Origin of the sequence: Clostridium sp. CF012 (genome assembly GCF_018861755.1) — a bacterium.
GTDB lineage: Bacteria > Bacillota > Clostridia > Clostridiales > Clostridiaceae > Clostridium_AD.
The window spans coordinates 115,343-197,954 of the sequence record NZ_JAHLEF010000006.1 but is presented as its reverse complement, the minus strand read 5'-3'; the positions used below and the strand labels follow the sequence as shown (position 1 = coordinate 197,954).

The 82,612-nt window shown below is 32.0% G+C and carries 71 protein-coding genes, 4 tRNA genes, 1 pseudogene and 2 riboswitches (1 of these 78 only partly in view); of the genes and pseudogenes, 65 read left to right on the top strand and 11 right to left on the bottom strand.

Annotation, left to right across the window (positions count from 1 at the left end; all coding sequences use genetic code 11):
* The first annotated feature begins 57 nt into the window (after positions 1 to 57).
* From KPL50_RS08470 to KPL50_RS08415, 11 genes are all read left to right on the top strand, one after another.
* Positions 58 to 141: transfer RNA gene (locus KPL50_RS08470), tRNA-Leu, on the top strand.
* Positions 142 to 172: 31 nt separating this feature from the next.
* A tRNA-Gly gene (locus KPL50_RS08465) sits at positions 173 to 247 on the top strand.
* 4 nt (positions 248 to 251) lie between these two features.
* A tRNA-Gly gene (locus KPL50_RS08460) sits at positions 252 to 325 on the top strand.
* Between the two features lie 54 nt (positions 326 to 379).
* Positions 380 to 456: transfer RNA gene (locus tag KPL50_RS08455), tRNA-Arg, on the top strand.
* Between the two features lie 240 nt (positions 457 to 696).
* Positions 697 to 858 (top strand): hypothetical protein, encoded by a 162-nt coding sequence (locus KPL50_RS08445; RefSeq protein ID WP_216298022.1) that lies wholly within the window; start codon positions 697 to 699, stop codon positions 856 to 858.
* Positions 859 to 1,295: 437 nt separating this feature from the next.
* The gene (locus KPL50_RS08440; protein ID WP_253200518.1) at positions 1,296 to 2,036 is read left to right on the top strand and encodes a sugar phosphate isomerase/epimerase; all 741 of its coding nucleotides are present in this window, start codon (positions 1,296 to 1,298) and stop codon (positions 2,034 to 2,036) included.
* Positions 2,037 to 2,205: 169 nt separating this feature from the next.
* The gene (locus KPL50_RS08435; RefSeq protein ID WP_216298027.1) at positions 2,206 to 2,592 is read left to right on the top strand and encodes a GNAT family N-acetyltransferase; all 387 of its coding nucleotides are present in this window, start codon (positions 2,206 to 2,208) and stop codon (positions 2,590 to 2,592) included.
* 85 nt (positions 2,593 to 2,677) lie between these two features.
* A complete protein-coding gene (locus KPL50_RS08430; protein ID WP_216298021.1) occupies positions 2,678 to 3,322 on the top strand; it encodes an alanyl-tRNA editing protein in 645 nt (214 codons plus the stop codon).
* Positions 3,323 to 3,605: 283 nt separating this feature from the next.
* Complete coding sequence (locus tag KPL50_RS08425; RefSeq protein ID WP_216298020.1) at positions 3,606 to 3,749, top strand: hypothetical protein; 144 nt, start codon at positions 3,606 to 3,608, stop codon at positions 3,747 to 3,749.
* Between the two features lie 47 nt (positions 3,750 to 3,796).
* Entirely contained in the window at positions 3,797 to 4,204 is a 408-nt protein-coding gene (locus KPL50_RS08420) for a peptidoglycan-binding protein (RefSeq protein ID WP_216298019.1), read from the top strand.
* Between the two features lie 496 nt (positions 4,205 to 4,700).
* Positions 4,701 to 7,067 carry a heavy metal translocating P-type ATPase gene (locus KPL50_RS08415; protein WP_309245149.1) on the top strand — a complete coding sequence of 789 codons (2,367 nt, stop codon included), beginning with the start codon at positions 4,701 to 4,703 and terminating at the stop codon, positions 7,065 to 7,067.
* Between the two features lie 48 nt (positions 7,068 to 7,115).
* Here the strand turns inward: KPL50_RS08415 and KPL50_RS08410 are convergent, their stop codons facing one another.
* The gene (locus KPL50_RS08410) at positions 7,116 to 7,871 is read right to left on the bottom strand and encodes a ZIP family metal transporter (RefSeq protein WP_216298017.1); all 756 of its coding nucleotides are present in this window, start codon (positions 7,869 to 7,871) and stop codon (positions 7,116 to 7,118) included.
* Between the two features lie 260 nt (positions 7,872 to 8,131).
* On the opposite strand from KPL50_RS08410, the gene KPL50_RS08405 reads away from it, so the two are divergent.
* Both KPL50_RS08405 and KPL50_RS08400 read left to right on the top strand, forming a co-directional pair.
* Positions 8,132 to 9,085 (top strand): N-acetylmuramoyl-L-alanine amidase, encoded by a 954-nt coding sequence (locus tag KPL50_RS08405; RefSeq protein ID WP_216298016.1) that lies wholly within the window; start codon positions 8,132 to 8,134, stop codon positions 9,083 to 9,085.
* 225 nt (positions 9,086 to 9,310) lie between these two features.
* A complete protein-coding gene (locus tag KPL50_RS08400; protein WP_216298015.1) occupies positions 9,311 to 10,588 on the top strand; it encodes an HD-GYP domain-containing protein in 1,278 nt (425 codons plus the stop codon).
* 162 nt (positions 10,589 to 10,750) lie between these two features.
* On the opposite strand, the gene KPL50_RS08395 is transcribed toward KPL50_RS08400, so the two are convergent.
* Positions 10,751 to 11,179: a hypothetical protein gene (locus KPL50_RS08395; RefSeq protein ID WP_216298014.1), complete on the bottom strand. Its 429-nt coding sequence runs from the start codon at positions 11,177 to 11,179 to the stop codon at positions 10,751 to 10,753.
* 367 nt (positions 11,180 to 11,546) lie between these two features.
* On the opposite strand from KPL50_RS08395, the gene pyrB reads away from it, so the two are divergent.
* The 8 genes from pyrB (at position 11,547) to KPL50_RS08355 (ending at position 18,366) form a co-directional block, all read left to right on the top strand.
* Positions 11,547 to 12,473: an aspartate carbamoyltransferase gene (pyrB, locus tag KPL50_RS08390; RefSeq protein WP_216298013.1), complete on the top strand. Its 927-nt coding sequence runs from the start codon at positions 11,547 to 11,549 to the stop codon at positions 12,471 to 12,473.
* Entirely contained in the window at positions 12,473 to 12,907 is a 435-nt protein-coding gene (locus tag KPL50_RS08385) for an aspartate carbamoyltransferase regulatory subunit (RefSeq protein ID WP_216298012.1), read from the top strand. Before pyrB ends, KPL50_RS08385 begins: the two co-directional genes overlap by 1 nt.
* 123 nt (positions 12,908 to 13,030) lie before the next feature.
* Positions 13,031 to 14,227, top strand: a complete 1,197-nt coding sequence (locus KPL50_RS08380) for a dihydroorotase family protein (protein ID WP_216298011.1) — start codon at positions 13,031 to 13,033, stop codon at positions 14,225 to 14,227.
* Positions 14,228 to 14,268: 41 nt separating this feature from the next.
* Complete coding sequence (gene pyrF / locus KPL50_RS08375; RefSeq protein ID WP_216298010.1) at positions 14,269 to 15,147, top strand: orotidine-5'-phosphate decarboxylase; 879 nt, start codon at positions 14,269 to 14,271, stop codon at positions 15,145 to 15,147.
* 117 nt (positions 15,148 to 15,264) lie between these two features.
* Positions 15,265 to 15,942 (top strand): dihydroorotate dehydrogenase electron transfer subunit, encoded by a 678-nt coding sequence (locus tag KPL50_RS08370; protein ID WP_253200525.1) that lies wholly within the window; start codon positions 15,265 to 15,267, stop codon positions 15,940 to 15,942.
* The gene (locus KPL50_RS08365; protein WP_216298008.1) at positions 15,935 to 16,831 is read left to right on the top strand and encodes a dihydroorotate dehydrogenase; all 897 of its coding nucleotides are present in this window, start codon (positions 15,935 to 15,937) and stop codon (positions 16,829 to 16,831) included. Before KPL50_RS08370 ends, KPL50_RS08365 begins: the two co-directional genes overlap by 8 nt.
* A gap of 54 nt (positions 16,832 to 16,885) precedes the next feature.
* Entirely contained in the window at positions 16,886 to 17,452 is a 567-nt protein-coding gene (pyrE, locus tag KPL50_RS08360) for an orotate phosphoribosyltransferase (protein ID WP_216298007.1), read from the top strand.
* Positions 17,453 to 17,856: 404 nt separating this feature from the next.
* A complete protein-coding gene (locus tag KPL50_RS08355; RefSeq protein WP_216298006.1) occupies positions 17,857 to 18,366 on the top strand; it encodes a hypothetical protein in 510 nt (169 codons plus the stop codon).
* A gap of 41 nt (positions 18,367 to 18,407) precedes the next feature.
* On the opposite strand, the gene pflA is transcribed toward KPL50_RS08355, so the two are convergent.
* Positions 18,408 to 19,157, bottom strand: coding sequence for a pyruvate formate-lyase-activating protein (gene pflA / locus KPL50_RS08350; protein WP_216298005.1), 750 nt, complete (start codon positions 19,155 to 19,157; stop codon positions 18,408 to 18,410).
* A gap of 209 nt (positions 19,158 to 19,366) precedes the next feature.
* Positions 19,367 to 21,595 carry a formate C-acetyltransferase gene (gene pflB / locus KPL50_RS08345; protein ID WP_216298004.1) on the bottom strand — a complete coding sequence of 743 codons (2,229 nt, stop codon included), beginning with the start codon at positions 21,593 to 21,595 and terminating at the stop codon, positions 19,367 to 19,369.
* Between the two features lie 470 nt (positions 21,596 to 22,065).
* Here pflB and KPL50_RS08340 point away from each other — a divergent pair, with 470 nt between their 5' ends.
* The 11 genes from KPL50_RS08340 to KPL50_RS08290 all read left to right on the top strand — a co-directional run bounded on the left by KPL50_RS08340 (position 22,066) and on the right by KPL50_RS08290 (position 34,453).
* Positions 22,066 to 22,920 (top strand): hypothetical protein, encoded by an 855-nt coding sequence (locus KPL50_RS08340; RefSeq protein WP_216298003.1) that lies wholly within the window; start codon positions 22,066 to 22,068, stop codon positions 22,918 to 22,920.
* A 16-nt stretch (positions 22,921 to 22,936) separates the two neighbouring features.
* A complete protein-coding gene (locus KPL50_RS08335) occupies positions 22,937 to 23,731 on the top strand; it encodes a sugar phosphate isomerase/epimerase (RefSeq protein ID WP_216298002.1) in 795 nt (264 codons plus the stop codon).
* Positions 23,732 to 23,983: 252 nt separating this feature from the next.
* Entirely contained in the window at positions 23,984 to 25,276 is a 1,293-nt protein-coding gene (gene tig / locus KPL50_RS08330) for a trigger factor (protein ID WP_216298001.1), read from the top strand.
* A 152-nt stretch (positions 25,277 to 25,428) separates the two neighbouring features.
* A complete protein-coding gene (gene clpP, locus KPL50_RS08325) occupies positions 25,429 to 26,013 on the top strand; it encodes an ATP-dependent Clp endopeptidase proteolytic subunit ClpP (RefSeq protein WP_216298000.1) in 585 nt (194 codons plus the stop codon).
* Between the two features lie 33 nt (positions 26,014 to 26,046).
* Positions 26,047 to 27,339: an ATP-dependent Clp protease ATP-binding subunit ClpX gene (gene clpX, locus KPL50_RS08320; protein ID WP_216297999.1), complete on the top strand. Its 1,293-nt coding sequence runs from the start codon at positions 26,047 to 26,049 to the stop codon at positions 27,337 to 27,339.
* Between the two features lie 210 nt (positions 27,340 to 27,549).
* Complete coding sequence (lonB, locus tag KPL50_RS08315; RefSeq protein ID WP_216297998.1) at positions 27,550 to 29,232, top strand: ATP-dependent protease LonB; 1,683 nt, start codon at positions 27,550 to 27,552, stop codon at positions 29,230 to 29,232.
* A 299-nt stretch (positions 29,233 to 29,531) separates the two neighbouring features.
* Positions 29,532 to 31,874: an endopeptidase La gene (gene lon / locus KPL50_RS08310; RefSeq protein ID WP_216297997.1), complete on the top strand. Its 2,343-nt coding sequence runs from the start codon at positions 29,532 to 29,534 to the stop codon at positions 31,872 to 31,874.
* Positions 31,855 to 32,466 carry a ribosome biogenesis GTP-binding protein YihA/YsxC gene (gene yihA, locus KPL50_RS08305; protein ID WP_216297996.1) on the top strand — a complete coding sequence of 204 codons (612 nt, stop codon included), beginning with the start codon at positions 31,855 to 31,857 and terminating at the stop codon, positions 32,464 to 32,466. Before lon ends, yihA begins: the two co-directional genes overlap by 20 nt.
* Positions 32,467 to 32,702: 236 nt before the next feature.
* A complete protein-coding gene (locus KPL50_RS26950; RefSeq protein WP_375372908.1) occupies positions 32,703 to 33,092 on the top strand; it encodes a hypothetical protein in 390 nt (129 codons plus the stop codon).
* A gap of 95 nt (positions 33,093 to 33,187) precedes the next feature.
* Positions 33,188 to 33,433 (top strand): hypothetical protein, encoded by a 246-nt coding sequence (locus tag KPL50_RS08295; protein ID WP_216297995.1) that lies wholly within the window; start codon positions 33,188 to 33,190, stop codon positions 33,431 to 33,433.
* A 54-nt stretch (positions 33,434 to 33,487) separates the two neighbouring features.
* On the top strand, positions 33,488 to 34,453 hold the full coding sequence (locus KPL50_RS08290; RefSeq protein WP_216297994.1) for a hypothetical protein: 966 nt from the start codon (positions 33,488 to 33,490) through the stop codon (positions 34,451 to 34,453).
* A gap of 133 nt (positions 34,454 to 34,586) precedes the next feature.
* Here KPL50_RS08290 and KPL50_RS08285 read toward each other — a convergent pair whose 3' ends face one another.
* Both KPL50_RS08285 and KPL50_RS08280 read right to left on the bottom strand, forming a co-directional pair.
* Positions 34,587 to 34,970 carry a polymer-forming cytoskeletal protein gene (locus tag KPL50_RS08285; RefSeq protein WP_216297993.1) on the bottom strand — a complete coding sequence of 128 codons (384 nt, stop codon included), beginning with the start codon at positions 34,968 to 34,970 and terminating at the stop codon, positions 34,587 to 34,589.
* 268 nt (positions 34,971 to 35,238) lie between these two features.
* Positions 35,239 to 36,198 (bottom strand): VCBS repeat-containing protein, encoded by a 960-nt coding sequence (locus KPL50_RS08280; protein ID WP_216297992.1) that lies wholly within the window; start codon positions 36,196 to 36,198, stop codon positions 35,239 to 35,241.
* 104 nt (positions 36,199 to 36,302) lie between these two features.
* On the opposite strand from KPL50_RS08280, the gene KPL50_RS08275 reads away from it, so the two are divergent.
* A complete protein-coding gene (locus tag KPL50_RS08275; RefSeq protein ID WP_216297991.1) occupies positions 36,303 to 37,547 on the top strand; it encodes an ABC transporter substrate-binding protein in 1,245 nt (414 codons plus the stop codon).
* Between the two features lie 57 nt (positions 37,548 to 37,604).
* Here KPL50_RS08275 and KPL50_RS08270 read toward each other — a convergent pair whose 3' ends face one another.
* Positions 37,605 to 38,015: a Fur family transcriptional regulator gene (locus KPL50_RS08270; protein WP_216297990.1), complete on the bottom strand. Its 411-nt coding sequence runs from the start codon at positions 38,013 to 38,015 to the stop codon at positions 37,605 to 37,607.
* 176 nt (positions 38,016 to 38,191) lie between these two features.
* Between KPL50_RS08270 and KPL50_RS08265 the strand changes: the two genes are divergently transcribed.
* The 14 genes and pseudogenes from KPL50_RS08265 (at position 38,192) to hemL (ending at position 56,478) form a co-directional block, all read left to right on the top strand.
* On the top strand, positions 38,192 to 39,568 hold the full coding sequence (locus KPL50_RS08265) for a PhoH family protein (protein ID WP_216297989.1): 1,377 nt from the start codon (positions 38,192 to 38,194) through the stop codon (positions 39,566 to 39,568).
* A 163-nt stretch (positions 39,569 to 39,731) separates the two neighbouring features.
* On the top strand, positions 39,732 to 40,751 hold the full coding sequence (locus KPL50_RS08260; protein WP_216297988.1) for a phosphodiester glycosidase family protein: 1,020 nt from the start codon (positions 39,732 to 39,734) through the stop codon (positions 40,749 to 40,751).
* A gap of 49 nt (positions 40,752 to 40,800) precedes the next feature.
* Positions 40,801 to 41,829 (top strand): hypothetical protein, encoded by a 1,029-nt coding sequence (locus KPL50_RS08255; RefSeq protein ID WP_216297987.1) that lies wholly within the window; start codon positions 40,801 to 40,803, stop codon positions 41,827 to 41,829.
* Positions 41,830 to 42,071: 242 nt separating this feature from the next.
* Positions 42,072 to 45,599 (top strand): 5'-nucleotidase C-terminal domain-containing protein, encoded by a 3,528-nt coding sequence (locus KPL50_RS08250; protein WP_216297986.1) that lies wholly within the window; start codon positions 42,072 to 42,074, stop codon positions 45,597 to 45,599.
* Between the two features lie 327 nt (positions 45,600 to 45,926).
* A complete protein-coding gene (locus tag KPL50_RS08245; RefSeq protein WP_375372907.1) occupies positions 45,927 to 46,577 on the top strand; it encodes a site-2 protease family protein in 651 nt (216 codons plus the stop codon).
* A 360-nt stretch (positions 46,578 to 46,937) separates the two neighbouring features.
* Positions 46,938 to 47,591, top strand: coding sequence for a tRNA (guanosine(46)-N7)-methyltransferase TrmB (gene trmB, locus KPL50_RS08240; RefSeq protein WP_216297985.1), 654 nt, complete (start codon positions 46,938 to 46,940; stop codon positions 47,589 to 47,591).
* Between the two features lie 137 nt (positions 47,592 to 47,728).
* Positions 47,729 to 47,932 (top strand): helix-turn-helix transcriptional regulator, encoded by a 204-nt coding sequence (locus KPL50_RS27845; RefSeq protein ID WP_216298025.1) that lies wholly within the window; start codon positions 47,729 to 47,731, stop codon positions 47,930 to 47,932.
* A gap of 124 nt (positions 47,933 to 48,056) precedes the next feature.
* A pseudogene (locus tag KPL50_RS08230) lies at positions 48,057 to 48,392 on the top strand (DUF4825 domain-containing protein); the annotation flags it as partial.
* Between the two features lie 199 nt (positions 48,393 to 48,591).
* Positions 48,592 to 49,770, top strand: coding sequence for a permease (locus KPL50_RS08225; protein ID WP_216297983.1), 1,179 nt, complete (start codon positions 48,592 to 48,594; stop codon positions 49,768 to 49,770).
* A gap of 93 nt (positions 49,771 to 49,863) precedes the next feature.
* Positions 49,864 to 50,727, top strand: coding sequence for a TIGR03943 family putative permease subunit (locus KPL50_RS08220; protein ID WP_216297982.1), 864 nt, complete (start codon positions 49,864 to 49,866; stop codon positions 50,725 to 50,727).
* A 190-nt stretch (positions 50,728 to 50,917) separates the two neighbouring features.
* A riboswitch (cobalamin riboswitch) is annotated at positions 50,918 to 51,103 on the top strand.
* A 121-nt stretch (positions 51,104 to 51,224) separates the two neighbouring features.
* Complete coding sequence (locus KPL50_RS08215) at positions 51,225 to 52,748, top strand: cobyric acid synthase (RefSeq protein WP_216297981.1); 1,524 nt, start codon at positions 51,225 to 51,227, stop codon at positions 52,746 to 52,748.
* A 123-nt stretch (positions 52,749 to 52,871) separates the two neighbouring features.
* A complete protein-coding gene (cbiB, locus tag KPL50_RS08210) occupies positions 52,872 to 53,837 on the top strand; it encodes an adenosylcobinamide-phosphate synthase CbiB (RefSeq protein ID WP_216297980.1) in 966 nt (321 codons plus the stop codon).
* Between the two features lie 44 nt (positions 53,838 to 53,881).
* Positions 53,882 to 55,057 carry a glutamyl-tRNA reductase gene (gene hemA, locus KPL50_RS08205; protein WP_216297979.1) on the top strand — a complete coding sequence of 392 codons (1,176 nt, stop codon included), beginning with the start codon at positions 53,882 to 53,884 and terminating at the stop codon, positions 55,055 to 55,057.
* Between the two features lie 146 nt (positions 55,058 to 55,203).
* Positions 55,204 to 56,478 (top strand): glutamate-1-semialdehyde 2,1-aminomutase, encoded by a 1,275-nt coding sequence (gene hemL, locus KPL50_RS08200; protein ID WP_216297978.1) that lies wholly within the window; start codon positions 55,204 to 55,206, stop codon positions 56,476 to 56,478.
* 205 nt (positions 56,479 to 56,683) lie between these two features.
* Here hemL and asd read toward each other — a convergent pair whose 3' ends face one another.
* The gene (gene asd / locus KPL50_RS08195) at positions 56,684 to 57,769 is read right to left on the bottom strand and encodes an aspartate-semialdehyde dehydrogenase (RefSeq protein ID WP_216297977.1); all 1,086 of its coding nucleotides are present in this window, start codon (positions 57,767 to 57,769) and stop codon (positions 56,684 to 56,686) included.
* A 277-nt stretch (positions 57,770 to 58,046) separates the two neighbouring features.
* On the opposite strand from asd, the gene speD reads away from it, so the two are divergent.
* The 3 genes from speD to KPL50_RS08180 all read left to right on the top strand — a co-directional run bounded on the left by speD (position 58,047) and on the right by KPL50_RS08180 (position 61,507).
* On the top strand, positions 58,047 to 58,865 hold the full coding sequence (speD, locus tag KPL50_RS08190; protein WP_216297976.1) for an adenosylmethionine decarboxylase: 819 nt from the start codon (positions 58,047 to 58,049) through the stop codon (positions 58,863 to 58,865).
* A 185-nt stretch (positions 58,866 to 59,050) separates the two neighbouring features.
* Positions 59,051 to 59,947 carry a D-alanine--D-alanine ligase gene (locus tag KPL50_RS08185; RefSeq protein ID WP_216297975.1) on the top strand — a complete coding sequence of 299 codons (897 nt, stop codon included), beginning with the start codon at positions 59,051 to 59,053 and terminating at the stop codon, positions 59,945 to 59,947.
* 102 nt (positions 59,948 to 60,049) lie between these two features.
* Positions 60,050 to 61,507 (top strand): PLP-dependent aminotransferase family protein, encoded by a 1,458-nt coding sequence (locus KPL50_RS08180; RefSeq protein WP_216297974.1) that lies wholly within the window; start codon positions 60,050 to 60,052, stop codon positions 61,505 to 61,507.
* On the opposite strand, the gene KPL50_RS08175 is transcribed toward KPL50_RS08180, so the two are convergent.
* Complete coding sequence (locus KPL50_RS08175) at positions 61,483 to 62,838, bottom strand: D-serine ammonia-lyase (protein WP_216297973.1); 1,356 nt, start codon at positions 62,836 to 62,838, stop codon at positions 61,483 to 61,485. The genes KPL50_RS08180 and KPL50_RS08175 overlap by 25 nt on opposite strands.
* Before the next feature lie 448 nt (positions 62,839 to 63,286).
* Here KPL50_RS08175 and KPL50_RS08170 point away from each other — a divergent pair, with 448 nt between their 5' ends.
* From KPL50_RS08170 to rpsA, 11 genes are all read left to right on the top strand, one after another.
* A complete protein-coding gene (locus KPL50_RS08170; RefSeq protein ID WP_216297972.1) occupies positions 63,287 to 64,441 on the top strand; it encodes a glucose-1-phosphate adenylyltransferase in 1,155 nt (384 codons plus the stop codon).
* Between the two features lie 17 nt (positions 64,442 to 64,458).
* Entirely contained in the window at positions 64,459 to 65,571 is a 1,113-nt protein-coding gene (gene glgD / locus KPL50_RS08165; protein ID WP_216297971.1) for a glucose-1-phosphate adenylyltransferase subunit GlgD, read from the top strand.
* Positions 65,572 to 65,597: 26 nt separating this feature from the next.
* A complete protein-coding gene (gene glgA / locus KPL50_RS08160) occupies positions 65,598 to 67,031 on the top strand; it encodes a glycogen synthase GlgA (RefSeq protein WP_216297970.1) in 1,434 nt (477 codons plus the stop codon).
* 173 nt (positions 67,032 to 67,204) lie between these two features.
* Positions 67,205 to 69,637: a glycogen/starch/alpha-glucan phosphorylase gene (locus tag KPL50_RS08155; protein WP_216297969.1), complete on the top strand. Its 2,433-nt coding sequence runs from the start codon at positions 67,205 to 67,207 to the stop codon at positions 69,635 to 69,637.
* A 153-nt stretch (positions 69,638 to 69,790) separates the two neighbouring features.
* Entirely contained in the window at positions 69,791 to 70,120 is a 330-nt protein-coding gene (locus tag KPL50_RS08150) for a hypothetical protein (protein ID WP_216297968.1), read from the top strand.
* Between the two features lie 175 nt (positions 70,121 to 70,295).
* Positions 70,296 to 70,397: riboswitch (purine riboswitch) on the top strand.
* A 210-nt stretch (positions 70,398 to 70,607) separates the two neighbouring features.
* On the top strand, positions 70,608 to 71,180 hold the full coding sequence (locus KPL50_RS08145) for a xanthine phosphoribosyltransferase (protein WP_216297967.1): 573 nt from the start codon (positions 70,608 to 70,610) through the stop codon (positions 71,178 to 71,180).
* Positions 71,181 to 71,351: 171 nt separating this feature from the next.
* A complete protein-coding gene (locus KPL50_RS08140) occupies positions 71,352 to 72,458 on the top strand; it encodes a BMP family ABC transporter substrate-binding protein (RefSeq protein WP_216297966.1) in 1,107 nt (368 codons plus the stop codon).
* Between the two features lie 56 nt (positions 72,459 to 72,514).
* Positions 72,515 to 74,032 (top strand): ABC transporter ATP-binding protein, encoded by a 1,518-nt coding sequence (locus tag KPL50_RS08135; protein WP_216297965.1) that lies wholly within the window; start codon positions 72,515 to 72,517, stop codon positions 74,030 to 74,032.
* Positions 74,033 to 75,136: an ABC transporter permease gene (locus KPL50_RS08130; protein WP_216297964.1), complete on the top strand. Its 1,104-nt coding sequence runs from the start codon at positions 74,033 to 74,035 to the stop codon at positions 75,134 to 75,136.
* Positions 75,137 to 75,138: 2 nt separating this feature from the next.
* Positions 75,139 to 76,077, top strand: a complete 939-nt coding sequence (locus tag KPL50_RS08125) for an ABC transporter permease (RefSeq protein WP_216297963.1) — start codon at positions 75,139 to 75,141, stop codon at positions 76,075 to 76,077.
* Between the two features lie 459 nt (positions 76,078 to 76,536).
* Positions 76,537 to 77,532, top strand: a complete 996-nt coding sequence (rpsA, locus tag KPL50_RS08120; protein WP_216297962.1) for a 30S ribosomal protein S1 — start codon at positions 76,537 to 76,539, stop codon at positions 77,530 to 77,532.
* 84 nt (positions 77,533 to 77,616) lie between these two features.
* Here the strand turns inward: rpsA and KPL50_RS08115 are convergent, their stop codons facing one another.
* Positions 77,617 to 78,396, bottom strand: coding sequence for a nitroreductase family protein (locus KPL50_RS08115; RefSeq protein ID WP_216297961.1), 780 nt, complete (start codon positions 78,394 to 78,396; stop codon positions 77,617 to 77,619).
* 332 nt (positions 78,397 to 78,728) lie between these two features.
* On the opposite strand from KPL50_RS08115, the gene KPL50_RS08110 reads away from it, so the two are divergent.
* The 4 genes from KPL50_RS08110 (at position 78,729) to cobS (ending at position 81,733) form a co-directional block, all read left to right on the top strand.
* On the top strand, positions 78,729 to 78,989 hold the full coding sequence (locus tag KPL50_RS08110; protein WP_253200516.1) for a DUF3892 domain-containing protein: 261 nt from the start codon (positions 78,729 to 78,731) through the stop codon (positions 78,987 to 78,989).
* 230 nt (positions 78,990 to 79,219) lie between these two features.
* On the top strand, positions 79,220 to 80,302 hold the full coding sequence (cobT, locus tag KPL50_RS08105; protein ID WP_216297959.1) for a nicotinate-nucleotide--dimethylbenzimidazole phosphoribosyltransferase: 1,083 nt from the start codon (positions 79,220 to 79,222) through the stop codon (positions 80,300 to 80,302).
* A gap of 17 nt (positions 80,303 to 80,319) precedes the next feature.
* Entirely contained in the window at positions 80,320 to 80,910 is a 591-nt protein-coding gene (gene cobC, locus KPL50_RS08100) for an alpha-ribazole phosphatase (protein WP_216297958.1), read from the top strand.
* Positions 80,911 to 80,980: 70 nt separating this feature from the next.
* On the top strand, positions 80,981 to 81,733 hold the full coding sequence (gene cobS, locus KPL50_RS08095; RefSeq protein ID WP_216297957.1) for an adenosylcobinamide-GDP ribazoletransferase: 753 nt from the start codon (positions 80,981 to 80,983) through the stop codon (positions 81,731 to 81,733).
* 172 nt (positions 81,734 to 81,905) lie between these two features.
* On the opposite strand, the gene KPL50_RS08090 is transcribed toward cobS, so the two are convergent.
* Positions 81,906 to 82,612: the 3' portion of a transposase gene (locus KPL50_RS08090; protein ID WP_216297956.1), read on the bottom strand. The gene runs 217 nt beyond the window's last position; only the last 707 of its 924 coding nucleotides appear in the window; its start codon lies beyond the right edge, outside the window — the gene reads right to left on this strand; the stop codon is at positions 81,906 to 81,908.

Sequence of the window (82,612 nt, the reverse complement as noted above, 5' to 3'; positions counted from 1 at the left end):
TTAATCATGGTGTCCGGGGTTCGATTCCCCGGTAAGCCACCAAAATAGTAATAATAAGCAGGTGTGGCGGAATGGCAGACGCACTAGACTTAGGATCTAGCGCTTTACGGCATGGGGGTTCAAGTCCCTTCACCTGCACCATTACTATTAAACTTTTACTAGAAAAATATATGCGGGGGTGGCTCAGTGGTAGAGCGTCACCTTGCCAAGGTGAACGTCGCGAGTTCGAATCTCGTCTCCCGCTCCAATACGCGGGTATAACTCAATGGTAGAGTGTTAGCCTTCCAAGCTAATTACGAGGGTTCGATTCCCTCTACCCGCTCCAATTAAAGTCTTTAGTATTTATACTAAAGACTTTTTAAAAATTAATTTTGATTTTGCGCCCATAGCTCAGTTGGATAGAGTTGCAGACTTCGAATCTGAAGGTCGTGGGTTCGACTCCCGCTGGGCGCACCAAGACCGTTGATATAGCAAGTTTTGCAGAAATGTGAAACTTGCTATATTTTTTTACCATTACATGGGTTTTTAATTAAATACCCCTCGTCAACTGCATAATTTAGAAAATACTTAATTAACTTATTTAGATTTTTAATTACGTTACTGCTTTTGCCATCTTTCAGTAATTGATTATAGTATCTTTGAATTTGGATAGATTTTAATTGCTCAATTTCAGTATTTTGCTGCAAAGTGATACAAATGGTACAAATGTTTTATGATGCAATAATAGCAAAACCTCAAACAAGAACGCTTGCAGCAACTCTGATAGCAATACGCAGTCAGGTACACGATAAGCTGATGGCTAATGGGTATGATGACAATGGAGTTAAAATACCAGTAGTTGAAGAACCATCAGAATAATTTAAAAGGGTAAAATTGGCACTCAATAGGGTGTTTTTATTTTGCCTTTTTAATAAACAATTGGACATCTCTAATCTTTGTATTTATGCTATAATATGGTATTACTAAGTAACAATTGTAAAAAAACGAGTCACAAAATTAATGTAAGAATGAGTTACGTCTTAACTAATGAATGATATTGGTTACAGATAGGCTCATATGCTTTTTATGGAATTATAATTAATATTATTAGAAGCCTTATTAGAAAGAGCAAATAAGTGTCCTATTACTACATCCTTTTCATAGTGGCTGCAGCAATCAAGGTTTTCTGGTTGATACAACCTTGGACGGAATGGCTAAGCTGTTTATTAAGTAAAATAAATTTGAAAATTACCAATTGATCTATCCGCAATACTAAGTATATTATTTATAGAATTTTGCGGGGTGAAGTCTATGAATTGCCGATAAAGGAACGTTATCGGCTGATAAAAGAAGCCGGATTTGATGGCGTTTTATTATGGTGGAGTGAATACTTAGGTCGGAATGATTATCGCAGCGGTCCGCAAATTGTTCGGGAAGCGGGTCTTGTTATAGAAAATATCCACACACCATTCCAAGTCCAAGACAACATCTGGCTTGATAATCTGGACGGTGAAGCTTCAATCGATTGTTATTTGCAATGTATCAAGGATTGTGCCGAATTTGAGATTCCGACCATGGTGGTGCATCTTCCGGACGATGACAAACCATATAACGCATTGGGATTGTATAGAATCAAGAGAATTGCTGAAAAGGCTGAACAGCTTGACGTCAATGTTTCGCTGGAGAATTTACGGAATTTTACCAATTTGTCATATATGCTGGAGCAAGTGGATTCCCAGCGCATAGGATTCTGTTATGACTGCTGCCATCACTACCACTATTATCCGAGCTATGATTTATTATCCATGTACGGTTCCCGTTTGATGGCATTACATTTACATGATTATAACGGAAATACCATACACCGATTACCCTTTGACGGTACAATTGATTGGTCTGTAGCCATGAAAAAAATTGCCGAAATTGGTTATTCCGGTCCGATTGCAATAGAGGCCATGAATTGGGATTATAAGGATTTATCGGCAGAGGAATTTTTACGAAAAGCGTATGTGCAGGCAAAAAGGTTGGAAGCATTAAAACTTGAGGCTTATTATTAATATTTTTGCGACTACCAGTGGTTACAATTTATTTTACCATTTTACCATTTTACTAATAATCGATTCAATAAAAACAGTCCATAAAAAATAGTGGTAAGATTTTATCATTGTTTCGTAAGTTTCATATCTTAAGACGGACGTGTATTATAGGGCGATATAACAATACAAGATTACAAAGAATGGTAATACAGTTTTTGCTATAGAGTCATTAGATGGTGTACACATCGGAAGAATAATTTTTTCATTGGATAATGAAAGACATGGAACTTTTGGCATTGGTATTAGAATTGCAACAAAGCATCAAGGAAAAGGATATGGAACAAGTGCCATGAAGATACTTTTACAATATGGATTTATGGAAAGTAGATTAAATAAATGTTCTTCAACTGTTTTAGAAGGAAACGAAGCAACGATTAAAATGCATAAGAAACTTGGATATGAACAGGAAGGAGTGCTTAAACAAAACATTTATACAAATGGAAGATATTACGATGAAATATGTTTTGGATTAACAAAAGACATGTATTTAAAAAACATAGCAGAGGAAATAATTTAAACTTAGAATTGAGTCACGCTTTTCTTAAAGTGTGCAAAAACAGTAAAAAAATACGAACTAAATACATATAAAAAGGGGCTATATTATGAGTGTTAAGAAATTATTTTGGGAAAATCCTTATTTAACAGAACTTGAAGCAAAGGTAACGAGTGTAAATAACAATATTATTACTCTTGACAAAACGATTGCCTTTGCTTTTTCGGGAGGACAACAATCTGATTCAGGAACGATAGGAGGATTTCAAATTATTGAAGCAAAAGAGGAAGGAAAAGAAATTTTTTATACTATTGAGCATAATCATAACTTAATAATTAATCAAAATGTCATGGTTACAATTGATTGGGAAAAGAGATATAAATTAATGAAATTGCATTTTATGGCAGAAATTATCTTGGAATTAGTATATCAGAACTACAACCATCCTGAGAAAATTGGGGCAAACATTACTGTCGACAAGGCAAGGATAGACTTTTTCTGGGAAGGCAAAATTTCTGGGATATTTTCAGAACTCATTAGTAAAGCGAATAGTATCATAAACTCAAATTTAGATATATTAAGTGCTTTTGAGGATGAAGAAAATGAAAGAAGGTATTGGTATATAGAAGGATTTGCAAAAGTTTCCTGTGGAGGAACGCATTTAAAGAAGACAGGAGAAATCGGTTTAATATCTTTAAAAAGACATAACTTGGGTAGTGGTAAGGAAAGAATTGAGATATATCTACAATCATAATAATACACAATCCTCTTATTAGACGTCACAAACAATAAAAGTTTGTGGCGTTTTTAGTTGTGATGACTTAGGAAAATACTGCGAAGGATTATGTTCGCAGTCCTGCATATGGTGGATCGGGTGGCGCAGTTAATACCTATACATTTAATTGGAGTGGATTGGGTGCTAAGGCAATAATAGATAGTAAAGGATTAACTTTAACAGCTGGTAAAATGCCTTTAGATAGCATAATTGGATTGAGTCAAGTAAAGCGTCTTTTCAATTGTTGGGTGAGGGAGGTGATTTGCTAACAGGCAATTTTGATGCAGGGGATTTATTGGTAGGAAAATCGGGGTATAAGGATGATCCCTCAATCAAGATAGCTGGATTTATTATTTTTGCACATTTAGTCGGCTTTTGTAACATGGTTTCTATGAAGTATTTGTAATAATGTACTATAATTGGGGAGAAGAAAGAAAAAAAGGGGGCAATTTTATGGACATGAAATTTAAAAGTAAGATTTTATCAATTATGGCGGCTACTTTAATTGTTTTTTCTACATATGCGTCTGTAGGCGCTCACTCTGGAAGAACAGATTCTAAAGGTGGTCATTATGTTCGTACTGCGGGGAAAGGGTATCCAGTTGGAAGTTATCATTATCATAATGGTGGATCTTCTACAATTAAAGCTACTTCGCCGAGTAACAGTTCTGCAAGCAGCAGTTCTACAAGTAATATTAAAAAGATTCAGCAAAAACTTAATGATCTTGGATATAGTTGTGGAGTTGCAGATGGGTCAATGGGAACAAAAACTAAAAATGCTATAAAGAATTTTCAAAGAGATAATGGGCTAAAAATAGATGGAGTTGCAGGTAAAAGCACTTCGGTTAAATTATTTAACTAATAGTAGATACTTGTAACAAGTTAGCAATTCCTTCATTAGTTTGGTTTATAGTTGATACTATCATAAAAATAATTAAGTTTAATAAACATTCAAAGAATCTTAATATATCAGAATAAAGATACAAAAAAGACACTGGTTAATGGAACGTATCCACGAGCGGTTCGACTCCTGCTGGGCGCACCATAAAAGCCTTACAAACATTATGTTTGTAAGGCTTTTATTTTTGCTCCCATATAATTACATAGATCATTTAGTTTAGCAAATTAATGCATGAACTCGTAATTACTATGGCTTTATTTTTTTATTATTTTCTGAGAAAATAGCTTGACTTAAAAAATAACTGGTAATATACTATATATAAACATATGAACGTAGGAACATATGAACAATCAATTACATATGATAGTGGAGAGAGATGACCATATTAAACAAATATTTAATCAAGGATTACAACATATTAATGAAAAATAAAATAATTTATTAGGGAGTGATGCAAATGAGCTCAAATATAAAAACAGAACTTATCCTGGAGGGTTTAGATTGTGCAAACTGTACAGTAAAGATTGAAACAAATGTACAAAAAATTAATGGTGTGAAATCGGCCTCAGTAGACTTCGTTTCAAAGAAATTATTTTTAGAAGTTAATAACAAAGATGGATTACCTGGCATCATTGAGGAAGTAAAGGTGATTGTTAAAAAGATTGAACCTGATGTTGTTGTACGTGAAAAGATTATTCAAAAGGCTGAAAAGAAAGTAATTCTTTTAATGGGGCTTTGTTGTGGTAATTGTGCAGTAAAGATTGAAACAAATGTACAAAAAATTAATGGAGTGAAATCAGCCTCAGTAGATTTCGTTTCAAAGAAATTATTTTTAGAAGTTAATAGTAAAAATGAATTACCTAGGGTCATTGAAGAAGTAAAGGTTATTGTCAAAAGGATTGAACCTGATGTAAAAGTCATAACGGAGGATGAAAAGAAAGACCAAGTTGATAATAACCCTTCTGAAGGAGAAAAGAATAAAAAAGAACTTATAAGATTACTCATTGGTGCTGCAATTTTTGGCGCCGCTATGGTATTTAAATTTTCTACTACTATTGAATTTACTTTGTTTTTTATCAGTTATATTTTAGTTGGTGGAGAAGTGTTATTAAGAGCATTTAGGAACATTTTAAGAGGTCAAGTTTTTGATGAAAACTTCTTAATGAGCATAGCGACTATCGGTGCATTTTCGATTAAGCAGTTTCCAGAAGGTGTAGCAGTAATGTTGTTCTATCAAGTGGGGGAATTCATTCAGGGCATAGCAGTAAATAATTCGAGAAAATCTATTTCTGCTCTTATGGATATAAGGCCTGATTATGCTAACTTAAAGATAGGAGATGATTTACAACGAGTATCTCCGGATGACGTTAAAGTAGGGGACCTAATTGTAGTTAAACCAGGTGAAAAAATTCCACTTGACGGTAAAGTAGTGGAAGGTAAATCAATGCTTGACACATCTGCATTAACAGGCGAATCCGTACCTCGCAGCGTAGAAGCTCCAAATGAAGTTTTAAGCGGATCTATCAATAAGAACGGTCTTTTAACAATAGAAGTTACAAAGGAATTTGGAGAATCTACTGTTACAAAGATATTGGAGTTAGTTCAAAATGCAAGTAGTAAGAAGGCTCCAACAGAGAAGTTTATAACAAAGTTCGCAAGATATTATACCCCAGGAGTAGTTATCGTTGCATTATTATTGGCAGTTATTCCGCCTATAATAATGCAAGGTATTACTTATTCAGAATCCATATATAGAGCATTAGCATTTCTAGTTATATCTTGTCCATGTGCCTTGGTTATTTCAATACCACTTGGATTCTTTGGTGGGATTGGTGCAGCATCAAAAAATGGTATATTAATTAAAGGTAGTAACTATCTTGAAGCACTTAATAATGTTGATATAGTAGTTTTTGACAAGACTGGTACACTAACAAAAGGAGTATTCAAGGTTACTGAAATAAATGCACAAAACAGTTTTGTTAAAGATGACTTATTAGAATATACTGCATATGCTGAAAGTTATTCTAATCATCCAATTGCGGATTCAATAATAAAAGAGTATGGCAAAGAAGTTAACAAAAATGAAATCGAAAACTATGATGAAATATCAGGTTACGGTATAAAGGTAAATGTTAAAGGAAAAGAAGTTTTAGCAGGTAATATAAAACTAATGAATAAAGAAAATATTGTTTTCAAATATGTTGAGGTGGCTGGAACCGTAGTTCATGTGGCTATTGATAAAAAATATGCTGGATATATCATAATATCAGACGAACCAAAAGAAGATTCTAGAGAGGCCATAAAAGGATTAAAGCAGATTGGTGTTAAAAAGACTGTAATGCTTACTGGTGATAATAAGTCAATAGCAAGTAAGATTTCAGGGCAATTGGGACTTGATGAATTCTATGCGGAACTACTTCCAGTTCAAAAGGTTGAGAAATTGGAGATGCTTGACAAAGAAAAAAGATCAAAAGGAAACCTAATTTTTGTTGGTGATGGTATAAATGATGCACCAGTTCTTGCAAGGGCGGATATAGGAATTGCTATGGGCGGATTAGGCTCAGATGCCGCTATTGAAGCAGCAGATATTGTTATAATGACTGATGAACCATCAAAAATAGTTTCCGCAATTAAAATAGCAAAAAGAACAAGAAGAATTGTTTGGCAGAATATAATTTTTGCAATGGGAGTTAAACTTATATTCTTAGCACTTGCAGCCATTGGAATAGCAACAATATGGGAAGCAGTTTTTGCAGATGTTGGAGTTACTGTAATTGCAGTATTAAATTCTATGAGAGTTATAAAAGTTGGTGATATAAAATAAAAATTATGCGGCTTTTTAGCCGCATAATTTTTTTATAGATTAAAATGCTTAATGCATAATTAGAATAAAGACCTTGCCTGCTATTATTCCTAGTACTGTACCAATTGCAGACAATCTACCACGCCAAAGCCCGATGGATTCGGGTATTATCTCTTTGCAGACGGTATATAATATTAAACCAGCAGCAAATGATAGACTAATAGAAACAATCACAGGGGATATATTGTTTAAAACACCTCCTATTAAAGCACCTATGCCCATTGGAATAGAAGTAAATAGTGAAAAAAATATTATGGTTAGTATTTTACTACCACCTTCTTTAAGATAAATTCCTAAAGTTAGTCCTTCGGGTATGCTATGTAACAATAAAACAATTGCTAACTTAATACCTTTAGTATAGGAAATATTGAGAAGTGAGCCTAATGCAATTCCAGCAGGTATATTATGTATTCCTGTACCTATTGCCATGAAGAATGCTACTTTTAAATATCTCTGCTTTTTACTATTCAAGCCTTTAGAATTATGATGGCTAATACCACTATCAAGCAGTAAGGCAGTAATAAGCCCAATAAATATTCCAAAGGTTGCTAAATAAACATTACCATTTTCAAATGACTCTGGAATTAAATCAAAGCAAATTATAGCAAGCATAAGACCACCAAGGAAGCCCAAAATAGTACCTTTAAATCTTCTTCCATTGTCAATAGTTGTAAAACAAAGTAGCATCCCAAACATTGTTCCAATCCATGCAGTAAAAAATCCTATACTACTTATGCGAATAAGCAAATTTAAATGAGAGAACATGAAAAAACTCCTCCAATATTTTAAATGATACATAATTAAGTCTATGTAAGATAAAAGGTAGGTTAGAATATAAAACAATTAATTTATTTTTCAAAAACATTAAAAGAATTTATAAACTATAGAGTTAAGAATAAAAGTATAGTATAATTAATTTAGGATTAAGACCACAATCTTCATCCATACTTAAAATTATCTAAAATTTGATAAAAAATGATAAAAATAATGTAATATGAAAACTATTAAGGTTTAGGAGCGGTTATATGAAAAATATCTTTAAAGCATTTATAATTATGATTTTAACTTTTGCATTGTTTATACCCATGCAAATAGTAGTTAAGGCTAGTACATATACAGAAATGGGCCCTAAAAACGATGTGGTACTAAGTAAAACGTGGACAGTGAATTTTAATAAAACATTAAGTTCTACTACTATTAACACCACAAACGTTAAAGTGATTGGAGAAAACAATAATTACATTGACATTAATGTAGGTTTAGCTAATAATAACAAAAGTATAACAGTAAAACCTGTAAAAAATTACGAGTCTAATAAGACATATACTTTAATAGTGACGGAAAAAGTTAAGTCAGGAGATGGAAAACCTCTTCCTAAAGAAGTTAGAATGAATTTTACTACTAAAAAAAGCTACAAAATAGTTTTAGATGCAGGGCATGGAGGAAATGATCCGGGTGCAATAGGACCAACTGGGCTTAAGGAAAAAACTGTAACACTGGCAGTTACTTTAAAAGTAGGAAGTATATTAGCTAAGAATGGTGTTGAAACAATATACACAAGAACAAGTGACAATGTAGATTGGTCCACTAATGAAGCTCAAAATCTTCAAGCAAGATGTGACATTTCTAATAAAGCTAACCCAGATTATTTTGTAAGTATTCATGCGAATAGCGCTACAGCGGCAGCTGTTGGCATCGAGACTTATTATTATGCGGGGAATGTATCTGGAGCAAAGTTAGCTCAGGCTGTCCAAACTGAATTGATCAAAGCAACTGGAAACACAAACCGAGGAATTAAAACTGCGAATTTCTATGTTTTGAAAAATATGGATGCCACTGCTATATTGGTAGAAACCTCATTCATTTCTAACCCAGTAGAAGAAAAGCTATTAGCTAGCGATGACTACCAAAACAAATTAGCTAAGGCAATTTCAACTGGTATTCTTAAGAGTTTAGGGATAAGTAATATGGTATATTAAAGCTATAAAAGGAATTAATGAAAACATTATATTTACAAAGATATAGAGCTCGTTAGAGTTTCAAGCCTGAGGTTAGAGGAATCGAACTTCAGGATTTTTGATTTTTTGTTTTGCAGGAAAAAACAGTTTTGTGTTAAAATTATTATTATGGGTATAAAATTGTATTCCTAGAATGTTAGGCCCATGAGTTAGTTTATATACATATTTTTAAAGGGGGATAAATTTATGAAAAGACAACTATTCGTAAGCTTGGGTAATTTGCTATTATCTTTATCCGAAGTATCAGACTTAGCAAATCCCTTGATTGCGCAGCATCAACATAGAACTGCATTTATTGCACTTGAATTAGCAAGGTTTGCTGATTTAAAACCTGAAATTACTGAAAATATTTTTATGGCGGCATTATTACATGATATTGGCGCAATAACAGTGGAAGAAAAAATAGCTGTCCATAATTTTCAGAAAATAAATGAAAATATTCATACCATAAGAGGCGAATTATTGTTAGAACAAATACCATGGCTAAAAAAAATTTCAAAGATAGTGAGAAATCATCATAAAAATTGGAATGAATGGGAGGAAGACATAGACGACCCAGTAGTCTTTTCTTCTCAAATTGTCTTATTATCTGACTACGTGGAGAGATTAATAGATAGAAATAAATATATTTTACATCAAAGTAAGGATGTAGTAGAAATAATAAAAAAATTAGAAGGTACAGTCGTTAATAAAAAGATTGTAGCCTATTTTGTTGATTTATCTAAAAGAGAAGAATTTTGGCTCGATTTGACTTCACCACGATTATATTCACTGCTATTAAACAATGGTCAATTTAAAAACATGCAAATAGGTTTGGATGATATATCATTAATATCGAATTTGTATAGAGACTTAATAGATTTTAAGTCTAGGTATACTGCTACTCACACATCTTGTGTATCAGAATGTGCGGTAAAGTTATCTGAATTATTTGGACTAGCTGAGTTAGATGTAAAGTCAATGATGATAGCAGGAAATTTTCATGATATAGGAAAATTAGTAATACCAAACAGTATTCTTGAGAAGCCTGGCAAATTAACTGTGGATGAGTTTGCGATAATGAGATGCCATACATATCATACTTTCAATACCTTAGATTCAATTGGTGGATTGCAACGAATAGCTGAGTGGGCTGGATATCATCATGAAAAATTAGATGGTAGTGGTTACCCCTTTCATCTGACTAATGAGGAAATTGGGACCGGGTCTAGAATAATGACTGTTGCAGATATATTTACTGCAATATCCGAAGATAGACCTTATAGAAAAGGAATGGATAAAAATGAAATTTATAAAGTTATGAAAAAACAAACAGACCATAAATTATTGGATAAAAGAATTGTTGAATTATTATTTGACAACTTTGAAGCTGTAAATATACAAGTAAAAGTAAAACAATCAAAAGCATTAGATTTTTACGAAAAGCGATTTTTATCAATAGATGGTAAGCTTCAAAATTTCTAAAAATAGTATGTAAAACACCCTTTCTATAGCTTATAGAAAGGGTGTTTTAAACTTGTGTTATTTTTCGTTTAACTAGCAACGCTTTCTGCTTAGTGGTATTCTTATTGTCCACAAGTTTTTAAAATTTAAATATTTAAAAGAAATTAGAGGGTAGTCGACAAACTAGTTATCCCATATTGTTTTCATAATATTATCGTATTCATCTTCTACAGCCCTAGATAGAACTGAAAGGATATCAAAAACTAACTTTGCATCAAAATTGTCACTAAAAGGTATACAACATTTAGCATTTATTACGTTACCAGCTTCATAAAAGGATATGAATTTATAACAACTATTAAGGTCATTTAAAAGCTTATATAATTTTGCTTTTAAAGTATCATCGTTAATAACATTAGCTATATCATATATGTACATATCTGCGTAGGCATCGTCATCAGTTATAGCCACTACAACTTTAACTTTGGCATCTTTAATTGCTTGTTCTTCAGGAATAACAAAAGTTGTAAACCCTTCAATATTATTATTAGTCATCATAGGTATGGAATTTTCATTTATAAACTGTTGAAATAATTTAGCGTTTTGTCCCATGTTTATGCCCCCTCAAAATTTTAATAATATGTTTTTTAATCAAATTATTAAAAGAATTAATAATGGAATCATTATCTCATAAAGCATCAAATAAGTAAATAAAACAAGTGGTTGTTTTTTGCATTTAGGTTGACAGGGATTCAAAGATATAGTACTATAAATGAAAGAATAAATAATAAATAACCTTTAATTTAGTCCGAGAGGCTGAGAAGGAAGTAGATGTTTTATATTGGTATTGCTACGCCTTCTCATAATAGAGATGGCGTTTTTTATTTTTCTAGTAATTATAAAATAAATGAAAACAATGTTAAAAGAATTTTAGTACCTTTAAATTTAGTCCGGAGAGGCTGAGAAGGAGAGGATGTATATGTTAAAAGGAAGACACTTAATTGACCCAATGGATTTTACACTACTAGAGCTAGAGGAGATTTTTGATTATGCAGATGAAATAATTAAAAGTCCTGAAAAGTTTTCGCATATTTGCGATGGAAAAATTTTGGCAACATTATTTTATGAAGCAAGCACAAGAACAAGACTAAGCTTTGAAGCAGCAATGCTAAGGCTTGGGGGTAGGGTATTAGGTTTTTCTGAAGCAAAATCAAGTTCAGCAGCAAAAGGAGAAAGTGTAGCAGATACTATAAGAACAGTAGAATGTTATGCAGATATCGCGGCAATGAGACATCCCAAAGAAGGAGCTCCGAGGGTGGCATCTATGAATTCAAAGATGCCAGTAATTAACGCAGGTGACGGTGGTCACCAACATCCAACTCAAACACTAACAGATCTTTTAACCATAAGGGATATTAAAGGAACATTATCAAACCTAACCATAGGAATTTGTGGGGATTTAAAGTTTGGTAGAACAGTTCATTCATTAATAAAGGCCATGTCTAGATATGAAAACATCAAATTCGTACTTATTTCACCAAAGGAATTAACAATTCCTACCTACATTAAATCAGAAGTATTGGGAAAAAATAATATAGAGTTTCTAGAAGTGGAAAGATTAGAAGAGGTTATTTCTGATTTAGATATCTTATATATGACTAGAGTTCAAAAGGAAAGATTTTTTAATGAGGATGATTATATAAGGCTTAAAGACAGTTATATATTAGATAAAGAAAAAATGAAAAAGGCTAAAAAAGATATGATAGTTATGCATCCACTTCCTAGAGTAAATGAAATAGCTGTAGAAATTGATACTGATCCAAGAGCTTGTTACTTTGTGCAAGCAAAGTATGGAATGTATGTAAGAATGGCACTTATTGCTAAGCTTTTGGGGGTGGATGAATAATGGTAACAATTAATAGCATAAAAAGAGGAATAGTAATAGATCATATTAAGGCCGGTGTTGGAATAAAAATATTTAAATATTTAGGCTTGGATAATGCTGATTATACAGTGGCACTTATTATGAATGCAACTAGCAAAAAGCTTGGGCGCAAAGATATAATTAAGATAGAAAATGAAATTGATATAGATTTTACAGTGCTAGGCTTTATAGACCCTAACATAACAATAAACATAATATCTGGAGAAGAAATCGAAAATAAGGTTAAACTACGGCTACCAGACAAAATCGAAGAAGTTATAAAATGCGATAATCCAAGATGTATCACATGTGTTGAGCAAGAAATTTTGCACAGCTTTTACCTCGCAGATAGAGAAAAGGGCGAGTACCGATGTATATATTGTGATGAGGTTAACAACCCTACTAGTAAATTATAAAATATGTAGATTTTAACTGGAATTTAAATTCTACAAAAAAATAAGCACATTAGAATAAATAATGGGGTCAATATACTAGTATATTGACTGTACCATAATTTAGTGTGAAGGGAGGGTATAACTATGGAATTACTGATTAAAAATGCAAGAGTAATTGATTGTTCACAGGATTTTATTTCTGATGTATATATAAATAGTGGAATAATATATGAAATAGGAAAAAAACTAGAAAAAGACTGTGAGGTAATAGACGGAGAAGGATATATTTTAGCCCCTTCCTTTGTAGATATTCACAGTCATTTTAGAGAGCCGGGATATACCTATAAAGAGGATTTATTGTCAGGCAGCCAGGCAGCCGCACGTGGCGGATATACTGCGGTAAACCTTATGGCAAATACAAAGCCAGTATGTAGCTCTATGGACACCATAAATAGAGTATTAAAAAAGGCTAGAGAAATAAATCTCGTAGACATTCATCAATGCGCATCTATTACGAAGGATCTATTAGGACAGTCTATAGACCATCTATTGGAGCTAACTAATGAAGTAAAATTTATATCAGATGATGGTAAAGGAGTTGCGAATAGTAGGATAATGCTTCAGGCAATGGTAGTGGCCAGGGAAAAAAATCTAACAATAATATCTCATGCTGAAAATGAGGAACTTGTAGACATTGACACTAGACTTGCTGAAAATATAATGACCTCAAGAGACATCATTCTTTCAAAATTCACTGGTTGCAAGCTTCACTTAGCTCATGTTAGTACAAAAGAAGCTATGAGTGACATTATTGAAGGTAAAAAGCAGGGAGGAAAAATAACCTGTGAAGTTACGCCACATCACTTAGCATTAACTTCGGAAACAGAGTATAGAGTAAATCCACCATTAAGGAAAGCAGAGGATGTGAATTTCTTAATAGAAGCTATAAAAAATGGATTTGTAGATGTTATAGCTACTGACCACGCACCTCATACTATGGAGGATAAAACAAAAGGGGCCCCTGGCATATCAGGACTCGAGACTTCTTTTCCTGTATGTTTTACTAAGTTGGTAGGGGAGGGGCATATTACTTTAAACAAACTTTCAGAACTTATGTCAAAAAATCCAGCTAAAATTATGGGATTAAATAAGGGTGAAATTAAAATAGGCTTTGACGGAGACTTGGTGCTCTTAGATATAAAAAATAAATATAATATTGATACTACTGAGTTTTTATCTAAAGGAGTGAATTCGCCCTTTGATGGGAAAACAGTACTAGCCGCTGTAATGTGTACCATTAAGGCAGGCCGAATAGTTTATAAAGCTGAGAACTTTAAATAAAAAGTTAATTTATAAATAAAATAGCAAAGGTGGAATAACTGTTGATTATAGATAAATTATTTAAAAGTGTAGAAAAAAAAGGACATGTATGCATAGGACTCGATACAGCATTAGAATACTTACCGGAGAATTTTAGAAGTAAGTTTGTATATGAGGATTACGCCCTATATAGATTTAATCAGCAAATAATTGATGCGACTTTTGATGTGGCAGCTTGTTATAAGGTACAAATAGCATATTATGAAGCTCTTGGACTCAAAGGGTTCAAAGTATATAAAGATACTTTGAATTATATAAGAAGTAAAGGTGGCATAGTTATTGCAGATATCAAACGAGGCGATATCGCAAAAACTGCAGAAATGTATGCCAAAGCTCATTTTGAAGGAGATTTTGAAAGTGATTTTATAACTGTAAATCCATATATGGGAATGGATAGCATAGAACCTTATCTTCCTTATATAAAGAATAAGGAAAAAGGATTATTTTCACTAGTAAGAACCTCAAATAAGGGAGCCGAGGATATAGAGTATATAGAAAATAAAGAAAATAAAAAGGTTTATGATGTTGTTGGAGAGAAATTATTAAAAATTGGAAGTGGATTTATGGGCCAATGTGGATATAGCGCGTTAGGTGGAGTTGTGGGTTGTACACATGTAGATGAAGGTCTAAAGATGAGGAAAGATTTAGAAAAAATGTTTTTCTTAATTCCTGGTTATGGAGCACAAGGTGGCGCAGCTGAGGATGTGGCCATATATTTAAAAAATGGAAATGGTGGGGTAGTAAATGCTTCTAGAAGTATTTTGCTTGCATATAAGAATAGTGAAAAGGTCGGTCTTCCTTTTGAAGAAGCTGCTAGGGAAGAGGCAATAAGAATGAGAGATGCAATAAGGGCCGCGGCAAATATGAGAAATGAAAAATAAGAACAGAGGCAAATAAATGAAATAATCTACGATTTTTCAAGAAATACTGGAGGGGTTTAGTTGATATGTACAGTTGCGAAAACATATGAAAATGTTGAAATAAGTGAAGGTGTGTATATGCTTTCTATAAAGGGCAAGTTTAACGTAAAGCCAGGTCAATTCTTTATGTTAAAGACAGGTGACCTGGAGCCCTTATTACCAAGACCTATAAGTGTTTACGATGTAAGTGCGGATAAAATAAGCTTTTTATATGGAATAGTAGGTAAAGGTACGAAACTTCTCAGTAAATTAAAGGGAAATGAGATCGTTCAGTTAATGGGACCACTGGGAAATGGATTTGAGGTAGAAAAGATAAAAGGCAAGATTGCTGTAGTTTCTGGGGGAATTGGAATAGCACCACTTATTTATTTGATCAAAAGTCTTACGGATTGTGAGATAGATTTGTATTCAGGGTTTAGGACTGTGGATTACTCTGTGGATACTGTGGAAAAATATGTAAATAAAGTTTATTTATCCACAGAAAGTGGGTTAAAAGGACATAAGGGATACGTAACAGATTTAATGGAACCACAAAAATATGAAACAGTTATATGTTGTGGGCCAGAAATTATGATGAAAAAGGTTGTAAGTTTATGCAATGATGTTAAAGTACCAGTATATGTGTCAATGGAAACTCATATGGCCTGCGGAATAGGTGCATGTCTTGTATGTACTTGTAAAACAGTGGGTGGAAATAAAAGAACCTGCAAGGATGGTCCAGTTTTTCTTGGGGAGGATTTGATTTTTAATGACTAATGTAGAGTTATGTGGTGTGAATTTAAAAAATCCTGTTATAGCTGCATCTGGCACTTTTGGATTTGGTGCGGAATACAATCAGTATTACGATATCGGTAAATTGGGAGGAATATCCTCTAAAGGACTTACAATTAATGAAAAACAAGGTAATGAGGGAATACGTGTTTTCGAAACACGTGGGGGAATGCTAAATAGTGTAGGGCTCCAAAACCCAGGTATTGAAAAGTTTATAAAGATAGAACTTCCAAAAATGCGAGAATATAATACAGCTATAATTGCAAATGTTGGAGGTAACAATATTGAAGAATATATGGCCGCCATAGAGAGATTAAATAATGAGGCCATAGATATAGTTGAATTGAACATATCCTGCCCAAATGTGAAATGCGGGGGTATGGCGTTTGGAATTAAATCAAAGGTAGCCTATGAAATCGTTAGAGAAGTGAAAAGCATCTGCAAAAAACCACTTATGGTAAAACTTTCACCTAATGCAGAGGATATAGTAGATATGGCTTACAAGTGTTGCGAAGCTGGAGCAGATGCATTGTCCCTTATAAATACTTTTAAAGGCATGGCAGTAGATATAAATAAAAGAAAAGCAATCTTTAATAATATATATGCAGGACTATCAGGACCAGCTATAAAGCCTATGGCACTCCGAATGGTTCATGAGGTATGCAGGGCCGTAAATATACCAGTTGTAGGTATGGGTGGAATATGCAGCGCAGACGACGCTATAGAATTTATAATGGTAGGGGCACAAGCAATTCAAGTTGGAACCGCCAATTTTATAAAACCTGATATTTGCAAAGATATAATAGAAGGAATTGAAGCTTATATGACACGCGAAGGTATTAAAGATTTAAGTGAGATTAGAGGAATTATTTAATACAGTTTGAAGTTAATTTTCGCAATGATTTACTAAAAAACAGGAGGTTATCTTATGAATATTAACGTTTTAGATATATTAAAAGAATCAGGGGCACTATTGGAAGGCCATTTTCTATTATCCTCAGGAAGACACAGTAATAGATATTGCCAATGTGCAAAGTTGCTTCAGTATCCAGACAAGGCTGAAAAAGTTCTAAGTGTAGTAGTGGAAAAACTTAAAGATATAGAGTTTGATGTAATAGTAGGACCGGCTATGGGAGGTATAATAGTAGCTTATGAAGTAGGAAGACAAACAGGAAAGCCTGCCATATTTACTGAAAGAGTAAACGGTACTTTCGAACTTCGAAGGGGATTTGAAATTAAAAAAGGTCAGAGGGTTTTAATTACAGAGGATGTAGTTACTACAGGTAAATCCTCACTAGAAACAATAGAGGTGTTAAAGGAACTTGGCTCAGAGGTAGTTGGCATATGTTGTATTGTAGATAGAGGAAGTAGCACTATTGATTATCCTATTTACAGCTCTATAAAGCTGGATATTGAAAGCTATGATGAGTCAGTTTGTCCACTTTGTAAAAGCGGAGCAGCTTATGTAAAACCAGGGAGTAGGAATATAAAGTAAATCATGATAAAAAAGATAGGAAATTTCTCCTACGTGCCTTGCAATACGTACTTGAAACTGGAAATTTGATTAAGAAATTCTAATCTTTTCTGCGTTTCGCTTTGCAAGTCACTTCGGATAAGTTTCCTATCTATTTTATTCTTAAAAGTATTTATAATTTTTGATTATAACCTGCATTTACAAGTTTTTCAATTCCCACGATGATATTCATTTTAGGCTATGTTAAACATAAAATTTCCTCTTTTTTTTATAAAAGACTCTATTACCAATGTGTCCTTACTTAATTATACGGTAGACTATACAATTATTAAAATGTTTAGCATAATAATTGTATAATTTTGTTAAGTATATTAATATATATATTAATATACAGTGCAATCTAATATATAAAAGGGGGCAAATTGGTGCTTAAAAGAAAATACGTAATGTTAATTTTATTTTTTATCACTATATGTATAATATTGTTTGTTTATAATACTCAGAAAGGTAATTATAACAACAAAATTCAGACCTATTCTAATAAAGATTTTAACTTTAGTGTAGAATTTCCTAATAGCTGGGATAGTAAAATTAGTGAGAGATTGGGAAACACACCTACTCAAGATGCTTCGCCAGATGGAGGAATCGAAATTTATGTGGAGGGTAACAAGGATGATCGGATATATGTCTATGGTCAAATCGGACACGTAAATTTTCCAAGCGCAAATTGTGATAGTACTAAATTTGTAACAAGTCATGGTAATAAGGGAGTATTATATACTGAACGTGTTAGTGACAGGAAAGATATGCATTTGATATTTGATGAAGGCTTTCATGCTGCTCATATTTATGTAAGTTCCAGTTGCTTTAAGAAAAATGAAGGAAAAATTATTGCATTGTTAAAAAGCATAAATGTGCAAGAATTTAAAAATTAAAAAAATCAAAAGCAGAAGGTAATATTAACCTTCTGCTTTTGCTATGCTATTTGTGATTTTGATTTTTTATTAGTCGTTAGTAAATTATCTATTAACAGCTGAAGTTCTTTAAGTTTCTCACTATCCATGGGATGCACATCTTTTAACTTATAAGGGATACCTAGAGCTTCATATTTACTTACTCCTAGATCATGATAGGGGAGAAGTTCGACTTTATCTACATTTGGAACTTCTTCACTAATTATTTTAGAGAGTTTAGTTATATGTTCCACAGAGTCTGTAATTCCTGGTACAACAACGTGTCTTACCCAAACCCTAGATTTTGATTTTCTTAAAGCTTGTAAGAATAAATTAACATCGACTGCATCTCTACCGGTTAAGTTAACATAACCAATACTGGAGGTATGTTTTATATCTAAAAGCACTAAATCTGTATATTCTAATATCTCAGAATAGTCACCATTTCCAAAACCTGAGGTATCTATGGCAGTATGAATGCCATTTAGTTTACATAATTTTAAACACTGAAGTAGAAATTGTGGTTGAATTAATGGGTCGCCACCGGAAAAAGTAACTCCACCGGAAGAGCGATCAAAATAGGGTTTGAATCTAACAATCTTTTGAACAATTTCTTCTGGTGTCATTTCCGTACCGCCACTGAGACACCAGGTATCTGGGTTATGGCAATAGGCACATCTTAATTTGCAACCTTGAAAAAAAACCACTACTCTTATTCCAGGCCCATCAACTAGGCCCATAGTTTCTATAGAATGTATTTTACCTTTTATCATATATATTCCTCCTTGCATTGGTATGAAAAAATAATAGGAAGACTAATCTTTCTTCATTTCATATTGAAACAAAAATTAAGAATATTTTTGCTTTAATATAAAATGAAAGAATTAAGAATTAAGAATTAAGAATTATATAATTGAGAAGCGCTTATAAGAATAAGCACCTCTCAATTATATAAAACTTGAATTATCAAACTATAAGCTAATTATATTTTTTTGTGGAAAGTTCGGCTAATAACTTCTAACTGCTGTTCTTTTGATAATCTATTGAAATGAACGGCATAGCCTGATACTCTTATTGTTAGTGTTGGATATTTGTCGGGATTCTCCATAGCGTCAATTAAAACTTCTCTATTTAATACATTTACATTTAAATGGTGTGCACTTTGTGAAAAATATCCATCTAAAAGGAACACTAGATTATTAATTCTTGTAGCTTCATCTATTCCAAGTGCAGCTGGTACTATTGAAAAAGTATTTGAAACTCCATCTTGGCAATAATTTCTATAAGGAATTTTAGCAACTGAATTTAATGATGCCAGTGCCCCATTTTCATCGTGGCCTTGAGTTGGGTTTGCTCCCGGAGCAAGTGCTATTCCTTGTTTTCTTCCATCTGGAGTTGAACCTGTTTTTTTACCATAAACTACATTAGAGGTAATAGTAAGTGCTGACAAGGTATGTTCGGCGTTCTTATAAGCTGGGTGTAGCTTAAGAGCATCACTGAATTCTTTAATAAGCTCAACAGCTAAATCATCAACTCTATTATCATCATTTCCGTATTTAGGGAAATCTCCCTCTATTTTAAAGTCAATGGTTATGCCCTTTTCATTTCTTATTGGAGATACTTTAGCATATTTTATAGCACTTAAGGAATCAGCTGCAACTGAAAGTCCTGCTACGCCAAAGGCCATGAAGTATTTAAGATCAGTATCATGAAGGGCAAGTTGTCCTGCTTCATAAGCATACTTATCATGCATATAATGTATAGTGTTCATTGTATTTACATACATTTCAGCAACGTATGCTAAAACCTTTGAATACATTTTTTTAACTGTTTTATAGTCAAGAATCTCATCAGTTATCTTTTCAATTCCAGGTATTACAAGTTTTCCTTTTAATTCATCGATTCCACCGTTAAGTGCTAATAACAATGATTTTGCAAGGTTAGCTCTTGCACCAAAGAACTGCATTCTCTTACCGATTTCCATAGCAGATACACAACAAGCTATGCCATAATCGTCTCCGTAGATGGGTCTCATTATGTCATCATTTTCATATTGAAGAGCGTCAGTTTCAATGGACATTTTAGCGCAGTACTTTTTAAAGGATTCTGGTAATTTTTCTGACCAAAGCACAGTCATATTTGGTTCTGGTGCTGATCCTAAATTTGTTAATGTATGAAGGAATCTAAAGGAATTCTTTGTTACCATTGGGGTGCCGTTAAGTGCTACACCACCGATTGATTCTGTTACCCAATTTGGATCTCCACCAAATAAGTCATTGTATTCAGGAGTTCTAAGATGTCTTGCCATTCTAAGTTTAATTACGAACTGATCAATAATTTCTTGTGCACCATCTTCAGTGATTATCCCTGCTGCTAAATCTCTTTCAAAATAAATGTCTAAGAAAGTAGTAGTTCTTCCAAGTGACATTGCAGCGCCATTGTTTTCTTTTATTCCTGCAAGATATCCCATATAAACTGCTTGTACAGCTTCACATGCGCTGCTAGCTGGTTTTGAAATATCAATACCGTATTTTAAAGCCATGCTCTTTATTTGAGTAAGTGCCCTTATTTGCATGCTTATTTCTTCTCTATGTCTTATTAAATCATCAGAGGCATGTCCTGTGAATTCATTTAAATCACTTTTCTTCTGATCAATTAAGAAATCCAAGCCATAAAGAGCTATTCTTCTATAGTCTCCTATAACACGTCCGCGACCATATGCATCTGGAAGACCAGTTAGGAGTCCAACATTTCTTGCAACTTTTGTAGCATCAGTGTAGGCATCAAAAACTCCTTCGTTATGAGTTTTTCTATACTTAGGGAAGTATTCTTCTATGTCTTTGTTTAATTTATAACCATATGCTTCTAGTGATTGTTCTACCATTCTAAAACCACCAAATGGATTTACTATTCTTTTTAATGGAGCATCTGTTTGTAATCCAACGATTACTTCATTTTCTTTATCTATATATCCAGGTGCGAAATTATCTATTCCTGAAATTTCATTAGTTTCTACATCTATAATACCTTTTTTTATTTCTTCTATAATAAGTGAATTAGCTTTATCCCAAACCACATTAGTTTTATCCGTTTTTCCTACTAAGAAACTATCGTCACCTTCATATAAGGTATAATTCTTTTGAATAAAGTCACTTACATCAATTCCATCTTTCCATTGCTCGCCTTTAAAACCGTTCCATTGTTTAAACATTTTTTTCCTCCTTATAATACATTAATTTTATATATTATAAAATTAAATGGGTGAAATATATTGGTAATAACAATTATTTAAAATATAATATGTCAACATAATATATTGTAATATTAATATTGAAACAGTTCAAGGGCGAATATAAAAGTTGTAATATTAAGAATATTTAGATAATTTATAAAGCGTTGAAATATAAGGGTTCGTTAGCGAGCCTGAATAAAAATAAATAATGAAACAGATAAATATTAAAACGAAACAACGGAATACGATGTTATTTAAATAGGGGTATATGTTATTTATTTAAAACTATAATAATTTATGTGACTTTGATTTCAATGTAGGGCTTGCATTAGCATTTGTAAGAAAGTTATCTGTTAGAGAAGGACATGAGGAATCTTGAAAAATTAATATTATTTTCATATATAATGCGCTATAATAAGTAATAGATCAATATAATGGAGGGTTAAAATATGAGGAAACCTAGCATGTTTAGCAAGGATTATAGGAAAGAAACTAAAAAAAGAAAAAGGAAAATAGCATTATTGATTATTGCCCCTATAATAGGGTTAACTATATTTTTGATTACAGATTTTAATGCATTAAAAAATAGTGGAATAAGTATGAAAAAGGGTATAAATAGCATCCTATTAAATAAATCAAAAGATAAACAAAGTAGCACAGTAAAAGCGGAAAAAACATCACAAGTTGTTAAAACACAATCAGATGCTGAAAAGACTAAAATTAAAGAAGCAGAAGTTGCTTTAAAAGAAAAAGCGGCACTAGAAGCGGCTTTGAAAAATGAAATATTTGTTGTTTCTCTATCTGATGGGCAAAAAATCAGTGTTGATTTAAATGTTGTGGCAGCAGAGAAAACTATAAAAGGTGTAACAGATGATAAAAATATATCATATGATATAAGTCCAAGTAAGAAATCAATGGTTATACAAAGCACAATCAATCAGGATCTGGTATACGTTGATGTAAACAAAGTCAGTAAAGACATTACAAAAAAAGCATATGAGTCTAGCAAAGGTCAAATGTTTTCAAAGGAAGGAATACTTAAAAGTCATAAAACCTACCTTTGGTCAGTTACGCCGAAGTTCATTGATGAAGATAATATTGCATACGTAAGTTCATTACCGTGGATAAATGATAAAGGAGTGCAATATATATGGAAGGTTAATTTAAAAAGTAATGTTCATATGCAGGTAAGACCAGCATCTGGGAAGAATATCACTTTTAAAAATATTACTTCTAAGGGGCTTGCCACACTTATAGATGGCAAAGAAGCGTTTGTAACTTCTACTGGGGAAGTAATAGAATAGGAAAAGAGGTTTAAATATGGATGTAGGACTATCTTCGGCGTGTTTTTATCCTGATTTACACACAGAAAACAGTATAGCAAAGATGAAAGAGTTAGGATTTAATCATGGTGAAATATTTTTAAATACAGTAAGTGAGTATGAGGAAGAATTTATAAAGATACTTTTAGAAAAAAAAGAACGCTATGAATTTAACATAAACTCTGTTCATGCATTTTCAAGTTCTTTTGAACCATATCTTTTCGATAAATACAATAGACGAAGAGTGGATGCGTTAAAACAGTTCCAAAGTGTTTGCAGGGCAGCGAAGCTATTAGGAGCTAGTTGCTATACATTTCACGGTATGCGTTACACAAATTTTAATGAACTGGATCGTAAATTTATTATAGATATATATAATGAACTTTCCTATATTGCTATGGAGTCAGGCATTAAATTAGCACAGGAAAATGTATCTTGGGCCATGTCTTCTGATTTAAATTTTTTAACGTTTTTAGCTGAAGAATGTAAATATCCAATATATTTTACTTTGGATTTAAAACAAGCGTGCAGAGCTAACGTTCCAATAGAAAAGTATATTGATCTTATGGGTAATAATATAGTAAATCTTCATATTAATGATAGAGATGAAAATTCATTTTGTCTTTTGCCAGGAAAAGGAAATTTGAACTATAAAGAAATAGTAAGTAAGCTTAGAAGTGTAGGATATACAGGAAAAGGGATTATTGAGGTATATAGCGATAATTACTCAAATTATGAGGAGCTAACAAAGGCAAAGAATTTTGTTTGTGAAATCTTTAAAGATATTGAGTAACACAAAACAACTATTATAGGTGTAACACTTTTAAATACATAACATACAATATATGTAATAATATGTATTAGGAAATACTAAAAGATTATAAACATTACTAAAATTATGTTGTAAATTACAAATAGTTTGGTTATAATCAGTACTATTAGACTATATAAGTATAGATGCTTAATAATATTTGTAAATAGCTTAAAAGTTATGTTATAATGTTAAGGTTAACAAGCATTTGTGGTGATTAGGAGGAGTAATATAATGATAGTTAAAATGGAAAAATTAGAAAAAAATATTGTTAAATTAGAAATAACAGTAGAGGCAAAAAGATTTAATGAATCTTTGAAAAAATCTTCTGCAAAAAACTCGAAAACTATAAACATACCTGGATTCAGAAAAGGTAAAGCACCAATGTCTATAATAAAGAAAATGTATGGTGAAGGTGTTTTCTTTGAAGATGCTATAAATTTCTGTTGTGATGATACATATCCAGAGGCTTTAAAAGAGTATGATATCAATCCATTGGATTATCCTAAAATTGATATTATTGAAATAGGCGAAGGAAAAGATTTTGTATATACTGCATCTGTAGCAGTAACTCCAGAAGTTATATTGGGAGAATACAAAGGACTTGAAGCTAAGAAAACTGAATATAATGTAACAGATGATGAAATTGAAAACCAACTAAAAGGTATGCAAGAAAAAAATGCTAGAATTGAAGAGAAGATTGATGGCGAAGTTGCAATGGGCAATATAGCTGTTATAGACTTTAAAGGATTTATTGATGAGGCAGCTTTTGAAGGTGGAGAAGGAAAAGACTTTGAACTTGAAATAGGTTCAGGATCGTTTATTGATACTTTTGAAGAACAATTAGTGGGTCTCAAAGCAGGAGAAATTAAAGAAGTTAAAGTTAATTTTCCAGAGACTTATGGAAGAGAAGACTTAAATGGAAAACTTGCAACTTTTAATGTAACTATTAAAAGCATGAAGGAAAAAGAATTACCAGCTATTGATGATGAATTTGCTAAAGAAGTATCAGAATTTGATACTTTAGAAGAACTAAGAAATGACATTAAAACAAATCTTGAAAAATCAAGTAAAGATAGAGAAGTGAAAGAATTTGAAGAAGCTGTAATAGATGCAGTTTGTTCTAATGTTCCAATGGACATTCCAGAAGTTATGATAAAAAGAGAAACTGATGTTATGCTCAAAGATTTAGAAATGAAATTGAAATATCAAGGTTTAGATCTTGAACAATATTATCAGTATACTAATAACACAGAAGAAAAAGTTAGAGAATTCATGCAAGAAGCAGCTGAAAAGAGAGTTAAAACAGATTTAATAATAACAGAAATAGCAAAAGTAGAAAAAGTTGAAGCAACTGAGGAAGAATTGCTTGCAAAAGCTAAAGAAGTTGCTAAGCAATACGGAGAAAAAGACATAGAAAAAACAGCAGATTTAATTTTAAAAGCACAAAAAGATTATCTGAAAATTGATGTTGTAAATGAAAAAGTAATAAAAATGTTAGTTGATAGCGCTAAAGTTATTGCATAAAGTACTTTAAAATTAATTGCCAGATATTTTTCTGGCAATTAATTTTAAATATAGGATAAAATAATATGGTTAAAAATCAATTATTTAGGATAGAATTACAAGTGGATTACCTTTCGAAGTAGTTCTATTAAAAGACAAGAGGAGGGAATTATATGAGTTTGGTGCCAATGGTTGTTGAACAAACAAATAGGGGAGAAAGATCCTATGATATTTATTCAAGATTATTAAAAGAAAGAATAATTTTTCTAGGAGAAGAAGTAAATGATACTACTGCTAGTTTAGTTGTTGCTCAATTATTGTATTTGGAGTCAGAAGACCCCGATAAAGATATTTATTTATATATAAATAGTCCGGGTGGATCAATTACAGCGGGAATGGCTATTTTTGACACAATGCAATATATAAAACCACAGGTTTCAACTATATGCACTGGTATGGCAGCATCTATGGGAGCATTCCTACTGGCAGCAGGAGAAAAGGGTAAAAGATTTGCATTACCTAATAGTGAAATTTTAATACACCAGCCTTTAGGTGGATTCCAAGGTCAAGCAACGGATATTGATATCCATGCAAAACGAATTATGAGAACTAAAGATACATTAAATAAGATATTGTGTGAAAGAACTGGCCAATCAATAGAGAAAATTCAACATGATGTTGAAAGAGATTATTTCATGAGCGCTCAAGAGGCTATGGAGTATGGATTAATAGATGAAGTTATAAGTAAAAAGAAATAAAATTAAACGAAATTAGGTTAAAGAGGTGAAAATATGACAAAGTTTGATGAAAAAAAACAACTTAAATGTTCTTTCTGTGGTAAAACCCAAGACCAAGTTAGAAGATTAATTGCAGGACCGGGAGTATATATTTGTGATGAGTGTATAGAATTATGTTCTGAAATAATTGTAGATGAATTTCAGGGAGATGTGGAACTAGACTTAGGGACACTACCAAAACCTGCAGAAATAAAAAAATATATAGATGATTACGTAGTTGGTCAAGATACCGCTAAGAAATCCTTGGCTGTTGCAGTATATAATCATTACAAAAGAATAAATTCAAATGTTAATGAAAGTGATGTTGAACTTCAGAAAAGTAATATATTACTACTTGGGCCTACAGGCTGTGGCAAAACACTACTAGCTCAAACCTTGGCTAAATATTTGAATGTACCCTTTGCTATAGCAGATGCAACTACACTTACTGAAGCAGGGTATGTAGGGGAAGATGTAGAAAACATCTTGCTTAAATTAATACAAAATGCTGACTATGATGTAGAAAAAGCAGAAAAAGGTATTATATATATAGATGAGATAGATAAAATTGCTAGAAAATCAGAAAATCCTTCTATAACTAGAGACGTATCTGGAGAAGGTGTTCAACAAGCATTACTTAAAATATTAGAAGGTACTACAGCATCAGTACCACCACAAGGCGGAAGGAAGCACCCTCATCAAGAGTTTATTCAGATAAACACAGCAAACATTTTATTTATCTGTGGAGGAGCCTTTGACGGACTTGATAAAATCATAGAAAAAAGAACTAGAACTACCTCCGTTGGTTTCGGGGCTGAAATACAATCTAAAGAAGAAAAAAATGTAGGCGAATTATTGAAATCTATAATGCCTGGAGATTTACTAAAGTTTGGTTTAATTCCAGAGTTTGTAGGTAGACTTCCAATAGTAGTTACTCTTGAAGCACTAGATGAAGAGGCATTAGTTAAAATTCTTAGTGAACCTAAAAATGCTCTTATAAAACAATATAAGAAATTGTTTGAGATGGATAACGTAGAGTTAGAATTTGAAGAACTAGCCTTAAAAGCTATAGCCAAAGAAGCTATTAAGAGGAAAACTGGAGCTCGTGGACTCAGATCTATTATAGAGGATACAATGAAGGAAATTATGTTCGATATTCCTTCTAATGAACAAGTATCTAAAGTAATAGTTAATGAGGATACTATTAAAACCAGGAACCCACAACTAGTTTTAGCGGAAAATGGAAAAAGAGAAAAATTAAAGTTAACAAAAAAAATTAAAAGCAAAAAAGGTATAGAAACAGCATAAAGCAAAATTAAAAGTATATTAGAAAGACGGATTACATATCTGTCTTTTTTTTATTTTTTGGTAAATTATAATATAATTATATGGAAAATAAAGAATATATTAAGTGCAACTTGAGCATAATATCAGATGATAGAATATTTACTAAAACATGTTAAATCATATGTGAAAGGAGGATTAGTTTAGTATACTTGATATTAAACTTTAAATAATATGACTATTCAACTTCTCATGATAGTACAACTTTTTTTTACCGCAGTAATTGGAATATATGTTTTTAATGCATTAAAAAGTCATCAAAGTGGCAAGGTGGCTGTTGGTAAGGATAGCAAAAAAGAAATGGAAAAATTAAGAATTATGAAAAGCATAAGTCTTACGGAACCACTTACAGAGAAAAGTAGACCAGCAAGATTTGAAGATGTTATAGGACAAGAAAAGGGAATTAAGGCCCTGCAAGCAGCAATATGCGGGCCGAATCCTCAACATGTAATAATTTACGGTCCACCTGGGATTGGAAAAACAGCAGCAGCTAGGTTAGTGCTGGAAGATGCTAAAAAAAGAGCGCGATCTCCATTTAATGAATCTTCTAAGTTTATAGAAATAGATGCAACCACAGTAAGATTTGATGAAAGGGGTATAGCAGACCCACTTATTGGATCTGTTCATGATCCTATCTATCAAGGAGCTGGTCCACTAGGAGCAGCTGGGGTTCCTCAACCAAAACCAGGAGCAGTTACAAAAGCACATGGTGGGATTCTATTTATTGATGAAATTGGAGAGCTGCATCCTATAGAAATGAATAAACTCCTTAAGGTCTTAGAGGATAGAAAAGTGTTTTTAGATAGTGCTTATTATAATGGAGAAGATCCTAATACGCCACTTTATATAAAAGAGGTATTTGATGAAGGGCTTCCAGCTGATTTTAGGCTTATAGGAGCAACTACACGTAATCCAGAGGAAATAACCCCGGCAATAAGGTCAAGGTGCGTAGAAATATTTTTTAGACAATTGCTTCCAGAAGAATTGCAGATAATTGCAAGTAACGCAATAAATAAAATTGGGCTTAAAATCTGTGAAAACGCATTAAAACTTGTAGGTAAATACTCTAGCAATGGCCGTGACACCGTTAATTTAATTCAACTAGCTTGTGGAATTGCTATTAATGATGAGAGAAATGAAGTAAGTATTGAAGATATTGAATGGGTTATAGAAAATGGGCAGTATTCACCAAGGTTTGAGTCTAGAATATCAGATAAACCACAAATTGGATATGTAAATGGTTTAGCAGTTTATGGGGCTAATATGGGAGCTGTAATGGAAATTGAAGCTTCTGCAAAAAAAATAAAGCTCCGAAAGGGTATACTTAAAATCACAGGAATTATTGAGGAGGAAGAAATAAGTAGTACAAATAAAAAGCTCAGGAGAAAAAGTACGGCCAGATCCTCAGTAGAAAACGTGGTTACAGTTCTGGAAAAATATTTTAATATAGATTGTGACGATTATGACATTCATGTAAACTTCCCAGGTGGATCACCTGTGGATGGACCATCCGCTGGCATAAGCATAACAACTGCAATATACAGTGCAATAAAAGGTATACCAGTTGATAATATGGTTGCAATGACAGGAGAGATATCAATTCATGGTAGTGTAAAGCCTATAGGTGGTGTCAGTGCTAAGATTGCTGCTGCAAAAAAGGCGGGAGCTACTAGGGTTATTATTCCTAGGGATAATTGGCAGGATAGCTTTAAAAATATTGAAAACATTTTGATTATACCTGTGAGTAATATTACGGAGGTAATTAGCGAAGCATTAATGAAGGAGAGTACAAAAAATATTTCCATTACATTTGATCAGGATGTGGATGTTATAGCCGCTGAATCGCTAAAAGTATAGCAATATTTTAGAACCTCAGATGATGATTTAATGACAGTTTAATGGATGGAATAACAAGTCAGTATTATAATATATTTGACTTGTTTTTTGTTTTTATGTGCCTTATAATTATATTTTAAATTTTCTAGTATTGAAAATTGTTTGTATTATATGTATACTATAGTAGTTGTGCTATAATTAAAGCTACTATAAAAATATAGTAAATTAATATTTATAGTTCCTAAATATTAATAAAAAATATCAATTTAGAATTTAAAATATACTATTAAATAATATTAATTTAGAAAAGAGGGAGAAAAATGGATAAAAATACAAAACTTCTTCCGCTAATTCCACTAAGAGGTATGAATATATTTCCATATATGGTGTTGCATTTTGATGTTGGTAGAGAAAAATCTATACTGGCGCTGGAAGATGCTATGCTAAATAATCAAGAAATTTTTCTGGTTTCACAGAAGATATCAAAAATCGAAGAACCAGAGGAAAAGGATATATATAGTATTGGTACTGTTTGTAATATAAAGCAAATATTAAAGTTACCAGGAGATACAATTAGGGTACTAGTTGAAGGGCTAAAAAGAGGGAAGATTTCGGAGTATAAAAATAATGAATCTTTTGTACAGGCAGAAGTTGAAATTATTGAAGATGAAGATTTTGAAGATGATAAGAAATGTAAGGCATTAGTTAGAATTATAGATAAATCTTTTGAAGAATACATAAATTTGTCAGCTAATAATTTTCCTGATGCACTATTCAGTTTAGAAGAGACCAAAGAGCCAGGAAGATATTGTGATATTGTAAGTTCCTATTTAATACTAAAACCAGAAACAAAACAAAAATTGCTTGAAACACTAGACGTTATTAAAAGATTAGAAAAATTACTTTTTATATTGAAAAATGAAGTTGAAGTATTGAAAATAGAAAAGAAAATTGGAACAAAGGTTAAAGGTAGAATTGATAAAATCCAAAAGGAATATTATCTAAGAGAACAAATAAAAGCTATACAAGAAGAGTTAGGAGAAGATGATGAGAATAAAAGAGAGATAGATGAATATGAAGTTAAGATAAACAAGGCAAAGCTTCCTAAAGAGGCAAAAGAAAAGGCGATATATGAACTAAACAGATTAAAAAGTGCAGGGAATTATTCTGCTGAAAGTGGAGTAATAAGAGCATATTTAGATTGGATTTTAGATCTACCTTGGAATAAATTCACTAAAGATAACATTGATATTAACAAGGCTAGAGAAGTTTTTGCAGCAGAACACTATGGCCTGGAGGATGTTAAGGAAAGAATAATAGAATATTTAGCAGTTAAAAAAATTAGCAAAACTCTTAAAGGACCTATACTTTGTTTGGTAGGGCCACCGGGAGTTGGAAAGACATCTATAGCGAGGTCCGTTGCTAATGCAATAAACAGAAATTTTGTTAGAATGTCACTAGGTGGAGTAAAGGATGAGGCTGAAATAAGAGGGCATAGAAAAACTTACGTGGGAGCAATTCCAGGTAGAATTATATATGCCATGAAACAAGCAGCATCTAAAAATCCATTGTTCTTATTAGATGAAATTGATAAAATGAGTGGTGATTTTAAGGGTGACCCTGCAGATGCACTACTGGAAGTTTTGGATAGTGAACAAAATGCAACTTTTAGGGATCATTACCTGGAACTCGACTTTGATTTATCAAAGATTTTGTTTATAACTACTGCAAATAAATTAGATACAATTCCAAGACCATTACTAGATAGAATGGAAATTATTGAGGTGTCTGGTTATACATCAGAAGAAAAATTTCACATTGCTAAGAATCACCTTATTCCAAAGATGTTAAAAGAACATAATATGGAAGGCGATAAAATAAATTTCTCTGATTCTTCAATAAATTGCATTATAGAAAATTATACTAGGGAATCTGGGGTTAGAAATCTAGAAAGACAAATTGCTTCTGTTATCAGAAAAGCAATAACAGAAATGGTAGAAAAGAGTAGAGAAAATGTTAATGTTACAACGGCCCACGTTAAAAGGTATTTAGGAATTGCGCTATATACATATGATAAGGCTGATGTGGAAGATGGAGTAGGAGTTGTAACAGGCCTTGCTTGGACTGAAGTGGGTGGTGTTACTTTGCCTGTAGAGGTAAGTGCTATGGAGGGAACTGGTAAGCTTGAACTTACTGGCCATTTAGGCGACGTTATGAAAGAATCTGCTAAAGCTGGATACAGCTATATTAGAGCTAATGCAGCTAAGTATAATATTGATAGTGACTTTTATAAAAATAAGGACATTCATATTCATGTACCAGAAGGTGCGGTACCTAAAGATGGTCCCTCAGCTGGGGTAACTATGATTACTGCAATGATATCTGCCTTAACTAATAGAAAAGTAAGACATAACGTAGCAATGACAGGTGAGATTACGCTTACTGGTAGAGTATTACCTATTGGAGGGCTTAAAGAAAAATCACTAGCTGCCTATAGAGCAGGTATCGATACAATTATAATACCTAAAGATAATGAAAAAGATATACAGAAGATACCAAAGAGTATTAAAGATAAACTAAAATTTATAATTGCAAATAAAGTAGATGATGTACTTGAAAATGCATTAATTGGAGAGATAAATAATGGAGATAAAACAATCTGAATTCATAATTTCAGCAGTAAAACCAGCTCAATATCCTACAGATAATCTAGTAGAGTATGCTTTTGTTGGTAGGTCCAATGTAGGGAAATCATCACTAATAAATACTTTAACCAATAGACGTAAATTGGTTAAAGTTAGTGGTACACCTGGAAAAACAAGACTTATTAACTTTTTTTTAATAAACGAAAGCTTTTATTTTGTTGATTTACCGGGTTATGGATATGCCAAAGTATCAAAAACTGAACAAGCTAAATGGGGAAAAATGATGGAGGATTATTTAGTTCGCAGACCTCAGCTTCAAAAGGTAGCATTACTCGTTGATTGTAGACGTAAACCTACTAAAGATGATCTTCTAATGTATGGATGGATAAAACACTTTGGCTACGAAGTTGTAATTGTTGCAACGAAAAAAGATAAGTTAAATAGAACGGAATTGGTACAAAATAATAAGTTAATTAGGGAAACACTTAATTTAGATGATAATGAAGAGATTATCAATATTTCATCACTAAAAAAAATAGGTGTCAAAGAGCTACTAGGAAATATGCTTAGCAACATTTCAGAAGAACCTGAAACTATAGAAAAAAAATAATCTGATATATAAAATAGACCTACATTATAGTGTGCAAAAAAGTACTTTTTGCACAAAGTGATAAGGCCTATTTTTTTTGCGTTTTAATTGAAAATTCAGTGTCAATTTATTTGTATGAGAATAGTATATATTAGAAAACAAAAGAAAAAGGTTTCTAAAATTAAGAGTTAAACAGAGGAAGAGAACAATTACTAATTGTTATTTAACCTAATAGTAAATATAAGGAGGGAAGTAAAGTGGATATGAATGGATTGCTAGGTGGATTAGCTAATTCACAAAACAATGGATGTGGTCATGAAAAAAAATGTTGTAACAACAACAACAATGGCATCTTCGGTGGAAACTCAATAATTTTGATCATTATTCTTTTATGCTTCTGTGGAGGATTTGGTGGTCAAGGACAAGATAATGGTATTGTTTGTGGATGCGACCCTAAACATTGCAAGGAATTATGTAGATGTGGATCAAGTAATGTTGGCGGATGCGGTGGATTTGGCGGCTTTGGTGGCTTTGGCGGCTTCGGCGGCGGTGGATGCTGGTGGATAATAATATTAATACTTTTATTCGCATGTGGCAATCAAAACAGAGGATGCTGCTCAAACAATGACGACTGTTGTGATGAATAATAATTTAGACAGTAAACATTTGATAAAGTAAAATATAAATTACTTTAGTTGAAATATGTAACACATTGAAACATGCCCAGAAAGGGGGGTTTTATATGTCAAAAAAAAGATGTTGTGGAGTTCGACCAGTAAACTCATGCTGTGGAGTTCAACCAGTAAATTCATGTGGAGTTCAAAGTCTATGTAGCAATCCAATTTGTGCTTTGATAATCTTGATTATACTTCAAAGGACATGTCTACTTGAAAACAAAAACGCATTTCTATTAATATTAATATTCTTAGGTTTTTGTTTTTGTAGAGGTGGAAATGCTATAAGTCCAGTAAAAACTTGTGGTTGCTAGTTCCAAAAATCAGGGAGAGCTTATGCTCTCCCATTTATAAATGAGGTGATAAATGTGTCAAAACATCATAAGAATCGTACAAATAATATGAATGATGGAAATAACAATAATAACAATAACAATAACAATAACAGTAATGGTAACGGTAATAATAACAACAGTAATGGCAATGGTAACAGTAATAATAACAGCAACGGCAACAATAACAATAATAATAGTAACCCATTAACACAAATGTTAAATGGAAATTCTGGGAATCCGATGATGGCATTATTATCTAGTTTTCTTTCTGGAAACAATGGTGGTGGCAACAATATGCTTGAAGGTTTACTTTCTGGTTTAGGCGGAGGTCAAGGCGGAGGTCAAGGTAATAATATGTTAACAAATTTATTGGGTAGTTTAGGCGGAGGTCAAGATAATAATATGTTAACAAATTTATTGGGTAATTTAGGTGGAGGTCAAGATAATAATATGCTGGGAAACTTGATGGGTAGTTTAACTGGTCAAGGCAATAACACACCTGGCAACTTAACGAATAATTTAAACCCGAGTAATGCGAATTCAAATTCAAATGGAAAGTCAAAGTCAAATGCAAAGGCGTCGCCAAGTGCTGCAAAGAATAACAAAAACAATTCAAATGGAAATAATGATTCAATAAATTCTAATGTTGATGCTCAAGATAACCCCTTAGTAGATATATTTTCAGGTATGGGAGGAATAGACTTAAGTCAAATCTCAAATATGCTAGCTGGAATAGATTTAAATAATTTAGATTTAAATAATCCAAATCTTAATGATATGATAAATTCAATGTCCAATAATAATTCCTTTGTAAATAGTGAGCCCATTGAAAGTAATGATGTTGAATTCAAACATACTGACCCCAAAGAAAGAACACATAGTATTATTAAAAACTTAGAAGATGAGGATGTGGGACAGTTAATATATATATTAGCTCATCTAGTAGATGATAGAAAACTTGAATTGCTCAATAAGATTGTAGAAGAAAACTCTAATTAATCATATTAGAATTTATATAATTAATGCTAATATTTAGGCGGAATTCAATGATGATATTTTTTATATTGGACATCTTAAAAAAATAACAGGTCAAATATACGTGCATATTTGACCTGTTATTTTTTCGTCAGCCTTATAAATTATTACTATCACTATCACTATCATGAACTTCATAACCTATCATAGTGCATTTACCATCAAGAATTCCACCTTCAGAAATCATCAGTTTTTTCACTGAAATATCTCCTTTGACCTTGCCGCAACTTTCTATAGATAAAGTATTTGTGCAACGGATATTTCCATTAAGTACTCCATTTATATATGCATTATTACATACCGTATTACCCTTTATGTGGCCAGATTCTCCTAGGATTACATCATCATCACAAATTATGTCTCCATCAACAGAACCGTCTATTTTTATAAGCCCAGTTACATTCAAAGAGCCAATTATAAAACATTGATCTCCAATTAAAGTTTCAATTCTATTTACATCTTTCTCCTTATTATTAAACATATGAACACTCCTCCAATATTAAATTAGTTTATATTTCTATATAATAATAACTTTATAAAAAAAAATAAATATCTTTTATAATGAATAAAACTATGCAAAAAGGTTAATATTATAAATGTAATCGGAGTTAAATCTCCATTAGCATAAAATTAATTATTTTATGCGGAACCCCCCCCATCCCCCTTGGGACCGATAATACGGTCCCTTTTTAATCTGAAAATTATATTAAACTTGTACATATTAACTAGCTAATTAGAGTTTTGTTTTATCACTTTATATCTATAGAACTAATCTTTAAATTAGAAACATTATCAACCTTAGGCATAGGTTTAAGAATTAATTCTATGGTATAGTTTTTTATATCTTTTAAATCCTTAGAAGCAGTTCCTTTAAAGTTTAAGGTCCATAAAATTTCACTAACATTGCCGGCTTTGTCCCAGTTAGAATCTTTAAAAACAGCATCTTGGAAGATAAAATTTATTTTTTTGCTGGATAAATCGCTTAATAGTGATATATCATTACCATTTAAAGCAGGTGAGAAAATTTCTTTTGATATATTTAATTCTGATAGTGGAAAGCTTTCCATAAGATTTATGAAGCTTGTTATTGTGTTTTTACCCATATAATTATCGTCATAGTTATAGTCAAAAGATTTCAAATTATTTTTAATAAAAATATAACTTATAAAAGTCATTTTACCATCTTTAATATTTCCAGATAAAACCTTAGGAGTTTTATTATTTTTACTGTCAATAAAACCTAAAATATTGTTACTACTGCAAAAGATATCATCAAATTTGTCTCTATTCCAAAGGAATACATGCTGAATAGCTTTATTATCTACAGATGCTGTATCATCTACGGATGCTTGAGTAAATATTTCAGGTATCTTGTTTCTGGATATGTCCATTAAAGTAAGTCGCATTGGCCAATCAGTATAATAATTTCCAACAGTGTTAATTTTTTTAGAAGGCTCTAGATAATAACTTTTATCTTGTGAATTTATTTGAATATAATATTTATCTGTTTCTGTTTTTATGTAGAGAATATCCTTAGTTCCATCCCCTGTTAAATCAGCCTGCATCATTTTACTTTCAGTAACAATATTAAATGTATTTAATGACTTGTTTTTAATTAACAAGAAGAATGTAAGTATTGTTGCAAAGACAATAAATGCTAAAGCATAGTAAACAAATTTCTTCTTTAAAAATATTATCTTCAATTTCATATATTCCACCCCCTTTAAATTATATGTAACAATTATATATTTAATTAATTTATATAGAAAAAAAATTAAAATATTCATATTTATTATTATTGTGAGGTGAACTTATGAAGAAATCATTTAAAACATTGAAAAAGCTAACTAGTTTTCTTATAATTTTAAATATGATTTTTACCCTTTCGGCCTGCAAATCTGATAAAAGTGAAAAACAAAAAAAAATAAATGTATTTTTAGATACAACTGATAAATATTCTTCTAACGTAATTAAATTTTTAATTGAGGATTTTAAAAAGGCAAATCCAGATGTTGAATTAAAATTAAATGATGTACTAGGTGATAAAAGTGATATCATGGATAGTATTAATCTTGGAACAGAAATTGATTTAATTTTCACTAATAGAAATACTCTTATTGATCTTAGCAAAAAGGGAGTACTTAGTGATATGAAAAGCGTTTATGAAAAAGCAACTATCAGTGAAAGATATTATGACATTGTAGGTTCCTATGGTAGAGTTGGGGATAAATACTATGGTATAGGAGTTGTGCCATATTCTATTGAGCTATTATATAATAAAGCTAATTTAGAAAAATTTAAAATATCTAACCCTAAAAATTTAGAACAATGGTTCGATATTTTGAAACAAATTAATGGTAAGGGAATAAAAACCCCAGTAGTGTTAACAGAAGATATAGATGTTAATGGATTTCTATTTTCCTTAATGGCTAGCAAAATAGTAAATATTCATGAACTTGAAGAAATTTATGATAGTGGTGAGGAGTCTTATAAAAAAAATAAAGCCATGCAAGAAATATTTAACCAATTTAATTTGCTAACAAAAAATAATGGAATTGCTAAGGCGTCTTTTGAGTTAGGTAATGAACAAAGTATTATTAATTTTAATAATGGTGAGGCTCCACTACTGGCATGTATTTCTTACTATAATTCTAAACTTAATGGAACAAACATAGGTATAATAGGAGATTATGATAATAATTCAAATTATGGTTCTAATATTCCTATAATTATTAATTCACTAGTATGCATCCCTGTAAATGCAAAAAATGGGGATAATGCCAATGCTTTCATTAAATATATATATAGTGATGAGGTTCAAGCAAGAATTGTGCAGAAGGGAATTATAAGTGGGAATAAAATTGCAAATAATAAAGTTTCAGGCATAGGTAAAATAATGGTTGAACATATGTATAAAGCTAATGACAATAGTATTTTCATATTATATAATCTACCTGATAAAATCAAAAATAATTTATTGCTAACTCTTAAAAAAATTTTAGCTGGTGGCTATAATTCTAAAGAATGGGAAGAAGTATTAAAAAAATCTTACAAATAACTTATTAAATAAAAAAAAGAAGTATAATTTATATACTTCTTTTTTTTGATTAATAAGTTATTTTTGACAAACTTTACATAATCCGTAGAAATATATTTTACTCGCTAAAATTTCGTAAGTAGTATGCGATTTTACCTCTTCAATTACATTTGGAAAAGATATGCCCTCTATGTCATCAACTCTACCGCAACTTAGACACTGAACATGAGGATGTGTTGTCATGTTTCCATCATATCTAAAGTTGCCTTCACCTACATTAAGTTCTATGATTAATTCAACTGCAACAAGAGTTTTTAATGCTTTATAAATTGTAGCCAAACTCATAGTAGGGTAAGTTGGTTGTAGGGCTTTGTAAATCACTTCTGCTGAGGGATGTTCTTTTGTAGATTTTAAATATTTATAAACTGCAATACGCTGAGGTGTTAGCTTCAACTTTTTCTCTCTAAAAATTGTCGTAATGTTATCCATATACACCATCCTATAATATAATTAATAGTTATAAGGCTTATTATATAATAAAAATTATTACTTGTCAAAACAAATTACGGAAATATTACTTCTTAAAATTAAATTTATATTATATTTTTAATTCATTTATAGGATAAGGAACATATATTAGTAATATAGAGAGGAGGGCTGATATTTTGAAAAAAACCTATGTATTAGATACCAATGTTATCCTATACTCACCAAGTGCTATATTGTCTTTTGGAGATAATGATGTAATAATACCCGAAGTGGTGTTAGAGGAATTAGATAGTTTTAAAAAAGATAAAAGTGATTTAGGGGCTAATGCCAGATATGCTGCTAGACTTATTGATAAACTAAGACTTGAAGGAAAACTAAATGAGGGTATTGAGCTAGAAAATGGGGGAAGACTTAGGGTGGAAATGAATCATTATGATACCAAAATTCCTCCTTCTTGGAGTAAAGAAAAAGCAGACAATAGAATATTACAGGTATGTAAGGGACTTAAAGAGCAGGGGGAAGATGTATGGCTAATAACCAAAGATATATTCCAACGAATTAAAGCGGATGCTGTAGACATTAATGTAGAAGATTTTTATGAAAAATTTGTGCCGGAATATGACAATCAGTATACAGGAAGAATTGAAGTATTTGTATCTCCCGAAAAGCTTCAGGAGTTTTATAGCAAAAAAGTTTTACAAGCTAGTAACTTACTTAATTATGATGAGAATTTAGAAGAATATACCACGCCGATTTTATATACAAATCAATTTTTAATAATTCATTCAATGGAAAATCCTAAACAAACTGCACTAGGAAGATATGATGGTAAAAATGTAGTACAACTTTACAGTAAAGACAATAAGCCCTTAGGAGTAGTACCGAGAAATGTAGGACAGAGATTTATGCTAGAAGCACTAAGTCTTGATGCAATAAAAGCCCCTTTAGTAATTGTTAAAGGACCTGCAGGAACAGCTAAAACATTATTTTCATTAGCAGTAGGGCTTCAAAAAATACTACAAGATAATAGTGAACATTACAGGAGAATTTTAGTTTGTAGACCTAATGTTACCATGGATGAAGAAATAGGGTTTTTACCTGGGACAGAACAAGAAAAAATATCACCCTTTATGAGACCAATATTTGATAATTTGGAAATACTTGTGGATTCTGATGAAAAAGAACGTTATAAAAATGAGAAGGAATTAACAGATAAGATAAAAGACTTATTTGATAGGAGAATCATAACCACAGAAGCAGTCGCTTACCTTAGAGGAAGGTCAATAGTTAAAAACTGGGTTATTATAGATGAGGCACAAAATTTGTCGCCCAAACAGGTTAAAACAATAATAACTAGAGTTGGCGAGGGAACTAAGTTGATTCTAATAGGTGACCCAGAACAAATCGATCATCCTTTTCTTGATTCAAGATCAAATGGTTTGTGTTATGCATCTGAAAAAATGAAAGGTAGTGACTTATGTTATCAGGTAACTTTAAAATATGATGAATGTGAGAGATCACCACTAGCATATGAGGGCTCAAAAAAATTATAAATAGATTGATTTATATAAGAGAGTATAAGAGATTATACTCTCTTTTGTATTAAATTATCATATTAGTGGTTATATTCACAGAAATTACATTAAAAATCTGTTTTAAAATACAAAATTTTATTGTACAATAGGATAGTACCTAATAAGAAAAAGGATGGGAAGCATGAGAAAACTTAAAAAAACTAGAAAAAGCAAAAAGCGTACAAGCAATCTTGTTATATTATTTATAGTATTTGAACTTGTGTTCACAGCCATTACAGGACCATATGTACTTTATTATGGCCCATTTAAAAATGCAAAGACTACAGTGGTAGGTGCAGCGATGACTACTCTTACGTTACAGTGGCTGGCAACAACATTTTTATCCGACTCGAAAATAAAAGAAATTATGAAGGATCAATCGGTGGAAACTATAGCTCAAGCTGGATTAGATGACAAAACATCTGGTGTAAAGGTAGAAAATAAAAACGACGATAATATAGAAAGATATAACATAAAAGGTAAAAAATTCAAAGGATATGTATTAATAGTTAGTGATCCAACTAGAATAAAGGTAGGTTATAGTAGTAAGCTTGGAGAGGAAGGCCAATTAACAAGTGAAATTGCAAAAACCAATAATGCAGTTGCGGCTATTAATGGTGGTGCGTTCAAAGATGAAGCTGCTGGTGCACTTTGGGCAGGAACCGGAGCAAATCCAACTGGAATTATAATGACTGGTGGAAAAACTATTTTTAATGACATAAAAAATGAAAATTCGAAAAGAGAAGTTGTTGCGTTAACTAAAGCGGGAAAACTACTAGTTGGTCGTCATAGCATCAATGATATGAAAAAAGTAGGAGTTACTGAAGCTGTATCTTTTGGTCCAGCCATGATAGTTAATGGAAAGAAAATGATAAATAAAGGCGATGGGGGTATGGGTATAGCACCTAGAACTGCTATTGCACAAAGGCAAGATGGAGCAATAATATTATTAGTTATTGACGGTAGACAGGTAAATAGTATAGGAGCTACTTTAAGAGAGGTACAAGACATATTGTATGATGAATATGGGGCTTATAATGCTACTAACTTAGATGGAGGTTCTTCTTCTACTTTGTTTTATAATGATGTTGTTATAAACAATCCTAGTGACAGTTTGGGAGAAAGATCAATACCTTCAATTATTTATGTAGAGGGTAGATAATAAGGTTAAATCCTTGCATAGTATATTTTAAATTAAAGGAGAAAGCATTATGAAATGGAAGAAAAGAATATTTATATGGGTTGTATTATCTTTAACTTTACAGTTTTCGATCCTCTTTTATGTAGATCATTATTTTTTAGCTACTGATTCAAAAGTGGTTACAAAAAAAGTTGTTGAAGAAAAAGTCGAAAAAGTAAAAAATATTGATATTACAGTACCGGAAAGCGCAAAAAATATATTAGCCTCCTATGATGCTAAATATTTATCTTATTATGAAAATGGAGAATTAAAAATTGTTAATTGTAAGGATGGAAGCGTTAAAGATATAGTGGCGGAAGAGGAAAGCAAAATTTCTTTTTATGAATGGCTTCCAGATAGAAATAGGATGCTTTTAGTAGAGAAAAAGAGTTATGATGACTCTAGTAACTTAATATTATATTCTTATGATTTATTAAAGGGTGAAAAAGTAAAGATTAAAGATTTAGCTTGGGCCGATACAAAAGCTGAAGTAGAAGATATCCAGTTATCAATCTTAACTGGAGTTACTTACGTAAAGGTTTCAAGTAAAGGTGAGAGAAGCAGTATATATAGAATTGACAGAATGGGGAGTATGACAAAAGCTGATACAATACCTAATTATGTTAGTAATATATCATTGGTTCGCCATGAAGATAAACTAATATATGAGGGATTAGTTTATAATAAAATATATGCTACCGGTAATGACGAAGCTATCACTATTAAAGGTGTAGATAAGCTTACGTTAATTGGTACTGATGATAGTGATAATGTGTATCTTGGAGAATTAAAAGATGAATTGATAAGCAAAATTTATTATGGTAAAACATCAGATAAGACTTCAGAATGGAAAGTCATTGAGCTACAATTACCTTCTGAAAGAAATGATTTATTCGTTTCCTGTGATGGTAAAGTCTACCAAAATGATGCACTAAAAGGTTCAGTAAAAGAAATGGCTTCGGGAACTGAAACTAGCTATGAAGGAAAATTATTACAACTATATACTAATGGAATAGTATCTTTAGTAGGTAATAAGATATCTTTTGTTACTTTTAAGTAGGTAGACAGATATAAATAAGTGTTTTAATTTTAAACTATGCCTTTGGCATGGTTTTTTTATTCGTTAAGCAGTTGTTAATTTTGTAAATGTCATGTAAAAATTTTATTAACCGTTTACAAAAAGTTTTTTTAGTATTATAATATGATTACTGGATTATCCTAAAATTTACATGTTAATGCATAATATAGATTAATATAAAGATTATAGGATGGAATTAGTATTTAATGAATGGAGGGGTTAATTTGTTTAATAATTTTAAGGGCAAGAAATTAACATCATGGTTATTAGCATTAATGATGGTTTTTACTTTAGTTCAACCAGTTAATGCTTTTGGAGCAGAAAGCAAGGAAAAAAACTTACAAATATTAGCAACTAGTGATATGCACGGTAGATTTTTACCCTATGACTATGCTGTTAATGCAGCGGATACATCAGGAAGTATGGCTCAACTTCAGACAGTTATTAAAGAATTAAGAGCAGCAAATCCAAATACTATTTTGGTGGATAATGGTGATACTATTCAAGATAATTCATCATCATTATTTAACAACGATGAAATGCACCCAATGGTACTTGCAATGAATGAAATGAAATATGACACTTGGTCCCTTGGAAACCATGAATTTAATTATGGAATACCAACATTACAAAAAATTTCATCTAAATTCACTGGAACAGTCCTTTGTGGGAATGTTTTTGATAAAGATGGTAAGTCTTTAGGACAGCCTTATAAAATCATAGAAAAAGATGGGGTTAAAATTGCTATTATTGGCATGGTAACTCCACATATAACAAAATGGGATGGTCCCAATTTAATAGGGTACACAGTAACGAATCCAGTTGTAGAGACTAGAAAAGTTGTTGATGAACTTAAAGGTAAAGTTGATGTTATGATAGCAACGATTCACGCAGGTGAAAATACAGAGTATGGAAATGGCGATAGCGCTAGAGAACTGGCTAAAGCTTGTCCAGAATTAACTGCTATTGTAGCTGGACATGCTCATTCAACTATAACACAAGTTAAAGAAGGAAATGTTATTATTACTGAACCTAATAAAGGAGCATCTCAATTAGCAAAAATTGATATTAAACTTACTAAGAATGCTGATGGTAAGTATTCTGTAGTAGATGCTAAATCAGATTTAGTGTATGCAACACCTAAAGGTGGAAAAGCAGTAGTAGCAGATGCAGATCTTTCAGCAAAGTTACAACCTTATAGTAAAACAGCTATTGCAGATGCTAATGTGGTTATTGGAGAACTTAAAGGCGGAGATTTGGTTCCAGCCTCTGAAATTAAAGGAATTCCAACAGCACAAGTAAAAGATACTGCAATGATAGATTTAATTAATAAGGTTCAAATGTTTTATACAAAGGCAGATGTAGCAGCGGCTGCTAGCTTTAGCACTACTGCAAATATTAAAGCTGGTAAAATAATTAAAGCTGGTACAGCTTCAATTTATAAATTTGATAATACCTTAGTGACACTTAAAGTAACTGGAGCACAGTTAAAGAAATATATGGAGTGGTCAGCCAGCTATTACAATACTTTTAAACCAGGAGATTTAACAGTTTCATTTAATGAAAAAATAAGAGATTATAATTATGATATGTTCTCAGGAGTAAAGTATGATGTAGACGTATCAAAGGAAGCAGGGAAAAGAATTGTTAATTTAACTAAAAATGATGGAACGCAAATAAAAGATACAGATGTTTTAACATTAGCAGTTAATAATTACAGAGCTAGTACAACTTTACTTAATGAAGAATCAGGTTTATTTAAAGGTGAAGGTGTAGAAACAGTATATGACTCCTTTAAAACTATGGGGGACGACGGACGTATAAGAGATTTAATAAGAAAATATATTATTGAAGAAAAGAAGGGTGTTATAACTCCAGAGCTAGATGATAACTGGAAAATAATCGGCAATGAGATGGATGCTACTAAAGCTGCCTTTGCAGCTAAATTAATTAATAGTGGTAAATTAGATTTACCAAAATCAGAAGATGGAAGAACTCCAAATATTAAATCTGTTACTTATGATGATGTAATAGCTGCTAATGGAGTTAATGTTCTTACATTTAATGATTTCCATGGCGCAGTAGCTGCAGAAGGAAAGAATCCTGGCATAGCTAAATTTGCTGGAGAAATAAACAAAGTTAAAGCACAAAATCCTAATACTATAGTAGTATCAGGAGGAGACAGCTATCAAGGAAGTGCAATGTCTAACTTAACTTATGGAAAACCAGTAAATGAAATGATGAAATCAGTTGGAGTAGTTGCCTCAGCTGTAGGAAATCATGAATTTGATTGGGGTACTGATAAAATAGCTAAGTGGGCACAAGAGGGAGGATACAAGTTCCTCGCTTCAAATATCTATGATAAAAAAACTGGTAAGCCAGTAACATGGGCTGAGCCTTATATGATAGTTGAAAAAGGTGGAGTAAAAATAGGCCTTGTGGGAATTGCAACACCAGAAACAGAATTTAAAACCAAACCAGAAAATGTTAAAAATTTAGAATTTAAGAATCCCGCTGCTTCAGCTAAAGAATGGGCTAAAGTTGCAAAAGATAAGGGCGCAGATGTAGTTATTGCATTAACTCATTTAGGCGCATTCCAAGATAAAGATGGTAAAATCACTGGAGAAGCCACGCAGCTTTGTGGACTTCCAAATATAGATGCAGTTATTTCAGCTCATACTCACCAAACTGTAAGTGGAGTGGTTAATGGGATTCCTGTAGTCCAGGCATATAATACAGGAAGAACTTTGGGAAAATTAACAATCAAAATTGATGCCAGTGGTAAATTAGCAGGCATAGTACCATCAGTAGACAACTTATATAATAGGCCAACTACTTTAGTAGAAGATGCGGCGGTAAAAGCAATTGCTGACAAATATACTAAAGAATTACAACCTATACTTGGTGAAGTTTTAGGAAAAACAGATAAAGAATTACCTCATGATAGAAATGTCCCTGGAACATCATTACTTGGACAATGGACAACTGATGTTATGAGAAAGAAAGCTGGTACACAAATTGGTATAACCAATGGTGGTGGACTAAGAGTTCCAGTAGCTGCTGGAAATATTACAATGGGTAATATGTATGAAGTTATGCCATTTGACAATACATTAGTTAAAATGGAGCTTAAGGGTTCTGATTTAAAGAGAGTAATTGAAAATGGAATAGGTAATAAAGAAATTGGTTGGGTTCAAGTAGGCGGAGTTAAGGTTTACTATAATGAAAAAGCTGAGTTTGGTCAAAGAATTACAGCTATGGTCTTAGAAAATGGAACTCCAGTTGACATGAAAAAAACTTATTCAGTAGTAACTAACGACTTTATGTTCACAGGCGGAGATAAATATGACTTCAAAGGTGCAATAAAGGCACTAGACATGATGATTCCAATAAGAGAAGCATTAGTATCTGAATTAAAACAAGTTAAGGCTATATCAGTTAAAAACAAAAATAATCTCGATTCCGGTGCTGCACCAGTGATAACAAAACCAGGAGTAACACCACCAGTAGTAACAAAACCAGGATTACCTACTAAGGGAAAATATGTTATGACTACAGCTAAAAGTGGATTGAATTTCAGAGTAGCAGGTTCAGCGTCTTCAAAGAAACTTGGAGTAGTTAAATATGGCACAGTAGTTCAGGTTACTTCAGAAACAGCTAGTTGGTATAAAATTAATTACAATGGCAAAGTAGGTTATATTTACAAAGATTACACAAAAGTAATCTCGGCCAAGCTGGTAACTGCGGCTTAAAAAAGAATCCTACAATAAAATACCCTGTAGACAGTATAGTAATATATTGTCTATAGGGTATTTTATGTGGCATCTTAAATAGAGCAGAAGAGTATACTCAATATTTTTTGAAGATGCCTTATATAAAAATATAAGCTTATTCATAAGAAATCCATTTGTAGAAATATATTCTTTTGTTTTAGAAATAATACATTCAAAATAACAATAAACTTTGTTATAATAGATATATTAGACATCTGAAAAAAATAATAAGTCAAAGATGCCTTACAAGGGAAGTAACAATTAGCAGTTGCTATTTACCTTGTAGGGATATAAGGAGGAATAAATTTGAGTACACAACAACAAATATTAAATATAATTTTGATGATTCCGGCAATTTTAATAGCATTCACTTTTCATGAGTATGCACATGCTATCACTGCAGATAGGTTAGGAGACAAAACCCCTAGATTCCAAGGAAGGCTTACGCTGAATCCAATTGCTCATATAGATCTAATGGGATTTATTTTGATTTTAGTAGTAGGATTTGGGTGGGCAAAACCCGTTGAAACAAATCCCAGTGCCTATAAAAACTATTATAAGGATGATTTAAAAGTTTCAATAGCTGGACCCCTTGCAAACTTGGCCCTAGGTTTTATATTTGCAATTTTATATGTATTACTTGAAAAGTTTCTACCACTGGGTGATGTATATGGCATTATTCTAGCAATAATAGGGAGTATAGGGTCCCTAAACTGTCTATTATTTTTTCTTAATTTAGTGCCAATACCTGGCTTTGATGGATTTCATATAGTTAGGGATTTATATCCAAAGTTTTTTTATAATTTATCAGATTCCATTCTTAGGTATCAATTCCTAATATTTATGCTTCTAATATTGCCTATATTACCTGGTAGAACATCAGTTTTTTATTACATTGTACAAATACCAGGATCCTGGTTATTTTATTTTTTCACAAATATTGTAGGAATAATTTAAAAGAATGGATAGTTTATTATTTATGTGCTCTATATGACCTTAGTCATATAGAAAAAGGTGACTTTCACTACTTATTGGAAAGTCATCTTTTTTTATATAAAAGGTGCGAAGAAGCGGGGACGGTTAACAACTAATTGATTTTTAAAGAAGAAAAAAGGTGGGGACAGGTAACAACTAATTGATTTTTAAAGAAGAAAAAAGGTAGGGACAGGTAACAACTAATTCACATTTAAGGCGGGAAAATTAATAAATAAAAGTATAAAGTTTGTTTAGGACAATTCCTGTGATATAATAATAAAGTGAATTTGAGAAAAATTATGTAGTGATTTTTTTAATATATAAATAAAAGGAGAAAAATATATGCGCCTAAGAAAAAAATATTGGGCTAGGCCAGAGCTTGAGGCTAGTCATATTGTAGTAACAGACCATTATGTTCATAAAGGAAAGTGGGCTAAGCAATTTAAAAATACTAATGAAATACATCTGGAGTTAGGCTGTGGCAAAGGTGGCTTTATATCAGAAAAGTCTAAGCAAAATCAGGATATTAATTTCGTAGGTATAGATTTAAAAGATGAGGTACTGGTGTTTGCCCTTAGAAAAGTTATAGATGTAAGAGAAATAAAAGGGGAAGAAGATTTAAATGTAAGACTTATGCCATTAAACATTATGCTTATTGATGATGTGTTTGCAAAAGATGAGATAAGTAGAATTTATATAAATTTCTGTAATCCTTGGCCAAAAGAAAGACATAACAAAAGAAGATTAACTCATACTAGGTGTTTAACCAATTATAAGAAATTCTTAAAGCCCGGATCTGAAGTTTGGTTCAAAACAGATGATACAGAGTTGTTTGAAGATTCAGTAGGGTATTTCAAAGAATGCGGCTTTGAAATATTATTTTCAACCTATGACTTGCATAATAGCGATTTTAAAGAAAATGTAGTTACTGAATATGAAGCTAAATTTGCAAGGCTTGGTATGAAGGCTATGTTTTTACAGGCTAAACTAATATAGTTATAAACAGAATTGTCCACACTAGAACCATATAATTTGGTTTTAGTGTGGACAATTTTTTTTATGGAGCTGGCTAGGTATAAATCTATCGAAATGAAATAATAAAAACTATTTCAAAAAATAGTAAAGGCAAATGAATTAAAAGAACCATCCTTATATACGAGTTTAAAAGGCTTGAATCCCAAAAGTTTATTGAGTCCTATTGGGGAAATGAAAGTCAAGGTGGCAGACGAAAGTATTACAAGATTACAGAAACTGGTAAGGAGAATTATAAAAAATCACTTTCAGCCTGGAAGATAGCAAGAGATTTAATTGATAAACTCATTGAAAGGGAGGAGTAATATTTATGGATAGTTTAAAAAATCATGTTGATAATATGTTTAAGAAGTACAAAGGAAATAAAAAATAGATGAGTTAAAATATGAGGTTTAAAGTAATCTAGAAGCTAAGGTTAATCTACCCTTAAATAATATAGTAATGTCTTTTGAATTATTTCCAGATAAGCTAACAGCAGATGTGAACTACAAGAATACTATAGAAAATATTAATGAGAATAAGGTGAACAAAGCACTAATTTACAATTCTACTGCTGCCTTTGCACTAATTGATAATCTTGAAGTAATAAATTATAATTTCACTAATTTAACATATAAAGTTTCCCGTTCTGATGTTGAAAAGTGGTATGGTCAAAAATTATCAGGCTTATTAAAGAGTGAGGAATGGAAAAACAAAGTACAGGATAAGCTTTTAGATTATGAATATGTTAATGGTTTTATAAAAGCAGTATTAAAAAGTCTGTAACGTCCTCAGAAGAGGCGGCTGTTTGCTCTTATATTGCTGAAATGGAATACTAAATGTGGTTAAGCTGCATTTAGTATTTTTTCTTGTTTTAAAAAGCAGTTTAGTTATTAGTTTATAGTCGCACAACTGGCATAGTAAGTAGTTTAAGATAATATAATAGTTCAGAACGTATAAATATTAATAGCAAGGAGTTGAGCATTTGGATCAGGAAAATAAAAGAACTTATGATAGCGAGATTGGCTTAATAAAAATTTTGATTATCATCATAGTCTTACTATTGGTCATATATTTTGCACAGAATACAACAGTTATTAAATTTGATTCTGGAGTTATTAATGATTTTTCTACAATTTTTCTTAGTATAATTTTTGAAGGTATACCCTTTATTCTAATAGGAGCATTAGTTTCTTCTATAATTCAGATATTCGTATCAGAGGAAGCAATTGCTAGAATAATTCCTAAAAATAAGTTTGTAGGGGTTTTAATTGCTTCCTTGGTTGGACTTGTTTTTCCAGTATGTGAATGTGCTATTGTGCCTATAACTCGGCGACTTATTAAAAAGGGTGTCCCACTAAGTATTGCGGTTACATTTATGCTATCAGTGCCAATAATGAATCCCGTGGTCTTATTGTCAACACATTATGCGTTCATGGGAATGTCATATATGGTAATATCAAGAGCTATGTTTGGTATGATTGGATCTATAACAATAGGTGTTCTTATAGGGGTAATACATAAAGACAGCCCTTTTAAAGGGCGAGTAGTTAAAAAGCCTAGAGTAAGCATACATAAAGAGGATTGCAATTGTGGACACCATACTATACAGAAGTCTAAAAACACTAATGTTATTAAACATAATCATATCCAGGTAGATAAAAATAATGGTAGCTGTTCTTGTGGACATAGTCATAATCATAGTGATCATAGAAATAAGTTTATAAGAAATATAGAGGAAATAATATCACATACTAGTGCAGAGTTATATGATATAGGTAGATTTTTTATAATGGGAGTTTTCCTATCAACCTGTATGCAAGTTTTCATACCTAAGGAATTTATTTTATCCATAGGTGGGGGTGTTTTATCTTCCATAATAGTAATGATGGTACTCGCTTTTGTATTATCAGTTTGTTCAGAAACAGATGCATTTATAGCTAGAAGTTTTTTAGGCCAGTTTACCGACGGTTCAATTTTAGGATTTTTAATTTTAGGGCCTATGATAGATATAAAAAATACAATTATGCTTTGTGGAAGTTTTAAATTAAGTTTTGTAACAAAATTGATTTTTCTTATAATTACTATTTGTTTTATTTTAGCTGTAATAGCAAATATATTGCCTCCTAGGTCGTTAAGTAATGCTTTAGGTTTAGGAGCTTAAAAAATGAAAGATATCGCGAATATTTTATGTCACTAAGAAAAGTAACCGTTAATAAGTGTTATAAACCCACAAAGAGCTACAAGGAGGATATATTTGAAAAAGAAGTTAAATTTAAATGAATTAATATGGTTTCTTATATTAATGGGCTTCACTTGTTATTTTTACAGGATTATTAACACAAATAAATTAACTTTATTTGTGCACCCCAAAATGGTTAAATACGTGAAGTTTGCATTATATTTTTTTATTGTTTTGGTTATTTTCCAAGGAAAGAATATTTTATCATTTAAAAAAACTAAGAGAGTAAAGCTTGGGTACATGATGTTCTTAATTCCATTGCTTTTAGGATTTCTATTAAAGCCAGTGGGGATCAGTGCTGATACTGCTATAAATAAGGGGTTTTCATTAACCTCGCAATTGAAAATTAATACCCTAAAGCATAAACATAGTGTTTTAGAGGATGGAACAGAGGTATGTGAGCATGATGGTGAGAATACTCATTTTGTTGAAAATACTAATGTTGCTGAAAACAGTAATGTTGCATTAAAAAACCCTATAGAAAGTAACCCACTGTTAAAAGAAAAAACTATAAATATGACGAGTGAAAATTTTATAAATACTTATGAAGAGATATATGGGAGTCCTCACAATTATATTGGTAGATCCATTAATATGAAGGGGTTTATATATAAGCAAAAGGGACTTAATAAAGCAGAATTTATATTGTCTAGAATTGTTGTAAGTTGTTGTGCGGCAGACGCCCAAATAGTTGGCATTTTGTGCGATTATTCCGAAGAAAAAATATTCCCAGAAAGCACATGGGTAAATATTGAGGGAACACTGGGGGAGCGAGATTATAAGGATGCTAAAAGTGGAGAAATTAGTGTAATTCCAATAATTAAAGTGAGTAAAGTAGAAAAATTAGATGTACAGAATAATGATTATATATATAATTAGTAAATTCTATAATTAAAGATAGAACAAAGTACCTTAAATTCTTATTTATTGACAGAATTAATGTAATACTATAAACTTAGATTTGTAGAAATACATAAAATACTGGAATGTTTAATAAATTTAATTTTATAATGTATATTAGAAAAAAATTGAATAAATATTTTTTAGGTGCCTTTTATTAATTATGCCGCTTAAGTGGACTAATCTACGTTAGTAGATAATTAATAAGGTGAAAAGGGAATGTGGTGTGATTCCACAGCAGCCCCCGCTACTGTAATTGACAACGAATTTTTATAACCACCCGTTTTATATAGGGAAGGGATAAGAAAAGAGTGAATCAAGAGTCAGGAGACCTGCCTAGAACATTAATATTAAGCTTTCGGCGGGAAAGAACTTGTAGGATTTAAGTTAGTGCAATGAAGTTTTGTACATAACAGCAGGTGCGTAAGCTTGCTGTTTTTTATTTTGTACAAAAAAGCATATAAGGAGGAATAGTAATGGCTAAAATAATGGTTCAAGGAACAGCTTCATCTGTAGGAAAAAGCATATTAGTAACAGCACTTTGTAGAATTTTTAAACAAGATGGGTTTTCTGTATGCCCTTTTAAGTCACAGAACATGTCGTTAAATTCTTATATTACAATGGATGGAAAAGAAATGGGACGTGCACAGGTGCTTCAAGCTTATGCAGCTGGTCTTGAGCCAGAGGTATATATGAACCCCATTTTATTAAAACCTTCCTCAGATCAAAAGTGCCAAATTGTAGTTAATGGAAAAGTTTTTGGAAATAGTACAGCTATGGAATATCATAATATGAAACTGGAATTTAGAGATATGTTAAAAGAACAGTTTGAAGAATTAGAAAAGAAATTTGAAATTATAGTAATGGAAGGAGCAGGTAGCCCTGCGGAAATTAATTTAAGAGATAGAGATATAGTAAATATGGGAATGGCAGAACTTATAGATGCCCCAGTAATACTTGCTGGAGATATAGATAAGGGCGGAGTATTTGCATCCCTTGCTGGGACTTTGCTTTTACTTAATGAGGAAGAGAAAAAAAGAGTTAAGGGCACTATAATAAATAAATTCAGAGGGGATATAGAAATTTTAAAGCCAGGACTTACAATGCTTGAGGATATTATACATATTCCCTGTTTAGGAGTAGTTCCCTACTTTAGGTTAGATTTAGAAGATGAAGACGGCACAGTAGAATTCAACAAAAAAATCACCGCGCCTATTGATATTGCAGTAATATGGCTGCCACATATATCGAATTTTACAGACGTAGATGCCTTAAAGGCTGAAGAAGATGTTTCAGTTAGATTTGTTACAACTAAAGAAGAATTAGGAAATCCAGACTTACTTATTATACCGGGAACTAAAAATACCATTGAGGATTTAATAACCATAAAAGATTCAGGACTTTCAGAGGCCATTGTGAAATATAGTATGGAAGGTAACATATTAGGCATCTGTGGAGGTTATCAAATGCTAGGAAATAGCTTAAATGATCCCCAAGGTGTAGAAACAAATCTAGAAAAAATAGAGGGTATGAAGCTTTTAGATATAGATACAGTATTCCAAAATGAGAAAATAACTACAAGAGTAAAGGCTCGCAGCATTAATATGAGTACTGAAGTCTATGGTTATGAAATACATATGGGAATTTGTAAGTATGGGCATAAGGCAAAACCACTTTTTGAAATATATGAAAAAAATGGTGAGCATCCTTCCGTGGAAGGTGAATCAGTTTCTTCATTGGACGGAGCAATTAACGAAGGCGGAAGTATTATGGGTACATATATTCATGGGATTTTAGATGGAGTAGAATTTAGGGAATATATATTGAATAAACTAAGAATAAAAAAAGCTATGGAGCCTAAAAAGTCTGTGCCCTATGAAAGCCTAAGGGAAAAAGAAATAGACAAGCTAGCAGATATAGTGAGAGATAGTATAGATATGGAGTCAATCTATAAAATCATGGGAATAGAAAAAAAAGTGGTTGGGACGGTTAACAACTAATTAAACAAAAGTTAAAAAGTTGGGGACAGGTAACAACTAATAGTAATAGAATTAAGTTGAAAATTGGGGACAGTTAACAACTTTATAAAAAATTAAAACATTATAAGATAGTGAGGAATTAAAATGGAAACTCTATTGGCAATGAATGTATTAGATTTAATATTAGCGGTTGCCCTTGATTTACTAATTGGAGACCCGAATTGGTTTCCACATCCGGTGATTTATATAGGAAAGCTTATTTCTAAATTAGATAAGTTAGGGAGAAAGTTATGCAAAACCAATAACCAAATTAAAGCTTTTGGAGCAATTATTGTAGTTGTAGTAGCATCCTCTAGTTTTCTAGTGCCCTTTGTAATTTTGAAGATTTCTAGTGAGTTTTTTTGGTTATACCATATTCTCAATATAATATTGCTTTGGACAACCATAGCTACTAGAGGCCTTCATAAAGAGGGTAAAAAGGTATATGACTCCTTAGCTAAAAATGATATTTGCGATGCAAGGGTTAAATTATCTTATATTGTAGGCAGAGATACTAAGACTCTTAGTGAATATGAAATAGTAAGAGCTGATGTGGAGACCATTGCAGAAAATACAGCGGATGGTGTTATAGCTCCTATTCTCTACGCAATATTGGGTGGAGCGCCTTTAGCTATGATGTATAAGGGTATAAATACTATGGATTCAATGCTTGGATATATGAATGAAAAATATAAATATATTGGATTCTTTCCAGCAAAAACAGATGACCTATTTAATTTTATACCCGCGAGGATAACAGGTTTTTTAATTTGTTTAGCAGCGCCACTGGTTGGAGGAAATATTGATGCCAGTATAAAAGTAATGATAAGAGATAGAAAAAATCATAAAAGCCCTAATTGTGCTTATCCAGAAGGTGCAGCAGCAGGTGCTATGAGAGTTCAATTAGGTGGTACAAATGTATATTTTGGAGAAACAATGTATAAACCCACTATAGGAAACAAAATAAAAGAGTTAGGGAAAGAACATATAGTCGATACAATAAAACTAATGTATGCATCAATGTTTTATTTGGTAATATTATACCTATTATATGTAATAATCGTAAATTAAATATGAAATATTAGTAATAGTGATGTATTTTTGGAGATGATAAAATGATACAACTAATAGGACTAAAGCATGATGTGAAAATAGAAATAAGAGAAAAACTTTCAATTATACCAAAACGTCAAGAAAAGTGTCTAGAGGCTCTTTTAAATATTTGTGAAGAGGCAGTTATTTTAAGTACCTGTAACAGGACAGAAATATATTTTAAATCCAAGGATGAAGATATTATTAGAATTTTTGAAGCGTTAAATTGGGATAAGACTCTAGTAAAGTGTGTATTTAATTATAAGGAAGAAAAGGCCATACAGCACTTAATGGAGGTAGTTTGTGGATTTGATTCACTATTACTTGGTGAGGACCAAATTCTAGGTCAAGTTAGAGACGCTTATGAGGCTGCAAAAGGTTCAAAAACAACTGAAAAGGAACTTCAGAGACTTTTTGAAAATGCTATTGCCTGCGGTAAGGAATTTAGAACTAAATCTAAAATAGGTGATATACCAGTTTCCTCATCATCTATGGTAGTTAAACAGGCAATAAGAGGGGGCCACAAAAATTTTATGATTTTAGGCTATGGAGGGGTAGGTGAATTAACCTCAAAATACATACTAGAAGGGGAAATGGATTTACTATATATTGCTGTTAGAGATACTCAAAAGGTTAATATAGAAGACCCAAGGGTAAAAATAGTACCTTTTAAGGATATACATAAATATTATGAAGAGGTGGATTGTGTTATATCATGTACATCTGCGCCTCATACTGTGGTCCACTTAAAGGAGTTACCTAAAAAGCACTTGTTATTATTTGATTTAGCAGTACCAAGGGATATTGAAGAAATAGTAAGTGAAAATCCTTTATATGAAGTATATGACATAGATAAGCTCAGAGACATTCATGATGATAACTTTAAAAGAAGAGAAGCCTCAATGAATAATAATAGATATATCGTGGATAAATCCGTAAAAGAATATATAGATTGGAAAACTACAAAAGAGCTTTCACTTTTCATAAAAAGGATAAAGCGCAATGGCGAAAATATCTACAAAGAAAGATTAGACACTTTTAAGCACAAGAAAGAGACTAAAGATAATGAAAAATTAGCAGAAATACTTTTGAAGAGTACTTCAAATGCCTACTTAAACAGAGCTATAGAGGTGTTAAAGGAGGAACATTTGAAGGGGAGGTCTAAAGAATGTGTAGACATAATAAGTAGGATTTTTTAATAATAACTTGTGGATAACATCATAATTCAATTAGCTTGGTGTGGATAACTATAGGGAATTATCATTTTTACTACAGTGATATAGTCCATTTTTCTAAAGTAGTATAAAAGTATCAAAATTTAATATTAAGAAAAGAGGAGAATATAATGAAGAATTTAAACATATTTAATGAATCAAAACAATACATGCCTGGTGGAGTTAATAGTCCAGTTAGAGCCTTTAAAGGTTTAGATGTAAATCCTCCAATTATTAAAAAAGGTAAGGGTGTTTACATTTATGATGAAGATGGAAATAAATACATAGATTTTGTTTGTGCCTGGGGCCCAATGATACTTGGACATAGTGATGAGGATGTAGTAAAGGCTATACAAAATACATGCGTTGACGCTATAGCCTTTGGCGCACCTACAGAAATAGAACTAAAACTCGCAAAGCATATTTGCACTACGGTAGATTGTGTAGATATGATTAGAATGGTTAATTCAGGTACGGAAGCAACAATGAGTGCAGTTAAGCTTGCAAGAGGGTACACAGGAAAGGATAAAATAATAAAATTTGCAGGTTGCTACCATGGACATGCCGAAGGATTTCTAGTGGAGGCAGGTTCAGGAGTAATTACCGCAGGGATACCAGGATCTGCAGGTGTTCCAAAGGAAAGCATAATAAACACAATAATAGCAAGTTACAATGATATAGACAGCGTAAAAAAAATATTCGAGAAATATAGCGATGATATTGCCTGCATAATCATTGAGCCAGTAGCAGGAAATATGGGAGTTATCCCTGCTGAAAAAGAATTTCTATTAGAGCTTAGAAATTTATGTGATAAATACAAGAGCCTACTTATTTTTGATGAAGTAATGAGTGGATTTAGAGTAGCTTATAAAGGAGCACAAAGCATTTATGGAATAACTCCTGATTTAATAACTTATGCAAAGATCATGGGAGGTGGACTTCCTTGTGGTGCTTATGGCGGGAAAAAAGAGATAATGGAGCAATTATCGCCTATGGGACCAGTTTATCAAGCAGGTACTATGTCAGGGAATCCTGTGGTAATGGCAGCAGGATACGCAACATTAACTAAGCTTTATAATAACCCTAACTTGTATGAACACATGGAGAAGCTTTCTGAAGAACTTCAAAAGGGACTACTAGAAATCGCAAAAGAAAAAGGAATACCAATGGTAGTTAATAGATGTGGTTCCATGATTACGCCTTTCTTTACGAAAAAGAAAGAGGTTACAAATTTTGAAGATGCTAAAACTTGTGACGCTAAGCTATTTGCAAGATACTTTAGACATATGATAAAAAGTGGAATAAATATTGCACCTTCTCAATTTGAGGCAACATTCTTATGTGTTAAGCATACGAAAGAGGATATTGAGAGATTCTTAGAAGCATTTAAGAGTTTCAAATATTAAATAAATAACTGGGGACGGTTAACAACTTTTTGACTTAATTTTGCTAAAAGTAAATTACTTCTTAACTGTCCCCACGAATTCCCCGTGAATTAAAGTGAATTAGTTGTTAACCGTCCCCACCATTTCACCATTTAAAATTAAACCCCCCCCTATTATTTCAAATGAAAATCATCTTGAAATAATAGGGGGGTTTACATTTTTATTTCTATTTTGAAGTCAAATATCCTTCAGCCATTAAAAGTTCAGCTGTAAGTACTGCACCACCGGCTGCACCACGTAGAGTATTATGAGATAGGCAAACAAATTTATAGTCAAATAAGCTATCTTCTCGGAGTCTTCCAATTGCTATGCCCATACCTTTTTCAATATTTCTATCTAGACCAGTTTGTGGTCTATCATTTTCCTCAAAGTAAGTTAAAAATTGTTCAGGTGCATTTGGGAGTTTTAAAAGTTGAGGTTTACCCTTAAAACTCGCCCAATGCTGCAAAATAGTTTCTTTGGATGGTTTATCTTCAAAGGAAACAAACACTGCAGCTAAGTGACCGTCTGATACAGGAACACGTATGCATTGAGTTGATATTATAGGTTCCGTAGCATTAACTACGCTATCATTTTCTAAATGGCCCCAAATTTTTAGAGGCTCCTGCTCACTTTTTTCTTCTTCTCCACCTATATAGGGTATAACATTATCATTTATTTCTGGCCAGTCAGAAAATATCTTCCCAGAGCCGGATATAGCTTGATAGGTACAAACTAATATTTTTTTAGGTTTATATTGCATAAGTGCACTTATAGCAGGCACATAACTTTGAATTGAGCAGTTTGGTTTAGCAACAATAAAGCCTTTTTTAGTTCCTAAACGCCTGCGTTGAGCCACAATTAATTCAAAATGGTCAGCATTTATTTCTGGAATGACCATTGGAACATCCGATGTATGGCGATGTGCAGAGTTATTTGAAATTACAGGAGTTTCAGCTTTTGCATATTTTTCTTCAATTTCTCTAATTTCATTTGCAGGCATGTTAACAGCGCAGAATACAAAATCTACTTCACTGCTTATTAAATCTACTTGATCTATATTTTTTATTACTATATTTTTAACACTGGCTGGCATTGGCACGTCTAATTTCCATCTATTATTTACAGCTTCAAAATAAGTTTTACCCACAGAGTTCGCACTAGCAGCAATAACTGCTATTTCAAAATAAGGGTGATCTGCTAGTAGTGTAACTAGACGTTGACCAACAAAACCAGTTCCACCTAATAAACCAACTTTTAATTTTTTGTCCATCCTATTGATCCCTCCATTTTCTAATGATGTACATTTGTGATAAAATATAAATGCTATAATTATATATATTCAAATCCACATTATAAAGTTAATAGTAATAATAATAAATATAAAATCATATAAAGATTACTATTATAAATGATTATAATGTTAAAAAGTATATACTTCAAGTAAAAAGTTGTATAGAATAGATATGTACAAAAATTTATGTCTTGACAATGAGGCCATAAGATATATAATTTTTTTAGAAGATGTCTAAGAGAAATGGGGAATAGAGTTGACTAAGAATGATAAAAATAAGATAAAGCTATATGGATTTAACAACCTAACAAAATCATTAAGTTTTAATATTTATGATATTTGCTATACAAGGACAGAAGAAGACCGTAAAAAATATATAGAGTATATTGATGAACAATATAATGCTGAGAGGTTAACAAAAATTCTCACTGATGTTACTGGAATAATAGGCGCTAGTGTATTAAATATTGCGAAGCAAGATTATGATCCCCAAGGAGCAAGCGTAACCTTACTTATTTCAGAGGAAGAAATTCCACTATATATGGTAGATCCTTCTTGTAATAGAGGAATTCTAACTCCAATACGTGAGAATATTGTGGCCCATTTAGATAAAAGCCATGTAACGGTACATACTTATCCGGAAAGCCATCCTCAAAATAATATAAGCACCTTTAGAGTTGATATAGATGTAGCAACGTGTGGAACTATCTCCCCATTAAAAGCTCTAAATTACTTAATAGGTAGCTTTGATTCAGATATTATCACCATTGACTATAGGGTACGCGGTTTTACTAGAGACATGGATGGTAAAAAACATTTTATAGATCATGAAATTAATTCTATACAAAATTATATAGCCAGTGAAACTATAAATAGATATAACTTAATTGACATGAATATATATCAATCTAATATATTTCATACAAAAATGATATTAAACGATTTTGAGCTTGATAATTATTTATTTGAGATTACAGAAAAAGATTTAAATAATGATGAAAAATGTGATATTATAAAGAAATTAAAAAAAGAAATGGTGGAAATATTTTATGGTATGGACATTTCTAATGGGTGATTTTATTAAAGTTCACTAAAATAGCTTAATAACGACTTCAATAGGAGAATAATAATCCCACTGAAGTTTTATTTTTTGATATAATAGATACCACTACCTCATGAAATTTATAATGTAGTGGCTCTTACTTAAATAGCATACATCCCATACAATAATATTAAGAAAATAAATTTAGGGGTGATTGTATGAAGGTAGGAGTTATAATGGGTGGAATATCAGCAGAAAAAGAAGTATCTTTGCAGACGGGAAAACAGATTATTGAAAACTTAGATAGTGATAAATATGAGGTTGTACCTATATCAATAAATAATAAATATGAATTTATAGCTGCTGCGAAATCACTACAGTTTGCATTTATTGCACTTCATGGAAAATTCGGTGAGGATGGAAGAATTCAAGCCATACTAGAAAGCCTAGGGGTACCTTTTTCTGGCTGTGGTGTTTTAGCTAGTGCATTATGCATGGATAAAAATATAAGCAAAAAATTGTTTGTATCAGAAGGAATAAAAACTGCAAAGTGGATAATAGTAAAAGACGAAAATAAAATTGATTATAGTGTAATAGAAAATATGGGATATCCTCTAATTGTAAAACCTAATAGTGGTGGCTCAAGTATTGGAACTATATTGGCATATTCAAGGCTAGAGCTTAAAGATGGGGTTTGCGAAGCTTTAAAATATGATGATGAAATTATAATTGAAGAATATATAAAAGGTGAAGAAATAACCTGCCCAATATTAAATGGCGAATTACTTCCTGTAATATCTATAAATCCTAAATCAGAATTATTTAATTATAGCTCAAAATATGACAATGATGGTGCAGAAGAAAAAATTATTGAATTGCCTAGAATCATAAGGGAGAAAGTTGAGGAAATATCCTTGAAATGCTGGAATACATTTAAACTAAAGGTGTATGCTAGGATTGATATGATAATAAAGGATGAAGAGGTATATGTGCTTGAGATAAATACTCTCCCAGGTATGACCCCAAATAGCCTTTTTCCCAAAAGTGCTCAGGCTTATGGACTAAATTTTAGTCAACTTTTAGATAAAATAATTCAGTACTCTTTGATTGAATAAGAAGATTTCTGGTAATAACAAATTTTCTGGTAATAATGATGGTATTATTGCCCTATAGTATTAAGAGATTAAATTATATCTTTATAGATGGAAGGTGCACTAATGTTTTTTGATATTAAGCTTAACAAACATGAGCCTATTTATATTCAGGTTTACAATTATATGAAGGAAATGATTGAAGATGGCATGCTTCCACAAGGAAGCAAGCTACCTTCAACAAGAGAGATGGCGTCTCTTATGAAGCGAAGCCGAACTACTATAATGAGAGCCTATGAGCTTCTTTGCGATTATAATTTGACCTACACTATAGATGGCACCGGCACCTTTGTCTCTAAGAGAGATGCAAATAAGAATAAAGAATGGAATATCAAATGGGAAAATAATGTTAATAGCTATGCAAGTTGTGCTGAAAAACTAGATATTATGAATCATGAAAAATTATATAAAAAAGGTATGATTTCTTTTAAAACTATAGCACCGGATGAAAGTTTATTTGATATAGAAGAATTTAAAAGAGCTTTCCTAAATATAATTTCTAATGAGGGTGGCAAAATCCTTAATTACGGATATGCAAAGGGATATAAACCATTAATTAATTTTCTGCTAGAGTATATGAGACAAAAGGGAGTTAGCACAACTAATAAAAGTATCTTAATAACTAACGGATTCACCGAAGGCTTTGATATAGTTTTATCCTCAATTACTGAAAGTGGGGACAAAATAATATGTGAAAACCCTACTCATAATACAGCAATAAAATTAATGAAGCTTCATGAACTAGATATAATAGGCATTGAGGTTGATAAAGAGGGAATAAACTCAAATAAATTAAAAGAAGTACTTAAAAGCCCGGATATAAAAGCTGCGTATCTAGTTCCATCTTATCATAATCCTACTGGAATGGTGATGCCTTATAAAAAAAGAGAAGATATCTATAAATTACTAAAGGCGAAGGGCATACCAATAATTGAAGATGGATTTAACGAGGAGCTTCAGCATTTAGGCACACATATTGCACCTATAGTAGCCATTAGTGGCGAGGAGAACTCAGTGATCTATATAGGAAGTTTATCAAAAATCCTTTTTCCGGGAATAAGGATAGGATGGATTTTTGCTGATGAAAAACTCATAGATGTGCTCGAAAGTGTAAAGAGAAGCAGAAACATTCACACCTCATCATTAGATCAAGCAATTCTATATGAATATATGAAAAGTGGAAGTTTTGAAAGATACGTAAAAAAAGCAAGAAACATATATAAAGAAAAGTATGAGTTAATTACAAGATTATCTAAAGAATACATACCACATAAATATATATTAGGTGATGGCGGGCTTTATATATTTATAAAATTAGATGATATTAACGCAAGAGAATTATTAGAAAGATGTTACACGCGAGAGGTTATATTCGCTCCAGGAGATATATTTTATACTGATGATAGCGGAGACGACACTATAAGATTAGGCTTCTCTAGGTTATCCATGGAAGATATAGAAAGCGGTATAAGGATAATTGGAGAAGAAGCAGAGAAATGCTATAAATTTTTGCCTTTTCTATAGTAGCCATCCATGACATCTTTTGGTACTAAACTTCCACCAGTAGCCCAAGCAATGTGTGTAGCCTGAGTCATCTTATGAGTTAAATTATGGGTCGCTAAATATTCTGTAGCAGATTCATCCGCAAATAGATTAGCAGCTCCTATAATTCCTGCACAAGCAGAGGGTTCTAAATATATATCCTCTGAATCTATTAAAGCGCTTAAAAGCATATATAAAATATTATCCTCCACAGTATAAACACCACTTAATAGATTTTGCATAGTTCTTGCTACAAACCCAGAAGGAGTTCCAACAGCAAGCCCATCTGCCTGCGTAATATTATCAATGCCAAAATCTTGAACAGATATTTTTTCATATTGCTCTGTCATGAGGCCCAGTAGCATGCAAGGTGAATGTGTAGGCTCTGCAAAAAAGCAGTGTACATTATCTTTAAATAATAATTTTAGTCCAAAGGCAACACCACCAGGACCACCACCTACACCACAAGGCAGGTATACAAAAAGAGGATGATCACTATCTACAATAACGTTCATATCTTCTAGCTGTTTCTTTAGTCTAAAAGCCGCCGTGCTATATCCTAAAAATAAATTGGTTGAATTTTCATCATCCACAAAATAACTCATAGGATCCTTATCAGAAATCGCTCTACCCTTGGAAACCGCAACACTATAATCAGATTGATATTCAATAACTGTAACTCCCACACTTCGGAGTAAATCTTTTTTCCACTGCTTTGCATCTGATGACATATGTACAATCACCTTAAACCCAATTTTTGCACTCATTATTCCGATACTAAGACCCAAATTTCCAGTAGAACCTACTTGAATAGTGTATTTACTAAAAAACATACTGAACTGCCCACCCGCCATAATTGAATAATCATCTTCTAATTTAATTAAATCATACTGTAGTGCCAAGTCCTCTGTATGCTTTAATACCTCGTAGATTCCACCGCGAGCTTTAATAGAACCAGCTATAGGAAGATGACTATCGCATTTTAATAACAAAACACCCGGGATTTTTACATTAAATAAATTCTCAATATTGCTTTGCATATTTGAAACCCTATATATTGGAGATTCAATAAGGCCACCTTGTGCTTTAGTTTCAGGAAATAATTTGGAGATAAGTGGTGCAAAGCGAGTTAATCTATTTTCTGCATCTTTTACATGATCTTCATTCAAAGAAATCTTTTTTATTGCCACGTCGAAATCTTCTAATTTAGGATTTACCCAAAATACTTCACTAGTATGTATAATATTTTTGAGAAGTGGAAACTCATGTATGCACTCATCAATAGTTTTTTCACCAGGTAGTTTATTTATCATTTTAACACCCCTATTGTAAAATATATTTACTTAAACAAGATATATTGATTCCATTTGACCAATTAAAACTTAATGCTACTATGTACTCTTATTATAAATTATAACGTATTGAGGGTGGCTGTGCTAGTAACATTTTTGGTTTATAATTTTACAAAAAGTGCAGAAAAATATTGTTAAAATATGTAGAAAAGATGGTCTAATTCAAATTAACTGAAAAAAATAAAAACTTACTATTATTTAATCGTTTTTTAATAATTATATGTTATAATTTTAAATATATTATTGAAAATATTCTAACAAATGATACAAAAACAAGAATATTTTTCATTATTTAAATTTTAAAGTATGTAGATATTTATTTATTTATATTATAGGGTTTTAAATTTTAATTATTAAAAGCTAATGTATATTTGTGCAATAACGGAGGTTTAGAGAGGAGAGAACTAGCATGTTAAAAAAAGAAATGATAGCTATGATACTCGCAGGAGGTCAAGGGTCAAGACTTAAACAATTAACGAAAATGATAGCAAAGCCAGCAGTTCCCTTTGGAGGAAAGTATAGAATTATTGATTTTTCTTTAAGTAATTGTTCTAATTCTAATATAGACACCGTAGGAGTTCTTACTCAATACCAACCATTAGCACTAAACTCTCACATAGGAATAGGCGCACCGTGGGATTTAGACAGAAGAAATGGTGGTGTAAGTATGCTTGCCCCTTACCAAAGTGAAGATGGGGGTAATTGGTATAATGGTACAGCCGATGCTATTTATCAAAATACAAATTACATTGATAGCTATGATCCAGAATATGTGCTTATTTTATCAGGAGACCATATTTATAAAATGGATTATTCCAAAATGCTAGATTATCACAAAGAAAAAGCCGCAGATGTTACTATTGCTGTACTAGAGGTTTCTCTAGAGGAAGCTAGTAGATTTGGAATGATGAACACTCGGGAAGATGATACTATATATGAATTTGAGGAAAAACCAGTAAAGCCAAAAAGTAATTTAGCATCCATGGGAGTTTACATTTTTAATTGGGCTGTTCTTAAACAGCTTTTAAAAGAGGACAACCTTGATAAAAATTCCGATAATGACTTTGGAAAAAATATAATACCAAAAATGATAAAAAAGAATCAGAAGCTATATGCGTATCCCTTCAAAGGATATTGGAGAGATGTTGGTACTATTGAAAGCTTTTGGGAAGCTAATATGGATTTGTTGTCTGAAGACAATGATTTGAATATACATGATACTAAATGGAAAATATATACTATTAATCCTATGTTGCCACCTCAATATATTGGACCTGAGGCTAAGATAAGCAATGCAATGGTAAATGAAGGCTGTACTGTTTTTGGAGAGGTAAATAATTGTGTCCTTTTCCAAGGGGTGCATATAGGCAAAAATACGAAAATAACAAATTCAGTTATTTTGCCAAACACTAAAATAGGAAATAATGTGGTTATTGATAAAGCGATTATAGGAAGCGATGTTACCATAAGGCGCAATTCACATATTGGCAATGGCGAAGATATTATTGTTATAGAGCAAGGAAAAGACATTAAGGTCGATTCGAGAATATCAGCTAAATTATAAATTGAGGGGGTGCTAGTATGCTTAAAAACTATATAGGAATATTAATGCTAAATGAGAACGAAGATAATATTAAAAGTTTGACAAAATCAAGGCCTATAGCATCTATACCTATAGGTGGACGATACAGAATTATTGATTTTGTGCTTTCAAATATGGTTAATTCAGGTGTTCATAATATAGGTATATTTGCTAACACAAAAACTAGATCACTGGTGGATCATTTAGGCTCAGGTAAATCTTGGGATTTAGATAGAAAAATAAATGGATTATTTTTATTTAATTTCACAACAGATGGATCGCAATTAAGAGATATAGATGCATTAAGTGATAATATGGAATATATTCAAAGAACAAAGCAAGATTATGTAATAATATCTTCCTCATATATGCTATGCAACATGGATTATAATGAGGCTGCTAAATTTCATGAGGAATCAGGTAGTGATATAACCCTATTATACAAAAAAACAATTAATGGGAAGAAGCATTATGTAAATAGCAACACACTGTATATTAATGAGGAAAATAAGGTTTTGAGCATTGGCAAAAACATCGGGGCAGAGGATAAACTAAATATATCCATGGAAATGTTTATAATGAAAAAAAGTACCCTTATAACCCTTATAAACAACGGCGTTCAGACAGGTTATCATAATTCAATAAAAGCAGCTATTTATAATAGCGTATCCCAGCTTAATGTAAATGCATTTGAGTTTAAAGGATACCTTCAATGTGTAAATTCTATAAAAAATTATTACAAAACAAGTATGGATATGCTAAATGGAAAAGTAACCAAGGAATTATTTTTTAACAATGGGTTAATATATACAAAGAGCAAAGATGGAGCACCAACTAAATACTTTAATGGGTCAAATGTTAAGAATGCACTTATATCCAATGGATGTATTTTAAAAGGAAGTATAGAAAATAGTATAATTTCAAGAAGGGTCACAGTGCACGAGGGTGCGGAACTTAAGAACTGCATAATATTTGAAAATTGCGAAATCAAACAAGGATGTAAATTAACTAATGTAATAATTGATAAGAATACTATTATAAATGAGAATACAGTATTAAAAGGGGATGAAGAGTTCCCCGTTGTTATAGAGAAAAAATCCAGATTAGAATAATAAAACTAAGGCACAGGAGGTTTAGTATGAAAGTATTATTTGTGGCATCAGAAGCTTATCCTTTTATTAAAACTGGAGGTCTTGGGGATGTAGCATACGCACTACCTAAAGCATTAAGAAAGATGGGTATTGATGCAAGAGTTATTATACCTAAATATAGTGCTATTCCCTTCTCCTTTAGAAATTGTATGGAAAGTGTAGCTAGCTTTACTGTTCCAGTTGGATGGAGAAATCAATATTGTGGTTTGCAATATTTAACTTATGACGAGGTGCCTTATTACTTTGTAGATAATGAATACTATTTTGAAAGGCCTGAGATATATGGATGTTATGATGATGGAGAGAGATATGCTTACTTTTCAAAAGCAGTACTAGAAGCTATAAAACACATGGGGGATTTTGTGCCAGATATAATTCATTGCAATGATTGGCATTCCGGGATTTTGCCAGTACTCCTTAAAGATAACTATAGCAATGACGAAATGTACAGTGAAATAAAAAGTGTGTTTACTATTCATAATTTAAAATATCAAGGAGTATTTCCAAAAGAAATACTTAGTGATTTATTAAATTTAAATGAGGGATATTTTAGAGATGATGCATTGAAATTTTATGATGCAGTATCCTTTATGAAGGGTGGAATTGCATTCTCAGATGTTGTAACTACTGTAAGCGAAACCTATGCAGAGGAAATACAGACTTCATTTTATGGGGAGGGACTAGAAGGATTATTGCGCTCAAAATCAAAAAAACTATACGGCATAGTAAATGGTATAGATTACGAACTCTACAGTCCTATTGTGGACAAAAAAATAGTTTACAATTTTGATGAAAACTCTTTAAACCAGAAGGTGAAAAACAAATTAAAGCTTCAATCTGAACTATGTTTTACCGTAAATGAAAATATACCAATGATAGGAATTGTCACTAGACTAGTAAAACAAAAGGGTTTGGATTTAATAGTAGAGAAACTCCAAGAACTTTTAAGCCTTCCTATTCAAATAGTTTTGCTTGGTAATGGTGATGGCTACTATGAGGATATATTCCAATATTATGCTTCTATTTACCCAAGTAGGATATCAACAAATATTGTTTTTGATGCGGCGCTAGCTCAAAGAATATATGCTGCTTCAGATATGTTTTTAATGCCATCCTTATTTGAACCATGCGGTATTGGTCAGCTTATAGCTCTTAAATATGGAAGTATTCCAATTGTACGTGAAACTGGGGGATTAAAAGACACCATTACACCATATAATAAATATACTGGTAATGGAAATGGTTTTTCTTTTACCAATTATAGTAGTGATGAATTAATGGATGCCATAAATATGGCTCTAGATTTATATAATGACAAAGATTCCTGGAACAAATTAATTAACAATGCCATGACCTCAAACAATAGTTGGGAAAATTCAGCTAAAAACTATATAGAGTTATATAGTAATTTAATAGGGTAGATTAACGACATTTCAGAAGGAAAGTTTCCTACTTTTATAAATGGGAGATCAATACTATAACAAAGAGAAAACTTCAGTGGGAGTCTAAATTTCCTTCTGAAGTCGTTAATTGCAGCTCCGCAGGAGATGATTTTATTTGTTGTAGATTTTAAAATTTCTAGGTGGTGAATATTGTGGTAATTGATAAAGAAGAGTTTAAGATAGATTATATAGAAAAATTACAGACGATGTTTGCAGAAGAGGCAGTGGATGCGTCACGGCTACATCAATATGTTGCATTAGGTGCATTAATAAAAGATTATTGCTCTAAAGCTTGGATAGAAACTAATAAAGAGTATGGAGAGAAACAAACAAAACAGGTCTATTATTTTTCAATGGAGTTCTTAGTTGGCAGGTTACTTAATAGTAATTTAGTTAATTTAGGTATAAAGGATATTTGCGAGGAAGCATTTGGTGAACTCGGAATTGATTGGATAGATATAGAAGATATAGAACCCGATGCTGGACTTGGGAATGGTGGTCTTGGAAGGCTAGCAGCATGCTTCTTAGATTCTATGGCATCTACGGAGGTTCCTGGTCATGGGTGTGGTATAAGGTATAAATATGGACTATTCAAACAGAAAATAGAAGATGGTTATCAAGTAGAAGTTCCTGATAATTGGCTTAAAAATGGTAATGTTTGGGAAATAAGAAAAGAAAATAAGGCTGTAGAGGTGAAATTTTCTGGAGATGTATATTTAAAGGAAGAAAATGGGGAAATGAAAGTTATCCATGAGAATTACCAATCTGTAAGAGCTGTACCTTATGATACTCCAATAAAAGGATATAAAAACAACACTGTAAATACCTTAAGGCTTTGGAGTGCTGAGACTATGGAAGAAGATTTTGATTTTTCTTCCTTTAGTCAAGGAAATTATGCAAAAGCAGGTGAGGATAAATATTCAGTGGAGGCTATTTCACAAGTTTTATATCCAGATGATAGCTATGAAAAAGGTAGATTATTAAGGCTAAAGCAAGAGTATTTTTTTGTAAGCGCCGGAATGCAAAGTATCGTGAAAAGCTATAAAAAGATGAAGATTTCACTTAGTGAGTTTCATAAGCATGTGGCGGTACAGATAAATGATACCCACCCAGCTGTAGCTGTGGCTGAACTAATGAGATTATTAATGGATGAGCAGGGATTACCTTGGGAGGAAGCCTGGACCATTACAAATGGTACAATGGCATACACTAACCATACAATTATGGCAGAAGCACTAGAAAAATGGCCTGTAGAAATGTTTAAAAAATTGCTTCCACGTATTTACATGATTATAGAAGAAATAAATAGGCGTTTTTGTAATGAAATTTACCATAGGTACAATGGAGATTGGAATAAGGTTAATAAAATGTCCATTATTCATGATGGATATATAAAGATGGCATACCTGGCTATTGTAGGAAGTCATTCTGTTAATGGGGTCGCAAAATTGCACACAGAATTATTAAAACACCAAGAACTTTCAGACTTTTATGAATTCTTTCCAGATAAATTTAATAATAAAACTAACGGAATAACTCATAGAAGATGGTTACTAAATTCTAATGAGGATTTGGCAAACCTTATAACTGACACCATAGGTGACAAGTGGATAAAGTCTCCAAATAAACTCCAAAAATTAATGGATTATGCCACAAATTCTACTTTTCAAGAGAAAATACAAGATATAAAAACAAATAATAAGATAAGTTTTTCAAATTATATAATGACAAACTATGGCACAGAAATTGATCCAAGTTCCATATTTGATGTTCACGTAAAAAGATTGCATGCCTATAAAAGGCAACTTTTAAATGTTTTCAATATAATGCATTTGTATAATCAGCTTCGCGAAAATCCAAATTTAGATATAGTACCGAGAACTTTTATATTTGGTGCAAAGGCTTCTCCAAGTTATTATTTCGCAAAACAAAATATTAAACTTATTAATACACTAGCTAAAAAGATAAATAATGATCCTATAGCTAGAGATAAAATAAAGATAGTATTCCTTGAAAATTATGGAGTGTCACTTGCCGAGAAAATTATTCCTTGTGCTGATGTCAGTGAACAGATATCTACTGCGTCTAAAGAAGCGTCTGGAACTGGTAATATGAAATTCATGATGAATGGAGCTATAACAATAGCCACTTTAGATGGGGCTAACGTAGAGATATTTGATGCAGTGGGAAGAGAAAATATTGTTTTATTCGGACTAACTTCCCAGCAGGTAATAGAGTATTACAAGAATAAAAATTATAGAGCTTCTGATATTTATAATAGCGACGTTAGATTAAATACCATTGTAAATCAGCTAGTAAATGGATTTCTAGATACTCATAAAATGGAATTTATGAGTATCTATGATAGTTTGATTCCACACAATGATGAATTTTTTGTACTTAAAGATTTTGATTCTTATGTAAGTGCTCAATGTGAAGTTGATAGGTTGTTTAGACAAAAGGCAATTTGGCAAAGAATGGCTATTACAAACATTGCTCAGTCGGGAATATTTTCCAGTGATAACACTATAAAGCAGTATGCAAAAGAGATTTGGGATACACCAGCGGTTAGGATTAAATTATAATTATATAGATTAAGATAAATAACAAGTCGGTATGTTAGCCTATTAATAGGGTATCGTACCGACTTGTTATTTATTTAGTGGGATATAGTTTAAATACAGATGGGTTATATAAATATTATGTCATTGGGATTTAGATAGAAAAATAAACGGTCTATGCTAGATACTAAGGTAAGCAAGGAATTATTCTTTAAGAATGGATTAATCTATACAAAGTATAAAGATGAAGCTGCCACTAATTATTTTAATGGATCAAAAGTTAAAAATGCTTTGATTTCTAATGCTTGCATTTTAAAAGGTATCATAGAGAATAGTATAATTTCGAAAAGGGTGATTGTACATGCTGGTGCAGAAATTAAAAATTGCATTATATTCAAAAACTGTGAAATAAAAAAAGGATGCAAACTTACTAATGTTATAATTGACAAAAATACTATTATAAGTGAGAACACAGCATTAACGGGGGAGAAGAATTCCCAGTTATAATTGATAGGGAAATTCGACTATAGCAATTTAAAAGACTAAAGGAAGGTTTTTTCAAACAATATTGGAATTATAAAATTATCAGGTTATATTAGTGAAAAAAATGTTGAATTAATGAATAAAATGTTGTAGTATTGTTATTATAACAAATACATACACGAACAATTAATGAGAAAATAAAACTTAATATTCGCAAACTCATATATGCTTAGAAATATGGACTAAGCGTTTCTACCAAGTAACCGTAAAATACTTGACTATGGGTGTTTTAATAAAACGGTTCAATAATTTTAAGATAGGTTATTATTGTTGTTCTTGCCTTTATTTCAAAGTTTAAAGAGCTTCTTCTTTAAGATTAAAGAAAGTACTCTTTATATTTGTGTATTTTAGGTTTAATATTTTTATTATAAACTCCCTAGTTATAGTTAACTGTGGAGTTTTTTTTGTATTTAAAGTATGTTAAAAATTTAATGAATAAAGGAGAAAAATTATGGAAACATTAAAGAATAAAATATTATCTGAGGGAACAATAATAGGCAGTGAAATCTTAAAGGTTGATAGTTTTTTAAATCATCAAATTGATATAAACCTTTTTAACGAAATTGGGCAAGAATTTAAAGAAAGGTTTGCGGGTCATGAAATTACAAAAATATTAACAGTTGAAGCCTCTGGTATAGGAATAGCATGTATTGTAGCCCAATATTTTGGTAATGTTCCTGTAGTTTTTGCGAAAAAACATGAAGCAACTAATATGGATAGCGAAACATATGAAGCTGATGTGTTCTCTTTTACAAAAAACAAGAACTATAAAATAAGGGCTAGTAAAAAATATATAAATTCGGAAGATAAAATTTTTATAATTGATGACTTTCTAGCAAATGGAAATGCAGCCATGGGACTTGTACAAATAGTACGTCAGGCTGGAGCAGAGATTATTGGAGTGGGAATTGTAATTGAAAAAGCATTTCAAGATGGACGCAGCCGAATAGAAAAAGAAGGCATTAGGGTAGAGTCGCTGGCCATAGTAAAATCTATAAAAGATAGCAAGGTAGTTTTTAAATAATAAGGGGACAGTTAACAATTAATGCACTTTTTTTAAGAGGGACGGTTAACAATTAATGCACTTTTAAAATTTTAAATGTCAAAGAATTATTAATTGTCCCCATTTAAATGTCAAAAAGTTGTTAACCGTCCCCAACTATTTTTATCAAAGAAGAATAGAGGGGGAATTATAATGAAGAAAAAAATAAGCAGTTTATTAATAGCCTTTACTTTTGTTATATCTTTAGGGCTAGTTGGATGTAGTAGCGAGAAAAAAGTTGAGACCAAGGTTAGTGAAAAAAAGGCAATAGCCGTAGGATTTATATATGTAGGACCAGTAGGAGACGAGGGTTGGACATATTCTCATGATGTAGCAAGAAAAGAGCTTGAAAAGCAGCTAGGGGTAAAGACGCTATCTAAAGAATCAGTAAAAGAAGATTTAGCGGAAGTAGAAAAGGTATGCGAAGAAATGATTAATCAAGGCGCTAATGTTATCGTAGGAACAAGTTTTGGATTTATGGACGGAATGGAAGCATCAGCTGCAAGACATCCTGAAGTTAAGTATCTACATGCATCTGGATACAAAACTTCAGAAAATATGTCAAATTATTTTGGCCGAATATACCAAGCGAGATATCTTTCAGGTAAAGTTGCTGGAATGAAGACTAAAACCAATAAAATTGGATATGTAGCAGCTCATCCAATTCCAGAAGTAATAAGAGGAATAAATGCTTTTGCTCTAGGGGTACAATCTGTGAAACCAGAAGCTGTAGTAAAAGTAAAATGGACTAATACCTGGTATGACCCAGCTAGAGAAAAAGAAGCAGGAAAAGCACTAATTGCAGAAGGTGTAGATGTAATTACTCAGCATCAAGACACTGCTGGACCACTACAAGCAGCAGAAGAAGCAGGAATATCTGCTATTGGGTATAATACAGATATGAAGGCTAAAGCACCTAAAGCATATATGACATCACCAGTTTGGAATTGGACACCATATTATGTTGAGCAAATAAAAGCTATTCAAGCAGGTACTTGGAAATCAGGAAGCTATTGGAAGGGTTTAGAGTCTGGAATAGTTTCTCTTGCACCACTAACTGAAAATGCACCAACTGGAGCAAAAGATGCCGTAGAAAAAGGTAAAGCAGCTATTCTGAGTGGGGAAAACAAAATATTTGAAGGTCCGCTAAAGGATCAAAGTGGAGTGGTTAAAGTTGCAAAAGATAAAGTGATGACAGATGAGGAATTACTTCAATTTAATTGGTTTGTTAAGGGAGTAGAAGGGAAAATAGAAAAATAATATATGATTAGAAAATATAGGTTTGAGAATTTAAATATGGAACGGAGAATTTAAATATGGATAAAATCCCTTATGTATTTATAGAAAATATTAGTAAGACCTTCGGGAAAGTAGTAGCTAATAACAATATGAATCTAACGGTGCATGGTGGAGAAATCCATGCACTTCTAGGTGAAAATGGGGCAGGCAAAAGTACACTCATGAACATGTTATCTGGGGTATACACTCCAGATAGCGGTTCTATTTTTATTCACGGGAAAAGTATGGATTTCACTTGCCCAAAGGATGCTATTAAAGCTGGAGTAGGAATGATTTATCAACATTTCAAATTAGTTGAGGAAATGACTGCTAAGCAAAATATATTATTGGGTCAAAATAGTGGCATATTTTTTAAGGACAAGTTAGAAATTAGAAAAATTAATGATATATGTGAAAAATTTCAGTTGGAAATAGATATAAATAAATATGTTTGTGATATGGCAGTTGGAGAGAGGCAAAACCTTGAAATATTGAAGGTGCTGTATAGAGGTGCTGACATTTTAGTATTAGATGAGCCTACTACTGTATTTACACAAAGTGAAACAGCCAAATTGTTTAAAATAATGAAGAAGATGAAAGAGCAAGGGTGCGCAATTATATTTATAAGTCATAAAATGGATGAAGTAATGGAGATTTGTGACAGGATTACTGTTTTAAGAAAAGGTGAAGCTGTAAAAACTGTGGAAAAAGAAAATACAACTCCAAAAGATTTAACGGAACTCATGATGGGACGCAAGGCAGATTTATCTATAAATCGTGTGGATAAAGAGCCAGGAGAAATATTGCTACAAGTAAAAGATTTGAAAGTATTAAATGCTGAAAAGGCAGAAATAATTAAAGGCATGAGTTTTACCCTAAGACAAGGAGAAATTCTTGGCGTTGCTGGTATTGCTGGTAGTGGACAGAAGGAATTATGTGAAGCCATTGCAGGAATTGAAAAGGCCGCCAGTGGTGAAATATTTTTTGAAGGAGAGAATCTGGTAGGGAAATCTCCTAGGGATATTATTAATAAAGGTATAAGCATGAGCTTCATACCAGAGGATAGATTAGGCATGGGCCTTGTTGCGTCGTTGGACATGGTGGATAACCTTTTACTAAAGGATTATCATAAACAAAAGGGACTATTTATAGATAGAAAACCAGTCGTAATCAAAGCTCGAAATATGGTAGATAAGTTTGACATTAAGACGCCAGACATATATCATCCTATAAAATATTTATCCGGTGGTAATATTCAAAAAATATTAGTGGGAAGAGAATTAAGCATGCACCCAAAGATACTTATTATGGCATATGCCGTAAGAGGGCTAGATATTAATACCTGTTATACAATTTATGATTTAATAAGTGAAGAAAAGAAAAAAGGAACGGCGGTATTATTCATAGGAGAAGATTTGGATGTACTAATGCAATTATGTGATAGGATCATGGTAATTTGCCATGGTGAGGTAACTGGTATTGTTTCTGCAGTGGATGCCTCAAGAGAAAAAATTGGCATGATGATGGTTGGGAAAACAGTTGAGGAGGAGGTGTAGATGATGCAAATTGTTAAAAGAGCTGAAATCAGTAAAACTGATAATTTTAAAATTAGATGCATTGCAGTACTCCTATCCCTTTTGGTACTAGGCATGTTTTTGCTCCTAATTAAACTTAATCCTATAGAAGTATATGCGGCACTTATAAAGGGTAGTCTAGGCTCTTCTTATAGTATTAAGCAGACACTTATTAAAGCGATACCACTGATTATAACTTCGCTTGGAATATCTATAGCTTTTAAAATGCAATTTTGGAATATTGGTGGAGAAGGACAAATAGTTATGGGTGCGTTTGCTGCTAGCTTTTTTGCTTTAAAATATCCTCATATGGATAAATTACCACTGCTGCTAATAATGTTTTGCGCGGGGATTTTAGGCGGGGGCTTATGGGCATTAATTGCAGCCTTGCTTAAGGGGAGATGGAAAACTAATGAAACCATTGTAACCTTAATGCTAAACTACATAGCCTTAAAATTTATAACATATTTACAATATGGACCTTGGAAGGATAAGAGGGCAATGGGTTTCCCTAAAATACCTAATTTTTCACCAAATGCAACGCTTCCAGAGGTTTTTGGTATACATATGGGATGGGTAATCGCAATTATACTTGTTATTTTAGTTTATATTTTCATGAAATATACTAAAAAAGGCTATGAAATTGCAGTGCTAGGAGAAAGTGAAAAGACAGCCATTTACGCAGGCATTAAAATTAGAAAAACCATGTATATAGCTATATTTTTAAGTGGCGCTCTATGTGGAATTGCCGGTGTAATTCAAGCTTCTGCGGTAAGTAGAACCTTGACTGCAGAAGTGGCAGGCGGGGCTGGATTTACAGCTATAATTATAGCTTGGTTATCAGCACTCAGTGCGCCTATTATAGTAATAGTAGCTATACTTTTTGCGGCGCTTTTAGAGGGAGCTTCCTTTATTCAAACAGCCTTTGGAATACCTCAAGCGGCGGCACAACTAATACAAGCGGTTATACTATTTTTCGTATTAGGTAGTGAATTCTTTACTAGATATAAAGTGAATTTTCATAAAAAGAAAATGAAGGTTAAAATTGATAGTGAACAAATTAAAGCAGAAAAGGGAGGTAAATAAAAATGAATAGTATAACAACATTTTTAGCAGCTGCAGTTGTAGCTGGTACACCTCTACTTTTTGCTACCTTAGGTGAAATATTAACTGAAAAAGTAGGAAATCTTAATTTAGGTGTAGAAGGTATGATGCTTATGGGCTCTGTCATTGGATTTATGGCGGGGTTAAGTACAGGGAGTCCAATTATAGCCATGGTAGCTGCAGCAATTGCAGGAGCCTTTGGAGCACTGATTTATGCATTCTTAACTATAACCCTAAGAGCAAATCAAGTTGTATGTGGCCTTACACTAACTATATTTGGAACAGGCTTTTCCAGTATGGTAGGTAAAAAATTGATTGGGCAAGTTACTCCAGATAAAATTAAAAGTTTTTTTGTACCTAAAAGAATTCCAATAATAGGAGATATACCTTTTATAGGTGATATATTTTTTAATCAAGATGTGTTTGTATATCTTGGATATGTTATAAGTCTACTTTTATTTATATATTTATATAAAACAACTAAGGGGCTAAACACCATGGCAGTGGGAGAAAACCCTGCAGCCGCTGACGCAGCTAGTATAAATGTTACTTTATATAAATATGTTAACACGTTAATAGGTGGAGCTCTTTGTGGTCTTGGTGGAGCATATCTATCTCTTGTTTATGTACCAGCGTGGCAGGAAAATGTAACAGCGGGCAGAGGATGGATAGCGGTGGCCTTAGTTATTTTTGCAACTTGGAGACCTCATAGAGCACTTATAGGAGCATATCTATTTGGTGGTCTTGACATATTAGGATTTAGACTTCAGGGCCTACCTAATTTTGCAGTATCTCAATATCTTATTGATTTACTACCTTATGTGGTTACAATAATAATTTTAGTAATAGTTTCCATGAATAAATCTAGTAAAAATTCACCCCCAGCTGGACTTTCTAATGCCTATTTTAGGGAAGAAAGATAAGAGGCAGTGGCGGCAATGGGAATTGGGCAGCAGGGACGGTTAACAACTAATGCGATTTTAAAGAATGACGGAACCTGGGGACGGTTAACAATTAATGTACTTTTATAATCATGAGAGTAGGGAGAGCTGGGGGGACAGTTAACAATTAATGTATTTTTAAATGCAAATAGTTCAAATAGTTGTTAACTGTCCCCAAGGATCCCCGAGAATTTCCCCAACTATTTTAAAACAACTTTGTATTTTATGATTTTTTTGTGTATAATGGATAGTGTGATATTTAAATGGTAGCAATGATGAGAAAATCAGATAAACAAAACTGATTTTATGGTCATTCTATGAAATCATCAAAATAAGCAGGATTTGAATGAGTATATAGAATAAAATATTAAGTTATAATAATCTATATAATAATTCAAGGATAGTTTTAATAATAATTATTTAATAGAAGGAGTGTATTATATGACAACGGAAAATTTAACAACAGATAATATAACAGAAGAAAATAACGAAGAAGTAACAATGAAAGACGTAATGGGCAGTATCGATGAATCTATGGTTCAAGTTAACAGTGAGGACAACGTTGAAATATGGGATAAATTGCAAGAAATTTTAGACCAAAATAAAACTTTAGAAATAACAATTAATGAAATAGTAAAAGGTGGAGCTACAGCTGAGGTAGAAGGAATTAGAGCATTTATACCTGCTTCACAAATGTCAAGTGCCTATATAGAAAATTTACAAGATTTCAAAGGAAAAACTATGGAAGTTAAAATAATCGAGTTAGAAAAAGAAAATAAGAAGTTAGTATTATCTAGAAAAGTTATAGAAAAAGAAGAAAACGAAGCTAAAGGAAATTTAGTATGGGATGAGCTTAAAAAAGGCGATATGAAAAAAGGCGTTGTAACAAGACTTGCTAAATTTGGTGCTTTTGTAGATTTAGGTGGCGTTGATGGACTTATTCACATTTCAGAATTATCATGGAAAAGAGTTCAAGATCCAGCAGAGGTAGTATCAGTTGGACAGGAATTAGAAGTTCGTATTTTAGACCTTGATAGAGAAAAAGGAAGAATATCTCTAGGACTTAAAGCAGCAGCAGGAAACCCTTGGAATAATATATCAAGCACATATAAAACTAATGATATAGTAGAGGGAACTGTAGTAAGAATAATGGAGTTTGGTGCTTTTGTTCAATTACCTTCAGGTATAGATGGACTTGTTCATTTATCAGAAATATCAGAAGATCGTATAGAAAAGGTTTCTGATGTATTAAAAGTTGGAGATGTTGTAAAAGTTAAAATTGGTGATATAAATGAAAAAGATAAGAGAATAAGCTTAAGCATAAAAGAAGCATTAGATAAAAGTTATGGCGATCTTTCAAAATATAATGGGGAAGAGCAAGGCTTAACTTTAGGAGATATATTAAAAGATAAATTTAAGGATTTTAAATTCGAATAAAAACTATATATTCTAGTAAAACTATGAGGCAAAACAATTGTTAATTGTTTTGCCTCATAGTATTTAAGTAGGGTAAAATTTTACTTAACCCTTATTTAAAATAGCACTTATAATATAAATAGAATTGTTTAATTCACTATGAGGAGTCGGTTTTACTTCAACCGCGTATCCTAGCTCAATTGCTGAATTATATAAATGACTAAGTCCTATACCCATATCTATATGGTTCATGTCTTTAAGCATTTTCTTCATTAAAATATTTCTGTTTTCTAAATATAAGTCAAATTTATTATCTTCAATATATAATTTCCAAGGCTGAGAATTAGCGGCAGAGGGAGCATCTATAAATGATTGTATTATAGGCTCATATTGGTTTTCATAAACGCCGTTAACTACTTTGTTTTTATCTAATCTCTTTCTAGTTGTCACTGGTTTTAATTCTTCAACTGGGTATCCAAAGGCAACTAAAATTATATATGTTTGTTTATCCTGTACTTTGACTATATTCTTGAAAATTTCCTGCTTAATTGCACTGCCTACCCAACAAGTTCCAATTCCGAGCTGTGTTAGTTTAAGAACTATTTCCTCACCCATGAAGCCTATATTCTCCAAATGACCTTCCACAATTTCAGAAGTAAAGGCTAAATAATGAGGAGCTTTAACTTTTGTATATTTATCCATAAGGCCCTTAAAAGTAGCCTTGATTTTTTCACCATCTTCAATTAGTAATACTTCCATAGGTATATTGTTAAATAAGGGTTCAGCATCATTTATAATAGTTTTAATCTTATGCAAATCTTCTGCGGAAACACTTTCCTCTTTATAATTTCTTATTGATTTTCTTGATTTTATAGCTTCTATCATAATAATTGCCTCCATTTAATTTTTATTTTAGACTAATATAGGATAATATGTGATTAAAATTCAAGGTCTATATTCTCCTGGCTCAGAGTTTATGCGGTCAAATATAATAATGCTGCTAACAAGAAATAGTATACAACGAAGTGGGAATAATTTGCAATAATCTCTTGGTATTATTGATAAATAATTATAGAAATATTTTTCATAAATAATTAGATATTTGGTAAAACTGTATAGGAAGATACTTTACTTTATTTTTAATCTATTTACATTGTTGGGGTATCTAAAATAAGAGCACATGTTTTATGTGTTTAATTAAGAGAGGTAGTGTAATTATGAATAAAAGAGAAAACTCAGCTCATATGATTAGTAGAGTAGTTAAGGACAATAGTGGAGAAATAACAGCTTATGAATTTGAAAATGGAGATATAGTTTCAAAAGAACAAGCAGTCATTTTGGCTAAGCAAGGGAATATCGGTGGAGTTTCTATATCAACTTCAAAAAAAGGTGAAGATTTCTTAAGAAGTTTACCTGATGGAGATAAAGCAAATAATTTAGATAGTTTACCAGTTATAGACGATAACGAAATATATTAAGAGACAGGGGCATTAATTTGTCCCTGTTTTTTTAACTTAGTGGGTAAGTTTAGTGGGGACGGTTAACAAATAATGAACCTTTTAATATTAATGTTTTAAGATTATTGGTTCAGTGTTGTTTCAATGGGGACGGTTAATAAGTAATAAAACTAATGCAACTAATGAACACTCGTTAAGGTTTATGTGTTAAAATTATGGGATAGACTTAGATCAGAACAGGGGGAATACAAATGAAAATTCTAAAAAATACTTTGCAGTCTATTGAACCAGCAAACAAGGAAGCTATGAAAAAGGCCTGGGATAGACTTGATAGTTTAACAAAACCTATAGGAAGTCTTGGCGAAATAGAAAATATTATAGCGAAGATGGCAGGCATTACTGGAGAGATACATAATGTGATTAATAAAAAGAATGTGGTTATAATGTGCAGTGATAATGGAGTTGTAGAAGAGGGCGTGTCTAATTGCCCTAAAAGTGTAACGGCTACAGTTACTAATAATTTTACTAAAAAAATTACCGGTGTATATGTTTTATCAAAATTTGTTGGGAGTGATATTACAGTTGTAGATGTAGGGGTTGATGCGGATTTTGATAATCCTAAAATTATAAATAGAAAAATTGCATACGGCACCATGAATATGATGAAAGGGCCCGCGATGACTAGGCAGCAAACTATTAAAGCTATAGAAGTTGGTATAGAAACAATTGACGATTTGGCGCGTAAAGGCTACGATTTGTTTGGAACAGGGGAAATGGGTGTAGGAAATACTGCCACAAGTGCAGCAATTCTAAGTGTTTTATCAGGTCTGGAAGTAGAGATGTCAGTAGGTAAAGGCTCGGGAATTACTGAGGAGCAATTTATTAATAAAAAAAGAGTAGTTAAAAAGGCTATTGAAATAAATAAACCAGATAAAAATGATATTATTGATGTACTTTCAAAAGTTGGAGGCTTCGATATTGCAGGACTATGTGGTTGCTTTCTATCAGCAGCTAAAAATAGAGTGCCTATTGTTATTGATGGTTTTATAGCGTCCGCCGCAGCTCTGTGTGCTTATAAATTAAATCCCTTAGTGAAGGAATATATATTTGCATCTCACTTATCTGCGGAACCGGGAGCAGCGTTTATAATGAAGGAAATAGGACTTGCACCTATGCTAAATTTGAATATGAGACTGGGAGAAGGCTCAGGGTGTCCTCTTGCTTTTAATATAATTGAGGCGGCACTATTCACAATGGATAATATGGGAACATTTGAAGAGGCAACCTTAGATAGCAAAAAGTACATAGATATAAGGGATAATACCGTAGGGTAAGATTTAGGAGAGAAATTATGAATATTTATTTGCTAAGGCATGGTCAGACTGAAGAAAATAGAAGAGGTTCTTATTATGGTAATTTGGATATAAGCCTAAATGAAATTGGGATAAGCCAAGGCAATAAAGCTAATGCTTTCTTTAATGATATAAAACTAGATAGAGTATATGTTAGTGATAAAAAAAGAACCAGAGAAATGGCAAATCTAGTTTTAGGACAAGTGGAAATTCAGGTTATACAGGATAATAGGATAAATGAGACTAATTTTGGAGATTTTGAAGGTAAAACCTATGAGGAAATTAAGACGCGTTATCCTAAGGAATGTGTTTCTTGGCAAAATAATTGGATGGAATTTGTGCCTCCTAGCGGTGAAAGCTATATTGAGCTATGTGAAAGAGTTAAGGGTTTTATGGAGGATATTAAAAAGTTGGAATGTGATAATATTTTGATTTGCACTCATTCTGGAGTCATAAGAGCTATATATTGTTATGTTATGAACGAGAACATAGATTTGTTTTGGAAATTTGGTTGTAAAAATGGTGACATAAGCGTTATAAAATATGAATATGGTAATTTATATATTGATGCCATTAATCATAATGCATAACACATAACGCAAAATGCATAATTAGGAAAGAGGTGGAGTTTGCAAGGGTAAGTCTTTGCAAGCAAATGATATGAAAGAATATTTAAATGATTTTTTACTGTTTTTTCAGTTTTTTACACGTATACCTATAAATAAAAATTTGAAGTGTGAAAAAGAAAACTTTAGGCGCGGGTCTATATTTTTTCCCGTAGTAGGATTATTTATTGGGGTTGTCCAGTGGTTAGTTTATTATTTATTAATAAAAGTGTTGCCTATAAATATTACAGCTGTGTTTGTAGTTATTATACCAATAGTTATTACTGGTGGATTACATGTAGATGGACTTGGGGATACCTGTGATGGTTTCTTTTCCTTAAAAGGTGATAAAGACAAAATAATAGAAGTTATGAAGGATAGTAGAGTAGGTACTTATGCCAGTATTGCTATAGTATTTGATATGTTAGTAAGGTATGCAGCGGTATTTAGTATAATAGAATTAAATTTACCACTTATACTAATTGCTACGCCAATCATTGCAAGATTTACTGTGGTGTTTATATCTTTTATCGGAAAAAATGCTAAAGAAAAGGGCTCAGGTAATATATTTATTGGTAATATAGATGTTAAAAGGATTGTTATTACAGGTATTACAACTATTATACTTGGGACTTTATTAATAGGGTTTAATAAAGGTGCTATATTAATAGTTTCAGGGCTCCTTTTAAGTTTCTTGTTTAATAAGTTTTGTGAAAGCAAAATCACGGGACTTACAGGAGATAGTTTAGGGGCCAATAACGAGTTAGTTGAAATTTTAATTATGATTTTGTTTGTAGCTATGAGTTAAGCAAGCCGGGGACGGTTAACAATCAATTAGGCAAGTTGGGGACGGTTAACAATCAATTAAACTATATTTGGTACAAGGTTTTTATGAAGCCTTGTACCAAATATAGTTTAATGATATTTTCAGTATTCATTTTCATCATTTTTATGGTATAGCATAGTAAGATATTATATTTTTAGACGCTTGTATTGAAATGACATTTAATAAATTCCTCAATGATATCCTCGTATTTTTTGTCAGTACCAATTAAATCTATACCAATAGTGCTTAATTTTGAGACCCTAGCCGGTGTAATGTTTCCAAGCACCCTGGATATATCGCTTGATTTAAAATTGCAGATACTCCTCATTAAAACAACTGTTAATGCTCTTGCTTCTACAAGCTTTCTACTGTACTTCATATGAAGTTGAAGCTTTGATATATTCATTTTATTTGCTATAAATTCCATTATTTCTTCAGACTTAAAATTTCTTACAAGTATTTTCCGTTCACTGCTATACTTTGTCTTTTCAACTTTAAATTCAAATTCTTCTTTTAATTTTTCGTTGGTGCATCCAAAAACAAGGCTATAATAATGTTTCCTTGCGGATTCAAGGTTATTGCCAAAAAAGCTAATGATAAATCCGTAATCAACTATATTGAAATGATCGCGCGTTTTTCCTACATAAATTCCTAAACTCGAAAAGGCATATTTTTCAGGGCAATCTTTAAATTTACTTATATCTGTAGGATTATTATGTATATATAGGGATACAGTCCTCAAATATCTATCATTATCAACTATTATGCTTTTGAACCTGTCTTTAAAAAGGTGGCCATCACGTTTATACTTCTTATTAAAGTACATCGCATAAGAAAAATTTATTCCATGCATGACTCTGG

Coding starts and splice junctions, on each gene's coding strand:
- KPL50_RS08445 (WP_216298022.1), top strand. CDS start 697: ATGGTACAAATGTTTTATGATGCAATAATAGCAAAACCTCAAACAAGA.
- KPL50_RS08430 (WP_216298021.1), top strand. CDS start 2,678: ATGAGTGTTAAGAAATTATTTTGGGAAAATCCTTATTTAACAGAACTT.
- KPL50_RS08420 (WP_216298019.1), top strand. CDS start 3,797: ATGGACATGAAATTTAAAAGTAAGATTTTATCAATTATGGCGGCTACT.
- KPL50_RS08415 (WP_309245149.1), top strand. CDS start 4,701: ATGAGCTCAAATATAAAAACAGAACTTATCCTGGAGGGTTTAGATTGT.
- KPL50_RS08410 (WP_216298017.1), bottom strand. CDS start 7,871: ATGTTCTCTCATTTAAATTTGCTTATTCGCATAAGTAGTATAGGATTT.
- KPL50_RS08405 (WP_216298016.1), top strand. CDS start 8,132: ATGAAAAATATCTTTAAAGCATTTATAATTATGATTTTAACTTTTGCA.
- KPL50_RS08400 (WP_216298015.1), top strand. CDS start 9,311: ATGAAAAGACAACTATTCGTAAGCTTGGGTAATTTGCTATTATCTTTA.
- KPL50_RS08395 (WP_216298014.1), bottom strand. CDS start 11,179: ATGGGACAAAACGCTAAATTATTTCAACAGTTTATAAATGAAAATTCC.
- pyrB (WP_216298013.1), top strand. CDS start 11,547: ATGTTAAAAGGAAGACACTTAATTGACCCAATGGATTTTACACTACTA.
- KPL50_RS08385 (WP_216298012.1), top strand. CDS start 12,473: ATGGTAACAATTAATAGCATAAAAAGAGGAATAGTAATAGATCATATT.
- KPL50_RS08380 (WP_216298011.1), top strand. CDS start 13,031: ATGGAATTACTGATTAAAAATGCAAGAGTAATTGATTGTTCACAGGAT.
- KPL50_RS08370 (WP_253200525.1), top strand. CDS start 15,265: ATGCTTTCTATAAAGGGCAAGTTTAACGTAAAGCCAGGTCAATTCTTT.
- KPL50_RS08365 (WP_216298008.1), top strand. CDS start 15,935: ATGACTAATGTAGAGTTATGTGGTGTGAATTTAAAAAATCCTGTTATA.
- pyrE (WP_216298007.1), top strand. CDS start 16,886: ATGAATATTAACGTTTTAGATATATTAAAAGAATCAGGGGCACTATTG.
- pflA (WP_216298005.1), bottom strand. CDS start 19,157: ATGATAAAAGGTAAAATACATTCTATAGAAACTATGGGCCTAGTTGAT.
- pflB (WP_216298004.1), bottom strand. CDS start 21,595: ATGTTTAAACAATGGAACGGTTTTAAAGGCGAGCAATGGAAAGATGGA.
- KPL50_RS08340 (WP_216298003.1), top strand. CDS start 22,066: ATGAGGAAACCTAGCATGTTTAGCAAGGATTATAGGAAAGAAACTAAA.
- KPL50_RS08335 (WP_216298002.1), top strand. CDS start 22,937: ATGGATGTAGGACTATCTTCGGCGTGTTTTTATCCTGATTTACACACA.
- tig (WP_216298001.1), top strand. CDS start 23,984: ATGATAGTTAAAATGGAAAAATTAGAAAAAAATATTGTTAAATTAGAA.
- clpP (WP_216298000.1), top strand. CDS start 25,429: ATGAGTTTGGTGCCAATGGTTGTTGAACAAACAAATAGGGGAGAAAGA.
- clpX (WP_216297999.1), top strand. CDS start 26,047: ATGACAAAGTTTGATGAAAAAAAACAACTTAAATGTTCTTTCTGTGGT.
- lonB (WP_216297998.1), top strand. CDS start 27,550: ATGACTATTCAACTTCTCATGATAGTACAACTTTTTTTTACCGCAGTA.
- lon (WP_216297997.1), top strand. CDS start 29,532: ATGGATAAAAATACAAAACTTCTTCCGCTAATTCCACTAAGAGGTATG.
- yihA (WP_216297996.1), top strand. CDS start 31,855: ATGGAGATAAAACAATCTGAATTCATAATTTCAGCAGTAAAACCAGCT.
- KPL50_RS08295 (WP_216297995.1), top strand. CDS start 33,188: ATGTCAAAAAAAAGATGTTGTGGAGTTCGACCAGTAAACTCATGCTGT.
- KPL50_RS08285 (WP_216297993.1), bottom strand. CDS start 34,970: ATGTTTAATAATAAGGAGAAAGATGTAAATAGAATTGAAACTTTAATT.
- KPL50_RS08280 (WP_216297992.1), bottom strand. CDS start 36,198: ATGAAATTGAAGATAATATTTTTAAAGAAGAAATTTGTTTACTATGCT.
- KPL50_RS08275 (WP_216297991.1), top strand. CDS start 36,303: ATGAAGAAATCATTTAAAACATTGAAAAAGCTAACTAGTTTTCTTATA.
- KPL50_RS08270 (WP_216297990.1), bottom strand. CDS start 38,015: ATGGATAACATTACGACAATTTTTAGAGAGAAAAAGTTGAAGCTAACA.
- KPL50_RS08260 (WP_216297988.1), top strand. CDS start 39,732: ATGAGAAAACTTAAAAAAACTAGAAAAAGCAAAAAGCGTACAAGCAAT.
- KPL50_RS08255 (WP_216297987.1), top strand. CDS start 40,801: ATGAAATGGAAGAAAAGAATATTTATATGGGTTGTATTATCTTTAACT.
- trmB (WP_216297985.1), top strand. CDS start 46,938: ATGCGCCTAAGAAAAAAATATTGGGCTAGGCCAGAGCTTGAGGCTAGT.
- KPL50_RS08215 (WP_216297981.1), top strand. CDS start 51,225: ATGGCTAAAATAATGGTTCAAGGAACAGCTTCATCTGTAGGAAAAAGC.
- cbiB (WP_216297980.1), top strand. CDS start 52,872: ATGGAAACTCTATTGGCAATGAATGTATTAGATTTAATATTAGCGGTT.
- hemA (WP_216297979.1), top strand. CDS start 53,882: ATGATACAACTAATAGGACTAAAGCATGATGTGAAAATAGAAATAAGA.
- hemL (WP_216297978.1), top strand. CDS start 55,204: ATGAAGAATTTAAACATATTTAATGAATCAAAACAATACATGCCTGGT.
- asd (WP_216297977.1), bottom strand. CDS start 57,769: ATGGACAAAAAATTAAAAGTTGGTTTATTAGGTGGAACTGGTTTTGTT.
- KPL50_RS08185 (WP_216297975.1), top strand. CDS start 59,051: ATGAAGGTAGGAGTTATAATGGGTGGAATATCAGCAGAAAAAGAAGTA.
- KPL50_RS08180 (WP_216297974.1), top strand. CDS start 60,050: ATGTTTTTTGATATTAAGCTTAACAAACATGAGCCTATTTATATTCAG.
- KPL50_RS08175 (WP_216297973.1), bottom strand. CDS start 62,838: ATGATAAATAAACTACCTGGTGAAAAAACTATTGATGAGTGCATACAT.
- KPL50_RS08170 (WP_216297972.1), top strand. CDS start 63,287: ATGTTAAAAAAAGAAATGATAGCTATGATACTCGCAGGAGGTCAAGGG.
- glgD (WP_216297971.1), top strand. CDS start 64,459: ATGCTTAAAAACTATATAGGAATATTAATGCTAAATGAGAACGAAGAT.
- glgA (WP_216297970.1), top strand. CDS start 65,598: ATGAAAGTATTATTTGTGGCATCAGAAGCTTATCCTTTTATTAAAACT.
- KPL50_RS08150 (WP_216297968.1), top strand. CDS start 69,791: ATGCTAGATACTAAGGTAAGCAAGGAATTATTCTTTAAGAATGGATTA.
- KPL50_RS08145 (WP_216297967.1), top strand. CDS start 70,608: ATGGAAACATTAAAGAATAAAATATTATCTGAGGGAACAATAATAGGC.
- KPL50_RS08140 (WP_216297966.1), top strand. CDS start 71,352: ATGAAGAAAAAAATAAGCAGTTTATTAATAGCCTTTACTTTTGTTATA.
- KPL50_RS08135 (WP_216297965.1), top strand. CDS start 72,515: ATGGATAAAATCCCTTATGTATTTATAGAAAATATTAGTAAGACCTTC.
- KPL50_RS08130 (WP_216297964.1), top strand. CDS start 74,033: ATGATGCAAATTGTTAAAAGAGCTGAAATCAGTAAAACTGATAATTTT.
- KPL50_RS08125 (WP_216297963.1), top strand. CDS start 75,139: ATGAATAGTATAACAACATTTTTAGCAGCTGCAGTTGTAGCTGGTACA.
- rpsA (WP_216297962.1), top strand. CDS start 76,537: ATGACAACGGAAAATTTAACAACAGATAATATAACAGAAGAAAATAAC.
- KPL50_RS08115 (WP_216297961.1), bottom strand. CDS start 78,396: ATGATAGAAGCTATAAAATCAAGAAAATCAATAAGAAATTATAAAGAG.
- KPL50_RS08110 (WP_253200516.1), top strand. CDS start 78,729: ATGAATAAAAGAGAAAACTCAGCTCATATGATTAGTAGAGTAGTTAAG.
- cobT (WP_216297959.1), top strand. CDS start 79,220: ATGAAAATTCTAAAAAATACTTTGCAGTCTATTGAACCAGCAAACAAG.
- cobC (WP_216297958.1), top strand. CDS start 80,320: ATGAATATTTATTTGCTAAGGCATGGTCAGACTGAAGAAAATAGAAGA.
- cobS (WP_216297957.1), top strand. CDS start 80,981: ATGAAAGAATATTTAAATGATTTTTTACTGTTTTTTCAGTTTTTTACA.